This window comes from Enterovibrio sp. FF113 (genome assembly GCF_041439165.1).
GTDB classification, from domain to species: domain Bacteria; phylum Pseudomonadota; class Gammaproteobacteria; order Enterobacterales; family Vibrionaceae; genus Enterovibrio; species Enterovibrio norvegicus_A.
This window is the reverse complement of record NZ_JBGONO010000004.1, coordinates 55,235-170,577: the sequence shown is the minus strand read 5'-3', so window position 1 is coordinate 170,577 and position 115,343 is coordinate 55,235. Positions and strand designations below refer to the sequence as shown.

Below are 115,343 nucleotides of genomic sequence, written 5' to 3'. Positions count from 1 at the left end.
CCCTGACATCCGTGCAGGTCTACGTCGCAGTAAAATATCGGCGGTATTCTCGGATCCACAAATCGCAATGGTTGGTGAAACCTACAAAGACATCACCTCTCGTCTTGGCACCTGTGGTTGCTTTGAAATTGGTACCGTGTCGTTTGAAAACCAAGGCCGCTCACGTGTGATGCTGCGTAACAAAGGCATGTTAAACGTTTACGGCGAGCAAGGCACTGGACGTTTCTTGGGCGCAGAAATGATGGGGCCAAATGCTGAGCACCTTGCACACCTGCTTGCATGGGCACACCAAAGCCAAATGACCATTTCGCAGATGCTTGACATGCCGTTCTACCACCCAGTGATTGAAGAAGGCGTGCGCACCGCCCTTCGTGACCTAAATGCAAAACTGCACCTAGGTCCTGAAATGATTAAACATTGTCTGGACTGCGGTCCGGGCTGCTAATCCACCCCTTATTGGAATACTGACGTATTCGTCTATTTGTAAACTTGCACTTTGCCCTCCTTTACGGAGGGCTTTTTTATTTGTAGTCTGCAAGCAGTTGATTGTTTTAGGGCTAAACGCAAATGAGTTGCCGATTCTGCCAAGATGCATCCCTTTCCATACGCGCCAAACTTGGGCGCTGTAAACGCTGCATGATTCAGCTTGCAGTGATGAACTTGCTGCTTTGGCCAATTTGGTTTGTGTGGTTCAGCAACACACCCAAATCCATTGAATCGATTACGTTATTATTTGCAGGTGGCGCGAGTGCCATCTTGCTCGCACTTCATTTGATTTTGATGCCTTTTCGCCGAGGCGATTCAGACGCTCAGTCATAGCGGACTAAAAACAAAAAACCGGCCGAAGCCGGTTTTTTCATGTTTGTTATTCTCGCCATTTACGCAACGTTTGCTTTGGCAATCAGTCTGTCTTGGTCAAAAGTAAACTCAAGTGCCACTTCATCACACGCATGTAAGCGCGGACAACGTTCACAATCTTTCATCACTTTCTCTGGCAGCAAAGATTTTGAGGTTGGAATAAAGCCTTGTCCCATAAAGAACTCAGGAACACGTGTCAGTACAAACACTTTCTTGATAGCCATGTTTTTGGCTTTCTTCAACAAGTTCTGCACGATAGCACTGCCTTGTCCTTGGTTCTGCCAGCCTGCTTCCACGCCCAATGAGCGCACTTCCGCCAAACCTGAGTCATAAACGTACAATGATGCACAGCCTGTGACTTCGCCCTGATGCTCTGCCACCGCAAACGAGCCAATATCACGTACTAATTCATTGCGTTCACGCGGCAAGTTTTCACCCAGCCCCGCCCAGTAAACCACCATGCCTTCAATGGCATCGAGATCGGTCAGCCTTGCACCACGCACTTTCACCCGTGGAGAGTAACGCTTATCTAGACGCTTCTCTGCCTGACTGATGGCATATTCCACTTGGGTTGGCGCTACGCCGCCCAAAGCACTGCGTTTTTCAAGGCAGGATTCAATAGTCAGGATCGGATAGACATCTTCATCAATCACGGACGAGAACTCTTTCATCTCATCCAGCGATAACTCTTCCAGTGCACAACCTTTTTCAATGGCGGCAACAACTGCAACACCCACAATATGGTGCGCTTCACGGAAAGGAATGCCTTTTGCAACCAAGTAGTCAGCTAGCTCTGTGGCGTTAGAATAGCCTTGCATCGCTGCTTCCAAGGTACGTTCTTTGTTGATTTTGATGCCATCGAAACAAAGTGCTGCCATCTCGATACAATCAAACCAAGTATCCAACGCGTCAAACAAGCCTTCTTTGTCTTCTTGCATGTCTTTGTTGTACGCCAATGGCAGTGCTTTCACTGTCATCATCATGGCGGACATTGCGCCGTAAACACGACCTGTCTTACCACGAATCAACTCAAGAGCATCGGGGTTTTTCTTTTGTGGCATCAGGGATGAACCTGAAGTGACTGTATCGGCCAACTCAACAAAGTTCGATTCGCCCGAGTTATAAAAAATCAGGTCTTCTGCCATACGTGACAAGTGAAGCATAGAGACCGTTGCCACCGACATCAGCTCCATCACATGGTCACGATCAGACACGGAATCTAAGCTATTGCGGGTTGCACGACGAAAACCCAGGCTATGCGCTAGCGCTTCACGGTCGATAGGATACGCAGTTCCTGCCAATGCACCTGAACCCAATGGGCAGGTATCGAGGCGATTTAGCGCATCGCTCAAACGAGAATAATCACGTTCAAACATTTCTACATACGCGAGGCACCAGTGTGCAAACGTCACCGGTTGGGCGCGTTGCAAGTGCGTGTAGCCAGGCAATACAGTGCTTTGATTCACTGCCGCTACCTGAACCATTTGGTTTTGTAGCTTATCAAGAGCAAGGAGAAGCTGCTGACCCTGCTGACGACACCAAAGCTTGAGATCGGTCGCCACCTGATCGTTACGCGAACGACCTGTGTGCAGTTTTTTACCCAAGTCACCGACTTTGGCAATCAACTGTTGCTCAACCCAGCTGTGAATATCTTCGGCATCGGAGCGCAGGATCTGTTCTGGATCTTCCATCACAGCTAACTTAATTTCGTTCAGCGCCAACTCTAAACGTTGTTGTTCCTGCTCTGTCAGAACACCCACTGAGCGCAACGCTTTAGACCAAGCGATGGAGCCCACAATGTCCTGCTCCGCGAGGCGATAGTCAAAACGCAACGAATCATTAAACTGCTTAAAACGTGTGTCGGCTGCCTGACTAAACCTTCCGCCCCATAACGCCATATTTACTTCTCCTTAATCTCTATTGCTTCCAGCTATCTATTTTTGTTTTTTTTCATTTAGCGCACGAATGCGGCTTGATAGCGAGTAAAGACGGATAAAGCCCCCAGCATGGCTGTGATCGTAAACATCATCTTCACCAAAGGTCGCAAACTCTTCTGAGTACAAGCTATTGATCGAGCGCTTCTGCACTACTGTAGCCTGTCCTTTGTACAGTTTCACTACCACTTCACCGGTCACCGCTTCAGCCAACTCATCGGCTGCTGCCAAAATTGACTTGCACAGTGGGGTGAACCAACGACCATCATAAATCAGGTGAGAGGCTTTTAGACCAAGCTCTTCACGGAACTCGAAGCAATCTTTGTCCAATACCAGTTGCTCTACGCCACGCAGTGCTTCCATCATGATGGTGCCGCCTGGTGTTTCGTAACAACCGCGAGACTTCATACCGACCAAACGGTTTTCAACGATATCGATACGACCCACACCGTGGCGTGAACCTTTTTCGTTTAGCGTTGTGAGGACTTGATACGGTGACATTGCCTGACCATCTACTGCGGTCACTTCACCTTTTTCTACCATCAAGGTGACTGTTTCAGCTTGATCTGGCGCTTGCTCAGGATCAACCGTCCAAACCCAGCAAAGCTCGTTAGGTTGATTCCACGTATCTTCCAGAACGCCGCCTTCTGTAGAAATATGCCAAGCGTTAGCATCACGGCTGTAGATTTTCTCAAGGCTTGCAGTACAAGGGATTTTGCGCTCTGCCAGATAATCCAACAGGGCCTCACGGCTGCGAAGATCCCACTCACGCCATGGCGCAATCACTTTCAAATGCGGTGCCAGTGCAGCAAATGCACTTTCAAAACGTACTTGGTCATTACCTTTACCCGTACAACCATGACACAACGCATCAGCACCCACTTCTAGCGCACATTCAACCTGCGCTTTCGCGATGATAGGACGCGCCATTGATGTACCTAGCAAGTATTTGCCTTCGTACATGGCACCGGTTTTCAGGCTCGGGTAGATATACTCAGAGACCATTTCTTCTTTCAGGTCAGCGATGTAACACGCTGATGCACCAGAAGCGATGGCTTTTTCTTCAATACCAACCAGCTCTTCTTCGCCCTGACCCACATCGGCCACGAACGCGATGACTTCGCAGTCATAGTTTTCTTTTAGCCATGGAATGATCGCCGACGTGTCGAGACCGCCAGAATACGCAAGTACAACCTTCTTAATAGTGCTCATAGTAACTCTCCTTGTTACCGCTCTGACGGTCAGTACAGGCGGTGAACGACATAAATATAGGGATATAAATTCAGTTAAACAGTGAAACGGGTACCGATGTTGCCGCCGCTGAATAAATCAGCCAGCCGCTCAGGATAACGCCAACTCGCCACTTCAATCGGACGACCTAGCGCATTTGCCGCTTCAAACGCCGCTTTCACTTTGACGACCATGCCGTCCGTGATCACGCCGCTTTCAATTAATTCATCAGCCAATTTTGCATCAAGTGCTGGCATCAGCTTGCCTTTTCCATTAAGCACGCCACTAACATCTGACAACAAGACCAGCTCTGCATCCAGCGCAGCGGCAACCGCAACCGCCGCCTGATCCGCATTCACATTCATCAGTTCGCCATCAACATCAAGGCCAATCGAGCTGATAATGGGTACGCAACCTGTCGCCAAAATCGCTTGCAGTAACTTAGCGTCACCCGGCGCCGCTTTGCCCACATTGCCCAACTCAGGATCAAGTTGGGTAATATTACAAAGACCGCCATCTGCCAAACTCAGACCGACAGAGTGAATGCCGCTTCTGACTGCTTGCCCTTGTAGCAATTTGTTTGCCGTTCCTGCGAGTGCACCGGCGACCACATTAATCTGATCTTTTGGTGTGACACGCAGACCCTGCTTTTTCTCGACCTTCAGGTTCAGTGCTTTCATCAGGTCATCGACCAAGTAGCCACCACCGTGAACAATCACAATCTCACGATGCGCGGACGCTTTGTATGCAGCAATGGCGTTGAATAGTTTTTCTAGTGTCTCAGTGCAAGAAAGCGCTGCACCACCCAGTTTCACCACTAAAGGACGTAAACTCATCATGACTCTCCTACACAATGGCCGTTAACGGCGCAAACCCAAAACGAATGTTTATGCATTGCATGGCTTGGCTCGCCGCGCCTTTAAGCAGATTATCGATAGCAGAGGTCAAAATCACGTGCTGCCCTTTCACCGACCAGCCTATATCACAAAAACCTGTGTGTTGAACCGATTGCAATTTCGCGCTTTGGCCAGCACCCAGTGGACGCACCAATGGCATATCTTGATAAGCGCTTTCAAGTGCATCAGACACCGCAGATTCTGTCACATCATCCGCTAGCTTTGCTGTAATGGTTGCGAGAATACCGCGTTTGAAATTACCAAGATGAGGCGTAAATATCACATCACAGCCAAGGTGCGTTGCTATCTCTGGCTGGTGGCGGTGGCTGAATATGCCATAGGCATGTAGGCTAACTTCGCAAAAGCTGTTCGTCATCGATGCTTTACGTCCTGCACCGGAAGCGCCGCTCACTGCATTGATCACTGGCCATTGATTTAGATCCAACAAGCCATTATCAATCAGCGGTTTAAGAGCCAATTGTGATGCCGTTGGGTAACAGCCCGGCACAGCGATGAGATCGGCAGTTGCAATCGCTTCATGGTTCCATTCTGCCAAACCGTAAACGGCTTTATCTAGCCAATCTGAATACTGGTGTTCAAAACCGTAAAAAGTGGTGTAGAAACTATCAGACTGAACGCGAAACGCGCCCGACAAATCAAACACCTTGCAGCCCTGCGCCAAAAACACAGGCGCGATATCGTGGCTGACTTCATGGGCTGTCGCCAGCAACACGACATCTGCTGTTTGCGCCACGCTCTCAACACTGCTGAGCGGCAACAATGGCAAATCAATCAAACCTTTTAATGTGCCATGAAGATCGCTGATCGGCTTACCCGCATCTGTACTGTTTTCAGATACATAAAGACCGGTCAATTCAAGTTGGGGATGGAGGTGAACCATTCTGGTCAGCTCGGCACCGGTATAACCGCTGGCACCGACGATCACTGTCTTTAACATAAAAATCCGTTTTGCTGTCTGGTAATGACTAGATGAAACATTCAGCTCACTCAGCTGCAGGAGGGGCACACGCACCCAACGTTATGATTAACGTCGGCGTCGTCGCTGGAGAAGGGGGGTTGAGAACTTATCCATTTCGTATCGTACCTTTCGCTGCATCCAATGAGCTTTATAATTGTTTATTCATTTAAAATGAATTTATATGTGCTTTTTAGCGTGATAAGTGACTAATGTCAACAGTATACTCAAAATAAAACCGCCAAGATTCTCACTCGCTCACAGATAATGTATCGCGTTCACTTTATTGTAATTTTGTTACAACTCCCAGCGCGCCCAAGTAGTATGGGGATAGACGTGAAAAAGTATCACTTTCAGTACGTATAAGATTGACCTTAGGGCCTCTCATTGGCTAGATTGAGCCATTACGATTGCAATTTGGATGTAACAAAGTTACGAAATGGATGACTTATGAATGACAAGTATGACGCTCTAAAAAGCAACGTCAGTATGCTGGGTCACTTGCTGGGTAATACCATCAAGGGCGCCCACGGCGATGAATTGCTTGCAAAAGTAGAAGAGATTCGACAGCTTTCTAAATCGGCATCAGCTGGAAACAAAGACGATCACGCCAAGCTCATTGACGTATTGCAGAGTCTTCCCAATGACCAATTACTCCCTGTCGCACGCGCATTTAGCCAATTTCTTAACCTCACCAATATTGCAGAGCAATACCACTCTGTTTCCCGCAACTGCGAAGAGCTGATCTGCAGCCCTGATGCTCTGGATGACTTGTTCCAGCGCCTGAAAGGCAACGATGTCTCTAGTATCGATGCAGAAAAAGCCGTTGAGGATTTGAAAATTGAGCTGGTGTTAACCGCACACCCTACAGAGATTGCGCGTCGAACCACCATTCATAAACTCGTTCAGATTAACAAATGCCTGTCGAAGCTAGAGCTTGATGATCTTTCCAGCACCGAGCGCGGTAAAGCAGAATTGCGCCTAGAGCAATTGATCGCGCAAGCTTGGCATTCCGATGTTATTCGTCAGCAACGTCCGACGCCCTTAGATGAAGCGAAATGGGGCTATGCCGTTATTGAAAACAGCCTATGGCAAGCCGTTCCTGAATTCCTGCGTCAGTTTGATCAAAAACTAACACGCCACCTTGGCCATAGCCTTCCAGTTGACGCCGCGCCAATTCAGATTTCAAGCTGGATGGGTGGCGACCGCGACGGTAACCCATTTGTGACGGCGGAAGTGACCCAAGAGGTGCTGCTACTGTCTCGCTGGAAAGCTGCCGACTTGTACCTCGGTGACATTCAGGAGCTCGTCAGCGAGCTGTCGATGACTCGCTGTAATGACATTGTCCGTGCAATGGCGGGCGATGAGCACGAACCGTACCGTGCGATTTTGAAATCCCTGCGCAAAACACTCACCAATACGCTGGAGTGTCTTGATGCACAAATCAAAGGCCAGCATATTGATGAAAAAGATATTCTGACCAACGTTGATCAGCTGTGGACACCGCTACATGCCTGTTACCAATCACTGCATGAGTGCGGTATGGGCATTATCGCTGATGGCTTGTTGCTCGATACGTTGCGTCGTATTCGCTGCTTCGGCGTTAACCTCATCAAACTCGATATCCGTCAAGAAAGTACCCGTCATGCTGACGTGTTGTCTGAAGTGACCCGCTGCCTTGGCATGGGCGACTACAGCCAATGGAGCGAGCAAGACAAACAAGCATTCTTGATCCGAGAACTCAGTTCAAAGCGCCCACTGCTGCCTCGTGACTGGGAGCCATCTGATGACGTACAAGAGGTATTAGATACTTGCCGTATCGTTGCCCAGCAGCCGCGTGAAGCCCTAGGTTCATACGTTATTTCGATGGCACGTACTGCATCGGACGTATTGGCGGTTCATCTTCTGCTTAAAGAAGCAGGTTGTCCGTTCCGCTTGGATGTCTGCCCGCTGTTTGAAACCCTCGAAGATTTGAACAATGCCGAATCAGTGATCAGTCAACTGCTGAACATTGATTGGTATCGCGGCTTTATCCAGAATTTCCAGATGGTCATGATTGGCTACTCGGACTCCGCCAAAGATGCCGGTGTCATGGCCGCAGGTTGGGCGCAGTACAAAGCCATGGAGTCACTGGTTTCGCTGTGTGAAAACGCTGGGGTTGATCTGGTATTGTTCCACGGTCGTGGAGGGTCAATTGGTCGCGGTGGTGCACCTGCACACGCGGCATTATTGTCTCAACCACCACGCAGCCTAAAAGGCGGCCTGCGCGTGACAGAGCAAGGTGAGATGATCCGCTTTAAGTTAGGTCTCCCTGATGTCGCTACCAACAGCTTAAATCTGTATGCCAGTGCCATCCTTGAAGCCAACTTGCTGCCACCTCCGGCACCAAAGCAAGAATGGCGCGATCTGATGGAGACACTGAGTGACGTTTCTTGTGATGCGTACCGCGATGTTGTGCGTGGCAGTAAAGATTTCGTTCCTTACTTCCGCTCAACCACACCAGAGTTAGAGCTTGGCAAGCTGCCATTAGGATCGCGTCCTGCAAAACGTAACCCGAATGGCGGCGTAGAAAGCTTGCGCGCTATCCCGTGGATTTTCGCATGGAGCCAAAACCGCTTACTGCTGCCTGCTTGGTTAGGTGCGGGTCAAGCCATCCAATACTCCATCGATAATGGTCACTTGAAGCAACTCGAAGAGATGTGTCGTGAATGGCCATTCTTCTCAACCCGATTGGGTATGCTCGAAATGGTGTTCACTAAAACCAGTCCATCTATTTCGCAATACTATGACGAGAAGCTAGTTGATGAAGCGTTATGGCCTCTTGGTGAGCAGCTTCGTGAACGCTTAGCGCAAGATATCAAAGCCGTACTGATGGTCGAGAACAGCGATCACTTAATGGAACAAAACCCATGGGGCGCAGAAGCGATTCGTCTGCGTAACATTTACGTCGAGCCACTCAATATGCTTCAGGCTGAACTACTTAGCCGCACGCGCGCTTCAGAGCAAGAAAGCCCTGAGCTCGATGAAGCATTGATGGTAACCATCGCCGGTATTGCAGCAGGTATGCGTAACACCGGATAAGTGAGAAATCGAATCAAAAGTAAGAAAGGCTGCTAAGTTGCAGCCTTTTTTATTTTCAAAAAGGCTTTTTCGATTGTTGTTGGATTGATAATGTTATTAATATGTTTTCATGTCTAGTCTGAGAATTTCTACTGCTCAGACCAAGGCAAAACACCGACGTATAATTAACCGTTTTGATGTCGTGGTGTATCGCCATTTTTCGCCCCGCTACTTTGGGTGTAAATAATGTTGGCCTTTGGCGATACTAAGGACCATTAATGACGAATCGATCCACCCAGTGTTGCGGAAATAAATAATTCGCCATAGAGCGACGTCCCAGGGCTAAGGATCGCCTTTTTAGATTTTGGATAGAAGAGATGTCACTACCGCATGTAATTCTCACGGTGTTGAACCATCGTGATGCAACTGGTTACGATATAACCAAAGAGTTTTCTCACGCCATCGGCCACTTCTGGAAAGCCAGCCATCAGCAGGTTTACCGTGAACTCAACAAACTCGCCGATATGGGCGCAGTAAGTTGTCGGCTCGAACCACAAGACGGCAAACCTGATCGCAAGGTCTACACCATTACCGATATCGGCAGGCAAGGTCTGTACGAGTGGTTTTTGCTTCCTGCAAAACACCCGACTGATCGTGACGAAGTGTCAGCCAAACTGCTGACATGCAGCATATTTGAACCCACTCCGATGATCGAGCATATGCATGCATTGATTGATGAGTCACGTATGCAGCTCAGCCAATATCGTGATTTAGAGCGAAACCAATATTCAGATTCTTCTTTACTGACCCGAGAAGGTCGTTTGGAGCGCCTGACATTGCGTCGCAATATTCTGCGCAAAGAAGCATGGCTGACATGGGCAGATGAAGTGCTGCTAGAACTGGCAGCGATGGAAGCGACAATGGCCAATCAAAAGGCCTTTGCCTCCCGCTAAGCGAATCCGCTAAAACAAAAACCGTCGCAATCGCGACGGTTTTTTTATGTCTATGGCATACACGAGCTCAAATGCTCTGTTATCCCTAAGGTCGCAGTCATATTAAGCGCCCGGACGTACACCCAATGTATGACACATCGCGTAAGTCAGTTCTGCTCGGTTCAAGGTATAGAAGTGAAAATCTTTTACACCCTCACGGCTCAATACACGGACCATGTCGATGGCTTGACTTGCACCCACCATTTGACGAGTGACAGGGTCGTCATCCAATCCCGCAAACTGATTGTGCATCCAGTTTGGAATGCGCACATTGGTCATGTTGGCAAATCTTGCTGCCTGCTTGAAATTCGACACAGGTAAAATGCCTGGGATAATTTCTACATCAATACCCGCCGCCACACAGCGATCGCGGAAGCGTAAATAGCTTTCTACATCGAAAAAGAACTGGGTGATCGCGCGATTCGCCCCGGCATCGACTTTGCGCTTTAAGTTGATCAAATCCGCTTGTGCACTCTTCGCTTCTGGATGAACTTCTGGGTAGGCCGCCACCGAAATATCAAAATCTGCTTCACCTTTTAGCAATTCAACCAAATCTGATGCGTACATTTCAGGCTTCTGCCCTTTCTCAGGCAAATCGCCACGCAGTGCGACGATATGGCGAATACCACTGTTCCAGTAGTCGCGAGCAATGATTTTAAGTTCATCACGCGTGGCATCGATACAGGTCAAATGCGGGGCGGCTTCGATGCCCGTTTCCTGCTTGATGCTTTTTACGATGGAGTGGGTACGATCACGCTCACCAGAGTTTGCACCATAGGTCACAGACATAAACTTAGGCTGAAGGTTTTTCAAACGCTGAACCGATGCCCAAAGCGTCTGCTCCATGGCTTCTGAACTTGGTGGGAAGAATTCAAACGAGACGTTGATATCGCCGTTCAAATCGGAAAGATTCTGATTCAGTGAATCCAGATGGCTAGCGTGTGAGTAACCCATTGTGTCTCCCTACTTCAGTGACAGTTCACTGAAAAAATCCTTGATGACGACATCCGTTTAGCCGTCTATATGTCTAGATATTGAATTGCAAGCAACTCAAAGTCAACTTGCTTATCGTGAAATTTATTCATGATCACTATGCGCTTTGTTCACATAGCAAAAAGCGGAAGTTAACCCTCCGCTTTTTTCACTTTCATTTCTTCTTATTTCAGCAAGGATGCGATGCGATTCAAGTCAGACAACAACGCGCCTGCGGTGACATCTCGCCCTGCGCCTGGGCCGCGAATCACTAATGGGTTTTCACGATACCACTGGCTCTCAATAGCAAAAATGTTGTCACATGGCAGCAAGTTGGCCAATGGGTGATCCTCTGGAAGCACCTCAATACCAACACGTGCTTTGCCATTTCGGGTCAAACGCGCAACATAGCGAAGTACGCCGTTGTCCTTTTTCGCTTCTTCCAGCCATTCTTCTAAGGTGTCATCTAGCAAGGCACTGCCATCAAGGAAGCCATCAAGCGACTGTTGTGCCAATGCATCTGGCACCAGAGATTGCACTTGAACCTGCTCAGGTTCTAATTCAAGACCAGACTCTCGTGCCAGTATCACCAGTTTTCGCATAACATCAGCGCCACTGAGATCTTCACGCGGATCAGGCTCTGTCAGACCCTGCTGCCACGCTTGCTCCAGCAGTTCACTGAATTTAACTTCACCGTTAAATTGCTGGAACAGCCAAGACAAAGTGCCAGAGAAAATCCCCGACAATGCCATGATTTGGTCACCGCTTTCTCGCAAGTCCCGTACGGTATGGTTAACAGGTAAACCCGCCCCTACCGTCGCATTGTAAAGCCAAAAGCGCCCGGTTTTTGCAAAGGCATCTTGTACCTGATAATAAAGCTCGCTACTTGCAGAGCCCGCCACTTTGTTGGCAGAAATAAGGTGATAGCCATGCTCGGCCAAATCGGAATACTGCGACGCCAAGGGTGCACTGGCGGTCACATCCAGCACGACGATGTCGTCATACGGATGATTGAGCAGATTGACCAGCCATTCGCCCATCTCATACGTTTTCGCATTTTCATTAAAATGCTCCATCACCGTATCAGCATCGATGCCATCGAAGTCAACCCATTGCAGATGACTGTCCTGCACCGAGATCAATTCGAAGTTCATGCCATGACGCTTTTCAAGCGCACTTTTTTGTTCTTTAAACAACGACAGCCAACGGCTACCAATATTGCCTTTTCCTAGTAATACAAGGCCAATCCGGCGCTGTGCTTGAAACAATGCACAGTGAATATCGGCCACTAACGCTGCAGTGTTCGTCTTACGCAGCAAAGCCGCGATGCTTAAGCCACTGTTAGATTCACTGATAAATTCAATCGGCTGACCACGCAATTGCTGATAGAAGCCATGACAATGTACCGGGTTACCCGTCACACCAGCACCTACCGCCGCCACTAAACTAAAGCCTTCGCGCAAACGAATGTCAGCCGGAATACCGGCGTCTTGAAGCTGCTCTAACACACTGTTGACGACTTCTGCGGTATAGGCCAATTGAATACGATGTTGATCAGCACTGGCGGAAGAAGCCAGCGGCTGAATTTGATTGCGCGTTAACAGTCGCTCAATGTCTCGTCGTGCGACGCTAAAATCATGGGATCGCGGAATGTCGAGCTGAAGCAAACACACGTCATCAAGTGACGTGATGATTTTCGCGCCTCGACCTGAGGCAAGCACACGCTCGACTCGGGTAGAGCCGGACTCAGGGTCGTAGCTGCAACGCAGGTTCAAATCGATACAGCTTTGTGCCACAGGCTGAAGGGTGCGGGTATGCAGCACAGGCGCGGCAAGACGCGCCAGTTCTGCCGCTTCATCAAGGCGAAGTAAAGGGAGCAAACATGCGTCACCGACAAGGCGAGGGTCTGCACTGAAGACACCAGCGACATCACTCCAAATGGTCACGCGGCTTACGTCAGCCAACGCGCCGATAATCGTGGCGGAGTAATCAGACCCATTGCGGCCAAGCAGCACGGTTTCACCGTCTGCGTTTTGTGCCATAAAACCGGTGATCACAATGCGACGATGAGTGTGCTGCACCAACTGCTCTTTAAGCAGCGGCCAAGAGCTAGCGCGATCCACTTCTGGCTGCGCCGCACGCTCTGCACGTAAGAAACTGCGAGAATCGAGTTTCACGGCAGGCATATCAAGCTGAGTCAGCAATGCAGACAACAAACGGGCTGACCATGCTTCACCAAAACCTTGCGCCCAAGCGCGCTGAGCGACACCTAATGGATTTTCTGCCACCTGTGCCATCGCACTAAAATCTGTGTATAACGCATCGACCAACGCTTGTTTCTGTTCACCTTCGATCAGGTTCTCAATCAAGTCTTGCTGGTATTTACGCAAGCTTTGCAGGGTTTCATGAGCAAGACGCCCATCTTTATCCAGCAAAGACAGCCATTCAATCAGACGGTTGGTGGTTTTACCTGCGGCTGAAACGACAATAATGTCTGTCGCATCACTGTATTGCGCCAGAATTCTCGCCACGCGACGAAAACAGTCTGGATCGGCAAGGCTGCTACCGCCAAATTTATGTAGCTGGCGGGACGGCGACTGCTGAGGGGATACGACTTCAACCGCGCTCATTACTGACTCTCTCTCACTTTATTGAATGCTTGTTTTAGGTCGGCGACCAAATCCGTATGATCCTCCAGACCGATAGATAAACGCAATAGTGTTGCTGCGATACCTGCTTCTGCCTGCGCTTCATCAGACATGGCACGATGCGTCATCGAACCTGGGTGGGTGACTAAGCTTTCTACGCCGCCCAGTGACTCAGCCAAAGAGAATAACTTCAATGAACCCAGGAACAGTTTCAGTTCACTTTCGCCACCTTTTAGCTCAAAGCTCAACATACCGCCGAACCCTTTTTGTTGTTTCTTAGCAATCTCATGTCCCGGATGATCGGGCAATGATGGATGATAAATCACATCCACCAGCGACTCTTGTAGCAAAAATGCCAACACCGCGGCACTGTTTTCTTCATGCTGACGCATTCTCGCGCTCAAGGTGCGAAGACCGCGTAATGTCATGTAGCTGTCAAAGGCATTGCCTGTTGCGCCAATGCAGTTGCCCCACCACTTGAGCTCGTCAGCGAGTGCAGATTCTTTCGCAACCACCACACCACCGACGGTGTCTGAGTGACCGTTGATAAACTTGGTCGTGGAATGCACCACGAAATCAGCGCCAAGGTTCAATGGCTGCTGCAATACCGGAGACAAGAAAGTGTTATCCACTCCGACCCAAGCACCTACCGCGTGGGCTTTTTGGGAAATGTCGGCGATATCAACCACACGCAGTAGCGGGTTTGATGGCGTTTCTATCCAGACGAGCTTTGGCTGTTTAGCCAATGCTGCTTCCAACGCTTCAACATTAGATTGGTCAACAAACTCAATCTTAAACGCCCCTTTTTTGGCGCGCGAATCGAACAAACGGTACGTGCCGCCGTAGCAATCATGAGGTGCGACAATCAAATCATCAGGGCCAAGCAGAGACAGCAGCAAATTAATGGCGGACATACCGCAGTTGGTCACCACCGCGCCTGCGCCGTTTTCAAGCTCGGCCAGTGCCGTTTCCAACAGGTTGCGGGTTGGGTTACCACCACGGGCATAATCGTAGGTTGGGACTGTACCAAACTCAGGGAATTCATAGTTGGTGGATAGGTAAATAGGAGGAACCACAGCATTATGCTGAGAATCTGTGGTGATGCCAGTGCGTACGGCAATCGTGGCTGACTTCTTGTCGCTCATGGTGTCTTTCCCTGTCAAAATGCGATCATAATACAAGCAGATAGGGTTAACCTTAACCACTCAATAGTAAGACGTCAATACCTCTAGACGTCTATATGTCTTTACATATAGCGGTTAATATCGCTAAAATTCGAAATTCATTCAACCTGGACATAATGCTTCCGGTGTTGACAGCGATTTATCAATGAAACTGCTTAGAAGGTGCACGATGGCAGAGTGGAATGGCGAATATATTAACCCTTACGCCGAGCACGGTAAAAAGAAAGAGCAAGTAAAGAAGATCACCGTCTCTATCCCGCTGAAAGTGCTTAAAATCCTGACGGATGAACGTACACGTCGCCAGGTCAATAATTTACGCCACGCCACCAACAGCGAACTGTTGTGTGAAGCCTTTTTGCATGCTTACACCGGCCAACCACTGCCAACAGATGACGATATTCGCAAGGATAAAGCGGATAGCGTTCCGGCAGAAGTGAAGCGCATAATGAAAGAGCTTGGTATCGAGTTTAACGAAGAAGAATATTAATTTCGTCATCGTAATGACAAAAAAACCAGCCGCTTGGCTGGTTTTTTAATGGCTTTTTTTGAGGAAAAAGCACAGAGCGTTTTCTCACCTCGCGGCAGGATCGCTTACCATGTCGTTATCCTCACCTCGCCTTATTTTCCTGTCCGATATTTAGCCGACTTCAGTTACTTATCTAACATGTAGTTTTCAGGCATCTCGATGCGCGCGACGCCTGACTCTAGTGCCGCGACCGCAACGGCTTTGGCTACGCGAGGCAGCAAACGCGGGTCCATCGGTTTAGGGATGATGTAGTCCTTGCTAAAGCTCAGCTTGTCTACACCCGCCGCTTTCAATACTGCCGCAGGCACAGGTTCTTTCGCCAGCGTGCGGATTGCATCCACGGCAGCCAGTTTCATCTCGTCATTAATTCGACTTGCACGCACATCGAGCGCACCGCGGAAAATGAACGGGAAACACAGCACGTTATTCACTTGGTTCGGGTAATCCGAACGACCCGTTCCCATGATCAAATCGTCACGCACTGCATGCGCAAGCTCAGGTTTGATTTCTGGATCAGGGTTTGAACACGCAAACACGATTGGCTTGTCTGCCATCAGTTTCAGCGCGTCTGGCGGTAACAGATCAGGGCCTGATACACCAAGGAAAATATCCGCGCCTTCAATCACATCTTCAAGCGTGCGCTTATCTGTGTTGTTGGCGAACAATTGTTTGTATTCGTTAATGTCATCACGGCGAGTGTGGATCACGCCTTTGCGGTCCAGCATGTAGATTTTCTCACGCTGTGCCCCACATTTAATCAGAAGCTCCATGCATGCAACGGCAGCAGCACCTGCCCCCAAGCACACAATAACTGCTTCACCGATCTCTTTACCCTGAAGCTCCAACGCATTCAGCATACCCGCCGATGTCACGATGGCCGTACCGTGTTGATCATCATGGAATACTGGGACGTTACAACGCTCAATCAGTTGCTTTTCTATCTCGAAGCAATCTGGCGCTTTAATGTCTTCTAGGTTGATACCACCAAAGGTATCCGCGATATTCGCAACGGTATCAACGAACTCTTCAATCGTGCGGTGCTTCACTTCGATATCAATCGAATCAAGACCTGCAAAACGTTTGAACAGAAGCGCTTTGCCTTCCATCACAGGTTTAGACGCTAGAGGGCCTAAGTTGCCCAAACCAAGAATAGCGGTACCGTTTGAAATAACCGCAACCATGTTGCCTTTCGCTGTATATTTATAAACATTATCAGCGTCTTGTGCGATTTCACGAACAGGCTCTGCCACACCAGGGCTGTATGCCAACGCAAGATCTTCAACCGTATCTGCTGGTTTGGTAAGTTCTACCGAGATTTTGCCAGGGACTGGATAGGCATGATAATCCAGCGCCTGTTGGCGTTTGTCTTCAGACATTTCTGTTTTCCTGACTTTATTAGTTATTGGCTGATTAATCTTGTTGCCAACCGAGCCCACAAGCATAGGTAAAGGTGAACAACAAGGTGCGGAATACGTTTTATATGTCGAGATGACCTTGTCACCTTAGTGCCAAGTATTTCTCACGCCAAAACGCGATCCGTCTATCCCAAGTAATTGATATAGCAATAAAGCACATTGCACGTTCCCTTATCTTGAGTGTAGTGAATTTTACAATAGATAAGTGTGCGCAGTGTCTATGACGCTACGAGGTCAATGACATCAGATATAATAGGAATTATTTAAATGTTAACGCAGCGAGGGTAGCGAGGCTATCGGTTCGCTTAGATAAACTGTCATAGTCTACCTGTATTGAACCGTGGAAAAGGTCTTACAAGCTGTAACGGCAATAAAAAAAGGGTGCTTTCGCACCCTTTTTTTTGAGTCTGCAATATTACTTGCTACCCAATGCACCGAAACGCTTGTTAAAGCGGTCAACGCGGCCACCGGTGTCAACTACACGTTGCTTACCAGTGTAGAATGGGTGGCATTTGTCACATACGTCCAGGTTAATATCTTTACCTAGAGTAGTGTTGAATTCAAAAGTGTTGCCGCATGAACATTTTGCAGTTACTGCAGCGTATTCTGGATGGATACCAGCTTTCATAGGGATAACCTCTAATATAGGCCGTGTCGCTCTCCCGAGCCTATCGGGCACCACACGTCGTTAACAAACATTTTGTAAGGCGCGAAATTCTAATCAAGGAGACCTTTGATAGCAACTTTTTTGTTCAATTCATTTGAAAGTTATGCTGAGACGCTTTCGTCACGCGGCTCAAAAGAAAGTGATACGCCCCTTTGCGCCCCTCTTTACCCTAGGTACACTGTCGCGATGATTTGTCTATTTACCTAAGACGCTAGCACCTCATGATCCCAACAATCGCTCAAGTGGCATTACCTGTCCCTTTGCACAAGACGTTTGATTACCTCATTGGCAATGATATGCCAGTTGTAGGTGGACGCGTTCGCGTGCCATTTGGCAAGCAATACAAAATCGGAATTGTGACGGCCCTTGCTGATCAATCTGCTTTTCCTTTAACGCAACTTAAACCTATTAATGCCGTATTAGATGACGCCCCCCTTTGGGCTCCGGCTTTATATAAGCTATTAAATTGGGCGAGTCGCTACTATCAATATCCATTAGGTGACGCGCTAGCTACCGTCATGCCCGGCAGCCTAAGAAAAGGTAAACCTGCGCATCGCGAGCGTGAGCGTGTATGGCAGCTAACAGAAGCAGGAAAAGATCAACCCATCACGGCATTGACCCGTGCACCCAAGCAAGCACGGATCCTGACGATGTTGCGCAGTGGCGCTATGGCACACAGCGATTTACTTGATAGTGATCTGACTGCCGCTGTGATCAAAACCGCTGAGGAAAAAGGCTGGATCAACATCGTACAGAATGTGCGTGCCAAACCTTGGATGCCAAACTATCGGGTCGTCGAAGACAAACCCACCCCCAATCACGAGCAGGCCTTAGCGGTTGCGACCATCAATGCCAGTCCTGAATTTGGCTGTTACTTAATTGAAGGGGTGACTGGCTCAGGTAAAACGGAGGTCTACCTCAATGCACTCGAACCCGTTCTGGCTCGTGGTCAGCAAGCGCTGATTTTAGTGCCCGAAATTGGTTTGACGCCGCAGACAATTAATCGCTTCAAACGTCGCTTTAATGTGCCTGTCGAGGTGATGCATTCCGGTTTAAATGACACCGAACGACTCAATGCTTGGCTCGCCGCCCGAGACAACGAAGCGGCTATCATCATTGGCACTCGCTCTGCCTTGTTTGCGCCGTTCAAATCACTCGGCATCATCATTGTGGATGAAGAACACGACGCCTCTTATAAACAGCAGGACTCTTTTCGCTATCACGCACGTGATCTCGCCGTTATGCGCGGTCATGAAGAAAACGTGCCTGTAATACTTGGCTCTGCCACGCCCTGCTTAGAAAGCCTACACAATGCCAAAACGGGCAAATACCATCACCTTACCTTGTCTATTCGAGCAGGTAACGCCATCAAAGCCAAACATGGTGTGCTCGATATTCGCGGTTTGTACTTAGAAGCTGGTTTATCTGCGCCCTTAATTGCTGAGATGCGAAAACACCTTTCTGATGGCAATCAGGTCATGTTGTTTTTAAACCGACGCGGCTACGCTCCGGCTCTCATGTGTCACGAATGTGGTTGGTTGGCAGAGTGTAAGCGCTGCGATGCCTATTACACTTTGCACCAGCAAAGCAATGAACTGCGCTGTCACCATTGTGGCACTCAGCGCCCAATTCCCCATCAATGTGGTCAATGTGGCTCGACGCAGCTTATCGGTGTCGGGGTCGGTACAGAGCAACTAGAAGCGCAACTGGCGACGCTATTCCCAGAGTTCAAAACGATTCGTATTGATCGCGACAATACCCGTCGAAAAGGATCACTAGAGGCCTACTTGGATGCCATACACAACAAAGAGTATCAAATTCTGATTGGCACCCAAATGCTGGCAAAAGGCCACCATTTTCCTGATGTGACCTTGGTGGCACTGGTGGATGTCGACAGCGCCCTGTTCAGCAATGACTTTCGCGCCCCTGAGCGATTAGCTCAATTGTTTGTGCAAGTCGCCGGACGCGCAGGTCGCGCCAGTAAGCCAGGGTTTGTCTTGCTGCAAACTCACCACCCTGAACATGCTTTGTTGCAATCACTCATTCACAAAGGCTACGACTGCTTTGCCTCGGAAGCGCTGATTGAACGTCAGCAAGCCAACCTGCCGCCGTACAGTTTCTTCGCCCTGTTTCGCTCTGAAGCCAACCACAGCGAACAAGTTGAACAATTTCTTCAGCAAGTGCGAACCATCCTGGATGCGTCTCCCGTTCCTGATGACGACTGCGCCGTCATGGGGCCGGCTCCAGCGCCATTGCCACGACGAGCAGGTCGTTACCGTTGGCAATTAATTTTTCAAGCACCTAACCGCCGGATGTTACAACAAAGATTGTCAGCCGCTTTGCCAGCAATACGCCAACTGCCTTTGTCGAAGAAAGTGCGTTGGTCGCTGGATATCGAACCCCAAGACATGAGCTGAACAAATTTCATTCGCTTAAGCCGACCAAGATCACAATATTCTTGTAATAACTGTTAACATGACCATGTTTAATACACCGCCATCAGATTAAGATATGGTCTGTTAACAAATAAAGTCTTATTGCTGAAGTTCCCTAACGGGATGCATTGCCACATATAACGAGCAAGAGGAATAGCACTATGGCGACAATGAAGGATGTTGCCCATCTGGCTGGCGTCTCTACGGCGACAGTTTCGCGTGCGTTGATGAACCCGGAGAAGGTATCAGCGTCGACCCGCAAGAAAGTCGAGCAGGCGGTGATGGAAGCGGGCTATAGCCCTAACTCGCTCGCAAGAAATTTACGTCGCAATGAATCGAAAACCATTGTGGCTATTGTTCCAGATATTTGTGATCCCTATTTCACGGAGATCATTCGCGGCATCGAAGAAGCGGCTATGGAGCACGGTTATTTAGTGCTACTTGGCGACAGCGGACAGCAAGCAAGTCGTGAAAGCTCATTTGTGAATTTGGTGTTTACTAAACAAGCTGACGGCATGCTTCTTTTAGGTACCGATCTTCCTTTTGACGTCAGCAAACCGGAGCAAAAGAACCTACCCCCTCTCGTGATGGCCTGTGAATACGCGCCAGAGCTAGAGTTGCCGACGGTGCACATTGATAACCTAACCGCAGCGTTTGAAGCAGTCAATTACCTGACTCAAGTCGGTCATAAGCAGATCGCACAGATCACAGGTGATCCTAGCGCTGCACTGACACAATTTCGCGTTCAGGGCTATCAACAAGCCCTGCGTCGCGGCGGCGTGACGGTGAATCCGGCTTATACGGTTGCGGGGGATTTCACTTTCGCAGCGGGTGCGCGCGCAATGACCACTTTGTTGTCACTGCCCACACCACCTACAGCGGTATTCTGCCACTCTGATGTCATGGCCATTGGTGCACTTCAACAAGCGAAGCGACTGGGCTTTCGTGTCCCACACGACATCTCTATCGTTGGTTTTGATGACATTCAGTTTGCTGAGTATTGTGACCCAGCTCTGACCACTGTCTCACAACCTCGCTATGACATTGGTCGTCAGGCTATGCTCATGTTGTTGAAGATACTGAAAGGCAATGATGTGCAGGCAGGTTCACGTTTGCTCGATGCACAATTGGTGATCAGGGAGAGTGTGGCACCGCCATCACGTTAAACTGACAAGCTAGGTACTGGCGCGCTTTCGAGCAAGCCAGTACCATATAGCCCCAACTCGCAGAAAAAGATACCCGAATCAGTGGCAACCCGAGATTATGTCAAACGCGGAAAAGCACCGCGTAAACCCACCCGAAATGCCAAGAAGCCACCGCCTAAACAGGGTTTCCCGTTTAAATGGGCGTTGATCGCATTGGCGTTGGTGGCCGGCTTTGGCTATGGTCTCTACTTCCTCACCACCAGCGAACCGCCAGCCCAATCTGAGCCGCCCAAAACGGTGACTAAGCCAGCAACCAAACCATCAAAGCCTCAGAAAAAAGAGGAAAAAGTCATGCCTCCTAAGCCCGAGGAACAATGGAGCTACATTGAAGAGCTGGAAAATAAACAAGTTCAGGTCGAGGCCAATGAGCAGGAAGTGTCGAGTCGTCCTTATCTAATGCAGTGTGGTGCATACCGAAGCGCCAGTCAGGCGGACGAACGCAAAGCCATGATTGCCTTCCAAGGCTTAGAAAGTCATATCAAAGCCAGCCAAGGCGAAAAAGGCATTTGGTATCGCGTCGTCATGGGGCCTTATCCGCTTAAGCGTGAAGCAGAACGTGACCGAAACTTGCTACGCCGTGCAGGTATTGAACCTTGCGCCATCTGGTACTGGAACTGATTTACCTTTCCTCACAAAGAAAATAAGGGCAAAGCCGGACATCTCACGGCTTTACCCTTGAATTTACGTTTTCCCATCCCCACCTTTGCTTTTAACAACCCATACTGGTTTCAGCCATAACGCTCAACCAGAGAGCAAAGAAGAGGTTCTTCCGTGACGACTATCGTTTCTGTTCGCCGCAACGGCAAAGTAGTAATCGCCGGTGATGGCCAAGTGTCACTGGGTAATACCGTAATGAAAGGCAATGCCCGCAAAGTACGCCGCCTATACAACAACCAAGTATTAGCAGGTTTCGCTGGCGGCACCGCAGATGCCTTCACCCTATTCGAACGTTTTGAGCGTAAGCTTGAAATGCACCAAGGTCATTTGACCAAAGCCGCGGTTGAACTCGCTAAAGATTGGCGAACCGATCGTGCACTGCGCAAGCTAGAAGCCCTACTTTGTGTGGCTGATGAAACCGCTTCTCTCATCATTACCGGTAACGGTGATGTGGTTCAGCCAGAGCACGATATGATTGCGATTGGCTCAGGCGGTAACTTTGCGCAAGCTGCTGCTATTGCACTGCTTGAAAACACCGAGTTAGACGCACGCGAAATCGCGGAAAAGTCACTTACTATCGCTGGCGACATCTGTGTCTTCACCAACCAGCACCACACCATCGAAGAACTAGATTACTAAGGCAGGATCCCCAGCATGTCTGAAATGACCCCACGCGAAATCGTCTCTGAACTCGACAATCACATTGTCGGTCAGCACAAAGCCAAACGTGCCGTTGCCATTGCACTCCGTAACCGCTGGCGTCGCATGCAGCTTGATGAAGATCTGCGCGCAGAAGTCACGCCAAAAAATATCTTAATGATTGGCCCAACGGGTGTCGGTAAAACCGAAATTGCACGTCGTCTGGCCAAGCTCGCGAACGCGCCTTTCATTAAGGTTGAAGCCACCAAGTTCACTGAAGTGGGTTACGTCGGCAAAGAAGTGGAAACGATCATACGCGATCTGACTGATGTCGCGATCAAGATGACCCACCAGCAAGCGATGGAAAAAGTAAAATACCGTGCGGAAGAGTTAGCAGAAGAGCGCATTCTCGATGTGCTTTTACCTCCTGCACGTGATGCTTGGGGCCAATCTGAAGAGCCAAAAGCAGATTCAAACACACGCCAAAGCTTCCGCAAGAAAATCCGCGAAGGCAAGTTAGACGACAAAGAAATCGAAATCGATCTGGCTACCCCGCAAATGAGCATGGAAATCATGGCACCTCCTGGCATGGAAGAAATGACCGGCCAGTTGCAAAGCATGTTCCAAAACCTCGGTGGTGGTAACACAGCGAAAAAGCGCAAAATGAAACTGAAAGATGCGCTAAAAGCGGCAGCTGAAGAAGAAGCGGCGAAGCTTGTTAATCAAGAAGAACTGAAAGAGCAAGCGATCAGCGCAGCAGAAAATAACGGGATCGTCTTCATTGATGAAATCGACAAAATCTGTAAACGCGGCGAAAGCTCAGGCCCGGATGTCTCCCGTGAAGGTGTTCAGCGCGACCTCCTTCCTTTGGTAGAAGGCAGCACGGTATCAACCAAACACGGTATGGTGAAAACTGACCATATTCTGTTTATTGCTTCTGGCGCATTCCAAGTGGCTAGCCCGTCAGATTTGATCCCAGAACTGCAAGGTCGCCTGCCAATTCGCGTTGAACTGGAAGCGCTGACAGCGTCTGATTTCAAGCGCATTCTGACTGAGCCAAACGCATCACTGACCGAGCAATATTCGGCACTGATGGGCACAGAGCAAGTGAACTTGTCTTTCACCGAAGACGGCATTGAAGAAATTGCGAACGCAGCATGGCGCGTCAACGAAAGAACCGAAAATATCGGTGCACGTCGCCTTCATACTGTGATGGAGCGTCTGGTGGATGAGATCTCTTATGATGCCAGCGAGCGTGGTGGCGAATCCTATGTGATTAACGCTGAATACGTTCGCAATTGCCTCGAAGAGCTGATTGATGACGAAGATCTAAGCCGCTTCATTCTGTAACTCAGCAGAAGCGTATTACAAAACGGGCAGCCTCAGGCTGCCCGTTTTTTATTGTGTCTTTGCTCGTCGTTCTACATACGCATTTAATACCAAACCAAGTTAATCCCGTACTTGCATTGCCCAATGAGATAAAAAAACCAATAATGAAGCCAGTTTTCCCACACGCTTTCTTTGGTTATGTCTTCATCCACACTTAAAACTTGGCTAGATGCCGCGCGCCCCAAAACGCTACCACTCGCTGTTGCGTGCATATTGTGTGGCAGCGCCGTTGCAGCGCAAACCGCAACTTTTTCGATCTCTTTGACCTTGCTCGCCTTGATCACGGCCCTGCTATTGCAGATTCTGTCTAACCTCGCCAACGACTACGGCGATGCCGTAAAAGGCACCGATAACGAGGCGCGCCTCGGTCCCAAGCGTGCCATACAGCAAGGGCTAGTAACGCCACACACAATGAAAAAAGCCATGGCACTCAATGTGTGTCTGATCATTGGCGTAGGCGCTGCTTTGGTCTTAAGTGCGTTCGATAACGCCACCGACATCGTCAGCTTCATGGGATTGGGCATACTCGCCATCCTTGCTGCCATTTGCTACACCGTGGGCAACAAACCTTATGGCTATCAAGGTCTCGGCGATCTGTCAGTATTAATTTTCTTCGGCTGGCTTGGCGTCGCAGGCACCTACTATCTGCAAGCCGGTACACTCGATTCGGTCATACTCTTGCCGGCCACTGCGTGTGGTTTGCTCGCTGTTGGTGTGCTCAACATTAATAACTTGCGTGATATTGATAACGACAGCGTCTGCGGCAAATACACACTGGTGGTTCGCATGGGACCGAAATGGGGACGCGCCTATCACCAAGTGCTGTTAATCGCAGCTTTCACTTGCTTTGCCCTATTTGCATTACTCGAGAAAAGTGGCATAACAGGATGGTTATTTTTGCTTTCTCTGCCGCTAGCCATCAAACATGGGCGAGCAGTCTGGCTGTCGAAAGATGGTGAGTCATTGCGTCCCATGATGGGTGACATGGTGAAAGTCGCTCTCTTGACCAACGTGCTGTTTGCGGCTGGCATCCTACTTCACTAATACACGGGGATGAAGGCAAGATGATTTGTGTTGTCAGTCATTGCAATGCCCAATCTTGTCGTTATACTTTTTCGCATAGGGTGGCTTCTGACATCCCTCGGAACGCCACAAATTTGCCAATTCGGCACCGTTAAGCCCAAAGAAGAAGTCTGATTATGGAATACAATACCTCAGAGTTATGCGACACATACTTGGAGCAGGTTGATGTACTGGAACCTATGATGAGCTCTTACGGTGGTCGTAGTTCATTCGGTGGTCAAATCACAATCATCAAGTGCTTTGAAAACAACAGCCTGATCCGTGAAATGGCGGAACAAAATGGTACCGGTCAAGTGATGCTAATCGACGGGGGTGGTTCACTACGCCGTGCACTCATTGACGCTGAGATTGCGACAACAGCAGCAGAAAATGGCTGGGAAGGTTTGGTGGTCTATGGTTGTGTTCGCGATGTCGATTCGCTAGATGAAATTGATATCGGCATTCAAGCCTTAGCGTCATTCCCCGTTGGAGCAGAAAGCTCAGAAACTGGAATGGGCGTGGGTGAAGCAGATGTCCCTGTTAACTTTGGTGGTGTAACATTTATTCCTGAAGATCATCTGTACGCCGACAACACGGGCGTTATACTGTCTCAAGAAGCAATCGATATCGAATAGTGAGATCCATTGGCGTCACCATTGCGGCGCCAACAAATCTTCACAACAGCTCTTTGCAACAATCTCTCCAATAGCGTTTACCACAGAGCGTTACAGCAAAGCTGCCTCATAGAAAAACAGAGCCCATCGGCTCTGTTTTATTATTCTACTTCTTCAATCTTACCAAGCAGGTTGCGAATGCGGGTCTGCCATGCGTCCTGATCGGCACGAAGGCGGGCATTTTCCTGCTCCAGTGCGTCACGGTTTTCACGCACAGAATCTGACTCACGACCAAGGGTTTCGTTTTGTTCTTTTAGCTCTTCAAGTTCCATCTGAAGTAGAGAAATGGTATCTACTGCCATTTGAACTTTGGCTTCAAGCTGCTCTAAAATTTCCAATGACATCAAGGCCACCTATGTTTTCCAACGTCTAAGCGCAAATGCGCAATCTTCGTCAAGGCTTGCCCTATAAGGCTTTTCTACCTTGCACGTCCCAGAAAACCTATTCTAACGGGGCATGACGTCAGTCGCACCTGTCTAATCCACTTTTGGATCACAAGCGAACAAAAAAGCATCAATTGTGCCCTTTTCACTGCCTTCTTTGGCCTTCTTCAGCCTTCGCTTTTGACTTCCCCATCAGTAAATGACTAAAAATGCGACATCTTTCAATTTTTATTCACTGACCACATGGTACGTTAATAAAGATCGTATCTCTCTTGGAGCAATCCAAGACTTGCCGATATCGGCTAGGCTGGCACATTCGTTGTCAGCCTTTTCTTTTTCTCCTCATTTATCTCCCCATATATTCGAATACTCACATACTCTGCAAAATGAGACGCTCAATGTTCGATTTCGAGCAGATAATGAACAAATAATGAGCGAACGCACATTTTTCCACGTCAACACTTCACGAAAGTCGTTTCGTCACTAAAGTAGGCAACGTGTCAGTGATGTGAAGGTTTGCCCTTATGCACCGCCATTCAACAATAAAAACGACACAGCATGAAACCTAGTGTCGGCCAAGTCGCACTATGCTTTTACAAGGAACGAAAGAGGACACACCATGAGCACCGAGCAAAAATACGTTGTCGCGTTAGATCAGGGAACCACCAGCTCCCGAGCCGTTATCCTTGACCACGATGCCAATATTGTCACGGTCGCCCAGCGCGAATTCCCCCAGATTTACCCTCAATCAGGCTGGGTTGAGCACGACCCACTCGAGATATATGCCAGCCAAAGTTCGACCTTGATAGAAGCATTGGGAAAAGCAGGCATTCGCTCAGATCAAGTGGCAGCAATTGGCATCACCAATCAACGTGAAACGACCGTGGTTTGGAACCGTCATACGGGAAAACCCATTTACAACGCCATTGTTTGGCAATGCCGTCGCACCGCGCCTATTTGCGAGCAATTGAAATCTGATGGCTACGAAAAATACGTCAAAGAAAATACTGGCTTGGTGATTGACCCGTATTTCTCTGGCACCAAAGTAAAATGGATTCTCGATCATGTTGAAGGTGCACATGAACTTGCTGAAAAAGGCGACCTGCTGTTCGGCACTATCGATACTTGGCTCATCTGGAAGATGACGCAGGGACGTGTTCACGTTACCGATTACACCAATGCTAGCCGTACCATGCTATTTAACATCAATACCCTTGAATGGGATGACTCCATGCTCAAAGCGCTTGGTATCCCTTCGTGCATGATGCCAGAGGTGAAATCCTCGTCTACGGTATACGGCGAAACCAATATTGGGGGTAAAGGCGGTACGCGGATCCCAATTGCAGGCATTGCAGGCGATCAGCAAGCCGCGCTGTTTGGCCAAATGTGCGTCGAAGCCGGCCAAGCCAAAAACACCTATGGCACAGGCTGCTTTTTGTTGATGAACACAGGCAAAGAAAAAGTGTCATCCCAAAACGGCTTGCTGACCACGTTGGCGTGCGGCCCTAAAGGCGAAGTAGCATACGCACTCGAAGGCGCGGTGTTTATGGGCGGTGCATCGATTCAATGGCTGCGCGATGAGATGCATCTGATCAAAGATGCCAAGGACTCTGAGTACTTCGCTACCAAGGTGGATACCAGCAACGGCGTGTATGTCGTGCCCGCTTTCACTGGCCTTGGCGCGCCCCATTGGGACCCTTATGCGCGCGGCACCATCGTCGGCATCACGCGCGGCGTCAATGCCAACCATATTATCCGCGCGACGCTCGAAGGTATCGCCTATCAATCGCTGGATGTGATTACTGCAATGCAAGCAGACTCGGGCATCAAACTCGACTTTCTCAAAGTCGATGGTGGTGCCGTTGCCAATAACTTTTTGATGCAATTCCAGTCTGATGTACTCAACACCGAAGTGCATCGCCCCAAGGTGACCGAGGTGACCGCATTGGGCTCGGCCTATTTGGCGGGACTCGCCGTCGGTTTCTGGAGCAGTATTGATGAGCTCAAGAACAAAGCGGAAATCGACCGATGCTTTAGCCCAAGTGCTGATGATGGCAAACGTAACCGTCGTCACGTGGGTTGGCAACGCGCTATTGAGTGTTCAAAGGGGTGGCATGTCGACTGACCTTAAAACCTGCTTAATGTACTGACCATTATTGAAAAAGGGGTAAGCCCCTTTTTTTTTCGTCTCAAAAACGCAAACGTTTCCTATTTGCTTATGGTAAAATCCGCGCCGAGTTTTTTCGCTATCAGACACTGATTTTGGTAGCTTTTGATGCCACAAAATAATGACACTGGAGATCGGATGAAACGCGATTTAGCAATGGCTTTTTCACGCGTCACAGAGGGCGCGGCACTGGCGGGTTACAAGTGGCTTGGCCGCGGTGACAAGAACGCAGCAGACGGTGCAGCAGTCGAAGTAATGCGTATTCTTCTGAATAAAACCGACATCGAAGGTGAAATTGTTATTGGTGAAGGTGAAATCGACGATGCACCCATGCTATTCATTGGTGAAAAAGTCGGTTTGGGCGGCGATGCAGTAGACATCGCGGTTGACCCGATCGAAGGCACGCGCATGACCGCAATGGGTCAGTCAAACGCACTGGCAGTGCTAGCCGCGGCTGAGAAAGGCAGCTTCTTGAAAGCGCCTGACATGTACATGGAAAAACTGTGTGTTGGCCCAGAAGCCAAAGGGGTTATCAACCTTGAATTGCCGCTGCGCGACAATCTGATTAACGTCGCTAATGCACTGGGTAAATCACTGGATGAGTTGGTTGTCACCACACTCGCGAAACCACGTCATGACGACACCATCCGCGAAATGCAGGAAATGGGTGTGCGCGTTTTCGCCATCCCTGACGGCGACGTTGCCGCTTCGATCCTAACCTGTATGCCTGACAGCGAAGTTGATCTCATGTATGGCATTGGTGGCGCACCTGAAGGGGTAATTTCTGCTGCCGCGATCCGCGCATTGGGCGGTGACATGAATGGTCGCCTGCTGCCGCGTCATGAAGTAAAAGAAGACAATGAGGATAACCGCCGCATGGGCGAAATTGAAATTGCTCGCTGCAAAGAAATGGGCATTGAAACCAACATTTGCCTGAGCATGTCTGACATGGCCAGCAGCGACAATGTTATCTTCTCTGCAACCGGCATCACCAAAGGCGACCTGTTGGAAGGCATTACCCGCAAAGGGAACATTGCCACCACGGAAACCCTGCTTATCCGCGGTAAGTGCCGCACTATCCGTCGCATCAAGTCTATCCACTATATGGATCGCAAAGACGACGCAGTGAAAGACATCATTCTATAACGTCCATGACTGTCGCTATTGCTCACTGTAGCGATAGCTTAATACAGAAAAAGCACGCCTCGGCGTGCTTTTTTAATGGTCATCAATTTATCTTGGTACAGCAAACCTAGACACCGTGAATCAGGGAGACGCTTCCGCCTTAGCGGCTTTCTTATCCGGTGGTTTTTTAAACAAGGCTAGCAGTGGGATCAACACAATATAAGAGACCATGATAAAGCCAAACGAGTAAACAAACGCCAGCAAGGTCGATTGCTGATGCAGCAATTGTGTCACTGACGCAATAAAACTCGGGTCCGTCACCGTCGTGCCTTGCGACGCGGCAAGTTGCTGCACAACAGGGTTGTCCGGCGTCACGCCACCGCCTAATGCATGCCACTCTTTTTGCTGAATTTGGCTGAAATAGGTATTCACGATGGAAATCCCAAACGAGCTTCCTAAGGTTCGGCAAAGGTTGAAAATCACCGCTCCGCCCACGGTATTCTTCGGCGACAACGTGGCATAGGCAAGCTGACTAAGCGGTGCAAACACCAGCCCCATCCCCGCCCCTTGAATAATGCTCGGCAGCAAGACCCAGTACACATCGATGTCGAGCGAATAACTCATCATCATAAAACTGCCGATACCATTGAGTACCAAGCCGACCACAATCAACATTCGCGGATCGAGTCGGTCAATAATGCGGGAAATTGACAGCAATACGATGGCGGACGCTAAGCCTCTGGGCGCCATCACGAACCCCGTTGTATCCACCGGATAATTCAGCAGTTGCTCTAGCATCATCGGCTGCAGTTGAGTAATGCCAAACATCCCCATCGAAAAACCTGTCATGACGATGCAGGACAACAGCAAGTTTCTGTCTTTCAATAGCCACATCGGAGCAATGTCGCCTTTGGTGCGAAAGGATCGCTGAAGGAAAAATGCCCAAGCAATCATACTGATGATGAAAGCGAACAAAATCGTATTAGAACTAAACCAACCATCCTGATTACCGCGTTCAAGCACTAACTGGAGCAAACCAATCCCGATCGCCATACCAAAGACCAGTGGCCAATCCACCGAAGTTTTGTCCCGCCCATCCAAGCGCACAAACACCGCTAGCAAGGTCAAACACAGCATGCCCACGGGAACATTGACATAGAATATCCAGCGCCAATCCATGTGCTCCGTAATAAGACCGCCGACGGTTGGACCCAAGATAGGTCCAAGCAGTATGCCGACCGAAAACAATGCCATTGCTTTACCGCGTTCTTCCTGTGGATAAATCTGCACCATAATAGATTGCGACAGCGGGATCACTGATGCCCCAAACGCCCCTTGCAAGATACGGAAGACAATCATTTCCGTCAGCGAATCTGCCTGTCCACACGCTGCAGACATCACCATGAAACCCGCGACAGACACCAAGAGCAAACGTCGAGAACCAAAACGTAGGCTGAAATAGCTCGCCAGAGGAATGAAAATGGCTTCCGCCATCGAATAAGAGGTTAACACCCACGTGACTTGCTCCGAGGTCACACCCAGTGAACCCATCATGTGCGGCAACGACACATTGGCAATCGTCATGTCGAGCAGCACCATGATGGCAGAGAGCATCACCGCCAAAGTGATCATGGTACGACTGGCTCCGGGAGGCATAGGCCCGTTGCTTGCCATACTCGGGTTACTGGCTGTCATTGCTGCTGATCCGTGGCATCAGTTTTTGAGGTGCCTGTTTTTGAGGCATCCGTTTTCAACGTATCAATGGTCACCGTTGCACTGGCACCAACGCGCAATGGCTTCGAATCTCCCGCCGTCGTGATGGTCAAGCGAACGGGAAAACGCCGGGGTACTTTCACCCAATTACCTGTGGCATTTTCTGGCGGCAACAGAGAAAACGAGGAACCGCTAGCCGGCGAGATAGCCTGAACAACGCCACTGAAGGTGGTATCTGAATACATATCGAGAACCACACTGGCTGTCATCCCAGCAGCTATATTGCCAATGTCATCTTCTTTGTAATTCGCCTCGACCCAAAACGAATTGTCTTCAATCAAGGGCATCAGCGCTTGACCTGGCGCAACCACACTTCCCGGTCTCACGTTCACATCCCCTAAAGTGCCAGATGTCGGCGCAATAATGGACGTATAAGAGAGATTTAACGACGCCTCAGACAAGGCCGCCGCCGCTTGTCGAACCGCAGGCGCTTCTGTGCCTGACGCGCCCTGCTCACTGATGAGCTGCGACATTCTTGCCCGCGCCACATCAAGGTTATTTTTTGCCGCAGCAAGCTCTGCCTTCAAGTCACTGCCTTCTTGTGCGGGTAGCAGCCCCTTGTCCACCAGCGCCATGTTGCGGCGATACTTGGCTTGCACATCAAGCAACTGGGCTGACGCAGCGCGGATTTGCGCACTTGCCCCCACAATCGCATCACTCGTCGCCTTGTTTGCTGCCGTCGCATTTTCATAAGCAGCTTGCGCTTGTTCCACGCGCGCTTGATACGCCGAAGGGTCGATTCTCGCGATTACTGCGCCTTGATCGACATGCTGGAAATCGTAAACATTCACTTCAGTAAGCTGACCGCTTATCTGTGGGGCGATATAAAGAATGTTGCCATGAACATACGCATCATCGGTACTCGGATATTGATCTTGATGGCGAACATAAAAATACGCTGCAACCACCAACAACACCACAACACCGATAAGGATCATGACATTACGAAAAGGAAAACCGCGTTTTTCAGCCATGAGACCTCCCGGGTAGACGCGCTAAATTGGCCCGCGTTGTTTGAGCCAGACTGGGAGAGTCTAGTGACTGGATTCCCGATTTGCGGTCTCATATGAAACATATCATTAGGTTTTTTCGTTCAGTTTTAGTGTTGTGACAAGCCATCTCATTTAAATGACATCTTTTATTCATTCGGCCCGACATCTGGGATTCTCTCGGTGCAAAAAGCCATTCAGCGCAATAACTAAGTAAAGACATTGCTTTATTTAGCAAGCTCACTTCATAATGGAACGTAAAGCATAGGAACGAGAGTACGATGAAAACAGTCGATAAAATCCTGCACAAGATAAAACGCGAAGGCGCCATCAGCGCGCGTGTATTGGCTGATGAAATGAGCATGACCACCATGGGGATCCGCCAACATCTGCAAACCATGGAAGACGATGGCCTGTTGGATTTTAGTGATGTTCGAGTAAAAGTCGGCCGACCGACTCGCCATTGGTCACTCACCGCCGAAGGGCATCGTCGATTTGCCGACAGTCACGGCGATCTGGCCATTTCAGTGATTGAGTCCGTAGAGAGTCTGTTTGGCGAAGCTGGACTCACCCAAGTCATCCAGCAACGTGAAGAAAAAACGTTGCAGCAATACCGCGATGCGCTCAAAGATTGCCATAATTTAAAGGCTAAACTTGAAACCTTGGCGTATCTTAGAGAGAACGAAGGTTACATGGCAGAGCTTCAGGAAACCGAAACGGGCTTCCTGCTGATTGAGAACCATTGCCCTATTTGTCAGGCCGCCAAACGATGTCCGGCCCTGTGTAAGTCAGAAAAGCACATATTTAAGACGGTGCTCGGTGATGACTATGTCGTCACACGAGACGAACACATCATTGAAGGGCAACGCCGCTGCACCTATAACATTCAACCAAAAAGCACGCAGGCGTCATCCAGATAATTATTTGCTGAGGAGTGTGTATGGCGACTTGGATCAAAGCGGAAGTGATTGAAAATCGACGCTGGAACAAAGACCTGTTCAGCCTGACGCTGGACGCCGACGTTGCGCCTTTTGTTGCGGGACAGTTTGCCAAGCTTGGGCTAGAAATTGACGGTAAACTGATTCAACGCGCCTATTCCTACGTCAACCCACCCAGCAGCAAGTATCTCGAAATCTACGCCACACGCGTAGCAGATGGGTTGCTCTCACCACGCCTGCACGAACTCGAAGCGGGCGACAACGTGATGATCACTAAAGACGCCACCGGCTTCTTCACGCTAGAAGAAATCCCTCAAGGCGAGCACTTGTGGATGATTTCCACGGGTACGGCACTTGGGCCCTTCCTGTCTATTTTACAAGAAGAAGAAGTCTGGCAACGGTTCCGAAAAGTCGTCTTGATACATGCCGTACGCTTTTCCGCTGATCTAAGCTATCAGGCGGAAATCAATGAACTGAAGAAAAAACACAGCGACCAAATTTTAGTTCAACCCTTCGTAAGCAGAGAACCCAAGGCGGGCGCACTGTCCGGCCGGATCACCCACGCCTTAGAAGACGGCATGCTAGAACGCGTAGTGGGTATACCGCTCACACCAGAGAAAAGCCAAATCATGCTGTGTGGTAATCCTCAAATGGTCAAAGACGTGCGTGCACTGCTTGAACAAAAGGGATTAGAAAAAAACTTACGCCGCAAACCTGGCCACATCACCACCGAGCAGTATTGGTAAGATGCCAGATGTGGGGCGCAATGCCCCATTTCATCGGTTTCAATCATTTCGCGTAACTTTTACATCACCATCTCAAAAATAAGACTAATAAATACCGTATACCGTGTTTTCTGTCGCCATCAAACAATTACCTGTATCAAACTAAAAACACACCTAACCATCCAAGCATCATCGTCTCATTTTTGAGGCGGCGGTGTGATTGATCGCTCATTTTTTAACCGTATAGTCAAAGGCAAGTCATGCGCAGCCACAAGGAGTAATGCCATGAAAACCATGCCTTCATTTGACGAATTAAAAGCTTTAGCGGAATCCGACCCGCAGGCGCTAGACGCGCTAAGAATAGAAATGAGCGAAGAGATCATCGTCAGCGCAAGTGACAACATGCAGCCTAAATTGCGCGCTCAGATGAGCCACATTAATCGTGTCATTGCATCAGGGAAAAACCCTAACCATGTTAACGCGTTATTGATGAAAGAGTTGATGCGTCAATTTGACCGTTTCTCAACTGCCATCAATGACCCAGCAGCTTTAACTGAGCGAAACGCAACCGTCACTACATTGCACCCGAAGCGCAACAGCGAGACTGTTGCTGTGGAAGGCTAACTCAGTTTTTCAGCGGCGGGGTATTTACCGCCGCCGTTTTTTTTCTTTTGTTGATTACATCTATCGCATTTCTTTGGCATACCAGCGTCTGTCCATATCCCGAACATCCACTGTTAAACTCTTCACGTCGGCACCATGTTGCTTCAATACATCCAAGAAAGCGTGGCTCAAATTTTTCTTTTGATTTTCATCGCGCCCATCAAGTAACCACAACGTCACGTGAATGAAGTTTTCCTGATTGTCAGAATCGCCAATCAACCACTCGTGACTAGCGTACGCCCGTGATTTCACGTCCGCCACACCAAACTCGCCACTACCGATAGCCGTTTGGTGCAAGTCCTCCAATAACTGACCGACATTTACCCGCTCTGAAACCGGATCACTGTACTCCATGACAATATGAGGCATAACTCGCTCCTTGTTACGATTTTGAGCCACTTTACCCCAGCATTTCGAGCGATTGTTACTAGGAAGAGGAATATTGACCTCAGATCACACCTTGCTATCCGTCGTCTGTCCGCGCTAATCCGAAAATTTATAACGAAAATTTATTACTCAAAGGTTCACATTTCGACGTAAAACGCGTACAAACGATGGCATTTATGATTTTGAGCAGGAAATGCTAGCGGGTCTGCTGCTATCGTTCCCAGCAATTGATTTTGATAATTGGATTACGGAGAAATTCCTATGCGCCGTCCACTAGTAATGGGTAACTGGAAACTTAACGGTAACAAAGCAATGGTCGCTGACCTGATCAAAGGCCTTGAAGCTGAACTTAACGGTGTTGAAGGTGTTGATGTTGCTATCGCACCACCTGTTATGTATTTGGATCTGGCAGAGCAACTGCTAGGTAAAGCACAAAGCAAAATCATTCTGGGTGCACAAAATGTTGACGTTAACCAAACCGGTGCGTTCACAGGTGACATTTCTCCAGACATGCTGAAAGACTTCGGTGCGACTCACATCATCATCGGTCACTCAGAGCGTCGTGAATACCACGAAGAATCTGACGAGTTCGTTGCTAAGAAATTTGCATTCTTGAAAGAAAATGGCCTTGTGCCGGTTCTTTGCATCGGTGAATCAGACGCACAGAACGAAGCGGGCGAAACGCTGGCAGTATGTGCACGTCAACTTGACGCTGTGATCAACACCCAAGGTGTTGAAGCGTTGAACGGTGCAGTTATCGCATACGAACCAATTTGGGCTATCGGTACCGGTAAAGCAGCAACAGCTGAAGATGCACAACGCATCCACGCAGCAATTCGTGCTCACATCGCTGCGAAGAGCGAAGAAGTGGCGAAGAACGTTGTTATCCAATACGGCGGTTCTGTTAAGCCAGAAAACGCAGCAGCATACTTCGCTCAACCAGACATCGACGGTGCACTCGTTGGTGGCGCTGCGCTGATCGCAGAAAGCTTCGCGGGTATCGCGAAAGCAGCAGCTGAAGCAAAAAACTAATTTCGTGAGTGACTGCCTTATTTAGGCCAGCCACTCACGCGAGAAAAGGAGAAGCCATGGCTTCTCCTTTTTTTTGTCGCTTTATCCCCGTTAGTCAGCCCGCTATACTGCGTTTTTCCTCTACGCGCGGTCACAGAACATCATGTTCCATATTGTCCTTCACGAACCTCAAATCGCTCCCAATACCGGCAACATTATCCGTTTGGCGGCGAATACCGGCTGCAAACTTCATTTGATTGAGCCGCTTGGTTTTGATTTTGAAGAGAAGAAACTGCGCCGCGCTGGGCTTGATTACCATGATCTAGCCAACATCACCCGCTACCCGAACTATCAAGCGTTTCTCGATGCCATGCATCTCGCAAACGAAGGTGAGCTCCGTATTTTTGCCTGCACCACCAAAGGCAGTCGTCCCCATTCAGACGTGAGTTACCAAGCCGGTGATATTTTCTTGTTTGGCTCTGAGACCTGCGGTCTTCCGGATAGCATTCGTGATGCATTCAAACCAGAACTCCGCATTCGCGTGCCGATGATGCCAGACAGTCGCAGCCTTAACCTAGCGAACTCAGTCTCCATTATTAGCTATGAAGCATGGCGTCAGTTGGGCTTTGTCGGCGGGATTTAGAGGCACAAAAAAAAGCAGGGTCACCTGCTTTTTCTTATTTCTCTCCAAACTGCCAATGTCGTTAGCAACGCATCAGGCTGTTTTCCCGGTGGATGCTTGCAGATCGCTCGAGATTTGATTGAGCCGCGAAGTGGCCTCCACCAGCATCTCAACTTCTGACGCACTCTGCGTTGCCATCTCGCTGATCTTATTCACGTTCACGTTAATCTCTTCCACGACACCACTTTGCTGCTCCGCCGCACTGGCCACCAACAAGTTCATGTCGGTGACTTCTGCTGTCGCATTGCCAGCCTGAGCCAGTAATGAGGAAGACTCTTGCGAGAGCTTGAGCGTCTGATCACCCATCTCACAGCTCTTTTGCATGGTATCCACCGCTTCTTTGGTGACACTGCTGAGCTGCGCAATCATGGTTTCAATTTCTGAAGTCGAATCATGGGTGCGTTGTGCCAAGCTACGAACTTCATCAGCAACTACGGCAAAACCGCGCCCCTGTTCACCAGCACGTGCTGCTTCAATCGCGGCGTTAAGAGCAAGCAAGTTGGTCTGCTCTGCGATGCCCTTAATCACATCTAACACAGAGGTAATGTTGCCACTGTTTTTCTCAAGTTCAGTGAGCGCAACACTGCTCAGATTCAAGCTTTCAATTAGCGAATTAGTTTGCTTCATCGACTCTTGATTGATTCGCATGCTCTCGGACGACTGCTGCGACGCGCTCTCGGTCGCCGTCTGTGTTTGGATCGCGTTGTTTGAAATCTCTTGTGCAGTCGCAGACATTTCATTCACTGCCGTCGCGACTTGAATGATTTCGCCGCTTTGGGCATCGGAGTTTCTTTTTACTGCTTGCGCGGCGGTATTAAGCATCTTCACCGCTTCGCCGACCTCGTCGGCTACTTTAGCAATCATGGCGTTGGTACTTTTTCGTGTCCCCTCCATGTTTTTCTGGAGCTCGCCAATGATGCCAGGTTCATCGATGACCGCAGACCGACTGAAATCCCCAGCAGCTTGAATGGCCAACGCATTAGACACTTTCGTGAGTCCTACATAAATGCGATTGAGGATAATCCTCGACATAATTATGGCGACAAGCAAAGCCACAATCACTGAAGAAACAACGGCAATTTCTAACAACACCGCTTTTTCTTCAATATCAAGGACAGCGACTTCAGTGAACTTCCCCACATCCGCTAGCAGGTTATCAACCTGTTTCGTGGTCGCTTCGGCCTCTTCACCAACGACGGCATCAAACATTTCTGCTTCATGCACGTGCCCACCTTCTAACTCCTTGAATACGTCCTCAACGTGCGCCATCCACTTTGCGTGCAGCGCCACCACATCATTCAATTTGGCATTGGCCGAATTAAACGCGACCTGTTCTTCCGCCGTACCATTCACCGTTCCTTCAGTGAAAAATTGCCCTATGGTATTGAAATTGTTAATGACTTTGTCGCCGAGCGTGTAGAAATAGGCTTTTTCTTTATCGTAGTTGGCTTGAGCCTTGGGTTCTAACCCAATTTCCAAGGCGTATCGGAATGCTTTGTTGTAGTGCACTCTCTGTTCGACTTGATGCTCTGTGGCTTTACTGATTGAAGCAAGAACAGGGATGTCTCGATGCGCTACACCCTGTACATGGCTCTCGATGTAAGCCAATTTATAGAAAACAAAAGCACCAACTATGATTTGTATGCCGCATACCAAAGCGACAAACATAGTCAGTCGCTGTTTGATAGTCACATTAGAGGACATATGCTAACTGCTCCTTTAAAACGCACAGAGTGCGCGTTAATGTCGAGAGTGCTGTGCCGACAAGACACAGCCGCTTCTCTAAGGTTAGCAGTAACTCTCGAAAGTGAGACATCTCCCGAAAGGTTTGGGTAATTTAGCGATAATGGGAAGGCTAGATTGCTGTATTAATAAAATCAAACACCAAGGTAACCGTTAAGCCCCCGTGGCGATTAATGTACGCCTCAGCGCGACCATTGTGCTGTCGCATCGCGCTGTCAGTGATAGCCAATCCAAGGCCCGTTCCTCCGCTCTCACGATCCCGCGCGGTCGATACGCGATAGAAAGGCCGGAATATATCAACGAGCATTTCTTCAGGAACGCCATCACCATCATCACTCACAATCACTTTTAACGACGTGCCTGTCACCGACATCGTCACATCAATTTGCTGGTTAGCATATTTGATGGCATTACGGACAACATTTTCCAAAGCGCTACAAAGCAATGGGCCATTTCCTTCAATACTGGCGTTTGGTATCGCACCGTATGTCAGGTGCTTGCCACACTGCTCAGCTTCAAATTCAGCGTCTTCTAGTAGCGTTTGCCAAAGCTCAGACAAAGAATACAGATCTCGTTCGGAGTGACTGTTGATTTGCATACGTGACAAGGACAGCAAATCTGCAATCATTTTTTCCATGCGCTCTGCTTCGGTATCAATGCGTGTGAGGTTGTCACTTTGCCCTTGCTTGCGAATCGCGAGCGCATTCGCCATACGAAGTCGGGTCAGTGGCGAACGTAGCTCGTGAGATATATCGGATAAGAGCCGCTGTTGTCCGCTGATCATTTGATTAAGCGCCGTCACCATTTGGTTAAAACTGGCGCCCGCTTGATGAAACTCTCGAGGGCCTTTCTCTAAGTCAGGGTCAGTTTCAAATCGCCCTTGTGCGACTCGCTCTGCTGCCGCCTGAAGACGACGCGCCGGCCTTGTTACTGCCCAAGCGAGCCAAAGTAATAAAGGCGTACTCACTACCATGGTCACGAGCAGCAGTTGAAATGGTCTGTCGAGGATTTGAACATAGAATGGCGGCGCTTGACGCCACATTTTTCCGACGTACATTAAAGCGCTCTGGTTTTTGTCCTCAACGATAAAAGGACCGGCCAACATCCAGCGACCATACAAGCGCTGCATGGGCTCGTCAGGATCATCCGCTAAAGTGATAAAGTTTTTTAGCGCTCGACTGCTACCGTGATGACCTTTCCCCAAAAAATCGCCATCCACTGTCGTAAAGTAGAGCTTTACAGACGATCTCTCTGGTTGCTTACGCTGAACGTGCATCAACCTATTTTTCAGTGAGCCACTGCGTTTGGCTATCTGTGCGGATACCGTTTCAGCCATTTGAAGATATTCCACTTTCGCGCTAGACGGCAAGGCATGCTGTTGTCTTGGGTCACTGTGTTGTGCCATTAATACAGCAATCAACACCAACAAGAGCGTGAGCCAGAAAATGGCAAATATTCGGCCATACAGGCTTTTGATGGTCGGCAGTTTCATTATGCCTCCACCAGCAAATAGCCACGTCCGCGCAGCGTTTTAATTCGTGGTTTGCTGTCTTCACGTTCAGGCAGTTTTTTACGAATATTGGAAATGTGCATATCAATGGCACGGTCAAACGGGGCCAATCGCTTTCCTAGCACATTGAGACTAATATCGGCTTTGGCAACAATGCTGCCGGGCTGTCTCACCAAATAGGTCAACAGCGCGGTTTCTGTGCCTGTCAGGTCGATCAATTGGTGCTGACAATACACTTCCATTTTTCCGGGGAAGATGACGATATCTTGATACTCAAGCGACTCTTGCGCTTCTTCGCTTCGTTTATCATCACCCGTTTTAGCCGTTCGACGTAAAATCGCACGCATACGGGCTAACAGCTCACGATCACTAAAAGGCTTGGGCAGATAATCGTCCGCGCCTAGCTCTAACCCCATCACACGGTCAATTTCCTCCCCTTTCGCCGTCAGCATTAATACAGGGGTGTCCCAACTATCTCGAAGACGGCGTAAGGTTTCCATGCCATTGAGCACCGGCATCATCACGTCCAGCAATACCAAATCAATCTCGTCATTAATTTGGTCTAGCCCTTGCTGACCATTATTGGCGATCTCTACCTCATAGCCTTCTAGTTCTAATAAATCACGAAGTAAGCCAGTCAGTTCAATGTCATCGTCAATCAGAAGGATTTTGCTCATGGTACACGCTCGTATAAATGCTGATGAAGATAGTATCTGCGATTCATAACAGCGATGCCATGAGTAAACAGCAGGTTTACGCCCCTTTACATTGCTTTACGTACGATGAACACCGGTTTACGTCCAGAGCGGTAAAGTGGCCACATCGAAACGGAAACACGCAAACAAACGGCGAATTCGAATAACGAAGCCGAACGACATAAACCAAGAACACGACCTTATTTATACCGGAGAGAACATCATGAAATTATCAAAACGCATTGTTGCTACTATTATCGCGCTTCCCCTGATGATGGGTTCTATGTCTGTCATGGCAGCTGGCGGTAAACACAACGACGGCGAAGGCATGCACGGCGGGAAGAGCATGATGGGTGGTAAACACCTGCTGCGCGGCATTGATTTAACCGACGCACAAAAAGAAGAGCTAAAAACACTGCGTGAGCAAAATCGCGATGCCATGAAAGCGAACAAAGGTGCAATGAAAGCTGGCATGATGGCAGAACGCCAAGAAATGCAATCGCTTCTGCTTGCTGACAATTTTGATGAAGCACAAGTCCGCGAACTGGCACAAAAAATGGCCGACCAGCAAGTGGAACGCCGCGTGAGCATGATGAAACGCCAACATGAAATGTTGAACATTTTGACGCCAGAACAAAAAACAGAAGTGAAAGCGAACATGGAAAAAATGGCCGAACGTCATCAAAACCGCATGAAACACCACGGCTAATCCCCGCCACTAAAGGTTGTCCTTTATGCGCAAGTAACAATCTCCCTTCATGCCGACACGTGTCGGCATGTTGCGTAAAACACGCCCAAGCAAGTCCTTAATTCTGCGTTAAAAAACGGTATACTCTGTTCACTGATTCTTAGTTGTATGCACTCATGACAGAAAAATACGCCCGATTAGTTCAGATGGCCGCGTGGGCGGCAACCATTACCGCCTCATTCCTTTTACTGATGAAGCTGGGCACTTGGTGGTATACCGGCTCGGTTAGTCTATTGGCATCATTGGTCGACTCTCTGATTGATTTGCTTGCGTCCGTGACCAACCTTGTCGTGGTGCGTTATGCACTGCAACCCGCCGATGAAGAACATCGCTTCGGTCACGGCAAAGCGGAATCTCTTGCTGCATTGGCACAGGCGGCCTTTATCGTCGGCTCAGCGTGTTTCCTCGTCCTTAGCGGCATTGAGCGATTGTTTAAACCCACAGAGCTGTTCCACCCTGAAGCGGGTGTTGTGATGAGTGGCATCGCGACCGTCATCACCGCTGGCCTTGTACTATTTCAAAAATGGGTGGTACGACAAACAGGCAGCCAAGCTATCGCGGCAGACTCTTTGCACTATCAATCCGACTTGTACATGAACATCGCGATCATCGTGGCACTGGGATTGGCGTGGTACGGTTTCCCAATGGCGGACTCTATCTTTGCGATTGGTATCGGTATCTTTATTCTTGTCAGTGCATTCCAAATGGCAAGTCAAGCGGTACAGTCGTTACTTGATCATCAACTTCCCGTTGAAGATCAGGAAAAAATCATGTTATTGGCATCGACGGTGTCAGGGGTTGAAGGGGTTCATGATCTGCGAACGCGTCAGGCTGGTGCCACACGCTTTATCCAACTCCATCTTGAATTGGATGACGACCTCCGATTGGTTGATGCTCACGTTATCGCCGATGAAGTTGAGGACAGGCTAGAAATCGCTTTCCCAGGTGCAGATATCCTTATTCACCAAGATCCGGTGTCGGTTGTTGGAAAAACACCACGTGAGCAAAATTAATACATAATCTCCGTCGAAAATTTGCGACGCTTACTGATATTAATCAACGAAAAAACTTCGTGAAATTGTAATAGTCTTTCATAAGTAGGAAAGTTACAGTTTCAAACACGTGACCAGCGAGCTAAACTGGCACGTCAACGCATGCTGAGACATACCCGCGTTACCTGATAAGACTTTTCTTCGGGAAGCTGGGTGTAAGACTCGCGGTCTTAACATGCGAAAATGGATTTGAAATTTCAATTCCCAAAGTCAGAGGGTAACCATGGTTAGTAAAATTGGTGTTTTGACCAGTGGCGGCGACGCCCCGGGTATGAATGCAGCCATCCGCGGCGTTGTGCGCGCAGCATTGAGTGAAGGCATTGAAGTCTGCGGTATTTATGACGGCTACCAAGGCCTTCACCAAAACCGTATTGAAAAACTAAACCGTACTAGCGTATCGGATATCATCAACAGAGGTGGCACCTTCCTAGGTTCAGCACGCTTCCCTGAATTTAAAGATGAAAAAATTCGTGAGCAAGCCATCCAGAACATGAAGATGCACGGCATCGAAGCGCTGGTTGTGATCGGCGGTGATGGTTCATACATGGGTGCGAAGAAGCTAACCGAAATGGGCTTCCCATGTATTGGTCTGCCAGGCACTATCGACAACGACATCCCAGGTACTGACTACACTATCGGTTACCTGACGGCACTGAACACGGTTGTTGAAGCTATCGACCGTCTACGTGATACCTCATCTTCTCACCAGCGTATTTCTATCGTTGAAGTAATGGGTCGCCACTGTGGTGATCTGACTCTGATGGCGTCAATTGCTGGCGGTTGTGAATACTTCGTCACGCCAGAAATCGGCCTAGACAAAGAGAACCTGATCGCGAAGATCAAAGAAGGTATCTACAAGGGCAAGAAACACGCAATTATCGCGATCACTGAGTTGATGACGGACACCAATGAATTGGCGAAGTACATTGAAGCTGAAACTGGCCGTGAAACGCGCGCAACCATTTTGGGTCACATTCAACGTGGCGGTCAGCCACGTGCGTTCGACCGTATTCTTGCATCACGTATGGGTGCATTTGCGGTTGACCTTTTGATCCAAGGCGAAGGTGGTCGTTGTGTGGGTATCCAGCATGAAAAAATGGTTCACCACGACATCATTGATGCGATTGAAAACATGCGTCGCCCATTCCGCCAAGATCTGTATGACGTAGCAAACAAGCTATTCTGATCATCAGATTGCGCAGACAAGAACGGAGCCTATGGGCTCCGTTTTTTATTCTGCTTTCCATTGGTATTGCGTCAAAAACGGTGTGACTAAATGCCGTCACCTTCAATGAACTCATTACCACTGATTTTCTGATCCATATCGAATGATGGTGTTTCACTGCTCGGCGTGCCAACAATCTTCGCAGGTACACCTGCCGCAGTGGTGTGCGGAGGAACAGGGATCAACACCACTGAACACGCAGCGATTTTCGCCCCCTCGCCCACTTCAATATTGCCCAGCACTTTTGCGCCTGCGCCAATCATGACACCGGTACGAATTTTCGGGTGACGATCGCCACCTTCTTTGCCCGTCCCGCCTAACGTCACGTCCTGAAGAATGGAAACATCATCTTCAACCACCGCAGTTTCGCCAATGACAATGCCCGTAGCATGATCAAACATGATGCCTCGACCAATACACGCCGCAGGGTGAACATCCACCTGACAGGCCACAGAGATTTGGTTTTGCAAATACACGGCTAACTCACGACGACCTTGATACCAGAGCCAATTCGCTACGCGAAAGCCTTGCAGTGCATGAAAGCCTTTTAGGTAAAGCAAAGGCGTCGAATACAGCTCAATCGCTGGATCGCGTTCCACGGTCGCACAGATATCACACGCGGCAGACGCAACGATGCTGCTGTCTCCTGCATAGGCTTCTTCTACCACTTCGCGCACCGCCATCGCAGGCATACTCGGTGTAGCAAGCTTGTTGGCAAGGATATAGCTTAATGCGGCCGCCAACGTATCGTGCTTAATGATGGTGGCATGGAAAAAGCTCGCCAACATAGGTTCGCGCTCAGTCTGCTCTTTCGCTTCGCGCTTAATGGCCTTCCAGACTTTATCTTGCTGGCATTTTTTATCGCGGCCTTCACCACACATCCTTTGCATCTTCGTACCTTTTCTAACTTGCTCTAACCTTGCTACTCGTGCTGTTGCCGTCTTCTGTCTGTCAGACGCCATTAGGACACGCTTATCATCGTTGGTTAACGGCGATCACATCTTCTCAGTGTGACATAGATACCTAAACAACCCAATATTGAAACTGTTGACCGAAGGTAAGTTTGGCACTGACATTCTCACGTTGCTTGCCATCCGTCGCAAAAATAAAAAACGCGAGAATCACTCTCGCGTTTTTTCAGACTCAATATGGTGCTGCCGACAGTTTAACTATTCGGACGTTCTTTGACGCGCCAGCAAATCTTGCGCGGCTAAACGGGCATCTTTGCCCTCGTAAAGCACTTGATAAATCTGCTCGACGATAGGCATTTCAACGTCCATGCGCTTTGCAAGTACGCGGACTTCTTTGGTATTGCGGTAGCCTTCAACCACCTGACCAATTTCTGTCTGCGCTTCTTCCACGCCTTTACCTTGACCCAGCGCCAAACCAAAACGGCGGTTACGAGATTGGTTATCAGTACAAGTCAGTACTAGATCACCTAAGCCCGCCATGCCCATAAAGGTTTCACGCTCAGCACCAAGCGCCACGCCTAAGCGGGTTAACTCAGCAAGACCGCGAGTGATGAGCGCAGTGCGGGCGTTCGCCCCAAAGCCGATGCCATCAGACATCCCTGCGCCAATCGCAATCACGTTTTTCACCGCACCACCGAGTTGAATGCCGGTAAAGTCACTGTTGGCGTAAACACGAAACGTGCGGCTACAGTGAAACTTCTCTTGCAGGTCAGCAAGAAAATCTGCATCCGGTGAAGCAACAGAAATGGCGGTCGGCAGACCTGCAGCCAATTCTTTGGCAAACGTTGGACCTGACAATACCGCCAGCGATACCTCATCACCCAGCTGTTCTCTGGCGACATCTTGCAGTAAACGACCGGTTTCCGGCTCCAGTCCTTTCGTTGCCCAGCAAATACGCTGATCAACACGAAGGAAAGGCTTCGCTTGCGACAAGACCAAACCAAATACATGGCTAGGCACGACCACCAAGATATCTCGGCTCACTTGCACCGCTTCTTCTAGATCGGCACTTAAAATCAGTGAGTCTGGGAAGGCGACACCCGGCAGAAACGCTTCGTTTGAACGATCAATTTCAAGCTGCGCCATATGCGCCGCTTCATGCCCCCACAACACGACGTTGGCACCATTACGAGCCAAAGAGATTGCGAGAGATGTACCGTATGAACCTGCGCCCAATACGGTCATGGCAACATTCGCCATAGCAACATTGGCTTGGGTATTTTCTGTCATTGGTGTCGACCCTTTTCGCTGCGCTTACGCGTCAGCGTTTTCAGTGTTTTGCGTTTGGTTTTGCAGGTAGTTCATGAACAATGCGTCAAAGTTAACTGGCGCAAGGTTCAGTTGTGGGAACGTACCTTTCACAACCAAGCTTGAAATGGTTTCACGTGCGTATGGGAACAGGATATTCGGGCAGAATGCGCCTAGGCAATGTGCCAATTGTGGTGCTTCCATACCGCCAACGCTGAAGATACCGCCTTGCTGAACTTCACAAAGGAAACCCGTCTCTTCGCCGTTTTTCACGGTAACAGTCAGACGCAGAACCACTTCGTAAACACCTTCGCCTAGCTCACGGCTTTGGGTGTCCAGATCCAAGTTCACATCTGGGTTCCACTCTTGTTGAAAAACGTCTGGAGAGTTAGGCGCTTCAAAAGACACGTCTTTCAGGAAGATACGTTGGATTGCAAAGTTTTGTTGATCTTGTTGGTTGTTCGCTGCTTCAGCCATAATGATAAATCCTTGTTAATTAACCAAATGCTTTCTCGCATTCTAAAATGAGTCAGGCAGCCCCAATAGAGCTGCCTGTCGAATAGCTCACTGTTAGCGTTACTTTTTCTTTTTGTGACGGATAAGTGGCAAATTCGCTTCTCTCCACGAAATCAAGCCATCTTTCAGCACGCTAACATTCTCAAACCCTGCTTTTGTCAGCAAATTTGCGCTTTCAATTGCGGTCTGGCCTGTCTTGCACACCAGAATGATTGGGTCTGATTTATGTTTTTCAATATCACCAAAGGTATTGGCTTTAATGTCTTTCGCCAAAACGTGAAGTGCACCTGCAATATGCCCTCCGCGGTATTCGTCGCGGCTACGGATATCAACAAACACACCATTCTCACGGTTAACCATCACGGTGGCATCATTTGGCGAGACAATTTTGTATGAAGCGGTTTTCTGCTTGATGACTGACAAAATCAGCGCAACAACCAGACCTACCCACACCAGTGACAAAATCACTTCACTTTGAACAAATTCAATAAACTGCTGCATAGTTCGCTTCTACATTCATGTCGGCAAAAAAATCGACCCCGAGTATAACCTCCCGCGCTCGCAAGTACAGCATGGGCTTGGATTTCCATGCTCTCGCTCACTGCCACTAAACAGCAAAAGCTTGAAACAGGTCACACTCATCCCCATTTCAGATGTAAGGCCAAAAACTTTACTTTATCAAACCGCTTAGCAGGCATGCTTTCACTTAATGGCTGTTGACTTACTACAACTATTTACTTGGTATTCGTCAGATATGAGAGCCCATCGTATTGATAAGACGCGGTACAAGCCGCGAGACATCTAAGCTAAGCGCTTGGCATTACAAATTTTGTTGATTATTTAGCGGAAAAGTTTGCCTACTGCTTAACCAATAAAATGTAGTAAAGTTACGCTAATTGTTTTTATCGAAATTGACATTAAAGAGGACACTGTATGTCTGCTAAGAAGCCTTTGGCTCTCGTTATTCTGGACGGATGGGGTTATCGTGAAGATAACAACGACAACGCCATTGCTAACGCTAAAACACCGGTTCTTGATGGCTTGATGGCGGGCACCAGCACCCTGATCTCAGCATCAGGCATGGACGTTGGTTTGCCAGATGGTCAAATGGGCAACTCTGAAGTTGGCCACACTAACATTGGCGCAGGTCGTATTGTTTACCAAGACCTGACCCGCATCACTAAAGCCATTGCTGATGGCGAGTTTTTCGACAACGCGGTTCTGACTGGCGCAGTTGATAAAGCAGTGAAAGCTGGCAAAGCGGTTCACATCATGGGCCTGATGTCACCAGGTGGCGTTCACAGCCACGAAGACCACATTGCAGCAGCAATAGAAATGGCGGTTCAGCGCGGCGCTGAAAACGTGTATCTACACTGCTTCCTTGACGGTCGTGACACACCACCTCGCAGTGCGAAAAACTCACTGGCACGTATCGATGAGCTGTTCGCGAAACTGGGTAAAGGCCGCACGGCCTCTATCATTGGTCGTTACTACGCCATGGACCGCGATAACAACTGGGATCGTGTCGAACAAGCGTATGACCTGCTGACTGAAGCAAAAGGCGATTTCACTTACGCATCAGCCGTTGAAGCACTAGAAGCGGCATACGCGCGTGAAGAAAACGACGAATTTGTTAAAGCCTCTGAAATCCGTGCTGAAGGCCAACCTGTTGCGTCTATCAATGACGGCGACAGCCTGATTTTCATGAACTTCCGTGCTGACCGTGCGCGCCAAATCGCTCGCACTTTCCTGCCATCGTTTGACGGTTTCACCCGTTCAAAAGTGGCGGCATTGTCAGATTTCGTGATGTTGACTGAATACGCATCAGACATCGACGCATCTTGCGCATACCCATCAGACAACCTAGTGAATACACTGGGTGAGTGGTTATCGAAAGAAGGAAAAACTCAGCTGCGTATCTCTGAAACAGAAAAATACGCACACGTGACCTTCTTCTTTAACGGCGGCGCTGAAAACGAGTTTGAAGGCGAAGAGCGTGCATTGGTTGCGTCACCAAAAGTGGCCACCTACGATCTACAGCCTGAAATGAGTTCAGAAGAACTCACTGACAAACTGGTTGCTGCAATTAAGAGCGGCAAGTTTGACCAAATCATCTGTAACTACCCGAATGGCGACATGGTTGGCCACACGGGTGTTTACGATGCAGCGGTTAAAGCGTGTGAAGCAGTAGATAGCTGCATCGCTCGTGTGGTTGAAGCCATCAAAGAAGTTGACGGCCAACTGCTGATCACCGCTGACCACGGTAACGCAGAAATGATGGTCGACCCAACAACGGGTGGCATTCACACGGCACACACCAACCTGCCGGTTCCATTGATCTACGTTGGCAGCAAGAATATCGAGCTGCTTGACGGCGGTAAATTGTCCGATCTAGCGCCGACTATGCTTTCATTGACGGATGTGTCTATCCCATCAGACATGACTGGCAAGCCGCTTTACGTGCAAAAATAATGTTTCAATGCTAAATACCACTTCGGTTATTTAGCGATTAAAACGCGTCGATGAGAAAGGAAAAACTCCCTTTTCGTCGGCGCGTTTTTTATTGTCTACCGTTCTCTTTACACCGCCATTTTTGATCTGAAAATCTTGTTGAATTAGAAGCACTAATATCTTTCTGTTCTTGCGACGCTGAGACACTATCAGTAGTGCAGACCGATGATCAGATTGATATACTGCCAAAATGTTGGGAATAAATTTGCGCTTATCGAAAAAATTGCGCGCCAGTGCTTTATGCACTGGCGCTTTGCTATGCCTGCTTGTCAGCTCATTATCAAACGCCAGCGATGAACAATTATCCGGCGTGAAAAATGAAATTTCCCGACAAGAACAACAACTCAATACGAGCAGCAAACAACTTAACAGCCTGCAATCTGCACTGAAAAAGCAAGAGCAATCTATCAGTGGTTTCGCCAAAAAAATCCGTGACGCCAATGCGATCCTTTCGACGTTGGCAGACGACATTGCAGCCCTCAACCGTGAAAGTCAGCGCTTGGAGCAACGCAAACTCGGACAGATGGAACTACTGAAAGAGTTACTGAACAGCCAATATCGCCAAGGCGAACACAATCAGCTGAACGCACTGCTTAGCGGGCAAGACACCAACGAACTGGATCGCATGACGGTCTATGCCGAACGTCTTTCCAAAGCTCGTACCGACGCCATCAATGAATTGGCAGCAACCGATACCGAGTTGCAGCTCAAACGTCGCATGCTGGTTCAGCAAACAGAAAAACAGAAAACTGTGCTGGCATCACTTCAGGCCGATAAAACCAAGCTAGAAAAAGAACAACAGGCGCAGAAAAAAACCGCCAGCGCCATTCAACGCCAAATCAAAAGCGACAAATCTTATCTTTCTGAGCTGCGTGATAACGAGAAAAGCCTCAAAGTCGAACTAGAGAAATCCGCAGAATTAGCGAGAGTTGCCGCCGAACAAGCCAAAGTCAAAATGGATGGGCTCGGCAAGTACAAAGGCAAACTGCAGTGGCCAGTAAAAGGCAAAGTACTGCATAGTTATGGCAGTCCGCAAAGTGGTCAATTGCGCTGGAACGGCATGGTCATTTCCGCCAAAGAAGGAGCCGAAGTCAAAGCGGCTCATGATGGCACGGTGGTGTTGTCTAACTGGCTACGCGGATACGGATTGATGGTGGTGGTTGATCACGGTAAAGGCGACATGAGTTTTTATGGCTATAACCAAGCACTGTTGCGCAATGTGGGAGACACAGTAAAAGCGGGAGACCCCGTGGCACTTGTTGGTAACAGCGGCGGGCAAGCCTCCTCCGGCCTTTACTTCGAAATACGGCGTAAAGGCAATGCCACTAACCCTAGCCCTTGGCTCGGGCGGTAAGCGGAGTCGGTAGCAGATGCAAAGGATTGTCACTGTCACCACCTACATCACACTCTCTTTAGCACTGCTGCTCGCCATGCCAGCCATGGCGAAGAACCCCTTAACGAAACCCAAGCTCGCGGTGATCATTGACGACCTCGGCTATGACCTGATGCCAAGAGATATCGCCAAACTCCCCGCTGCAATCAGTATCTCTGTGATCCCATTTACGGAGTTTGATACCGCTGTCGCACTGACTGCGCTTAGCCAACACCGTGAAATCTTGCTTCACTTGCCCATGCAAAGCCCACCCGGCGCGCCACAAGAGTCATATGTGCTAACGCTCGATATGTCCAAACTCGAGATGCAAGAGGCCGTGCAAGAGGCGCTGTATCGCGTTCCTCATGCGATTGCGGTGAACAACCATATGGGCAGTTTACTGACTCAGCACAGCGAACCGATGCATTGGATTATGGAGTTGCTCCACGACAGGCAATTGGGATTTATCGACAGCCGTACCACCGTCAATACGGTGGCACAAAAAATCGCGAAGCAACATGGGCTCCCCAACAATCGCCGCCATGTCTTTCTCGACCATTACCTCAATGAAGCATTTATCTCTGATCAACTCGAACTGGCCGTCACACTGGCAGAAAAACGAGGTATCGCGGTCGTGATAGCCCACCCTTTCCCAATCACACTCGATACGCTGCAAAAAGCACTTCCTGAGCTTCAGCAACGGGTTGATTTAGTGCCTATCTCTCAGGCCTTCTTACCCTAAACCGCGATTTTACCTTTGCTCTAGCATTAAAAAACCCGCCGAAGCGGGTTTGATTGTTTTAGTCATCCAAGATTGGGGAAGATTACTTCTGCCAATCCAAAATCACTTTGCCTGACATGCCTGAACGCATCATGTCAAAGCCTTGTTGGAAATCATCCACACTATAGTGATGCGTGATGATTGGGCTGAGATCCAAACCTGATTGAATCAAGCTCGCCATCTTGTACCACGTTTCGAACATCTCGCGACCATAGATACCTTTAATCACCAGGCCTTTAAAGATCACTTGGTTCCAGTCGATACCCATGTCTGAAGGCGGAATACCCAGAAGGGCAATACGACCACCATGGTTCATGGTTTTAAGCATGGCATTGAACGCTGACGGGTTACCTGACATTTCCATGCCCACATCGAAGCCTTCACGCATGCCAAGTTCGGCCATCACGTCTTCCAGCTTTTCTTCAGCGACATTTACTGCACGGGTTACACCCATTTTGCGTGCCAAATCCAAACGGTATTCGTTCACATCCGTGATCACCACATGACGCGCGCCCACATGTTTAGCCACCGCGGCAGCCATGATACCGATTGGGCCTGCGCCCGTGATCAATACATCTTCACCCACCAAATCAAACGACAATGCCGTATGAACCGCGTTGCCAAATGGGTCGAAGATTGATGCGAGATCATCAGAGATATCCGCAGGAATTTTGAAAGCATTGAACGCAGGGATCACCAAGTACTCTGCAAATGCACCTTCACGGTTAACACCAACACCGGTGGTATTGCGGCAAAGATGTGTGCGGCCGGCACGGCAGTTACGGCAGTGACCACACGTGATATGACCTTCACCTGAAACACGATCGCCCACAGTGAAACCGCGAACTTCCTGACCCATGGCAACCACTTCACCCACGTATTCGTGACCGACAACCATCGGCACAGGAATGGTCTTTTGTGACCACTCGTCCCAGTTGTAGATATGTACATCGGTGCCACAAATTGCCGTTTTACGGATTTTGATCAGAAGATCGTTGTGACCCACTTCTGGTAGGTCGACTTCTGTCATCCAAATCCCTGGCTCTGGTTTCAGTTTTGCCAGTGCTTTCATTTTGTTTGTCATTGTCACTTACTCAATCAGCCCCATGTCTTTACCCACTTTGATAAAGGCATCGATAGCTTTGTCTAATTGCTCGCGGCTATGTGCAGCCGACATTTGTGTACGAATACGTGCTTGGCCTTTTGGTACCACAGGGAACGAGAAACCTACCACGTAGATACCTTCTTCCATCATACGTTCTGCAAACTCAGCACCCACTTTTGCGTCGCCAAGCATGACAGGAATGATCGCATGATCGGCGCCAGAAAGCGTAAAACCCGCCTCGCTCATTCGCGCACGAAAATGGCTCGCGTTCTCCCATAGTTGGGTGCGCAAATTGCCGCTTTCTTCCAGCAGGTCAATCACACGAATAGACGCAGACACAATGGCCGGTGCGAGAGAATTCGAGAACAGGTACGGACGTGAGCGCTGGCGCAGCCAATCAATCACTTCTTTCTTACCCGACGTGTAACCGCCTGATGCTCCACCCATGGCTTTGCCCAGCGTGCCGGTAATGATATCGATGCGTTCAATCACGTCGTGGTGCTCGTGCGTACCACGACCATTCGCGCCCATAAAGCCCACTGCGTGAGAGTCATCAACCATCACCAATGCGCCGTATTTGTCTGCCAAATCGCAAATCGCTGGCAGGTTCGCCACGACGCCGTCCATTGAGAACACACCGTCTGTCACGATAAGCGTGTTACGTGCGCCGGCTTCTTTGGCAGCGATCAGTTGCTGCTCAAGCTCTTCCATGTTGTTGTTGGCATAGCGAAAACGCATCGCTTTACAAAGACGCACACCATCAATGATTGAGGCATGGTTGAGTGCGTCAGAAATGATCGCATCTTCCGCACCCAAAATGGTTTCAAACAAACCCGTGTTGGCATCAAAGCAAGAGGTATAAAGAATGGTGTCTTCCATACCGAGGAAGGTAGAAAGCTTTTCCTCAAGCTCTTTGTGCGCGTCTTGCGTTCCGCAGATGAAACGAACTGATGCCATACCAAAGCCATGCTGATCCATGCCCTTTTGCGCCGCGTCAATCAGCGTTGGGTGGTTCGCTAAGCCAAGATAATTGTTCGCACAGAAATTCAACACTTCAGCGCCGGACGTCACCGAGATACTCGCCTGTTGGGCAGAAGTGATCACGCGTTCATCTTTGTACAGACCTTCAGCTTTGGTTTCTTCAAGCTGCTGGCGGATTTGCTGGTAAAAAGCGGCAGTCATCGCTCACTCCATCAAGGAAAACAGGAACAGATTTAAAACGTGCAACCAGTAGATCACTGATAACACAGTGTTTGTTGCACCATATGCAGCTGATATGCCCAAGTGATGCTTTTAATGCAGTATGACATATCAGAATGGGGGTCGATAATAGAATTATGAGGAAGGCTTCGTCTATCGAATTAGCACATCTTATTGCCATGGATCACGCAGACGCAGACGCCATTTGCTGACGATAATGCTCAATAATTTCACCCACGACCGCACGGCCTTTGTCGGTTGTCATTGGCGACACCATATTGAGGATCTGAAGGACGCCTTGATAGATAACGGCAGGGGTGATTTTAGCTTGGGGCGCTTGCGCACTTTGATAGAAGATCCAGCTCGATGCGACCAATTTAAGCGTGCTGCACAAAGACGCCAATGCTTCATCTTCCATATCCAGCCAGCCCGTTTCACGAAACTGCCCCAGCATCGCAAACAAGTTGGTTTTAAGGCTTTGTTGCGCCGTCAGATACTTGTTTTGTAACACCGCATCGCGGCGCAAGATATCGGGCAAATTCGCGTAGAAGAAGCGGTAACGCCACATCAACTGAAACGTCGCATCGAGATAAGCAAGCAGACGCTGTTGATCCGATTCAGCAGGGGCTTCTGGCTGAAAACCTACCGTGAGATCGAGCGCGTATTGATCGAAAATACTGTGTATAATCTCTTCCTTATTACGGAAGTGATAATACAAATTTCCTGGGCTAATCCCGAGATCAGCAGCAATGTGATTGGTAGTGACATTCGGTTCACCCTGCTCGTTAAACAGTGCCAATGCAGAATGAATAATGCGATCACGGGTTTTCATGGTTAAACTGCTATCCTCATGCCCAATAGGGAAATGTAAATATTACCATAGCCTCCGCGAGAGTGATGGCGGGGTCTTCTCATTGTCAGATATTAGGTAAAAGTATGATTATAGTGACTGGCGGCGCTGGCATGATTGGCAGCAACATTGTTAAAGCCCTGAACGAACAAGGTATCAACGACATTCTGGTGGTTGATAACCTGAAAGACGGTAACAAGTTCGTGAACCTGGTCGATCTAGACATCGCCGACTACATGGACAAAGAAGACTTCATCACTCAAATCATGGCGGGCGATGATTTCGGCCCGATTGAAGCCATCTTCCACGAAGGCGCATGCTCTGCCACCACCGAGTGGGACGGTAAATACATGATGCTCAACAATTATGAGTATTCAAAAGAGTTGCTGCACTTCTGTCTTGAGCGTGAAATTCCGTTCCTGTACGCCTCCTCTGCTGCCACCTATGGCGGCCGTGACCATGACTTCATCGAAGAGAAGCCATACGAAGGCGCACTGAACGTTTACGGTTACTCGAAGCAACAATTCGACAACTATGTTCGTCGCATTTGGGCGGATGCAGAAGCGCACGGCGAGAAGCTTTCTCAAATTACTGGTTTCCGCTACTTCAACGTTTATGGTCCACGTGAAGGCCATAAAGGCAGCATGGCGTCAGTGGCATTCCACCTGAACAACCAAATCAAAGACGGACAGAACCCGAAACTGTTCGAAGGCAGCAATACCTTCAAACGTGATTTCGTCTACGTCGGTGATGTTTGCAAAATGAACCTTTGGTTTCTGGAAAACGGCGTTTCTGGCATCTTCAACTGCGGCACTGGCCGAGCTGAACCTTTCCGCGCTGTGGCTAACGCGGTTATTGCTCACCACAACCAAGGCGAAGTGGAAGAAATACCGTTCCCAGATCACTTGAAAGGCCGCTACCAAGCCTATACCCAAGCCGACCTGACCAAGGTTCGCGCGGCGGGTTACAACGATGAGTTTAAAACTGTCGCTGAAGGCGTTGCCGAATACATGGCAATACTGAATAAGTAACTGGCTGAAAAACGGGCCTCGGTCCGTTTTTTTTCTTCCCTCTGATTTATCTGTAGTTTCGACTCTATGAGCCAAGAATCTAGCACCAACTCCTATTTACCCAAATTCGAATGGGCGTTCCTTCATCCTCGCTATTGGGGAACATGGCTAGGCATGTTCTTTGTCGCGATCCTCGCTTTTGTGCCTTTTCGTTTACGTGACAAGTTCGCAGAATTTCTCGCCAAAAAACTGGTGAAAATGAACAACCGCGCTAAAAAACGTGCCGTGGTCAATCTTCTAGAATGTTTTCCAGAGAAAACCGAAGAAGAGCGTTTTGCGATCTTAGAACAAAGCTATATTAACGCAGGATGCGTGATGCTTGGCTTTGCCACCATCATGATGCGCAGCAAGCACTACTTGGAAAAACGCACGTTATTTCGTAATGAGGAAATCCTCACTGACTTAGTTGAAAACGGCGAGAAAGTGATTTTGCTGGTACCACACAGTTGGGCAATTGATTACCCCGCAGTGCAACTCGCCTCACGTGGCTTACCTGTTGCTGCTATGGTGAAAAAGCAAAAAAACCGGGTGGTCGATTGGCTAATGAATGTGCAACGTCTCAAGTACGGCGGTCGCACCCACGAACGTTCAGACGGCGTGAAGCCCTTCATTAAATCCGTGCGTGAAGGCTATTTAGGATATTACTTGCCTGACGAAGATCATGGCCCAGAACACAGCGTGTTCGTGCCCCTCTTCGCCACCCAGAAAGCGACGCTTTCAGGATTAGGTAAATTGGCAAAACTTAGCCGCGCGAAAATTGTGCCGCTTATGCCTGTTTATAACCGAGAAACTGGTAACTTTGAGGTCATCATCCAGCCCCCGCTGGCACCGTTTCCATCAGGCAGCGAAGAAACAGACGCACGCATGATGAACGAGCGCATCGAGCAGTTTTTGGAAGACGATCCAGGGCAATATATGTGGATTATGAATCTGCTGAGATCTAGGCCGGATGGTAGCCAGATATATTAAGGAGCGCGAGCATGGAGAGTCGCAACCGTAAAAGTGGCTTTTTTGATAACGCACTTTTTCAGATCCGTAACAAAGTCAAAATCAAAAAAAATAACACCGTTGTCCTAGGCTCTGGTGTTCGGGTCCGAAAATGCAATATTTCCATTAAGGGTTCGGGAAACACGCTGACGTTTGAAGACGGTGCCAACCTCAAAGGTGTACAGCTAGAAATTGACGGCATCAATTGCGCACTTACGATCGGGAAAAACTGTGTCATTGGCGAAGGCTGTTACCTATCCGCACGCGAGAGCAACACGTCACTCACGATCGGCAATGACTGCATGTTTTCGCGCAACGTTAAAGTCATGACAAGTGATGGACATGACATTCTTTCGTCAGGCGCACGAATCAACCCTGCCAAGAACATCAACATCGGCAATCATGTATGGTTAGCTGATGGGGTCATTGTTCTTAAAGGAAGCAATATTGGTGACGGCTCCATTATCGGCATTAATGCCGTCGTGACCCGAGACGTTCCCGCTCACAGCATCGCTGCTGGCAACCCGGCGAAAACCATTAAATCTGACGTGCACTGGGATGAAAAGCTCACTTACTCATCATGAATATACTCATCATTGGCCCATCTTGGGTTGGCGACATGGTCATGTCCCAAAGCCTCTATAAACGACTCAAAGAGCAAAATCCTGACGCTCAAATTGATGTCCTCGCGCCCGCTTGGTGTAAGCCAATTCTTGAGCGTATGCCTGAGGTTAATCGTGCTATTGAAATGCCTATCGGTCACGGGAAATTTAGCCTTTCTGAACGCTGGAAGTTAGGTAAGTCACTACGCGACAATCGCTATAGCCATGCCTACATTCTGCCCAATTCAGCAAAATCTGCACTCATCCCTCTGTTTGCCAAAGTGCCTAAGCGCACTGGTTGGAAAGGTGAGATGCGTTATGGCTTGCTAAATGACCTGCGTCCAGATCGAAAAGTTTTTCAATTTATGGTTGAACGCTATGCAGCTCTTGCACACAGTAAAAGCAGCATGCTGTCCGAAGTCACCATAGACAACGTTCCTCATCCCGCACTCAACGTAGACAATAAAAACCAGCGAGCATGCTTGCAACGATTCAGTATCTCACCGGATTTACCCATTGTTGGTTTGTGTCCAGGCGCAGAGTTTGGCCCAGCAAAGCGCTGGCCTGAACAACACTATGCCTACATCGCCAAACAATTGATCACTGAAGGGAATCAAGTGTGCCTTTTCGGTGGCCCCAAAGACAAATCAGTGACGGAAGGTATTATTAGTGCACTTTCAGAGCATCAAAAATCAATGTGCTTTGATTTAGCCGGTGAAACGTCCTTAGTCGACGCGGTGGATCTGCTCGCTGCATGCCACACCGTATTTTCAAACGATTCAGGACTCATGCATGTCGCCGCTGCCGTCAACGCCAATATTGTGGCGATATATGGCTCAAGCTCACCTATGTACACGCCGCCGCTTTCAAATAAAGTAAGAATCGTTAACACAGACATCAAATGCCGCCCTTGCTTCAAACGGGAATGCCCACTTGGCCACTTAGATTGCCTCAATAAACTAATGCCGCAGCAAGTACTCAGCGCATACCACGACTTAATCTCGACGCCGCAATGGAAAGACCATGAAATTTAATCAGCCAAAGATTTCTTCAAAATATGCCTGCTTTGAAAAAGGCGCTTACGCATCTAAAGCCGCCAAGCACTACTTGAATAATGAATTTGACCCAAATAAAGTCCAAAAAATTGCGGTCATTCGACATGCTGCTTTAGGCGATCAAGTCATTACGCGCCCCTTTCTGATTGAAGCAAGAAAGTTTTTCCCAAACGCTGAAATTACGTTGGTGGCGCTTTCAACCTACCAATATGGTATGCCTTCCGATCTTGTCGATCGTACGGTTGTTTTGCACGGCAGAGACAAAAAAGACAACGTATCCTTCAGCGATAAAATGGCCAATTTCCGAGAAGTGGGTGACCAAGATCTGATTTTCGACCTGGCATGCACTAATCGTTCATATTGGGTCAATCTACTCAACAAAGCTAAACTAAAAGTAGGCTTCCCTTATAAATCCTGGCTAAAAGGGACGCTATACAATGCCGCAGTTTGCCGCTCAGATCTTCAGCCTGAAGTCGAAACCATGCTCGACATGTTACGTTTGCTTGGTCATAACCCTGTCAATCGACTGGACTTTGGGTATCCCGACCACGCAATAATGTCGGAATCAAATAACCCTTACTTTGCTTATTTCAACGGCGCATCTCAGCCGAGAAAAGTCCTTAAAAACGAGCAAGTCATTGCGTTGATGGAAATGGCAATAAAAGCGTTTCCAGAAGTTAAACACGTCTTTCTTGAAGGGGTTAAAGATAATGAGAAAGGAGATTTCCTTTCTCATTTAACAGCGCATGACAATTTTGAAATCCAGCCCTGCATCCCGCTCGATGAATTACTGATATTCACAGCCAAAGCTCAATTGGTGATTGCGCCAGATACCGGTGTTAGAAACGTCGCCATTTCCACGCACACGCCCACTATTGGCATTTTTTACGCAACCGTTCCATTTCGTTACACGCCTAGGTATGAACCGATCCACCATATCGTCATGAACGCATCTTGTGCGATCCCTAGCAATGAGCAGATAATAAATTCAATGGTTTCCGCTTATGCCACAGAAAACAAAACCAGTGAATGAAATAATTACCAACGATAATAACGCGTTCATTTTTAGTGACACCCGCAAATAGCTAACATACGGATAATGTAAATGATCTTAACTCTTCTTACTTTTGGCGACCGACTAGAAAATCACTATCAAGCATCTTTTGCCATTCTTACTTATTTGCAAAGTGACTTGATTTCTAAGGTTTGCGTTGTGACCGATCGCCCATGTTATTACAAATATTTTGGTGACCGTGTCGATGTAATTGAGATCGACCAAAACAAAATGAATGAATGGCGTGGTAACCACGATTTCTTTTGGCGCATTAAGATGAAAGCAATAGAAACGGCCGCCCATCATAATGCAGGCCAAGATATACTCTATGTTGACTCTGACACATTCTATGTTCGTGACATGGAGAAAATTGTACTTGGCCTAAGCCAAGGCAATTCTTTCATGCATGAAAACGAAGGGAAACTTGTCGAAATGACGAGTAAAACACCCAGAAAAATGTGGCAATCACTGAGTGGAAAAACATTTTCTGGTGTCACCATCAATAAAGAAACCGAAATGTGGAACGCAGGTGTCATTGCATTGAGTCGAAAGGATGCTCAACACGTCATATCACTCGCTATTGATATTTGTGATGAAATTTGTGCGACAGACTGCCCAAGACGATTGGTTGAACAATTTGCATTCTCTGTGGCACTAAAAGACTCAACATTATTAGTCGCGGCAGAAAACCAAATTGGCCACTACTGGGGTAATAAGCCACACTGGAATGAAAAAATTGGCGATTTCTTTATGCTCTCAATCCTATCCGGATCATCTTTAGAAGACGATTTGAAACGAATTCAACACGTAGACTTAGATACATCGCCGACGGTTTACAAAGAAAAGAGCATTAAAGGAAAAGTAAAAAACTTCCTTGATAAAATCTTTCCACCAAAAGAAGTGCAGTATTTTAAAGGGCGAACCCAGTAACACGCCTAAGATAATATGCATTAATGGATTGATTCACCAAAACATAGGAATGGAACTCCATGACTCAAACAGTAATATCCATCGTATGCCCATGCTTTAACGAGCAAGAAGTCATTCATACGTTTACAGATAAAATCACTGGGATTATGTCTGCAACTGACTTTAGCTACGAGTTGCTGTTTGTCAACGATGGTAGCAAAGACAACACTCTCTCTGTTCTTCATGAGCTTGCTGCAAAAAACACACACATACGTGTACTCAATCTGTCACGTAATTTTGGCAAAGAAGCCGCGCTGACGGCTGGCCTTGACCATGCTAAGGGCGAGGTCATCATTCCGATCGATGCCGATCTACAGGACCCGCCAGAGCTTATTCATGATTTTTTGCGAGAATGGCAAAAAGGCTATGATGTCGTTGTCGCTAAACGCATCGACAGAAGTAGCGATACACTTGCAAAAAAAATCACCGCGAGCCTGTTTTATAAATTCCACAACAGTATCGCAGACGTCGAAATCCCCGATAATGTCGGTGATTTTCGGTTGATCACTCGTCGTGTAGTGCAGGCTATCCAGCTGTTACCTGAAAACCAGCGCTTTATGAAAGGCATTTTTTCTTGGGTAGGTTTCAAAACATCCGTTGTTGAATATGCGCGGCAGCCACGTGCCGCTGGAGAGAGTAGCTTTAATGGCTGGCGTCTATGGAATTTTGCCTTAGAAGGCATTACCAGTTTCAGTACCGCACCTTTACGTGTTTGGCTATATCTGGGTGTGTTCATCTCTACCATTGCCTTTGTTTTTGGCAGTGCCATTATTCTGAAAACCCTCATGTTTGGCGTTGACCTTCCTGGCTATGCTTCATTGCTCACCATCGTTCTCTTCTTTGGTGGCATGCAATTAATCGGTCTTGGTGTCATGGGTGAATATATCGGGCGTCTATATATGGAATCGAAAAGACGACCGGTTTATATCCTCGAAAATGATTCTGCCGCGACAGATACTGAAAATAACAATAATGATAAGTAGTGATGCATCCATTCGTTGAAAAGCTACTCACATACCGACTCATTCGCTTTGGTCTGACCGGTGGATTAGCAAGCCTAACCCACATCATCATCGCCTTCACACTTCTGCTCTTTTTTGCCACTAACGTCTTCATAGCAAACCTAATTGGGTTCGTCTGTGCGTTTGGTTTGTCGTATTTGATGCAGTCTTTATTTGTGTTCAAAAAATCACTATCACTTAAAAATGCAACGCGGTTTTTCATTGTGCAGTTTTCTGCACTTTTGATCGCACAATTAATTAGCGAGTTGTTCAGTGAAACCAATAGTTATCTTCGTGTGCTGCTGGTTGTGTTTATGATCCCGATGGTGACCTATGTTATTCATCGATTTTGGACTTATAAAGAAACACCACCCTCAACGGACTAGTTTTACGGATAAACCAATGACCCCTGATTTATTCACCCGCTTTGCCCCCTCGCTTCAACGGGCTGGGTTCTATCTTGGCCTAATGCTCGCTATTTTGTATGCCAGCAACCAGATCTTAACTGGCGATCAAACTCAAATGCTCCACAAAGGCTACCTGGGTGCCTATCAAGGCGTTTGGCTTGCATTTGGCAACGCGGCCAGTGCAGTAGGCAATGTGCCCGGTTCGCTGTCTGCGTGGATAGTCGGTGGCCCACTGCTCTTGTGGGATAACCCTTGGTCACCCATGCTGATGATTATCGCCCTGCGGGTGGTGTCGTTCTTTCTTTTTGATGCAGTCATAACAGCGGTGTTTAGCCCATCTGTTCGCCTTGTGTTTATGGTGACCTATTGGCTGAACCCATGGTTGCTCTATGACAGCCTAATCTACAACCCCGCATACCTTTGCTTTTTCACTGCGCTACACTTTTGGTCGGCATTTAAGCTTCGAGAGAAATCGTCTTTCATTTATAGCTTTTTGCATGTGCTGGCGATTGGCGGCGCGATGCAATTCCATTACTCGTGGCCAGTATTGGCGGTCATCTCTTGCTATCTTCTTTACCGTAAAATGGCACATCCTAATTGGGCGGGTGTCATGGTTGGTGGCATGGTTGTTCTCGCATCTCTTATTCCCTATTTTCAGGAATACATGGTTAACGAGAGTATCAGTCGAGAAAGCGATCGCTATATCGGTTATGGCGCGGTTCACGTTTACCCGGTACTCAAAGCGGTACTTTATTGGATTCGCTACGGCTCTACGATGTTTTCAAATCGGCTGATCACGGATGTCAGTTTTGACTGGATCACCACCATCAGCTGGCTACAGATGACTATTCAGTATTGCTGGCAGGCGTTACTTTATTTGGTAGGCGCGACAACCGTGGTGATCTCCGCCAAAGTGAACTGGCGTGCATGGAAGACCATCAAACCCATAATTAAACGCGACAAGCCCATTGCAGATGACACACATTGGTTGCTCTTGTTTGCAGGCGCGACTGTGTTGGCCATCATCATCAACGCCATGCTCTCGCCCATTACTTTTTCCTACTGGCATTTAATCCTGACCTTCCCGCTGGCTCTGATCCCAGTGCTGATCGCCGCAGAAACATGGCGCATTGCAATGCCAGAACGCTTCAGTCGCGGACTGATTGCCTTGTCGGCATTCTTTCTAGTGGTTAATCTTGTTGCGGCGCACGACAGCGACAAATACTCCTACAACGTCGATTATGCCGAACAAGTACAGCAATATCTGATTGATGAAGGACTGTCTAAATAGCCACTTATTCCTTCTAGAGGGCTCGATATCGAGCCCTTTGTTGTAAACTAGCCCCAGGTTTTCCAAACAAGGTTTTCGTGTGCGCCTTCTTTATACCCTTTTACTTTTCATCGCTGCCCCTTTTCTTCTTCTGGGTCTCTATCGCGCCAAAGATGGGAAACCTCGTGTGGGTAAGCGCTGGGTTGAGCATTTTGGAAGAACGCCAGCACTTGTAGGCCAACGTCCAATTTGGATTCATGCTGTTTCCGTCGGTGAAGTGATTGCCGCAAAACCGATTATTCTGGCGCTTCGCAAGACATACCCAGACGCTTCGATACTCGTTACCACCACAACGACAACAGGTGCTGCGATTGCAAGCAAGCTTGGTGAAGGAATAGAACACAGGTACATGCCGATCGACTTTGGCTTTGCTGTCAGCGGCTTTTTGAAACGCATGAATCCAAAAATCATGTTGATCATGGAAACCGAGCTTTGGCCGAATACCTTAACGGCAGTGAAACAAGCAGGCATCCCAATCATCGTAATGAATGCACGACTGTCGGAAAAGTCGATGCGCGGCTATCAGCGTGTACAGCCGCTATTCAATCTGCTTTCAAACAATATCGACCACATTCTTTGCCAATTTAAAGACGATGCTGATCGTTTCATTCAACTTGGCGTCAATTCACAGCATGTTTCCGTATCAGGCTCAGTGAAATTTGATTTACCTGAATTTGATGAATCTAACCATGCTGTCGTCGCGCTGAAACAAGCACTTAAACAACGTCCAGTATGGGTTGCAGCAAGTACGCATCCAGGAGAAGACGAGATTTTACTCGACGCTCATCAAGCGCTGTTGGCGAAACAACCCGACGCTTTATTGGTGCTGGTTCCACGCCACCCCGAACGCTTCGGCGACGTTGCAGCACTGATTGAACAGAAAGGATTTTCACTGTCACGTCGCAGCCAATCACAGCCTATTAATGACAATACGCAAGTGTATTTGGGCGACACCATGGGTGAAATGATGACCTTGCTTGCCACGTCGACCGTGACCTTTATGGCAGGCAGTTTAATGGGTGAGAAACTGGGTGGGCATAACCTGCTAGAGCCCGCTTCCCTTGGGAAGCCTCAAATCACAGGCCCAAGCTACTTTAATTTTCAGGTGATTGGCGATCAGTTGATTGAAGCCGGTGCTTGTGAAGTGCAAGAAGCGCCCTCAGACATTGCCAATGCGCTATTGGGTTTCATGAACAACCCAGAGAAATGCCAACAAGCAGGAGAAGCCGCGCTGAATGTGGTGGAGAGAAACCGTGGCGCGGTCGCTAAAACACTTGAAGCGATAGCACCGTGGATTGATGCCCAGAAACAATAACTAATAATTTGCAGATTCCAGATTATCTAACTGCTTGCTCTTGATAACCAATCAATAACGCATCCCAATCTGTTTCCTGCCACTGGATTTGTCGCTTGTTCAGCTCTTTTCGAAATGAGCGAAGCAAGCGGCTGAGATTAGATGCCTTCCAGCCTTCCCCTGTTTTTTTGCCGCATTTATCAAAATCAATTAACCAGCACGTGCCTGTGGTATCGAGCAAAATATTGTGGATATTGAGATCAGTGTGACACACCCCAGCATCATGAAGCTTTCTCACCATGACGCCAATCCGGTGGTAATGAGAAGCTTCGAGCGGGGCTTCCATCAAGATATCGACCAAATCTTTTGCGCCATCGATTTTTTCCACCAGCAAGTCCGCTTGGTAGGTCAATCCATCCCGAATCGCTCGAGCAGCTATCGGACGTGGTACTGATATGCCCTTTTCACGCAGATAAGTCAGTAGCTGAAACTCTTGCGCCGAGCGGGTGTTTCCCCATCCGGTAAACGCATAGCTATCACGAACCAATTTGCCGAACAAACCACCACGCCGATAGTGACGCAGTGCCGCAGGCACAGACGCAGTTTGCACAAACCAAGTAGTGCCTCGCCCAGAAGCGGAGCCAATCACGGCATTTTTATTCTGCCAGAACTCAACGTCAAAACAGCGTGCCGGATCTTCACTTAACAGGGATTTGTCATACCAAATGCGCGTGTTGTTATCGACCAATAGATCCACAGAGATTCCTTTGCATATTCGCGAAAAACGCATCGGCTAGCGCCCATGACGTGCAGTTGCATTTTACATTGCGGATCGGCAACTGCATAATTTCAACCATCAAAATCCTATAAGCATCATCATGGCCCTATTTTCGACCCCACCAACGTCACTGTGTATTCTGCGTTTGTCTGCCATTGGCGACGTATGCAACGCCATCGCCGCGGTTCAAGCGATCCAAGCTCAATGGCCAGAAACCCACATCACTTGGATAGCAGGCAAGGCCGAAGCGGCACTGCTCACGCCATTGCTGCCAGATGTCGAGGTGATTGCGTTTGATAAGAAGCTTGGCTTCAAAGGCATGAAAACGGTGTGGAAAGCACTAAAGGGAAAACGCTTCGATGCACTGCTTCATATGCAAAGTGCGATTCGTGCCAGCTTACTTTCGGTGGGTATTAAGGCGCGCTATACGCTCGGCTTTGACAAAGTGCGTGCCAGCGATTTGCAGTCATGGTTTACCAACATCAAAGTCCCTTCTCCGCAATCACTTCATGTACTTGACGGATTTATGGCTTTTACCGAAACGTTAGGGCTCGCACCTCAAACACCTACGTGGTCATTACCCATATCGGATAACGATGCCGCGTGGGCGCAATCGCAGATGAGTGACAAGCCAACTCTCATCGTCGCACCCGCAGCAAGCAAGGCATTTAAAAATTGGACCGCCGAAGGCTACGCTGGCGTCATTGAGCACGCTATCGAGAAAGGCTTTGACGTTATCTTGGCAGGTGGCCCAGGTAAGATAGAAATTGAACTTGGACAAGCTATTGAGCAAAAGCTGACTCACCCAGTAAAAAATCTGATTGGTAAAACCACCTTGCTTCAATTGCTCTCCTTAGAAAAAGAAGCGGCGCTGGTACTGGCACCAGACAGCGGCCCTGCGCATCTTGCCAACGCGGTCAACACGCCTGTGATTGGTCTGTATGCCCACCACAATCCAGCACGCACGGGCCCTTACAACTGGCGTCAATATGTCGTGAGCGCTTATGATGAAGCCATCAAGGCCGAAACCGGGCAGTTAGCCAGTAAAGTCTCATGGCGAACCCGCGTCAAAGATCCTGACGCCATGCAACGCATTACTATTGATCACGTGATCGCTCGCTTTGACGAAGTGGTCGAGAAAGAAGGACTCTGCTCATGAGCCAAGCTCAACAACGCGCATCCATTAGCGCTATTATCATCACCAAAAATGAAGAGCAGATTTTGCCAGAGTGTTTGGCGTCCCTAGATTGGGTCGATGAAATCATCGTCGTCGATTCTGGCAGCACAGATAACACAGTGAACATCGCGCAAACGGCAGGCGCCAAAGTGCATATCAACGCCGAGTGGCCCGGATTTGGAAAGCAAAAACAACTGGCGCAACGCTACGCCACTAAAGATTGGATTTTGGCCATTGATGCCGATGAAGTCATCACTGAGCCACTTAAACAGAGCATTCTTAATGTTCTTGCAAAACCATCCGAGAAGACTCTCTTCATTTTGCGCCGCACAACTTGGGTATTTGGCCGATTTCTCAAACATTCAGGCTGGTACGATAAGATTATCCGTGTCTATCCGCGTGAGTACACAGGCTACAACGATGCCTTAGTACACGAAAAAATTATTGAGCCACAAGGCTGTAAAAAACAAACCTTAGACGGCGATATGCTGCATTACTCTTACCGTGACCTTCACCAATATCTCGTGAAATCTGCGTTCTACGCAAAGTCATGGGCGGATGGACGTCAGGCTAGAGGTAAGAAAAGCAGTATTGGTCAGGGCATTACTCATGCTATCGGCTGCTTTTTGAAAATGTATCTGTTAAAGCGTGGATTCTTAGACGGGAAGCAGGGCTTTTTAATTGCCGTACTGTCTGCGCATTCCACTTTCGTTAAATACGCAGACCTTTGGATTCGCGACAATGACAGCCGTGCGAACTAAATCAGCTTTCCATCAATCGCGCTAAAAATGCATTCACGTCTGGCAGGATGGCGCGGATATGAATCTTCGACATATCTGCCGCGACGTTTTTGTCTTTGTCGGTCGGTGGCGAAAACGCAAGGTGATGACCATCGCTATTGATCGGTCGCCAGCGAAGTGGTGTCGCACTTCGCTTCGCAGGAAAAAAGCCAATTGTCGGCACGTCCAAGGTCGCCGCTATGTGAAGCGGCCCAGTCGAGCCTGCAATAAATGCATCAGCACAAGCAATCGAACACGTGAAATCCTGCAAGCCATCGTTCTTATCATAAACCACAGAATCAATGCCTTTGATCGACAGCAAGGCTTGCAGTTCAGCGGCTTTCTTCGCCTCCCCTGGTCCTGCGGTGAGCACCACTTCAACCTTCGTCTTTTTACAGATACCTGCCACAAGATCCGCATATTGCATTAAAGAAAGGTTATTGGCTGAGCCGCCACTACCAGCGTGAACATAAAGCCAAGGCGTCTTTTCATCAATCGCCAATGCGTGTGCCAATTTAGTTTTCTGTGCCGCCTGTTCACTGGTAGGAAATGCCAAATAAGGCGCTGATGGCTCCTTCGCCTCCACACCGATTTTCGCCAAGAAGGCACGCACCAAATCGAGGTTATACTCATACTCAGGTTTTGCCGATTGAGAACGACGCTGAGTGATGCGATGGTTATACAAAAGCTGAGAGATTTTCGTCGCTGGCGCTAAGCGAAATGGGATGCCAGCTTTCCATACTAGGGTCGCATTATAACTGTTTGAAAAAAGACAGATAGACGCATCAAAATCGTTCGCTTTGATCGTTGTCACCAGCTCTTTTTTTCTCAACTTATCTGCATCTTTTCCACAATCAACCAATACCTTGTCAATCGATGGGCATAACGCTGCCAGCGCTTTAGTATAAGACGGCACCAAAGCGGTAATCTCTGCCTCTGGCAGTGATTCTTTCAACATCGCAAATGCGGGCCATGCCAACATAAAGTCGCCAATTTTATCGTTACGGATGACAAGGATTTTTTTCATTGTGTGTCCCAGTTTACGGTTCTCGTTGCCGATCATACCGGATGATGGCAATTTCGCTAATAACTTCAAGAGAAGATAGTGTGAAAGAAATGCTGGTCACGTAGGCTTTTTCAACATCTACCCGCACCAAGCACGATAAAATACCGCGAGATTTTGGTAGCATGTCGCCAGTTTAAGGAATTGCAGGAAATGACTGTGAGCAAAAAAGCCCTAACCCGGGTAATTTATCCCGGCACCTTTGATCCCGTCACCAACGGTCATATCGATTTGGTGGAGCGCGCCGCATCAATGTTTGATGAAGTGATTGTCGGCATTGCCGCCAGCCCGAGTAAAAAGCCATTGTTTGGATTGGAAGAGCGTGTCTCACTGGCTAAAGAGGTCACAGCACACCTTGATAATGTCTCCGTCGTCGGGTTTTCTGGCCTTCTGGTGGACTTTGCCAAGCAATATAACGCCAACATTTTAGTGCGTGGGTTACGTGCAGTGTCCGATTTCGAATATGAGTTTCAGTTGGCCAACATGAATCGCCGTCTGATGCCTGAGCTGGAAAGTGTTTTCCTCACGCCCTCAGAAGAAAACTCCTTTATTTCATCCACATTGGTCAAAGAAGTCGCGCTTCATGGCGGCGATACCAGTGGGTTTGTGCACCCTAAGGTCCTAGAAGCACTGAAATCTCACCTCAAAAAATAACGCCTTAAAAAAACCGCCATTGGCGGTTTTTTTGTCTTTGCTCAGGAAGTTCTGCGGCTAAACCTGGCACGACGGACAGAAAAATGTATTCCGTTGTCCAATTTTGACGCTCTCTAGCAAAGTCTCGCATACCGGGCACGGTTTGCCAGTTTTGCCATAAACCAGCAATTCTTGTGCAAAATACCCCGGCTTGCCATCCGCCTGCGTGAAATCTTTTAACGTCGTGCCACCTTGCTGAATCGCGGTTTCGAGTATGGTTTTGATGTTTCCGACCAGCAGATTCGCGTCATCAAGGGTCAGTAACCCCGCCTGGCGCTGAGGATGAATGCGAGACGTAAACAACGATTCATTGGCATAGATGTTCCCCACCCCGACGACCACAGGATTATCCATAATAAATTGCTTGATGGCCGTTCGCTTGTTACGACTTCTCTCGAACAAATACTCACCAGTAAACGCATCGGTGAGTGGTTCTGGCCCTAACTTTTCAAGTGCAGGATGGTCACTATGGTTCGGCTGCCATAGCCATGCGCCAAAACGGCGTGGATCGTTATAACGAATAACAGCGCCAGAACTCAGATGCAGATCGACATGGTCGTGCTTAGCGGGCGGTACCATTTCAGGTAAGACACGTAAACTGCCCGACATACCGAGATGAATCAGCGCATAGCCAATGTCAGTTTCAAGGATCAGATATTTGGCGCGGCGCGAGACTGCGTGAATCGTCTGTCCCTCAATATCATAGAGGCTATCGGGGATTAACCAGCGCAACTGCGGCTGCCTGACGTCCAATTTCGTCACCACTTGCCCTTCCGCATGTGGTTTTATCCCCATGCGGCTGACTTCAACTTCCGGTAATTCTGGCATCGTATTAATTCTGGTTGTCGAATGGGAATAGGTAGTTTGGAGCAACAGAGACCGCAAGCCAACGGTTTTCCCAGTTTTGAATGAGCCAAAACTGAGGCAATTGATAATAGGTCAGACGCAAAGGCTCAACGTGTTGGCCTCTATCCACCACCAAGGTCGCTGGCGATCGCAAATTGGGCTTGAGCTTATTGTAGGTGTCACTATCTATTTCAGTGCCAGAAAGATTCAACCAACGGTTTGCCAACTCAGTTGCTGACACATCAAGGGCCTTGTCTGTTTGCCAAGGCGACCCATTGGTTAGGGTGAAATCAGGAAATTTTAGCGCTAATGGCGAAACATCATCAGGCATTAAGGCAATGACACCATCAGGGAGTACCTGTTCGACATGTTGAGGTTTTTCATTTTCCGCCAATTTAGCGCGGATGTAATCGGGCAAGTTCATGGCAGCAACAAACAAAAGGATGCCGATGATCAGAAAGTTATTGAAGGTACGACGAGAAGGTCTTGCCATTTTTCGGTCTCAGCCATTGGACATGACTAAAGTGTATATCCGGAAGTGACTGATTTACAGTTATATGCGAGTGTGCACCTCAAATTGCAGACATAAAAAAACCCAGCCAAGGCTGAGTTTTTTTGTAAAGCAGAAAACCAATTACTTGATTTTAGCTTCTTTGTACATAACGTGTTGACGAACAACTGGATCAAATTTCTTGATCTCAAATTTGCCCGGCATATTACGCTTGTTTTTGTCAGTAGTGTAGAAGTGGCCTGTACCAGCAGATGATACTAGACGGATCTTCTCACGAATGCCTTTAGCCATTCTTTAAATCCTCTTAAACGTTCTCACCACGGGCGCGGATGTCTGTAAGAACAGCATCAATGCCTTTCTTGTCGATGATGCGCATACCTTTAGGGGTAAGACGCAGTTTAACGAAGCGGTTTTCGCTTTCTACCCAGAAACGATGAGTTTGCAGGTTCGGCAGAAAACGACGCTTGGTGGCGTTACGTGCGTGCGAACGGTTGTTACCCGTTACAGGACGCTTGCCAGTTACTTGGCATACTCGTGACATGAATGTCTCTCCAAATCGTTTCAGCTCGATATCAACCTTGTCCGCCATTCCTGCAAAAAACAAGGTCAGGCACTAGGTCAAGGCTATCAAAGGTGGCGCATTATACTAACTGTCTTCCCATTGCTCAAGTCCCGAGCAGATCCTTTTATCATTTTTTGATCGTTTTTTAACGGCTTTGGCTTGAAAAGCCTATATCCAGCCACGTTCAGCAAAAGAGACAACGTCTCCATCACCAATAACCATGTGATCAAGCAACCGGATATCGACCAACGACAGCGCATCAGCGATGCGTGACGTGATATGACGATCTGCAGAACTGGGCTCAGCAATGCCAGATGGGTGATTATGAGCCAAAATCACCGCATTTGCATGCACTTCCAACGCACGACGTACAACTTCGCGTGGATAGACCCCTGCAGCATTGATGGTTCCCTCAAAAAGAACTTCATCCATGATGGGTCGGTTTTGATTATCCAAATACAGGACCAGAAAGGCTTCTCGCGGCCTGTCACGCAATTGTGCCGAGAGATATCTCGCCGTATGCGAAGGACTCGTTAAGGCATCTTCATGGGACATAATTTCTTTTAAATGGCGCTTACTCAGCTCCAATACCGCCTGTAATTGCGCATATTTTGCAGACCCCAGCCCTTTTCGCTGGCTAAATTGCGCTAAGTTGGACTGCATCAAGCCTCGCAATGAACCAAAATCCTCCAGCAAATAACCCGCCAGTTCAATCGCATTCATGCCTGATACACCCGTGCGAAGAAAAATCGCCAGCAACTCCGCATTCGTCAATGACTCTGGCCCTTTCGCCAGCAGCTTCTCTCTCGGGCGACAATCTAGCGGCAGATCTTTCAGTGACATAAACACGCCTCGCAATATAAAAAGGCAGCGTCATTGCAGATGTCTTTTCGCGCAACGACTCTTAGCTCAGTGTGCGATTAATGTGTGGAACACGTTTTTTGAGTAGCTTCTTTATTACATTTCAATTTGTGGTACCGCAGCTTTCACAATCCTCTGAGCGCAACAGGTGATCACCCGGTCTTTTATGTTATCTTTCCCTTAATTACCCCATTGGCTTATTTGGTTATGGTTCAGAAAATTACCCAATCCCTCACAGGCAAACGCATTGTGTTGGGCATTGGCGGTGGTATCGCCGCCTATAAATGCGCAGATCTAACACGTCGATTGATCGAACGTGGCGCAGATGTTCGTGTCGTGATGACCCACGCAGCAAAAGAATTCATTACCCCGCTGACCATGCAGGCCGTATCGGGTCACCCCGTTGCCGATAGCCTACTCGACCCAGCGGCAGAGGCCTCGATGGGCCACATTGAAATTGCCAAGTGGGCAGATTTGGTTGTGCTTGCGCCAGCCACTGCCGATTTGATGGCACGTGTTACCGCAGGCATGGGCAACGATCTACTCACTACCCTTTGCTTGGCAACTGACGCCACCGTCGCCATTGCACCCGCAATGAACCAGCAGATGTACCGTGCAGTCGCTACCCAAGAAAACCTTGTAACGCTCAAACGCCGCGGCTACCCAATCTGGGGCCCAGCGAGTGGTGAACAAGCGTGTGGCGACGTTGGCCCAGGCCGAATGCTAGAGCCGATGCAATTAGTCGCCTTAGTGGAAGAACATTTTTCAGAAGGTGATTTAGCCGGTACGTCCATGTTGATTACCGCAGGGCCAACCCGCGAAGCGATCGACCCTGTTCGTTATCTGACTAATCAAAGCTCGGGGAAAATGGGTTACGCAATTGCCCAAGCCGCCGCCAAGCGCGGCGCAAAAGTAACGCTGATTAGTGGTCCGGTAAACCTGAGTACACCCGCCAATGTGGCACGCATTGACGTAGAAAGCGCAGAAGATATGCATCAGGCAGTTCAAGCTCATGCCGCTCTGCACCAGATTTTTATTGCCTGTGCTGCCGTTGCTGATTTCAGACCGGCCCACATTGCCGATCAGAAAATGAAGAAAAAAGACGGTCACGATGAAATGACCATCAGTCTGGTCAAAAACCCAGATATCGTCGCATCCGTCGCAGCCATGACAGCGAATCGTCCTTTCACTGTAGGCTTTGCGGCAGAAACCCAAGATGTGGAACAATACGCACGCGGTAAATTGGCGAAGAAGAATCTTGATCTCATTTGCGCCAACGATGTGTCCTGCGACGGTCAAGGTTTTAACAGCGACCAAAATGCGCTGCATCTATATTGGCCTGCGGGCGACAAACCTTTACCGCTCGCAAGTAAGGCCGATATCGGCAACCAACTTGTCAGCGAGATCGCTACCCTGTTTAATGCCAGCAAATAAAACCAGTGGAAAACAAGATGAAAAAAATTGACCTAAAAATTCTCGACCCACGTGTAGGGACTGAATTCCCGCTTCCCGCTTACGCCACTGAAGGCTCTGCAGGACTAGATTTGCGCGCGATTCTCGATGCGCCAGTGACATTGGAACCGGGCCAAACGGAACTGCTACCGACAGGCCTAGCGATTCATATCGCTGACCCCTCTCTGGCAGCAACGATTTTGCCGCGTTCAGGGTTAGGTCATAAACATGGCATCGTACTGGGTAATTTGGTGGGTCTGATTGACTCTGATTATCAAGGTCAGCTGATGGTCTCTTGTTGGAACCGTGGTAACACCACGTTCACCATCGAACCAGGCGAGCGTATTGCGCAACTGGTTTTTGTGCCTGTTGTTCAAGCAGAATTCAACATTGTTGAAGACTTTGACGCCACAGAACGCGGTGCCGGTGGATTTGGGCACTCTGGTACAAAATAACAGTAATACCAGAGCATGAATGACAAAAACGTCGCCCATTAGCGGCGTTTTTTATGCCGTATTCACGCTTTCAATAATTCCTATGTGCTTCACCTGTTCCGAAGGTGCATTATTCTTTTAATACAGATAGCGCACAGTTAAAATATCGGCCCTTCAGCCGAGATTTTGGGTCTGAGACCCTGAAAACAACAAAGGAACCATCTATTCATGGCTGGCCAAAAAAAGCAAAACCGCCGCGAAGAAATTCTTCAGGCTCTGGCTCATATGCTGGAGTCCACTCAGGGCAGTCAACGTATTACCACCGCCAAACTTGCGGCTCAAGTTGGCGTGTCTGAAGCGGCGCTTTATCGCCACTTCCCCAGCAAAGCACGTATGTTTGAGGGATTGATTGAATTCATTGAAGAATCGCTCATCACTCGAATCAACCGCATTCAAAGCGAAGAAAAAGACACTTTGACGCGCCTTCGCCTTATCTTGCAACTTCTGCTGGTCTTTGGTGAACGTAATCCGGGTCTGACACGCATCATGACAGGCCATGCTCTGATGTTCGAGCAAGACAGGCTGCAGGGCCGTATCAATCAGCTGTTCGAGAAAATCGAAAGTCAATTGCGTCAGGTATTACGAGAACGCCGCTTGCGGGAAGGAAGAGGATTTCCTGTTGATGAGTCCATTCTTGCCGCGCAATTACTCGGCCAAGTTGAAGGCAGTCTTAATCGATTTGTTCGATCCAACTTCAAGTACCCACCAACCGCAGAATTTGATCAATACTGGCAGCTATTGAGCGCACAATTGAACTAAACGTGTAGACATTGTTAGCGAAAAGATCAAAAAAGGCTGCACTTTGCAGCCTTTTTGCTTTTCTATCGCTTATTCGTCGCATGGACTATGCCATTGAGCGACCAATCACCATTATACCCATCGGAATACGTTTTCAGTCATTCTTGCTGGTTAAATCAGCAATAGCTGCGTCAGAGATTTTATAATTAGAACAACGCGTTACTGCAATCTCTTCCTTGCTCTTGACGATTTTCCCTGCACAAATTTATGACCGCTTACGTAATCCGATTGATATTAGATGCCGTATTCAGCGCGATACGCTTTTACTGAATCAAGTTGCTCAGGATTAGTGCCCTGCTCTTCCAGATAGGTCACCAGATCACCAAGACTGACGATGGATACCACTTTACAGCCAAAGTCACGCTCAACTTCCTGAATCGCTGAAAGCTCGCCGTTGCCGCGCTCTTGGCGGTCAATTGCCACCAACACACCCGCAAGATCCGCACCGTTGGCTTGGATAATTTCCATCGACTCACGAATAGCAGTACCAGCAGTGATCACATCATCCACCAGCATCACACGGCCTTCCAACGCACTGCCGACCAAATTGCCACCTTCACCGTGGTTTTTCGCTTCTTTACGATTAAAGCAATATGGCGTATCCACATCGTGGTGCTCAGCCAATGCTACAGCCGTGGTCGTCGCAATAGGGATACCTTTGTACGCAGGGCCAAACAGCAGATCGTAATCAATGTTCGCATCAACAAGCGCTTCTGCATAAAAGCGACCCAGACGCGCCAAATCACGACCTGTGTTAAACAAACCAGCATTAAAGAAGTACGGGCTCTTACGGCCAGACTTCAGGGTGAATTCACCGAACTTCAAAACTTGTTTTTCCAATGCAAACTCGATGAACTGACGCTGATAGGCTTTCATTTTCTCTCCTGACTCACTCTTCGGCTTCTGGCCGTGACGTGTGTATTTCGATTAACTAGATCGGGGTTAACATTAACCAAATAGGTATTTTGGTTAAAAAAAAGCGGCTCCAATAGAAGCCGCCCTTTCATCAATCAACTAACGACGCTTTCTGAATAACAATGATGTCTTCTATACCCTTAGAGGCCAGAGACAACATAGCGTTCAATTCGTCTGCCGTGAACGGCTCAGCTTCTGCGGTACCTTGCACTTCAATCATGCGGCCATCTTCGAGCATGACCACGTTCATGTCGGTGTCTGCTGCTGAGTCTTCTAGATACTCAAGATCACAGATTGGCGTACCTTCAAAAATACCCACAGAAATTGCAGCGACATGACCCTTCATTGGGTTCGCTTTCAGTTTGCCTTCGGCAACCAATTTATTCAGTGCATCTGCCATTGCCACACTCGCACCTGAAATAGACGCAGTACGTGTGCCGCCATCGGCTTGAATAACATCACAGTCAACGGTAATAGTGAAATCGCCTAGCTGATCAAGATTTACCGCAGCACGAAGGCTACGCGCGATCAGACGTTGGATTTCCATGGTACGACCGCCTTGCTTACCGTTCGCCGCTTCACGACGGTTACGCGTATGCGTTGCACGAGGCAGCATACCGTATTCAGCAGTGATCCAACCTTGGCCCTTTCCTTTTAGGAAGCGAGGCACACCATCTTCAACGGTGGCGGTACAGATGACTTTAGTATCACCAAACTCCACCAATACTGAACCTTCTGCATGCGCAGTAAAATGACGGGTAATGGTAACCGGACGAATCTGACCAACTTCTCTTCCGCTTGGGCGCATAGAATTCCACCTGTAGTTGTATGTGTGCGACTGAATTTCGTTAACCGGCGATTATAGCGATTTACCCTCAGCCGCGCTAACACTAACCCGTCTTTGCCGCTTTTTTCTTCACGCTCACACCCTATTACTGACACGAATGGGTACAACTGCGTATAATCAGAACAACTTTGATAGAAGAGTGAACATCAATGATCCACAGTATGACTGCCTACGCCCGCCGGGAAGTAAAAGGCATATGGGGCACTGCCGTTTGGGAAATCCGTTCGGTTAATCAGCGTTACCTTGAAACCTATATCCGCATGCCAGAGCAGTTTCGTGGCCTTGAACCGATCATTCGAGAACGTTTCCGTCAGCGCCTAGCTCGCGGCAAAGTAGAATGTAATCTGCGTTTTGAAGCCAATGCGTCAGCCAATACTGAGTTGAAAATCAACGAAGCGTTAGCGAAGCAGGTTATTCATGCCGCCAAGTGGGTCCAAGAAGTCTCGGGCGAGGGCAATATTGGTCCTTTCCAAGTGCTGCAATGGCCCGGCGTGATGGAAACACCAGAGCAAGATATGGACGTGATCAACAAAGCCCTCATGAGCGGCTTTGACGAAGCAGTCGATGATTTCATCGCCGCACGTGCAAGCGAAGGTGCAAACATGAAAGCACTGATCGAGCAGCGTCTCGATGGCATTGCCGCAGAAGTGATCACCGTTCGTACCAAAATGCCAGAGATTATCAATTGGCAACGCGAGCGTCTTATCACCAAGCTAGAAGAAGCGAAAATCGAGCTGGACGCTAACCGCGTTGAGCAAGAAATTATTCTGCTTGCACAAAAATCTGACGTCGCAGAAGAGCTAGATCGTCTTGATTCACACGTATCGGAAACCAAGAAAATCCTCAAAAAAGGTGGCGCATGTGGTCGTCGCTTGGATTTCATGATGCAAGAATTCAACCGTGAGTCGAATACACTGGCATCAAAATCCATCAGCACCGAGACCACCGCGTCTGGCGTTGAGCTAAAAGTTCTGATCGAACAAATGCGCGAGCAAATTCAGAACATCGAGTAATCGTTCTTCTTTTAGAGAGCCCAGCCAACTTGCTGGGCTTTTTTTTCTCCTGATAGGTTATCCTAAACAGAGAATTCAATTTTTGTGCAGTCCGTGGTAATCTGCGCGCCCTTTAACCTCACAGTGATCACAACCATGAGCCAAGGTACGCTTTACATCGTTTCAGCGCCCAGCGGTGCCGGTAAATCAAGTCTGATTTCGGCGCTGTTGAAAGACAATCCTCGTTACGACATCAAAGTGTCCGTTTCTCACACGACCCGTGCAACACGTCCGGGCGAAGAAGACGGCGTTCACTACCATTTCGTAGCCGTTGATGAATTTAAAGCACTGATCGAACAAGATGCGTTTTTGGAGCATGCCGAAGTTTTCGGTAACTATTACGGCACTTCACGCATTTGGATTGAAGAAATGCTGGCAAAAGGCATCGACATTTTTCTCGATATTGACTGGCAAGGTGCGCAGCAAATTCGAAAAAAAATGCCGCTCGCCCAAAGCATTTTCATTCTTCCACCAAGTCGAGAAGAGTTGGAACGTCGTCTGAATGCACGTGGTCAGGATTCTGATGAGGTCATCGCGAAACGCATGGAAGAAGCCTGCTCCGAAATATCTCACTATAACGAGTACGATTACGTTATTGTGAATGATGATTTTGATCTGGCTCTAATGGATCTTAAAGCCATACTTCGCGCAGAGCGAATGAAGCAAGACAAGCAAACCAGCAAATATCACGACATGCTTGACAGATTGCTGGCACTATAGTCACGGCTTTTGTATAATTTTCGGTCATTTTGATTTTATTACTTACTGGAGTTCCTCATGGCACGCGTAACCGTTCAAGACGCTGTTGAAAAAATTGGCAACCGTTTCGATCTAGTATTGGTAGCAGCTCGTCGCGCACGCCAAATGCAAACTGGTGGTAAAGATGCTCTGGTTCCAGAAGAGAACGATAAATACACTGTTATCTCTCTTCGCGAAATCGAAGAAGGCCTAATCACGAAAGAAGTGCTAGACACTCGTGAGCGCCAAGAGCAGCAAGAGCAAGAAGCAGCCGAAATGGCCGCTGTAAGCACCATCACAGGCTCACTCCGCTAATCTAACTTCAGGGAAACAGGCAGATTGTATCTCTTCGATAGCCTGAAAGAAGTCGCCGCACAATACTTGCCGGAGCCGCACTTAGAGGCACTCCGGCAAGCGTACTTGGTCGCGCGTGACGCCCACGAAGGGCAAAGCCGTTCGAGCGGCGAACCTTACATCATCCACCCGATTGCCGTTGCCCGTATTCTGGCGGAAATGCGCCTCGATCACGAAACACTCATGGCAGCGCTGCTGCACGATGTGATTGAAGACACCGACGTCACCAAAGAAGACTTACAGCAACGCTTTGGCGATACCGTCGCCGATCTGGTTGATGGCGTTTCAAAGCTCGACAAGCTTAAATTTCGCGATCGCAAAGAAGCGCAGGCGGAAAACTTCCGCAAAATGATCATGGCGATGGCCCATGATATTCGCGTCATTCTGATCAAACTGGCTGACCGTACGCACAACATGCGCACACTGGGCGCACTTCGCCCTGATAAACGTCGCCGTATTGCCCGCGAAACCCTCGAAATATTCTCACCGCTTGCCCACCGTCTCGGTATCCACAACATCAAAGTGGAACTCGAAGAACTCGGTTTTGAAGCCCTTTACCCCAACCGCTATCGCGTGTTGAAGGAAGTGGTGGTTCAGGCCCGTGGCAACCGCAAAGAAATGATTCAAAAAATCCATGCAGAGATTGAAGGCCGCCTTGGCGATGCCGGCATCAATGCAAAAGTGTTGGGACGCGAAAAGAACCTCTACTCCATCTATAACAAGATGAAGAATAAAGAGCAGCGTTTTCACACCATCATGGACTTATACGCCTTCCGCGTGATTGTCGATGATTTGGATACTTGTTATCGCGCACTCGGCCAGATGCATAATTTGTATAAGCCTCGCCCGGGTCGCATGAAAGATTACATCGCGGTGCCAAAAGCCAATGGCTATCAGTCTCTGCATACATCCATGATTGGCCCACACGGTGTACCCATTGAAGTACAAATTCGTACTGAAGACATGGATCAGATGGCTGACAAAGGTGTGGCAGCGCACTGGGCATACAAAGAAGGTGCCGATCGCATTCAGGGCGGGACAACCGCACAAGTGCGCGCACAACGCTGGATGCAAAGCTTGCTTGAGCTTCAACAAAGCGCAGGTAGCTCTTTTGAATTCATCGAAAGCGTAAAATCTGACCTATTCCCAGACGAGTTGTTTGTCTTTACGCCAAAAGGTCGCATTGTCGAACTGCCTGTTGGCGCCACCGCGGTCGATTTTGCCTACGCCGTGCATACGGACGTGGGTAACTCCTGTGTGGGTACGCGGGTTAACCGCCAGTCTTACCCGCTCAGCCAACCGCTGAAAAACGGTCAGACGATTGAGATCATCACGGCGCCAGGTGCTCGCCCTAACGCAGCATGGCTCAATTATGTGGTGACCTCACGTGCACGAACCAAAATTCGTCAGGTTCTCAAAACCAAACGCCGTGAAGAATCCGTGATCCTTGGTCGCCGTTTGCTCAACCATGCGTTGGGTGACGTTAACGTTCAGGACATCGACCCCACAAATCTTGAGAAAGTGCTGAAAGATCTAAAACTTGAAGTACTGGATGATTTGTTAGCCGACATTGGTTCAGGCGAAGTGATGAGTGTCGTGATTGCGAAGCGTCTGCTCGGCGATGCTGATAGCTTAGAGGAGCAAGGCGGTTGCCTACCAATCCGCGGTGCTGATGGCATCTTACTGACTTACGCTAACTGCTGTCGTCCTATTCCCGGCGATCATATTGTGGGGCATGTCAGCCCGGGTAAAGGTCTGGTTATCCACCGTGAAGAATGTGCAAACATTCGCGGTTACAGCCAAGAGCCGGACAAGTATATGTCCGTCGAGTGGGGCGATGACATCGACCAAGATTTCGCGACAGCGCTGCGTGTTGATATGTTTAATCACCAAGGTGCATTGGCGGATCTGACTAACACTATTGCCGCGACAGGCTCAAACATCCAAGGTTTGACGACCGAAGAGCGCGATGGCCGTTTGTATACCATCTACGTCAAGCTAACCACTAAGAACCGTGTTCACTTAGCCAATATCATGCGTCGACTTCGCGTGATGCCAAACGTGATCAAAGTCAGCCGTCAGAAAAATTGATATCTCGCTGTTAGCAGCAAAGCCGATAGCGATCAATCTCTAGCGACTGACTCGCGCAATAAGAATCAGGCAACAAACAACGCCCGCCCACTCGCGGGCGTTTTTATATAGACGAGAACAAGATGACACCAGAACGTTTTGCACGTATTCAGGACGTGTTGGCAACCCGACAGCCCGATCTGACCATGTGCATGGAAGAAGTCCACAAGCCGAACAATATCTCCGCCATCATTCGCACGGCTGATGCTGTCGGCGTGCATCAGGTTCACGCTGTTTGGCCCCAAAATAGCAAGATGCGCACACTTGGCGGCACCTCTGCAGGTGCGCGTAATTGGGTGGATGTGGTTACCCACGACAACACGCCCAATGCCTTTGCCGCCATGAAAGAAAAAGGCATGCAGATCTTGGTGACAAATCTGTCTGACAACGCCGTCGATTTTCGTGAGATTGATTACACCAAACCCACGGCGATTGTGATGGGTCAGGAGAAAACCGGGATCAGCAAGCAAGCCCTTGAATTGGCAGATCAAGACATCATTATTCCCATGATAGGTATGGTACAGTCGCTCAATGTCTCGGTCGCAAGCGCTCTGATCTTGTACGAAGCACAGCGCCAACGCCAAAATGCGGGCATGTACCAGCGTACACATACCTTGATCCCACAAGACGAGGTTGACCGCATTGTTTTCGAGCGTGGATACCCTGTACTGGCAAGAGTCGCTAAGCGCAAACGTCTGCCGTATCCTGCGCTAGATAACCAAGGCCAAATTATTGCCGATGATACTTGGTGGGCACAAATGCAGGCCGCAAAGTAATACATAACCTTATGATCGGCAAACAACCACCAGGAGAGATGAAACTGCCATGCGCGCTTCAATGTTAGATGCTGTTCCCGTAACCTCGCTGACAGGCGTAGGCGGAAAAATGGCGGAAAAGCTCGAAAAAATCGGACTTTTTACCGTGCAGGATCTGCTGTTCCATCTCCCTTACCGCTATGAAGACCGTACGCGTATCTGGCCAATGATGAGTCTCATGCCGGGACAACATGCCGCGGTCGAAGGCGAAGTCGTCAGCAACAACACCACCTTTGGTCGACGCCGGATGCTAACGGTCAAAATCACTGACGGTCACGGTTCGCTCACGCTGCGCTTTTTTAACTTTAACGCCGCGATGAAAAACAGCCTTGAATCTGGCAAGCGTGTGAAAGCCTATGGCGAGATCAAGCGCGGTCAAAATGGCCTTGAAATCATTCACCCTGAATACAAGGTGTTCTCTGAGCCAACAGAACTGGCATTGGAAGAAACCCTAACACCTGTCTATCACACTACAGAAGGCCTGCGCCAACTGACGCTGCGAAACCTGACCGACCAAGCCTTGGGCTTACTCGATGGCGCTGCGGTGCAAGAACTACTGCCTGATGGTCTGTATGACCGTCAGGTCACGCTCAAAGACGCGCTCAAAACCCTTCACCGACCAACGCCTGACATTGCCGTCACGGCATTAGAAAACGGTGAACACCCCGCGCAAAAGCGCCTGATCCTCGAAGAATTGCTCGCGCAGAACCTGTCAATGCTTGCCGTGCGCAGTAAATTGCAGCAAGACCCGACATTCTCGATGCCACCATCCAGCGAGCTAAAACCCAAGTTTCTCACCTCGTTGCCATTTAGTCCGACGGGCGCACAAACCCGCGTTGTGGCCGATATCGAACGCGACATGGGGCTGACCAAACCCATGATGCGATTGGTGCAAGGCGACGTGGGCTCCGGCAAAACCTTGGTGGCCGCGCTAGCCGCGCTGCAAGCGATTGAGCAAGGGTATCAAGTCGCGCTCATGGCACCGACAGAGTTACTGGCAGAGCAGCATGCGGCTAATTTTGCCAGTTGGCTTGAACCGCTCGGCATTTCTGTGGGCTGGCTGGCAGGAAAACTCACCGGCAAAGCCAGAGAAGCAGAACTTGAAAAGATTGCTAACGGCGACGCCAAAATGGTGGTCGGGACACACGCACTGTTTCAAAAGCACGTTGAATTTGCACATCTCGCATTGGTGATCATTGATGAACAACACCGTTTCGGTGTGCATCAGCGCCTTGAACTGCGCGAGAAAGGCATGAAGCAAGGCATTCACCCGCATCAGCTAATCATGACGGCGACGCCTATCCCTCGAACGTTAGCAATGACCGCCTACGCAGATTTAGATACCTCAGTGATTGATGAGTTGCCACCAGGTCGAACCCCGATCCAAACTGTTGCTGTGCCGGACACGCGCCGCATTGATATCGTCAATCGCGTGCATGCCGCCTGTATCGACGAAGGTCGTCAGGCATATTGGGTATGTACCTTAATTGATGAATCCGAAGTGCTGGAAGCGCAAGCCGCATCAGATACCGCAGATGACCTTTCACGCGCACTACCCGATCTGAAAATCGGCTTGGTACACGGGCGAATGAAAGCGGCAGAAAAACAAGCGGTGATGAAAGCGTTCAAAGACGGTGAATTGCACCTTTTGGTCGCCACCACTGTGATTGAAGTCGGGGTCGATGTACCTAATGCCAGCTTGATGATAATCGAAAACCCAGAGCGTTTAGGCTTGGCGCAACTTCATCAGCTTCGCGGACGGGTTGGTCGAGGTTCGGTCGCCAGTCACTGTGTGTTGCTCTATCACGCGCCACTGTCGAAAACCGCCACCCAACGTTTGGGGGTGTTACGTGAAAGCAGTGATGGCTTTGTGATTGCGCAGCGAGATTTAGAAATTCGTGGGCCGGGCGAATTACTCGGCACCAAGCAAACGGGTGTTGCTGAGTTCAAAATTGCCGACTTAGTGCGAGATCAAAAGCTGATCCCTGAAGTACAGAAACTGGCGCTGTATCTGCATCAACACTACCCTGATAACGCCAAAGCGATCATTACTCGCTGGCTAGGGAACAAAGATAAGTACAGTAATGCTTAAGTGAAAGTCGCAAATTTCCGGAGGCGAGTGTCGAGTAGGTCATACTCGATTCTCACTACTCCTTCTCTCGCAATCTGATTACTCTTCATCCCAATACTGCATCACTAATGCCATCACTTCAGATTTGCTGTATCCCACTTCTCGGGCATCAACTAAGAGCGCCCTCAATGCAGGTCGGATAAAACCGAAACGGTCTTCCATACGCGCGTGTAACCCTTCTCGGGCAACAATCATTCCCACGCCTCGCCGACGTTCAAGCCAGCCAAGTTCTTCCATATTCTGATAACAACGAGAAATGGTCATCGGGTTGATGTTAAGCACGGCGGCGAGCTTTCTCACCGACGTCAATTTGTCACCTGGCTTTAGCGTACCCGCAACGATTTGACGCTGGATTTGCGTCATCAATTGGCGAAATTTTGGTGATGGGTCCTGCGGGTCGATAACTATGTGCATTTTTCTTCCCTGCTGTATTGTCGCTTTATTACAGTATTAGCAGATGACTCACATATGAGACAAAAACATGCAGAGAATTTGTTATCTAAACACGAAAATAATGACAAAAAAAAGACGCATAACTCCGTAGAGCCTGCGTATTTTAAGGCGTAGAAAGTAATACGATGGATTAACGCATTTCTTTACGTGAACCCTTATTCTTTTGCGCTACTGGCAACACAATCTGTGCTCGCAAACCACCTTGCGAGCGCTGCATCAATTGCAGTGTGCCGTTGTGTTGCTCCACAATACGTTTCACGATAGCCAGCCCAAGTCCGGTACCTTCGCTACCTCGCGCAGTATCACCGCGAGTGAAAGGTTGCAGCACGGTTTCAACCTGATCAGGCGCGATGCCAGGCCCATTGTCTTCGACCGTGATCCACTGGTGACGCCGATCAGCGCTACTGCCTGTGGCAATTTTCACCCAACCGCCACCGTAGCGCACTGCGTTGACGACTAAGTTAGTGACCGCACGGCGAATGGCCACTTCGTTAGCTTCCAGCTTACCTACCAGTTCGCCTTTACTCAGCTCAAGTTCATGCCCCGTCGCACCATCAGCCACCGAAACATCATCAACCAAGACATTCAAGTCGATGGCTGTCATGTCTTGCACCTGTACTGAACGCAGATAATCCATAAACTGATTGATGATCTCATTACACTCTTCAGTGTCTTTGATCATGCTGTCAGCCAGATAATCGTCTTCCGGTGACATCATTTCTGTTGCCAAACGAATACGGGTTAACGGGGTGCGTAAATCATGGCTCACACCCGCCATCAGTAGTGCGCGATCTTCTTCCAGCTTGCGAATACCTTCGCTCATCTGGTTAAACGCTTTGGTGACAGCACGAATGTCTGAGGCTCCTTGCTCAGGGAGCGGCGCAGGAAATTTTCCGTGCCCAACATCCAGTGCAGCCTTTTCCAATGCTACCAGCGGCCGGTTTTGCACCTTGATAAACATCCACCCCCCGCCTATCACCATGAGTGCAATAAACATGGAATACATAAACAGCGGCAGGAAATCATCTTGATGCAATTCCGACAGCGGAATACGCATGATGTAACCGGGAAACGCGCGACTTTCTAGCCACAAAACGTAGCTCTTGGACGCCATGCTGATGCGCGCTTCAGTAGGTGCGTTGAGCTTCTCCGACATATCTTTACTGATAAGGTCAATTGGCGCAGCCTCATCAAAATCACGCATCACATCTGGCTCAGATTCGTCGTGCATCGTCACGCCAAGCTTGGCCAGCAATTGACGGCGCAACAGCTCATCCATGTGATACACCTCGCCATCCGCCAAGGTCACATTGTCTTCCAGCATCACAGAGATTTCGTGTGCCAGAATCTTATTAAACTGCTTGATGCTGGGGAGTAAAGCGTAATTGAGGATGGTGAGGTAGGAGAAAATCTGGCTGGCGATTAACAGGCCAGCCAGCACCACGAGCGTACGGGCAAAGTTGCTACGTGGAGAAAAGCGCATGAATTACGCTTCCCCGTCAGGCACAAACACATAACCCAGACCCCAAACGGTCTGAATGTAACGTGGTTTGCTTGGATCTTCTTCGACCATACGGCGAAGACGTGAGATTTGCACATCGATCGAGCGCTCCATCGCGGAGTACTCGCGGCCACGCGCCATGTTCATCAGCTTATCGCGTGACATTGGCTCTCGAGCGTTGGTAACCAGCGCTTTCAATACTGCAAACTCACCTGAAGTTAACGTCAATGGCTCATCATTGCGGAACATTTCGCGTGTCCCTAAATTCAATCGGAACTGGCCAAACACAACGATTTTTTCTTCACTAGAGGGCGCACCAGGCGCTTCAATGGTCTGACGGCGAAGCACCGCACGAATACGGGCCAGCAGTTCGCGAGGGTTAAATGGTTTTGGCAGATAGTCATCTGCGCCGACTTCCAAGCCCACGATGCGATCGATTTCATCGCCTTTCGCAGTCAGCATCAGGATTGGCAATTTGTTGTTCGCCTGACGAAGACGGCGGCAGATGGACAGACCATCTTCACCCGGCAACATCAGATCCAACACCATCAGGTGAAAGTTCTCACGAGAAAGTAAGCGGTCCATTTGCTCGGCGTTTGCCACGCTGCGAACCTGAAAACCTTGCTCAGACAAATAACGCTCCAGTAGCGAGCGCAAACGCATATCATCATCTACAACCAGGATCTTATGATTATCTTGCATGACCTACCTTTCTTTCTATTCTTGAAGGTGTTTGTGTCTTCGATTGTATCGTCTGACTCCGCTATGAAACATCAAGGCCGTGTCTAGCGGGGAGAAAAACTGTTACCAGTTGTAACCGACTTTGTACGCACTAAACAAACCATTTCGAGGGATAGCTTAACGTTGCAAGGCTTGTTGGCTTTTATCATGACGTCAAAGCGGTTATAACTCTTCTCGAAAAACGAATCACATGCTCGGATATAGCAATGAAAAAAACCGATTTGGTCACCCGAGAAGGCTACAAGAAACTCAAAGAAGAACTCGATTTCCTGTGGAAAGAACGTCGCCCGGAAATCACCAAGATCGTATCCTGGGCCGCGAGCCTCGGCGATAGATCGGAGAACGCTGACTACACTTACAACAAGCGTATATTGCGTGAAATCGACCGCCGTGTGCGTTACCTGCGCAAGCGCTTAGACATTATTCGCGTGGTGGATTATAACCCACAACAGGACGGTAAAGTGTTCTTTGGCGCATGGGTCGACATTGAAAATGACGATGGCGACACCCTCAAATTCCGCATTGTCGGTCCGGATGAAATCTACGGCCGCAAAGACTACATCTCGATTGATAGCCCGATGGCACGCGCATTGATAAAAAAAGAAGTCGATGACGAAGCCGTTGTGACGACCCCTGAAGGCCCGAAGGTCTGGTACGTCAACACCATCACCTATCAGCAAAACGATCTCTAATACCGCCTTTCGCGGCGGTGATTTTCAAAGGAACACCATGACCACTTCAATTTATCAACAGATTGCCAGTGAGCTAAATGTACGTGACGCTCAAGTTATTGCTGCGGTTACGCTGCTCGATGATGGCAACACCGTCCCGTTTATTTCCCGTTACCGTAAAGAAGTGACCAACGGCCTAGATGACACCCAACTGCGTAATCTCGAATCACGCCTTGGCTATCTGCGCGAGTTGGAAGACCGCCGTCAGGTCATTCTTAAATCGATTGAAGAGCAAGGCAAACTCAGTGATGGACTGAAAAGAGACATCCTCGGTGCTGACACCAAAAACCGCCTTGAAGACCTTTATCTTCCTTACAAACAAAAGCGTCGTACCAAGGGACAAATTGCGATTGAAGCGGGCATTGAGCCTTTGGCGCAACAACTTTGGCAACACCCTCACTCCGACCCAGAAACGGAAGCCGCAAGCTACATTGATGCCGACAAAGGGTTTGCTGATACCAAAGCCGTACTGGATGGTGCGCGCGCTATCTTGATGGAGCAATTTGCTGAAGACGCCGCGTTGCTTGAGAAAATCCGTCGCCAATTGACCCAACATGCTGAGCTTCAATCACGTGTTATCGCAGGAAAAGAAAACGAAGGTGCCAAGTTCAAAGACTATTTCGAGCACGATGAACGTCTAACCAAAGTGCCATCACACCGCGCACTGGCGATGTTCCGAGGCCGAAATGAAGGCATCCTTCAACTGTCACTGAATGCAGACCCTGGACAGGATGATAAGTCCACGGGCTCATATTGCGAGAACATCATCTGTGATCATTTCAAGGTGACCATTGATTCAGCGCCTGCCGACCGCTGGCGTAAGCAAGTAGTCAGCTTTGCATGGCGCATCAAAATTCTGATGCACATGGAAACAGAATTGATGGGCAACCTGCGTGAAATGGCTGAAACCGACGCCATCAAGGTATTTGCCGACAACCTCAAAGATCTGTTAATGGCAGCACCTGCGGGCCCACGTAGCACCTTGGGTATCGACCCTGGCCTGCGCACAGGCTGCAAAGTTGCCGTGGTGGATAACACAGGTAAGCTATTAGATACCGCCACCATTTACCCAACCGCACCGCACAACAAAATTGCCGAGTCGGCACGCGTGGTGATGGCGCTGGTGAAAAAACACAATGTCGATTTGATTGCGATTGGCAACGGCACGGCTTCTCGTGAGACCGATGCGTTTGTGGCTGGCATGCTTAACGATGCGGGCGAGAAAATCCAAACCGTGATGGTCAGTGAAGCAGGCGCATCTGTGTATTCAGCGTCAGAGCTTGCTGCTGCTGAATTCCCAGGGCTGGATGTGTCGCTGCGTGGTGCGGTTTCTATCGCTCGTCGCCTGCAAGACCCATTGGCAGAGTTGGTGAAAATCGACCCGAAATCTATCGGTGTGGGCCAATACCAACACGATGTCAGTCAAAGCCAACTGGCGAAGCGCTTGGACGCCGTGGTTGAAGACTGCGTCAACGCCGTGGGTGTTGACGTTAACAGTGCCTCTGCCGCACTGCTGACCCGCGTGGCTGGGCTTTCGACCACCATGGCCGCCAACATCGTGGCATTTCGTGATGACAACGGCCGCTTTGCCGACCGTAAAACCTTATTGAAAGTCCCACGTCTAGGTCCAAAAGCCTATGAGCAGTGCGCAGGCTTTTTACGCGTCATGAACGGCAAAAACCCGCTCGATAGCTCTTCCGTTCACCCTGAAGCCTATCCTGTGGTGAAACGCATTGCGGATAACACAGGCAAAGCAATCGACGCCATGATTGGTAACCACGATTTCTTGCGCTCACTCAACGCAGCAAATTATGCCGATAACACCTTTGGCCTACCAACGGTCACTGACATTCTGTCGGAGCTGGCAAAGCCGGGCCGAGACCCGCGCCCTGAGTTTAAAACTGCGACCTTTGCTGCTGGCATAAACGAAGTGAAAGATCTCGAGCCAGGCATGATATTGGAAGGCTCCATCACTAACGTGACCGCCTTTGGCGCGTTTGTCGATATTGGTGTTCACCAAGACGGCTTGGTGCATATCTCCGCGCTATCCGACAAGTTCATCTCTGATCCACGTGAAGTCGTAAAAGCGGGTGATGTGGTGAAAGTGAAAGTCATGGACGTCGATTTGCAGCGTAAACGTATTGCGCTTTCTATGCGCTTAAACGATGAGCCGGGGGCAGACAACAAACCTGCGGGTCGTGATAAAGGCAACCGTGACTCACGTCCTGCCGACAATCAAAAACGCAGTTTCAGCGGCAACCAAGACAGCAATCAAGGTAGCAAACGCGATAATCGCGGTGGCAACCAAGGGGCGGTCGGTGGCGCATTTGCTGATGCCTTTGCCAACGCGAAACGCAACTAAGCTTATTGCGGTATTTTTTCGCGATTCTCTTTTTATCTCATCAAACTAAAAACAGCGCCTCGGCGCTGTTTTTGTATATATCAATGCAGAAGAGTACCTCGTCCGTGTGCCTTTTCGTTTAAATCACAATCAGCACTTCCGAAGGAAGGTTAGCGACGGATGATTGCTGATAGCGCATGGCGACCACAGCGCCTGTGCGCTGAGAGTCTTTCAGCGCGTCAATCTTATCCATGACTTCTTTTGGCAACTTGAGTCGCATTGCATAACCGTTTTCACCCTGTGGCACATAACTGCCGCTCGACAACATCGAAGAAAGCTGGCTCAGGGTTTCGTGTGCCGCAAATTGCGCACCATCAAATTGGCGGGTGTTTTGAGCCAAATCTGTATAGGTGGGGTGCTCTGAAGGATCCCATGAAGGCTTGCGAAGTTGCTTCTCTTCTTGGCTTACAGTTCGTTCTTCAGCATTGGCCGTGGGTTGACGAGGAGGGACAATTTTTTCGCGCACGCGATTGTCCCGCGCAACTTGCTCAGTTGGCGGGTTGACTGACGGTACGACAGCGGGGATGCTGACGTTAGCGGGCGAAATGTTCATGTCAATGTTGTCTCCCAACATCGACCGAAGGCAACCGCCTTAGGGCAAACCGCGGGAATTTCCCCGCGAAATGCGCAAGCTATATCTCTACAGCGAAACTATACCAAGATGGCTAATATGCCACCTATTGTGCCGATGGCAGATAGAACCTGTCCGGCGGTATACGCCCCATCATCGTTAACTTTCACTTCGTCAGGGTGGTCCATACCCAATGCCCCGTAAGTGAAAGCTTCAACATCCGACGAAGCGGGTGCTTTGCCTTCGGTTTCCGTTGCCTGGTTGACAGTCTTAACGTCCGTTACACCTTTGGCGACTTGCGCATAAGACTGTTTTGCATCCCCTTTTTCATCGACTTGCGCTGCCTTCGCCTCTTGATTTACCGGTGAGGGTTTAGCGTAAGTGTACTGAGAATGCCCAACGTTACCTATATTCATTATGGTCTCTCCTGATGCCATAGCAAGTGACACGTATAAAGTATCGGCAACTAACGTTTAAAATTTAGTCGTATTTCACTTTATTTGGTCACTTTGTTCTGACAGGACGGCAAACATTGTCCGCAAAACGCCTGAAGCTCTTGCGTAAAATGCGCAGGATCGGAGATAAACGGTGCATGCGACGCATTGGCAAAAATTTGCCGCTGCGACTGCGGAGCCAGTACATCAAGCTCTTGCGCCACTTTAACGGGCACAAGGCCATCCAGCCGACCGTACATCCTTAACCAAGGCATTGAAATATCATGCAAGTGCGGTCTCAAATCAGCATTTGCAAGAATACCAAGTCCGGCTTCAAGTGCCTCAGGCTGTGGCCAAGGGTGCGATAACACCGATTGCTTCAACCACTTAATATCTTGCCTTGCTGTTGGACTGCCCATTGCCTGTAACGCTAAAAAGCGCTCGACGGTTGTCTTAAAATCTCCCGCCAATTGCTTGGTAAACGCTTGCAATACCTCGGGTTTAATCCCTCGCCATCCATGTTCAGCAGAGAATCTCGGTGAGCTGGCAATAGTCACTAAGCCTTTCACTCGTTCTGGGGCAATCAACGCCGCTTGCGTGGCAACCATTCCCCCTAAAGACCAACCTGCCCAAATCGATTCCTGCGGTGAATTATTAAGCAAGCAGTGTGCCATCTCTTCAAGAGAGAAAGCATCCGATGGCTGGCTGAAGCCATAACCGGGAAGGTCGACACAATGCACGCGATAGTGCGGAGTGAGAGCGGGGAGAATGTTTTGCCATACCGCACTGTTCATTCCCCATCCGTGAATGAGAATCAGATCGGAACCCTGGCCTTCCGTGTGCCAGTAAAGAGATGTCGTCATTTATACTGCCTAAATTCGTTTCGAGCCATCAACACATTTATGTTTCGCACTATCTTACGCGCCCTGCCACTTCGCTGTCAGCTTTGCCATCACACACTCGAAAACAGACGCTATCCATGGTGCGAATCCTGTCACGAGAGCTTCCCTCGTGTACCACGTTGCCTGCATTGCGGCCTCCCTGCGCCCTATGTCACCGAAAGCTGCGGACGCTGTCTGAACACGCCTCCCGCATGGGATCGACTAATTTGCGTCGGAGGCTATACCTTTCCCTACGACAAATTGCTGCACCGTTTTAAATATCAAGGCCAGTATTGGCTTGCCCCAGCGTTAGCGACATTGCTGGCACAAGAAATTGATGACCCTGTCCCCGTGATCTTGCCCGTTCCTATGCATTGGCGACGTCGAATTGCGCGCGGGTTTAATCACAGCACCGTGCTCGCCAATGAATTGGCAAAGCAACTTGGCGTTCAATGTGAGTCCAAGGTCTTAAAACGTAACCGTGCCACTCGCCAGCAGCAAGGTTTAAGCAGACAATTTCGTCTCTCCAATCTTCGTGAAGCTTTTACGATGACGGGATCGCTCCCCGAGCGTGTCGCATTGGTCGATGATGTGGTCACAACAGGCACCACCATCGCAGAAATCTGTCGACTGCTGCGCACGCGAGGAGTCAAACACATCGACATCTATTGTCTTTGCCGCACCCCACCAAAGTGATAAAAAAGTAACCATATAGCTTCGGGGGTGATAGCGAACAAAAACAAGAGTAAACTGTTATTAATATATCGGAATAGTCAGGTAAGAAGCCGTGTCGCAAATTAATATTTCAGAAAATGCACAAACCCATTTCGGTAAACTGTTAGAGCAGCAACCAGAAGGCACTAGCATTCGCGTATTCGTGGTCAATCCAGGCACACAAAGCGCGGAATGTGGCGTGTCATACTGCCCACAAGATGCCATTGAAGCCTCAGACACCAAATACGAATTCAATGGCTTTATGGCCTATGTGGATGAGTTGAGCCTTCCGTTTCTTGAAGATGCAGAAATTGACTTCGTCACTGACAAGATGGGCTCTCAGCTAACCCTGAAAGCGCCAAACGCAAAAATGCGTAAAGTGTCTGACGACGCAACGCTTCTAGAGCGCGTGGAATACGTTATCCAAACGCAGGTCAACCCTCAGCTTGCAGGTCACGGTGGTCACATCAACCTGATTGAACTGACAGACGATGGTGTTGCCGTGATTCAATTTGGCGGTGGCTGTAACGGTTGCTCAATGGTCGATGTCACGTTAAAAGATGGCATTGAAAAACAGCTGTTAGAAGAATTTAGTGGCGAGTTGACAGCGGTACGCGATGTGACAGAACACGCCGCAGGTGAGCACTCTTACTACTAAGCGTCACCTGACTGCACCATGCATTTTAAAAGGCTCCTCGGAGCCTTTTTTGTTTTATCCGCAGAAGAAAACACCTGCGCTCCAATCGCTCATGAACTCACTAAAAATTCATGAGTGCGCTGATAAAAGAAACTGCCCGCGTCGCCATTGATACGCAAACAATATCCCCAAGGTGACTCCTCGCAACGCCATGAATCCCAACATCGCGGCCCACAGGGCATGATTACCGTTCGCACTCAGTAACCACCAAATTGCAAAGAAGCCTGCCATGGCAAAGAACATGGTATTACGCATTTCACGCCCACGTGTCGCACCGATAAATACGCCATCCAGCAAAAAGCACCACATAGACACCAACGGCATAGCAATCAGCCACGGCAAATAAAGATACGCTTGTTCACGCACAGCAGGAATGTCCGAAATCACGCCCACAATAGATTGTCCACCAAGCAAAAATGCCAAGGTGATCATCAAAGAAATAATCAAACTCCAGAAGGTGGTTGCGGTGAGGGTCCCCAATAACTCTTGCCGGTTTCTTGCCCCAATCGCTTTGCCCACCATCGCCTCCATGGCATAAGCAAACCCATCCATGGCGAATGACACCAACATCAGAAAATTCATCAACACCGCGTTCGCAGCGACGACATCATCGCCCAGTGTCGCGCCCTGAAATGTCATGAAGGTAAATGCCATTTGCAGGCAAAGACTGCGCAGGAAGATATCGCGATTAAGTTTCGCCAGTCGGCTCATGCCAGCGGAGGCTTTTTTCCATTGCGTTATCGGAGACGGCAGTGACGATTTCGCCCACACTTGAGCAACGAAATACAGCCCCAAAAACATGCCAGAATAGTCGGCGATAACACTCGCCGCCGCTGCGCCTTCGACTTTCCAGCCAAAACCCACCACGAACAGCAAATCGAGCACGATGTTGACCAGATTGACCAAAATAATCAGCATCATGGGTTTTTTCGCGTTTTGTGCGCCAAGTAGCCAACCCATGATCACCAAATTGGTCAGCGCTGCGGGTGCACTCCAAATGCGCACCGAAAAGTACTCATCGGCATAAAGCTTTACCTCGGCGCTGGCATCACTAAAAGAAAATACAGCATTGGAGATGAAAGGATGCAGAGCCAGAATAATCAAAGCCAGCACCCACGCCAATGTGATGCCTTGCAAAAACACGTTAGCCAGCCCGGTTTTGTCGTCAGCGCCCCAAGCCTGCGCTGTTAGCCCCGTGGTCGCCATACGCAAAAAGCCCAACAGCCAGAACGTCACGGCAATCATGGTGCTGCCAATCGCCACACCGCCGAGATACCAAGCGTGATCAAGATGGCCAATCACCGCCGCATCCACCAACCCCAATAAAGGTACCGTGATGTTGGATAACACCATGGGAAATGCCAGCGAAAGTACACGAACGTGCAGCGATTTTTGTTTAAGCGCCGAGAACATAGGCCTGCTAATCAGCTAAAAATGAATGAACGAATACTAGCAGAAAGTCCGCGACAAAAAGACGGTGCGTTGTTCACCCTCGCTGTGCTCTGCATTGCTTTCCTGCACAAAACCATTTTTCTCTAGTACACGAATTGACGCCAAATTATTCGCTTCTGCACCGCCGGATAGCGAAGCGATAAATCCACTACCGCGACACCATGCCACCAGCCCCGCGATCATTTCACTGGCATAGCCTAGGCCTTGCGCGTGCTCACCAACAGCATACCCCAGCCGAATCACGCTTTTTCCATTGGCCTCTTTTTCTTCGTACAGCAGAAAAAAGCCAATCAGCGCCCCCGAGTCAGACGCTAAAATCGTCACAAACGTACTTTCGCCCATGACATTCAACAGCCACTTTCGGGCACTTTTTTCATCATTAACAGATTGAATATCAGGCGGAAGGTGTTGCTTTACTGAAGGGGTTAAAATAAGCGTAAGTTCGCCAACTAGCGTCTCAATCGCAGCAGATTGAGGCGTGAGCGCCGCGACAGTAAGTCGCGGCGTAGAGAAGTAAATCTGAGAGAGGGACATCCGTGCGTGCTCATGTCGAAACCAAGAGCACTATGCTAGCGCATACCAAGCATGGTCAGCTAACAGCGCGACAAATAAACCAAAGATGTGCCAGATTGAGAACTTGAAGGTTTGCCACGCTAACCCTTTCTGATCAGCAAACTTGAGTCGCCATGCGTACCACACAAATCCGAGGTTGAGCGCCAGACTACCGACTAAGTAGATATCTCCACTCATCCCTGACAACCAAGGCAAGAAGCCCACAACCACCAGCAGCAAGGTATAGAGCAAAATCATGGTCTTGGTGTATTCAACACCATGGGTTACGGGCAGCATAGGCACGCCCGCTTTGGCGTAATCTTTCTGACGATGGATTGCCAATGCCCAGAAGTGCGGTGGCGTCCATGTAAACACCAACATCACCAGCAACAGTGCATGTGGATCTAAGGTTCCGGTGACGGCAACCCACCCGAGCAGCGGCGGCATGGCGCCCGCCAAACCACCTATCACAATATTTTGCGGCGTGGCATGTTTAAGCCACACGGTATAAACCAAGGCATAGCCAATTAAACTGGCGAAGGTCAACCAGGCCACCAGAGAATTCAGCACCCACAATGAGGCAAAACCGGCGACCATGAGTGCACCACCAAATGCCAACGCCTGCATCGTACCCACACGCCCTTTAGCGACAGGTCGATGAATGGTGCGCTGCATTTGTCGGTCTATACGCTGGTCAATCACATGATTAAACACCGCTGCAGCAGCGGATTGCATACCGATACCCAACAATCCTAAAATTACCGCCTTCGCAGGTGGCAATCCTGGAACGGCTAAACACATGCCCACCATGGCCGTAAGCAGCAGCATAGCCACCACCTTAGGCTTGGTTAATTCAAGATAATCGCGCCACAGCGCAGATTCCATTGACGCGCTGTTGCCCAGCGATTGCACCGAGACTTTAGCCATGACTCAACCTCCCCGATTTCCCCAACGAAGTCTGTGACACCGATGAGGGCTGTGCAAAAAAGACCAACACGGTCGTTCGCACCATTACCAACAATAAGAGCAAACCACACAGATTGTGCGCCACCGCCACAGACAATGGCAGCAAGGCGACAATATTGGTGATGCCGAGTGAAATTTGTAGCAATAAAACCCCGACCAGCAAGAGTGCCGAGGTATTACCCAATGGACGGCGTATACCCATCGCTAGCAATAACACCAGCAGTGTGACCACTATGGCGCCAATTCGGTGAGTAGCATGAATGGTTACGCGCTGCTCAAACCCGAGCACGCCATATTGATAGGTTTCGCTAGTCGGACTAATGGGATCAAATGCTGCGCTGTCATAGCCGCTCACCCAATCCACCTCACAGATAGGGAGTTGCGTGCACACCACCGCAGCATAATTGGCAGACGTCCAGCCACCGAGTGCAATCTGCATAATAACGGCCACCAAAGCCGTCACGGTCAACATCTTTAATTTGCCAGACAGGCTTGGCTTGCCTGGTTCAAGGTCAACGCTATCCATCGTTGCTATGTTGGCGTTATTCGATGACTCTGGCGAGATCGTCACCGGCTCCCTCGCCAAGTTATTCACGCGCCGCCTTTCCAGCACAGCCAGCAAGAACAGCAATGTCACGGTGGTGAAACCACCCAGCAAATGCGCCATAACAACAATGGGCATCAGGTTCATGGTCACTGTCCACATACCCAGCGCGGCCTGAAATATCACTACCCCGAGCAGCGCAGTCGGCAACACACGACCTCGTCCATTTCTTTTTCCGCGCCATGCGAATAAAGCGATTGCCGCAATCACCAATCCCAACGTTCCCGCCACGTAGCGGTGGATCATTTCATTCCACGCTTTGTGCACCTCAACAGGCGCATTTGGGAATGCTTGTGTGGCCTGTTCTACTTTTTCAGGGGATACGGGGACAGTGAGAAAACCATAACATCCTGGCCAATCAGGACAGCCTAATCCCGCTTCGGTTAAGCGTGTAAACGCGCCCAACCCGACCACCACCACAGCCAAGAGCAGTGCGCCATAAATCAGTCCAAGATAGCGTTTTTCTGTTTCCATCCTCACCCCACCTTCGACAGTCGCATCAGTTTGCGCAGATCGGACAGCAGTCCTTTACTTTGGGTAATTTGAGCCGATTTTCCTTGGGGAATGGGGTAAGCCATGATCAAATTGTTCAGCGGATCGACAAGGTAAATCGCCTCACCCGCAAAAGGCAGTGATGACATGGTTTGATATTGTTGAGTGTCAATGGTCTGCTCGGTGACATTCTCAGTCGCTTGCGCGGCTGTCGCGTCAGAGACCAATAAAATACTTGCCACGCGTTTACGTTCAGGCCCCACCGCCACCGGAATTTGCTTTAACTGAAACAACGCACTTTCACATTGCTCAGAGCACGTTTGCGGCAAGGAATAAACAAGGCGCCATTGCCCGTCGTGCCCAAGCCAATCTGCACGTACTTCCTGTGTTAGCAACTCACCGTTATTGGTGACGCCCTTGTTGAACCACCCCATTTCCAACACCAGCTTGGCGGTCAATACTGGCAATGCGAATATAAACACCACCATGATCAGCGCTTTCTTTCCATTCATAAGCGTCCCTTCCTCCACCAAACCACAAAACCAATCGCCACCACGAATGCCAAACCAAACCATTGCATCGCATAGCCATAGTGCTTCTCAGGCTTCATAACAACAGGCTCCCATACAGGCAGAGTGTTCCAATTCATCGTCTCACCTGCTTCGTCCATGATTGACTCGCTTCTTATCACCCAAGGCAATACCGTGTATCCACTCGCCTCGGCTATCATCGCCATGTCTACGGATTGAACCCGCAATGGCCAACTCACGGCGGCTGTTTCATTGCCTAGCACCATGCGCTTTGACGGTAAATCAACAATGCCTTTGACCTGATGCTGCCCTGTTACCTCTGGTAATTCAGGAAGGTCTTCACGCCTTGGTGGAGCGGGAATCCACCCAAGCTCAACCAACAGCCAATTGTTGTCGGTATAAAACGGCATCATCCAGCGATATCCCACTTGCCCTTGATGGGTTTGGTTATCAAGCAATACACTGCGATTCACATCGAATGTGCCATTGAGTGCGACGGCAAATCCTTTGGCGTCTGAGGGAATGGATGACACTTGAGTAACCCGTTGCTGTTGACGCTCTGACAGTTGACTCAATAACGTCTCTTTTTCTGCCGCACGGGACATTTGCCACATCCCCAGCTTGACCAGCAGCACAACCATGGTCAAAGTAAAAGCAAGGAAACCCCAGCGTCGCATGCGACGTACGTTAGATGTAGACACCCACTCACCTTGTTGGTCACCTTTTTGGCCAGATGGAGGCAATATGTTGCTCAAAGCGATCCTCGTCTGCCTGTTAATCTTTATTATATTCAACTTGTTCCGAGCACTCCCCATCATGATCAAGGGACGTACTGATGTCCGCATGTCACGCTATCTCGGCAAACGTGTGTTCTTCTCTGTGATTGTGTTTGTCCTCTTGCTGATTGCACTCGCAACCGGTCTCATTGAACCTAACCCTCGCCCTTACTAATGCCCTATTTAAGTTAGCAATGACGAGAAAGGGGTTGGCACGCCAACCCCTTAGATATCTATAAGATATAAACAAACACAAACAGACACAGCCAAACCACATCAACAAAGTGCCAGTACCAAGCCCCCGCTTGAAACGCGAAATGATGGTCAGGCGACATATGTCCTTTCAATACACGCAGCCAGACAATAAACAGGATGACTGAACCCAAAAACACGTGCATGCCATGAAAACCGGTCAACAAGAAGAAGGTATTCCCGTATACCCCCGATTCCAGACGCAGATTCAATTCCTCATACGCGTGAATATATTCTTCGCCCTGAAAGAACAAGAAGATCCAACCGAGCAATACGGTCACGCCCAACATTTGTATGATGCGCTTGCGATTACCTTCTTCCATCGCCACATGGGCGAGATGAAGCGTCACTGAAGACGTCAACAGGATAACCGTGTTGATCAGCGGCAAACCCCACGCGCCCATGGCGGTGGTTTCTGTACCACCCGGTGTTTTTTCGAGCGGCCAGCCAGGAATGAAATCCGGCCAAAGCACTTCGGCGGTCATTGCGTTGTTACTTGCGCCACCAAGCCAAGGCACAGCAATAAATCGAACGTAAAATAGCGCACCAAAGAAGGCGGCGAAAAACATGACTTCTGAGAAAATAAACCAGCTCATGCCCTGACGAAACGACCGATCCATCTGAGGGGAATACAATCCCCCCATCGATTCATGGATCACGTCACGAAACCAGCCTGTCAGCATAAAAAACAGCACACCGACGCCCGCAAGCAGCATCCAAGGGCCATTGCCGCCAAACAATCCTGCGACCATTGAACCCGAACCTGTCGCGATCAGAAACAACGCAACCGCGCCAATAATTGGCCATTTGCTCTGTGCAGGTACGTAGTAATTTTGGTAGTCCTGCTGTGCGTCGGACTTTGTGTGCGTTGTTGTCATGATGACCTCACTGAGGTTATTGAGTCACAGGCTCAGTTTTTGCGCTAAACAAGGTGTAAGCCAACGTCAGGGTGTTGATGTCGTCCGGAATTGCTGGGTCTACGTAGAAAACCAATGGCAACTCTGCATCTTTCCCCGCTTCCAATGGCTGACGGTTAAAGCAAAAACATTCAATTTTATTCAAATACTGAGCAGCTAACCCCGGCGATACCGACGGAACAGCTTGCCCAACCGAATCCATTGTCGTGTTGTTTGTTGCACGATAAGCGATCGTGTGTGTCTCACCCGGGTGAACTGTTATCTCTTTCATCTCAGGCGTAAAATCCCAGCCAAGACCGGGATTAATATAAGCAACAAACTCGACGGTCACGGTACGAGACAAGTCCACCTCTTGGCTTTCTTGCGCCGCCACATCAGAGGTTTTGCCATTGATGCCCGTGATGTCACAAAACACGTCGTACAAAGGAACAAGGGCAAACGCAAACCCGAACATCAGCACAGCCATGCCCGCCAGCTTTAACGCTGAACGATCTGACTTACGTTGTGCACCGTCGTGTTCTTGTTCACCCATGACTCGATCCTTTAATCAATTTTCGGTGGCGTGGTGAAGGTGTGATAAGGCGCTGGAGATGGAATTTCCCACTCTAGCCCTTCCGCACCTTCCCAAGGCTTCGCAGGCGCAGGCTCGCCGCCACGAATACATTTCACGACCAACACCAAGAAAATCAGCTGAGAGAAACCAAATAAGAACGCACCCACACTCACAATCGCATTGATATCAGCAAACTGCAGCGCGTAATCAGGAATACGACGAGGCATACCCGCGAGACCCAAGAAGTGCATTGGGAAGAACAGGATGTTGACTGAAATCAGCGAGCACCAGAAATGCCACGACGCCAGTGTGTTGTTGTACATGTGCCCCGTCCATTTTGGCAGCCAGTAATACGCCGCCGCCATGATGGAGAAGATGGCCCCTGTCACCAGTACATAATGGAAGTGCGCCACCACAAAGTAGGTATCGTGGTATTGGAAGTCCGCAGGCGTAATCGCCAGCATTAGTCCTGAGAAGCCCCCAATCGTAAACAGCACAATAAAGGCTAGCGCAAACAGCATCGGCGTTTCAAAGGTCAACGAGCCTCGCCACATGGTGGCAACCCAGTTAAAGACTTTCACCCCAGTCGGCACCGAGATCAGCATGGTGCAGTACATGAAGAACAGCTCCGCAAACACCGGCATACCCGTGGTAAACATGTGGTGCGCCCATACAACAAAGCTGAGACCCGCAATCGAAGCGGTGGCGTACACCATCGAGGCATAACCAAAGAGCTTCTTGCGAGAAAATGCAGGGACAATGGCCGAAATAATACCGAAGCTCGGCAAAATCATGATGTATACCTCTGGGTGACCGAAGAACCAGAAAATATGCTGGAACATCACAGGATCACCGCCACCGGCAGCATCAAAGAAGGAGGTTGCAAAGTATTTGTCAGTGAGCACCATGGTGACCGCCCCCGCCAACACGGGCATGACGGCAATCAACAAGAACGCAGTAATGAACCACGTCCAAACGAACAAGGGCATTTTCATGTATGTCATGCCCGGTGCACGCAGGTTCATAATGGTAACGATAACGTTAATCGCCCCCATGATGGAGCTGATACCCATGATATGAATGGCAAACACGAACAGTGCCGTACTGTCAGGCGCGTAAGTGGTAGAAAGTGGTGCGTAGAAGGTCCAACCAAAGTTAGGGCCGCCACCTTCCATGAACAAAGACATGATCAGCATCAGAAACGCAAAAGGCAGGATCCAGAAACTCCAGTTATTCATGCGCGGTAACGCCATATCTGGCGCGCCAATCATCAGTGGTACCATCCAGTTAGCAAGCCCTGTAAAGGCTGGCATAACAGCGCCAAACACCATGATCAAACCATGCATTGTGGTCATCTGGTTAAAAAAGTTCGGCTCTACCAACTGCAATCCAGGCTGGAATAGCTCAGCTCGGATCACCAACGCCATCGCACCGCCCAGCAGGAACATGGTAAAGCTGAATATCAGATACATGGAGCCGATATCTTTGTGATTGGTCGTCAGCAACCAACGCATCATCCCGCTAGGTTTATGATCATGGTCGTCGTCATGACCGACGTGATCGGGCGTCATATCCGTCATTACCGTTTCTCCTTAAAGATCATCGCCGTTAAGCACTGCATTAATCTGGGAGGCTTGAATCGCATCCCCCGTGTCATTACCCCATGCATTTCGCTCGTAGGTAATCACCGCAGCCAATTCTTTCAACCCCAATTGCGCGCCAAATGCTTGCATTGCTGTCCCCGACTTACCGTGGATAACAACATTCAAGTGATCAACAAGCCTTTCCGACTTGGTGGCAACCTCAGACTGTGCCAATGCAGGGAACACACCAGGAATACCAAGGCCATTGGCCATGTGACAAGCCGCGCAGCGAGAGTTGTATATATCCTCGCCGACCGTCATTAGTTCTTCCATGTCCATGTTCATCGACAACAGTTTTTGTTCTTCCTCGCGAACCTTCGCTTGTGCAGCAGCGGTTTCCTGAACCCAAACGTTGAATTCATCGACGGGCTTCGCAATGACCACGATGGGCATAAAGCCATGGTCCTTGCCACACAACTCGGCACATTGGCCACGATAAATGCCAGGCTTATCAATTTTAGTCCAAGCTTCGTTGATAAAGCCGGGGTTGGCGTCTTTCTTCACCGCAAAAGCCGGCACCCACCAAGAGTGGATAACATCTTCAGAGGTGATAAGAAAACGTACCTTCTTGCCGATAGGTACCACCAAGGGGCGATCAACTTCCAGCAGGTAATTCTCTCGCTTCGCCAGCTCACCATTAATTTGCGCAGGTGATGAAGCAAGAAGAGAAAAGAACGACACGTCATGATCGAAATAGCGATAGTGCCATTTCCACTGCGAGCCTGTGACCTGAATGGTGATGTCTGAATCAGACGGATCTTCCATTGCCAGTAGCACTCGCGTGGCAGGAACCGCCATGCCAATCAAGATAAGAAAAGGCACTAAGGTCCATAGAATTTCAACCTTGGTGCTCTCATGGAAATTTGCCGGCACGGCGCCTTTCGATTTGCGATGGTGCACGATAGACCAAAACATGGCACCGAACACCACAACGCCAATGGCGACACAGATATAGAGAATCGTCATGTGCAAGTCATAGACCTGCCCACTAATATTCGTTACCCCTTTAGTCAGGTTAAACGAGGACGATTCATCTGATGCCAAGGCAGCAAATGACGGGAAAAGCGCGAGCGTGGATAGAAATTGGCGAGTCGTCACCGGATCCCTCCTAGAAATCACTACGCATTACAGTGAGTCAATGAGCGCAGCAAATAGAAACATCGATTAACACTTTATTTACAATTAAACCTAGGCAATGAATAAGAAAAGGACAAAAAAAGTGCAGTTTTATGCGCTGAAACTTGATGCCAGCCACGAAATTACGAGATAAAGACATGTGTTTCATCGGTAATCTTTGTGTGCTTATTATCTGAGAGAGAGGTGGAATAGAGGGTAAGGAATCCCTTATTTAGTAAGGGCTTTATCGGTGAACACAAAGAGCAATACAGTGACCGTATTCTGAATTAGATAGGTTGATGAGGGCTTGTTTCATCGGCTTGTGGCACGCAAAAAAACAAAAAGAAAGGCAGTTAGAGCACTTTCGTCTCTAACTGCCTATTTTTATCATTTATCTGCATGTTTCGCGGGAAATTACATCCAGTCGCTATTGCGGATCACACCAACGGCAATGCCTTCGATGGTTAAGTTCTGCTGTGTTAAATCCACCACGATTGGCGAAAACTCTTCGTTTTCAGCATGAAGCCAAACTTGTGTGCCTTTGCGCTCAAGACGCTTGACCGTGACATCGTCTTCAACGCGAGCCACCACAACTTGACCATTGCGAACATCCTGAGTTTTATGAACGGCCAATAAGTCACCATCCATAATACCGATGTCTTTCATGCTCATGCCATTAACCCGAAGCAGGAAATCTGCGCTTGGTTTAAATAGGCCAGGATCGACTTTGTAATGCATTTCCACATGCTCTTGCGCCAGAATAGGTTCACCGGCAGCCACTCGGCCAATCAAAGGTAGTCCATCATCATTGGCAGATTCCGTTTCAACCAAAATACGGATGCCACGCGACGCGCCAGGTACGATTTCAAGCACGCCTTTTCGCGCCAGCGCTTTCAAATGTTCTTCCGCGGCATTGGCTGAGCGGAAACCCAAATCCTTCGCGATCTCGGCACGGGTTGGTGGCATGCCCGTATCGTCGATTTTTGCTCTGATAAGATCAAAGACTTGCTGCTGTCTTGCGGTTAACGGCTTCATAATCAGACCTGTCTTTTTATACAGTTAACTGTGAGTATATCCAGTGTTTAACCAGTTGAAAAGGCGCATTTCGCACCAACAGAGCCAACCCACCCCTTTGAGATCACACTTTCTTGTTTAATCTTGAATTCCCCACATTGACTCATGGCTGACATAAGCACGCGTAATACTGTCATTTCGCTGCAAGTTCGTAGATGTTTTCTGCTAGACTTGCCACGCACAAAACACTAGAGGCCGCGATCAGATGTCTGCTTGCCAATCGTTTTATCACAAGCTATTGAATTTACCTTTATCGGTACTGGTCAAAACGATCAGTATTCCGTCAGACCCTATTAACCAGTTGGGCTTCGATCTCACGCGCCCAATGATTTATGTTCTGCCGTTTCGATCTCATACCGATCTGCTCACGCTGCGCAGTATCTGCCTGCAACTGGGATTACCAGACCCTCTTGAACCGCTAGAACTTGGCGGAAAGAGTCTGCAACGCTATGTCTTCGTATCAGAAGGTAAGCGTTTGTTCAGTCACGGCGATCCAGTGCCGGAAGAGTCCATCGCCTTGTTTACAGAGCTTCTCGAGCTGCATAAACGCGATTCTGAGCTCGATATTCAGCTCATTCCAGCGTCAGTCGTATGGGACCGCAATCCGGGCAATGAATCCCGCCCTGTGGCCGCTTCGCTAAAAGCGATGAACAGCCTGCAAAAGTTCTACACCATTTTGACCCTAGGTCGAGATAGCATGGTGCGGTTAAGCAGCCCCGTCTCGTTACGCTTTATGGCGGACAAGCACGGCACCGACACCACTATTGCGAACAAGCTTGCGCGCGTAGCAAAAATCCACTTCTCTCGTCAGAAGATGGCCGCATCAGGGCCAAACTTGCCGAACCGCCAAGCGTTGTTTAAGCGCTTGCTCGCCTCAAAGGCAATCGACAAGGTCGTCCAAGACGAAGCCGAAAGCCGAGACGTGCCCGTCGAGAAAGTGCGCAAAGAAGCCATCGACATGATGGAAGAAATTGCTGCTGACTTCTCACCAAGCCTAATCCGTTACGCGGATCGCCTGCTGACGTGGCTTTGGAATAAGCTGTATCAAGGCATTAATATCAATAATGCTGAGCGAGTTCGCCAACTGGCACAAGATGGTCACGAGATTGTTTACGTGCCTTGCCATCGCTCGCACATGGATTATGTGCTGCTGTCTTACACCTTATATAAAGAAGGCTTGGTACCTCCGCACATTGCAGCGGGCGTTAACCTTAACTTCTTCCCAGCAGGGCCTATTTTCCGTCGTGGCGGCGCGTTTTTCTTACGTCGTACCTTCAAAGGTAATCGCCTGTATTCCACGGTTTTCCGTGAATATCTGGCCGAACTTTTTGCCAAAGGCTATTCGGTGGAGTACTTCTCTGAAGGGGGTCGCTCGCGAACCGGTCGTCTGCTTCCAGCCAAAACCGGCATGCTCGCCATGACGATTCAAGCCATGCTGCGAGGCCTTAAACGCCCTGTCACCTTAGTACCTGTGTACATCGGCTATGAGCATGTTATGGAAGTCAGCACCTACGCCAAGGAGTTGCAAGGCAAGCGCAAAGAAAGCGAAAACTTTGGCCAAGTGCTGGGTATTCTGCGCAAGCTACGCAACTACGGAAAGGGCTATGTGAACTTTGGTGAGCCGATCCAGGTCAATCACTTCCTCAATGAGAAAGCGCCGAATTGGCATCAAGATATCGACCCAATTGAGCCGCAGCGTCCAACATGGCTAAATCCCGTGGTGAATGAGCTTGCTGAGCGCATGATGACGCAAATCAACGACGCAGCAGCAGCAAATGCTTTGACGCTTTGTGCTACGGCTTTGCTGGCTTCACGCCAACGCGCCTTGAGCCGTGAAGCGTTGGAAGAGCAGCTAAACATCTATCTTGAGTTGCTACGACAAGTACCGTATTCATCAACCAGTACAGTGCCGGAAGACTCTGCACAGGAGCTGGTTGAACATGCGCTAACGCTGAACAAGTTCGTGGTGGAAAAAGACTCGCTGGGTGACGTAATTTCGCTTGATCGCCAGCAGGCCATTTTCATGACCTACTATCGCAACAACATTATCCATTTGTTTGCGATCCCATCATTGATTGCTCAGATGCTGGTCTTTAAGACCAGCGTTAATCGCGAAACCTTGATTGATACGGTTCGTCAGTTGTACCCGCTGTTGAAAGCAGAGCTGTTCATGAGCTTTGATGAAAAAGCGCTGACAAGTTATGTGGATGCGGTGATTGTTGAGCTAGAGCGTCAATCGCTGATTAGCACCGACGGCGACATGCTGCATCGCAACCCGGGCAAGTTGAATCAGTTACAACTGCTGGGTCGCACCATTGCGGAAACCTTACAGCGCTATGCCATCACCATTACGTTGTTCTGTCATGAGCCAAATGTTTCAAAGCCAGATCTGGAGCAACAAAGCCAGATGATGGCACAGCGCTTGAGTCGTCTTCACGGTATCAACGCACCAGAGTTCTTCGACAAAGGTGTGTTCAGCACATTGGTAGCATCCCTTCGTGAAGAGGGCTACCTCAATGATGATGGCCACGCGAAAGCAGAGCACATTGAAACGCTGCAAGAGTGCGTGTTGGGCTTGATATCACCGGAAGTGCAACTGACTATTCAGGCCATCCTGAATCAGCCAACCGATGGATAGAAATACATAGCACCAACAAAAAGCCCTCGCTTCATTCGGCGAGGGCTTTTCTTTTTCATTCTTTTATCTTCATGTTTCATGGTCTTTACGACTAAAACATCTCACTTTGTGTATCACCAGACCATGACAGCCAAGGTGACACCCATGAACACCAGCATGCCGACATAGTTATTATTCAAAAACGCTTTGAAGCAGGCGTCCCTTTCGCGACTTTTTGCCAGCCACTGCTGATACACAAACAACGCAGAAGCCGCCAATAAGAACCAATAATAAACCGCCGCCAATTGAGACAAATACCCCACAAGCACCAGCAGCAAGAGTGTCACCAATTGCAGCACGCCCACTGCGGCCTTGTCGTATTTACCAAACAAAATCGCAGAAGACTTAATGCCAATTTTGACGTCGTCATCTCGATCAACCATGGCATAAAGTGTGTCATAAGCCACGGTCCAAGCCACATTGGCAAGGAACAGCATCCAAGCCACAGGCGGCAGTTCGCCAGCTTGAGCTGCATACGCCATCGGGATTGCCCAACTAAATGCCATTCCCAGCACCAGTTGCGGCATATGCGTGAAACGCTTCATAAAGGGATAGATAAACGCCAGCGCTAAGGCCACCACTGAAAGCTTGATCGTGAGCGGGTCAAGCGTCAGCACTAACATAAACGCCCCAAGTACCAGCAAACCAAACAAAGCCAATGCTTCTTTCGCTGAGATTTTTCCAGAAGGCAGGGGGCGTTGCTGCGTGCGTTTGACGTGTCCGTCAAAGTTGCGGTCAGCAAAATCATTAATCACACACCCAGCAGCGCGCATCATGATGACGCCCAGCACAAACACCACCAGTACGTGCATGTTTGGCATTCCGTCAGCCGCAAGAAACAGCGCCCACAGGGTTGGCCACAACAGCAAAAGACTGCCGATTGGCCGGTCCATACGGGTCAATTGCCAAAAGGCTCTCGCTTTGGCCACATCCATTTAGCCTTCCTCCTGATAAATGGGTGCATGAGGTAAAAACAGTTCAGAGACCAACATCGGCTTATCGTTCACCCACAATCGAGAGCGTCGCGCCAATAGCACCTGCCCATCAAACATGAGGTGTGCGACTTCAATCGCATCACGTCGCGCGTTGGCTTGATTAAAGACACGCTGCCCAAGTGGCACTGCACCAAGCTCCGCGATATCTTGCTCTTGTTCGGTCAGTGTCGACATAGGCACGAGTGTGCGAGCGCAAAGCCAAGGCACATCATCGCCGGAGAGAACCACTTCACGTACCAAGCACGCCTGATCACCCAACAAATCACGCTCGGAATCCGATAACACGCCTTTTTCCACGTCGTGTAGGCCGAGCACCTCGACGGTCAGTGTACGGCAACATGCTTTCAAGCGTTCGGTCATCGAATGACGCTCAAGCAGCCACTCACCTTCCTTTGTTTTTTCCAGCGGTTGCCAGTCTGGGGCCTCCCAATTCGCCTCCACAAGGGCTTTCACGTGTAATCGTTTGAAATCTGACATCTTATCCTGAGCCGAAGAGCAAAAAAGCAACAAAACTTTCGCCGAATCTGCCATTAATGTTTAGTATTAATAGTGCGCTATTGTACACAGCTGTGCTCACGCATGCGCAGCTAAACTACCATAAGAGATTCATTAAATCTGGGGTTTGGCATAAACCATGAAAAATAATATTACCGCCATTTTTACCTTATTATTGACACTGTTGCTCTCTGCTCCATCCATTGCAAATGCGGAAGAGGAAGCCGCGAAATTTAGCTATTTTACGCTGGAGCCTGAAATCACAACCAACTTCATTACTGACGGTCGTAAGCTCGGTTTTATCAATGTGCGTATCGATCTGATGGTTGATGACCCATCGCTGATCCAAATGTTGGAATACCACCAGCCGCTAATACGTGATGCGATTATTGAAGTACTCAGTCAGGAAAATGAAGTGCGCATCAAGTCCCTTTCTGGTCGGGAATCTATCCGTAAAGCATGCTTGGAAAAGGTCAACGAAATGCTGTTGGCAGAAACCAATCAAAAAGTGCTGTCGGATCTATTGTTCACCAAGTATCTCTATCAGTAAGCCCAATGAACAACAAAGGCGCACCGAGGTGCGCCTTTGTTGTTTGAGATATTGGCGTTTAATCAATACACCGGGTCTTCGCATCGATCTCGCTTGGTTCTAATCTAGGCGTCATTATGCACTGGCTGCATCATTAACTATCACGCCACATTGAGCCACGTAGTCACCTACCTGACTTTGTTCTTGCTCTGTTAGATACAAGCCCAGCTTGGTGCGACGCCAAAGTAGATCGTCCACCGTCTGCACATACTCTGCAGCCATCAAGTAATCGACTTCTTTTTGCGTTAGACCACAGCCGAAGCTTTGCCCCAAATCGGACGCCTGCTCGACACCGTCAAACCAAACCCACACGCGAGAACCGTAGGTCGTCGCCAAACGGTTCGCTGTCATCGCATCCATCCAACTAAAGCGACGTGTTAGCTCTGCTTCTACATCACTGAAAGAAGCAATGTCTTCACCGCCCGGCAGCACGATGTCTGCTGTCCAAGGTTTTCCCATCTCGGTAAAGAAAGGCTCAAGCTTGTTCACCGCAGCTTGCGCCAGTTTGCGATAGGTCGTGAGTTTCCCGCCAAACACAGACAAAATCGGCGCATTGCCGCCGTTTCCATCAAGTTCTAACGTGTAATCTCGAGTCATCGCTTGCGGGGAGTCAGATTCATCATCACAAAGCGGACGCACACCACTGTATGTCCACACTACGTCTTCAGGGGTTAAACTCTTCAAGAAATGCTGATTGAAAACCTTCAACAAATACGCGATTTCATTGTCATCAATTGACGCTTTGCGTGGGTCGTCGTGATGCTCAACGTCAGTCGTACCAATCAAAGAGAAGCGATCAAGGTAGGGCAACACAAACACAATGCGGCCATCTTCATTTTGCAAGATATACGCAGCCGACTCATTGTGTACTTTCGGCACGACGATATGACTGCCTTTAATAAGCCGAATACCACGCGGGGACGTCAGCGTAGTGCTGTCATCATAAAACTGTTTTACCCAAGGGCCTGCCGCATTCACCAGCACTTTACAATGGCGAACAAATCGCACTTGGGTTAGTTGGTCAACAATCTCAACTTCCCAATGATCCGCTAATCGTGTCGCTTTAGTTACTTTGCAGCGATTACGTACTTCCGCGCCATGTTCCGCCGCATCCATGATGTTTAACACCACCAAACGCGCGTCATCGACCCAGCAATCGGAGTATTCAAAACCTTGGGTAATTTCAGGTTTGAGCACCGAATCCACGCCAAACTTTATGCCTGTGCTGGCTGGAAGGCTGGTGCGTTTACCGAGGTGATCATAGAGAAAGAGGCCAGCACGGATCATCCATGCAGGGCGAAGATGGGGACGATGAGGTAAACGAAAACGCATTGGCCAAGCAAGAAACGGGACCTTTCGTAGCAGTACTTCACGCTCGGCGAGTGCTTCACTCACCAAACGAAATTCATAATGCTCAAGATATCGAAGACCACCGTGGATCAATTTCGAACTGGCTGACGATGTTGCTGATGCAAAGTCATCGGCTTCAAACAGCCCGACTTTTAACCCTCGACCTGCAGCATCCGCCGCGATCCCTGCACCATTAATCCCGCCACCGACGACAAGTATATCCAACATTTCTGTGCTCATTTTGTCCTCTGCATTGTCCCTTTTGCCCACTCGCGCTGATCACCCTGGGGCCTAAAGCGCTCATTCGAGCATTTAACTTTCGTTTACGAGCATTTTAGTGCAAATAATCGCCTTGTCCAGTGACAATGAGGCGAAAAATTCAACAAAAGATGGATACAAAAACGCCGCCAGATGGCGGCGCGGACATGACAAAAGAGGATTAAAGAATAATTTCTATCAATGTTTCAGTGCCTTGCAGGCGCGAAGAAACATTTTCAGGCAAAGGTGCGTTAGTGAACAGCATGTCGATTTGGGTAATATCGCCCACGTTAACCATGGCATTACGCCCGAACTTAGTGTGGTCGACTGCCAACATCACAGAGCGACTGTTTTGCATAATGGCTTGTTTGACCCGTACTTCGTGATAATCGAAATCCAGCAGGCCACCATCGAGATCAATTCCACTGATCCCCAATATGCCAAAATCGAGTCGGAACTGAGAAACAAAATCCAATGTCGCTTCACCCATGATGCCGCCATCACGGTTGCGTACTTCCCCACCCGCCATGATGATTTGAAAATCTTCCTTCACCATCAGGATACTGGCGGCATTGAGATTATTGGTCACAATGCGTAAATCTTGATGATTGAGCAACGCTCGCGCGACAGCTTCGGGGGTCGTTCCGATATCAAGAAACAACGTTGCGCCATCTGGAATATGCGCCACGAGCGCTTGTGCCAACTTATTCTTGGTGTCTTGCTGCATCACTTTACGCGCATCATAAGCCGTATTGACAGAGCTAGATGGAATCGTCGCGCCACCGTGTTGGCGTCGGATTTTGTTTTCCGCGGCCAGTTCATTGAGATCACGACGAATTGTCTGAGGGCTGACGTCGAAAAATGCGACCAAATCATCGGTGCTGACGTAGCCTTTGCTTCGAACTAAATCGAGAATTTCCTGATGTCGTAGCGTCTGTTTCACGGTGTCCTCTGCGTAAACACGAAGTCTGGGCTCAGTTTACGTGGCTACACCCTTATTGCCAATGTGGGCAAGCTTAAGGGTGAGCGCGCATCACACTAAGCATCTCACTTAAGAAGGGTTTCTCGCTGCTCGGGAGAATTTGGCATCAAACACGGCAATCGCACAGCCTGACACCAAGCCAAACAGGTGAGCCATATTGGCGATAGCCATACCAAAGGGTTCAAAGAAGCCCACCACCAACCACAACAGCATAAAGCCGACATAGCTTGGCTCTATCGACAGCCCACGAGAAGGCGCCAATGTGCCCATAAGCCACAAATATCCCAGCAAGGCATACACCACGCCCGACATGCCACCAAACGCAGGGCCATCAAACACGTATTGCCCCAAACCAGAAAACAGCGCGGTGAGCAGGAAAAGCTGAACCAATTTGGCACTGCCGCTTATCTTTTCTATCTTCCCACCCAGCACCCACCACCACAGTAAGTTAAACACAATGTGTGTGGCAGAGAAGTGCAATAGCGCGTGGGTAAACAAACGCCAAAGTTGCCATTGCTGATCGTCCGTGGCGGGAAAATGCAGCAAGGAGAAAACTTCATGACCAAAGCCAAGCGTTAACCCTGCATAGGCGATAATGCACACCACCATGATAAAGAGGGTAAACGGCCCAGCATTTTGTTTGATCGCGGTGAGTATCTTCTGACGCGGATAAGTAAAATGTGCAGTGCGGCTTTCGGCCATATCCCATGAGGCGGATTGATACTTACGACCTGTCGGGTCGTGCAGAAACGCCTGTAACTCAGCTTCTGCTTCGGCCTGATGTTGGCTATCGGCTAACCACAAGGCAAATTGCCCTTCCCCTTCCGGCATCATCTGTACATCGATGTGTCTCGACGCCATGTAATCGATAAATGCCTGTCCAGCACGAGGGTTAGAAATTGCAATCAGCCTTATCATTAATACCTCTTAATCGTTCTTCTAATCGTTATTACCTGCCACTGGCAACGACTGTCGATGCCAAGCTTCAAAACCACCATCTACACTGTACACCTGCTCAAAGCCTTGGTTAATCAAATATTGTGCTGCACCTTGACTGCTCACGCCGTGATAGCACATTACCAATACAGGCTGTTCATCATCGACAGTCTGAGTGAATTGCACCATGGTGTCATTGGTTAGGTGAAATGCGCCCTGTGGATGAGATAACGAAAATGACTGAGGATCCCGAATATCGACGATCACCGCTTTCTGATCGTTGTCCTGCAGCAACTGCCAAGCATCTAATACCGAGATATGCGCAAATTGTTCCATGGGTTATTCCACTCCCGTGACTTCATTTAAGGTGTTGTCGTTTCAATGAAATAGTCAGAAACAACAAGTAAAACACCATTGTACCCGAGTTTTAGCCAATCCTTGCCACGGAGAAATAAAGGACTTTGTACGCTTTTTAGCCACCTGTGGAAAAGACTGTGGATTGCGTTGATAAAGTAGGATCTAGAGAAAGGATCCACTACATGTAGTGTTGATCGTAATAAAGCTGTGGACAAGTTATCTGAGACCAAACGGGATATGGGTTTTTGAGGCACAAAAAAACCGGCAATCAGCCGGCTTTTTACGATCTTCGAGGGTTGACGATCACAATGCGTCTTCGCCCACAGCCTCTTTCAACTTACGCATGGCATTCTTTTCAAGCTGTCGAATGCGCTCAGCAGAAACCTGATAGTGATCAGCCAATTCCTGCAATGTCGTTTTGTTGTCATCGTCCAACCAACGCGAACGAATAATGTGCTGGCTTCGCTCATCCAGCCCTGACATCGCTGTTGCGAGTCGACGGTTAGCGTGGTCTTCCCAGTTCTGAGCCTCAATATTGGTAGCAACGTCTGAGCTTTTGTCTTCTAAGAAGAAAACCGGGGCCACAGGGCCTTCGCGCTCATCATCATCTGCACCGCCATCAAAACCTGCATCTTGTGCGGCAAGACGAGATTCCATCTCACGCACTTCTGAAGCATCAACGCCAAGTTGCTCTGCAACCAAGTTAACTTCTTCGGCGTTAAACCATCCCAGACGCTTTTTCGACTTACGCAAGTTGAAGAACAATTTACGTTGCGCCTTGGTGGTCGCCACTTTCACAATACGCCAGTTACGCAGGACGTATTCGTGAATTTCAGCTTTAATCCAATGCACGGCAAAAGAAACCAGTCTCACACCCACTTCAGGGTTAAAGCGTTTCACCGCTTTCATCAGACCAATGTTACCTTCCTGTACCAGATCAGACACGGGAAGTCCGTAACCGGAATAACCACGGGCAATATGAACAACAAATCTTAGATGAGACAGGATCAGGCTTTTCGCCGCGTCCAAGTCTTCGTCGTAGTGCAGACGTTCTGCAAGCTCACGCTCTTCGTCAGCAGACAGCATTGGATGGCTGTTTACCTGACGTAGATAGCTGTCCAAGCTATCTCTTGAGATTGGGGCTAGTGCATACATCGCTGCTGTCATTTTCACCTCTTTTCGAATCTATCGAACAATAATGGCCTAAAAAGACCAATGGCATACTCTACTCAAGTTCAAAAAAACTGCAAGTCTGAGTGAATGATCACCATGAATGAGACTACACCCCATCAAACAGGTTCAATATCTCGTAAATGTTTACCTGCCGCGAGCCGTGCTGCTAGCAAGCCAATCAACCCAGCGACCATAAACAGGATCAAGGTTTCATCGACACCTAAGCCACTGAGACGAAAACCACTGCTATATAATGTAGCCAATTCTGCCACGGCTGCATCGAGTAAAAAGCCATTTATTGTTGCCACGAGCCAAGCAACCACTGCACCCGATAAAGCCAACCAAACGCCCGTGTACAAATAGGGGCGAAGGATATAACTGTCGGTAGCGCCGACCAACTTCATGACCTGAATTTCTTGTTTCTGGTTCAGTACCTGTAATCGCAGGGTATTGCCGACGATGAGAAACACTGCCATTAACATCAGACCGGAGAAACCCCAAGTTAATGTCAGCACCAAAGACTCTATAGCTGCTAGGCGTTGCAGCCAGTCGCTATCAAGACGGACTTCTTGAATGTCCGATTCTGCGCGCAGCTTTGACGCCAATGCGGTAACCGCGGCCGCATCATCACTCGTTGGTGTCACCACGATAACGCCAGGTAGCGGGTTATCATCGAGCAAACTCACTGCTTCTTCAAATCCTTGGATTTGTCTCAGCTGCAACAAGCCTTGCTCAGGAGAGATATACGCAACCGAGCCAATCTCAGACCACTGACCGATCTCATCACTCAGTGATGTGGCGCGACTTTCCGGTATCTCATTGAGATAAACCGTCAACTGATTGGGCGCTTGCCATTGTGCACTGACCGCCACCACATTCTTTGCCAACATATATAACGTAACGGGCAATGCTAACGAGAAGGCCAAAGCCAATACGGTTAAAAAATTCCCCGTCGGTCGCGCCAACAAATCTCGAAGCGCTTGTCCGCACTGCTGTTTGTGTAAAGACAAAAAATTAGCCACGCGCCACCTCCGAAAGATGACCTTGGTTCAGGTCAAATCGACGCATGTCATAGCGGCTCAACAAAGACGTATCGTGAGTCGCCATCAATACGGTGACGCCCACTTGGTTGAACTGACGAAATAATTCCATGATTTGCTGCGATAAGGCCGCATCCAAATTTCCGGTCGGCTCATCGGCAATCAACACTTGCGGGCGATTAACCACCGCACGGGCAATACCCACACGTTGCTGCTCACCGCCTGATAACTGAATGGGTAAACAAGCGGATTTGTCTAACAAACCCACTTTGTCTAACGCTGCAGAAACACGCTTTTTCACGTCTGACTCGTTGGCCTGTTCAATACGGAGCGGCAGGGCGACATTGTCGAACACGGTTCTGTCCATCAAGAGTTTATGATCTTGAAAAATCACCCCGATGTGGCGACGCAAAAAAGGGATTTCTTTGCGGTCAATACGCGAAATATCGTGATTATTGAACAATATTTTACCGTCACTCGGCCGTTCAATCGCGCACAAAAGTTTCAGCAAGGTACTTTTACCTGCACCAGAGTGACCGGTCAGAAATGCCATGTCGCCTTTGGGCAAGTGAAAGCTTACTTTCTGTAATGCTCGCTGCCCACCGCGGTAGGCTTTACTAACCTGCTGAAACTGGATCACGCCTATCAGTCCTCCTGACTAAACAGTGCTTCAATAAAATCTTCTGCGACAAATGGTCTCAAATCATCAATCCCTTCACCGACACCGATGTAGCGGATAGGAATATTAAATTGATCGGCCACCGCAAAGATAACGCCACCTTTGGCGGTACCATCAAGCTTGGTCAGGGTGATACCCGACAGCGGCGCGATCTCATTGAACAAACGCGCTTGGCTGATGGCATTTTGACCTGTACCCGCATCAATGGTGAGCATGATTTCATGCGGTGCATTCTCGTCGAGCTTTTTCATGACACGGACGATTTTTTTCAGCTCTTCCATCAGGTTAGCTTTGTTTTGCAAACGACCAGCGGTATCTGCGATAACCACATCAACATTACGTGCTTTTGCAGCTTCAATCGCGTCATAGATCACTGATGCGCTATCTGCACCGGTGTGCTGTGCAATCACAGGAACGTTGTTACGATCGCCCCAAACCTGTAGCTGTTCGACTGCCGCCGCGCGGAAAGTGTCACCTGCCGCCAGCATGACGGATTTGCCTTCTTGCTGGAATTGCTTGGCGAGCTTACCAATAGTGGTGGTTTTACCCACACCGTTAACGCCGACCATCAAAATCACGAATGGCCCGTTTTGGTTTTCCACATCGAGCGGTTTTTCAACCTTACTCAAGATGCCAGCCATTTCCTGCTTGAGCAGACCATACAAGGCCTCACCGTCTTTCAGCTCTTTACGAGAAGCATTGTCGGTCAGGTTATTGATGATCTTGGTCGTGGTATCCATACCAACATCAGCAATAAGAAGCTGCTCTTCCAGTTCTTCAAACAGCTCATCATCAATTTTCTTGCCACTGAACAGACCCAAAAAGCCTGCACCGATGTTCGCTTTGGTCTTCTGAAGACCACGTTTTAAGCGAGCAAATAAACCTTCACGCTTTGGCTTTTCCTGCTCGGCTTGTGTCTTAGCCAGATCTTCAGCGGCCAGCTGTTCTGCAGCAATTGCATCCGCTTCCGCTTGCAGACGCGCTTGTTCTTCAGCCTGTGCTTTCGCATCCGCTTCTGCTTGCAGGCGCGCTTGCTCTTCAGCCTGCGCTTTCGCATCCGCTTCTGCTTGCAGGCGCGCTTGCTCTTCAGCCTGTGCTTTCGCATCCGCTTGCAGGCGCGCTTGCTCTTCAGCCTGTGCTTTCGCATCCGCTTCCGCTTGCAGGCGCGCTTGCTCTTCAGCCTGTGCTTTCGCATCCGCTTCCGCTT

General features: G+C 49.1%; 112 protein-coding genes and 1 pseudogene (1 of these 113 cut by a window edge). 54 read left to right on the top strand and 59 right to left on the bottom strand.

The genetic code is table 11. The features are described 5' to 3' along the window. Both ACED36_RS04760 and ACED36_RS04755 read left to right on the top strand, forming a co-directional pair. On the top strand, positions 1 to 445 hold the 3' portion of the coding sequence (locus ACED36_RS04760; RefSeq protein WP_016961957.1) for a dihydrolipoyl dehydrogenase. It extends 1,007 nt beyond the left edge of the window; 445 of the gene's 1,452 nt are visible here — the last part of the coding sequence; the start codon falls outside the window, past its left edge; its stop codon occupies positions 443 to 445. A 122-nt stretch (positions 446 to 567) separates the two neighbouring features. After that, positions 568 to 819 carry a DUF3624 domain-containing protein gene (locus ACED36_RS04755; protein ID WP_026023774.1) on the top strand — a complete coding sequence of 84 codons (252 nt, stop codon included), beginning with the start codon at positions 568 to 570 and terminating at the stop codon, positions 817 to 819. A 59-nt stretch (positions 820 to 878) separates the two neighbouring features. On the opposite strand, the gene argH is transcribed toward ACED36_RS04755, so the two are convergent. The 4 genes from argH to argC form a co-directional block, all read right to left on the bottom strand. Beyond that, positions 879 to 2,756: an argininosuccinate lyase gene (gene argH / locus ACED36_RS04750; RefSeq protein WP_016961955.1), complete on the bottom strand. Its 1,878-nt coding sequence runs from the start codon at positions 2,754 to 2,756 to the stop codon at positions 879 to 881. Positions 2,757 to 2,792: 36 nt separating this feature from the next. Next, positions 2,793 to 4,004 carry an argininosuccinate synthase gene (locus ACED36_RS04745; protein ID WP_016961954.1) on the bottom strand — a complete coding sequence of 404 codons (1,212 nt, stop codon included), beginning with the start codon at positions 4,002 to 4,004 and terminating at the stop codon, positions 2,793 to 2,795. A 74-nt stretch (positions 4,005 to 4,078) separates the two neighbouring features. Then, positions 4,079 to 4,858 (bottom strand): acetylglutamate kinase, encoded by a 780-nt coding sequence (gene argB / locus ACED36_RS04740; RefSeq protein ID WP_016961953.1) that lies wholly within the window; start codon positions 4,856 to 4,858, stop codon positions 4,079 to 4,081. Positions 4,859 to 4,868: 10 nt separating this feature from the next. Beyond that, entirely contained in the window at positions 4,869 to 5,876 is a 1,008-nt protein-coding gene (gene argC / locus ACED36_RS04735; RefSeq protein ID WP_016961952.1) for an N-acetyl-gamma-glutamyl-phosphate reductase, read from the bottom strand. Between the two features lie 468 nt (positions 5,877 to 6,344). Here argC and ppc point away from each other — a divergent pair, with 468 nt between their 5' ends. Continuing rightward, a complete protein-coding gene (gene ppc, locus ACED36_RS04730) occupies positions 6,345 to 8,975 on the top strand; it encodes a phosphoenolpyruvate carboxylase (RefSeq protein ID WP_016961951.1) in 2,631 nt (876 codons plus the stop codon). A 356-nt stretch (positions 8,976 to 9,331) separates the two neighbouring features. Then, positions 9,332 to 9,907, top strand: coding sequence for a PadR family transcriptional regulator (locus ACED36_RS04725; RefSeq protein ID WP_016961950.1), 576 nt, complete (start codon positions 9,332 to 9,334; stop codon positions 9,905 to 9,907). Between the two features lie 102 nt (positions 9,908 to 10,009). Here the strand turns inward: ACED36_RS04725 and metF are convergent, their stop codons facing one another. The 3 genes from metF to ACED36_RS04710 form a co-directional block, all read right to left on the bottom strand. Next, the gene (gene metF, locus ACED36_RS04720; protein WP_016961949.1) at positions 10,010 to 10,900 is read right to left on the bottom strand and encodes a methylenetetrahydrofolate reductase; all 891 of its coding nucleotides are present in this window, start codon (positions 10,898 to 10,900) and stop codon (positions 10,010 to 10,012) included. Between the two features lie 203 nt (positions 10,901 to 11,103). Beyond that, positions 11,104 to 13,548: a bifunctional aspartate kinase/homoserine dehydrogenase II gene (locus ACED36_RS04715; RefSeq protein WP_016961948.1), complete on the bottom strand. Its 2,445-nt coding sequence runs from the start codon at positions 13,546 to 13,548 to the stop codon at positions 11,104 to 11,106. Further along, positions 13,548 to 14,711 carry an O-succinylhomoserine (thiol)-lyase gene (locus ACED36_RS04710; protein WP_016961947.1) on the bottom strand — a complete coding sequence of 388 codons (1,164 nt, stop codon included), beginning with the start codon at positions 14,709 to 14,711 and terminating at the stop codon, positions 13,548 to 13,550. The genes ACED36_RS04715 and ACED36_RS04710 overlap by 1 nt, the downstream gene beginning before the upstream one ends. 208 nt (positions 14,712 to 14,919) lie before the next feature. Here ACED36_RS04710 and metJ point away from each other — a divergent pair, with 208 nt between their 5' ends. Continuing rightward, positions 14,920 to 15,237 (top strand): met regulon transcriptional regulator MetJ, encoded by a 318-nt coding sequence (gene metJ / locus ACED36_RS04705; RefSeq protein ID WP_016961946.1) that lies wholly within the window; start codon positions 14,920 to 14,922, stop codon positions 15,235 to 15,237. Between the two features lie 164 nt (positions 15,238 to 15,401). On the opposite strand, the gene ACED36_RS04700 is transcribed toward metJ, so the two are convergent. Both ACED36_RS04700 and rpmE read right to left on the bottom strand, forming a co-directional pair. Next, positions 15,402 to 16,652 carry a malic enzyme-like NAD(P)-binding protein gene (locus ACED36_RS04700; RefSeq protein WP_016961945.1) on the bottom strand — a complete coding sequence of 417 codons (1,251 nt, stop codon included), beginning with the start codon at positions 16,650 to 16,652 and terminating at the stop codon, positions 15,402 to 15,404. Positions 16,653 to 17,106: 454 nt separating this feature from the next. Beyond that, positions 17,107 to 17,319, bottom strand: coding sequence for a 50S ribosomal protein L31 (rpmE, locus tag ACED36_RS04695; protein WP_016961944.1), 213 nt, complete (start codon positions 17,317 to 17,319; stop codon positions 17,107 to 17,109). Between the two features lie 260 nt (positions 17,320 to 17,579). Between rpmE and priA the strand changes: the two genes are divergently transcribed. The 7 genes from priA (at position 17,580) to rraA (ending at position 25,380) form a co-directional block, all read left to right on the top strand. Then, complete coding sequence (gene priA / locus ACED36_RS04690; RefSeq protein ID WP_016961943.1) at positions 17,580 to 19,775, top strand: primosomal protein N'; 2,196 nt, start codon at positions 17,580 to 17,582, stop codon at positions 19,773 to 19,775. A 155-nt stretch (positions 19,776 to 19,930) separates the two neighbouring features. Then, positions 19,931 to 20,959 (top strand): DNA-binding transcriptional regulator CytR, encoded by a 1,029-nt coding sequence (gene cytR / locus ACED36_RS04685; protein ID WP_277814484.1) that lies wholly within the window; start codon positions 19,931 to 19,933, stop codon positions 20,957 to 20,959. Positions 20,960 to 21,040: 81 nt separating this feature from the next. After that, positions 21,041 to 21,616, top strand: a complete 576-nt coding sequence (locus ACED36_RS04680) for an SPOR domain-containing protein (RefSeq protein ID WP_371732861.1) — start codon at positions 21,041 to 21,043, stop codon at positions 21,614 to 21,616. Positions 21,617 to 21,769: 153 nt separating this feature from the next. Next, entirely contained in the window at positions 21,770 to 22,294 is a 525-nt protein-coding gene (hslV, locus tag ACED36_RS04675; protein ID WP_016961940.1) for an ATP-dependent protease subunit HslV, read from the top strand. A gap of 15 nt (positions 22,295 to 22,309) precedes the next feature. After that, entirely contained in the window at positions 22,310 to 23,644 is a 1,335-nt protein-coding gene (hslU, locus tag ACED36_RS04670; RefSeq protein ID WP_016961939.1) for an HslU--HslV peptidase ATPase subunit, read from the top strand. 177 nt (positions 23,645 to 23,821) lie between these two features. After that, positions 23,822 to 24,727: a 1,4-dihydroxy-2-naphthoate polyprenyltransferase gene (locus ACED36_RS04665; RefSeq protein ID WP_016961938.1), complete on the top strand. Its 906-nt coding sequence runs from the start codon at positions 23,822 to 23,824 to the stop codon at positions 24,725 to 24,727. A 155-nt stretch (positions 24,728 to 24,882) separates the two neighbouring features. Further along, positions 24,883 to 25,380 (top strand): ribonuclease E activity regulator RraA, encoded by a 498-nt coding sequence (gene rraA, locus ACED36_RS04660; protein WP_016961937.1) that lies wholly within the window; start codon positions 24,883 to 24,885, stop codon positions 25,378 to 25,380. 140 nt (positions 25,381 to 25,520) lie between these two features. On the opposite strand, the gene zapB is transcribed toward rraA, so the two are convergent. Further along, positions 25,521 to 25,763, bottom strand: a complete 243-nt coding sequence (zapB, locus tag ACED36_RS04655; protein ID WP_016961936.1) for a cell division protein ZapB — start codon at positions 25,761 to 25,763, stop codon at positions 25,521 to 25,523. 658 nt (positions 25,764 to 26,421) lie between these two features. Here zapB and glpK point away from each other — a divergent pair. Further along, entirely contained in the window at positions 26,422 to 27,927 is a 1,506-nt protein-coding gene (glpK, locus tag ACED36_RS04650; RefSeq protein ID WP_016961935.1) for a glycerol kinase GlpK, read from the top strand. A gap of 180 nt (positions 27,928 to 28,107) precedes the next feature. After that, positions 28,108 to 29,115: a class II fructose-bisphosphatase gene (gene glpX, locus ACED36_RS04645; RefSeq protein ID WP_016961934.1), complete on the top strand. Its 1,008-nt coding sequence runs from the start codon at positions 28,108 to 28,110 to the stop codon at positions 29,113 to 29,115. Positions 29,116 to 29,235: 120 nt separating this feature from the next. On the opposite strand, the gene ACED36_RS04640 is transcribed toward glpX, so the two are convergent. Both ACED36_RS04640 and ACED36_RS04635 read right to left on the bottom strand, forming a co-directional pair. Beyond that, positions 29,236 to 30,789: a DHA2 family efflux MFS transporter permease subunit gene (locus ACED36_RS04640; protein WP_016961933.1), complete on the bottom strand. Its 1,554-nt coding sequence runs from the start codon at positions 30,787 to 30,789 to the stop codon at positions 29,236 to 29,238. Then, positions 30,786 to 31,841 (bottom strand): HlyD family secretion protein, encoded by a 1,056-nt coding sequence (locus ACED36_RS04635; RefSeq protein WP_371732860.1) that lies wholly within the window; start codon positions 31,839 to 31,841, stop codon positions 30,786 to 30,788. The genes ACED36_RS04640 and ACED36_RS04635 overlap by 4 nt, the downstream gene beginning before the upstream one ends. A 296-nt stretch (positions 31,842 to 32,137) precedes the next feature. On the opposite strand from ACED36_RS04635, the gene ACED36_RS04630 reads away from it, so the two are divergent. The 3 genes from ACED36_RS04630 (at position 32,138) to ACED36_RS04620 (ending at position 34,143) form a co-directional block, all read left to right on the top strand. Further along, positions 32,138 to 32,776 carry a metalloregulator ArsR/SmtB family transcription factor gene (locus ACED36_RS04630; RefSeq protein ID WP_017002683.1) on the top strand — a complete coding sequence of 213 codons (639 nt, stop codon included), beginning with the start codon at positions 32,138 to 32,140 and terminating at the stop codon, positions 32,774 to 32,776. A 20-nt stretch (positions 32,777 to 32,796) separates the two neighbouring features. Next, positions 32,797 to 33,540 (top strand): ferredoxin--NADP reductase, encoded by a 744-nt coding sequence (locus ACED36_RS04625; protein ID WP_016961930.1) that lies wholly within the window; start codon positions 32,797 to 32,799, stop codon positions 33,538 to 33,540. Positions 33,541 to 33,804: 264 nt separating this feature from the next. Then, positions 33,805 to 34,143 (top strand): DUF3135 domain-containing protein, encoded by a 339-nt coding sequence (locus tag ACED36_RS04620; RefSeq protein ID WP_016961929.1) that lies wholly within the window; start codon positions 33,805 to 33,807, stop codon positions 34,141 to 34,143. 60 nt (positions 34,144 to 34,203) lie between these two features. On the opposite strand, the gene ACED36_RS04615 is transcribed toward ACED36_RS04620, so the two are convergent. Continuing rightward, the gene (locus ACED36_RS04615) at positions 34,204 to 34,551 is read right to left on the bottom strand and encodes a 5-carboxymethyl-2-hydroxymuconate Delta-isomerase (protein ID WP_016961928.1); all 348 of its coding nucleotides are present in this window, start codon (positions 34,549 to 34,551) and stop codon (positions 34,204 to 34,206) included. A gap of 279 nt (positions 34,552 to 34,830) precedes the next feature. Here ACED36_RS04615 and tpiA point away from each other — a divergent pair, with 279 nt between their 5' ends. Both tpiA and ACED36_RS04605 read left to right on the top strand, forming a co-directional pair. Then, a complete protein-coding gene (gene tpiA / locus ACED36_RS04610; RefSeq protein WP_016961927.1) occupies positions 34,831 to 35,601 on the top strand; it encodes a triose-phosphate isomerase in 771 nt (256 codons plus the stop codon). A 142-nt stretch (positions 35,602 to 35,743) separates the two neighbouring features. After that, positions 35,744 to 36,223, top strand: coding sequence for a tRNA (cytidine(34)-2'-O)-methyltransferase (locus ACED36_RS04605; protein ID WP_016961926.1), 480 nt, complete (start codon positions 35,744 to 35,746; stop codon positions 36,221 to 36,223). A 72-nt stretch (positions 36,224 to 36,295) separates the two neighbouring features. Here ACED36_RS04605 and ACED36_RS04600 read toward each other — a convergent pair whose 3' ends face one another. The 3 genes from ACED36_RS04600 to ACED36_RS04590 form a co-directional block, all read right to left on the bottom strand. After that, positions 36,296 to 37,966, bottom strand: a complete 1,671-nt coding sequence (locus tag ACED36_RS04600) for a methyl-accepting chemotaxis protein (RefSeq protein WP_016961925.1) — start codon at positions 37,964 to 37,966, stop codon at positions 36,296 to 36,298. Positions 37,967 to 38,117: 151 nt separating this feature from the next. Next, positions 38,118 to 39,497: an envelope stress sensor histidine kinase CpxA gene (gene cpxA, locus ACED36_RS04595; protein WP_016961924.1), complete on the bottom strand. Its 1,380-nt coding sequence runs from the start codon at positions 39,495 to 39,497 to the stop codon at positions 38,118 to 38,120. Further along, on the bottom strand, positions 39,497 to 40,192 hold the full coding sequence (locus ACED36_RS04590; protein ID WP_016961923.1) for a response regulator: 696 nt from the start codon (positions 40,190 to 40,192) through the stop codon (positions 39,497 to 39,499). The genes cpxA and ACED36_RS04590 overlap by 1 nt, the downstream gene beginning before the upstream one ends. 241 nt (positions 40,193 to 40,433) lie before the next feature. Here ACED36_RS04590 and ACED36_RS04585 point away from each other — a divergent pair, with 241 nt between their 5' ends. The 3 genes from ACED36_RS04585 to pfkA all read left to right on the top strand — a co-directional run bounded on the left by ACED36_RS04585 (position 40,434) and on the right by pfkA (position 43,196). Next, a complete protein-coding gene (locus ACED36_RS04585) occupies positions 40,434 to 40,919 on the top strand; it encodes a CpxP family protein (RefSeq protein WP_371732859.1) in 486 nt (161 codons plus the stop codon). 155 nt (positions 40,920 to 41,074) lie between these two features. Then, the gene (gene fieF, locus ACED36_RS04580) at positions 41,075 to 41,971 is read left to right on the top strand and encodes a CDF family cation-efflux transporter FieF (RefSeq protein WP_017006096.1); all 897 of its coding nucleotides are present in this window, start codon (positions 41,075 to 41,077) and stop codon (positions 41,969 to 41,971) included. A gap of 262 nt (positions 41,972 to 42,233) precedes the next feature. Then, entirely contained in the window at positions 42,234 to 43,196 is a 963-nt protein-coding gene (pfkA, locus tag ACED36_RS04575) for a 6-phosphofructokinase (protein WP_016961920.1), read from the top strand. Positions 43,197 to 43,282: 86 nt separating this feature from the next. On the opposite strand, the gene cysE is transcribed toward pfkA, so the two are convergent. From cysE to ACED36_RS04555, 4 genes are all read right to left on the bottom strand, one after another. Further along, entirely contained in the window at positions 43,283 to 44,125 is an 843-nt protein-coding gene (gene cysE / locus ACED36_RS04570; RefSeq protein ID WP_016961919.1) for a serine O-acetyltransferase, read from the bottom strand. Between the two features lie 279 nt (positions 44,126 to 44,404). Then, complete coding sequence (gene gpsA, locus ACED36_RS04565; protein ID WP_016961918.1) at positions 44,405 to 45,436, bottom strand: NAD(P)H-dependent glycerol-3-phosphate dehydrogenase; 1,032 nt, start codon at positions 45,434 to 45,436, stop codon at positions 44,405 to 44,407. Between the two features lie 24 nt (positions 45,437 to 45,460). Beyond that, on the bottom strand, positions 45,461 to 45,931 hold the full coding sequence (gene secB, locus ACED36_RS04560; protein ID WP_016961917.1) for a protein-export chaperone SecB: 471 nt from the start codon (positions 45,929 to 45,931) through the stop codon (positions 45,461 to 45,463). A gap of 99 nt (positions 45,932 to 46,030) precedes the next feature. Beyond that, positions 46,031 to 46,471 carry a rhodanese-like domain-containing protein gene (locus ACED36_RS04555; RefSeq protein WP_016961916.1) on the bottom strand — a complete coding sequence of 147 codons (441 nt, stop codon included), beginning with the start codon at positions 46,469 to 46,471 and terminating at the stop codon, positions 46,031 to 46,033. A 432-nt stretch (positions 46,472 to 46,903) separates the two neighbouring features. Here ACED36_RS04555 and gpmM point away from each other — a divergent pair, with 432 nt between their 5' ends. From gpmM to ACED36_RS04540, 3 genes are all read left to right on the top strand, one after another. After that, positions 46,904 to 48,442: a 2,3-bisphosphoglycerate-independent phosphoglycerate mutase gene (gpmM, locus tag ACED36_RS04550; protein ID WP_016961915.1), complete on the top strand. Its 1,539-nt coding sequence runs from the start codon at positions 46,904 to 46,906 to the stop codon at positions 48,440 to 48,442. Between the two features lie 229 nt (positions 48,443 to 48,671). Next, a complete protein-coding gene (locus ACED36_RS04545; protein WP_016961914.1) occupies positions 48,672 to 49,835 on the top strand; it encodes a peptidoglycan DD-metalloendopeptidase family protein in 1,164 nt (387 codons plus the stop codon). Between the two features lie 16 nt (positions 49,836 to 49,851). After that, the gene (locus ACED36_RS04540; RefSeq protein ID WP_016961913.1) at positions 49,852 to 50,595 is read left to right on the top strand and encodes a divergent polysaccharide deacetylase family protein; all 744 of its coding nucleotides are present in this window, start codon (positions 49,852 to 49,854) and stop codon (positions 50,593 to 50,595) included. 82 nt (positions 50,596 to 50,677) lie between these two features. On the opposite strand, the gene tdh is transcribed toward ACED36_RS04540, so the two are convergent. The 3 genes from tdh to ACED36_RS04525 form a co-directional block, all read right to left on the bottom strand. Then, positions 50,678 to 51,718 carry an L-threonine 3-dehydrogenase gene (gene tdh / locus ACED36_RS04535; RefSeq protein WP_016961912.1) on the bottom strand — a complete coding sequence of 347 codons (1,041 nt, stop codon included), beginning with the start codon at positions 51,716 to 51,718 and terminating at the stop codon, positions 50,678 to 50,680. A 6-nt stretch (positions 51,719 to 51,724) separates the two neighbouring features. Further along, a complete protein-coding gene (locus ACED36_RS04530) occupies positions 51,725 to 52,921 on the bottom strand; it encodes a glycine C-acetyltransferase (protein WP_016961911.1) in 1,197 nt (398 codons plus the stop codon). A 202-nt stretch (positions 52,922 to 53,123) separates the two neighbouring features. Next, complete coding sequence (locus tag ACED36_RS04525; RefSeq protein ID WP_016961910.1) at positions 53,124 to 53,771, bottom strand: TetR/AcrR family transcriptional regulator; 648 nt, start codon at positions 53,769 to 53,771, stop codon at positions 53,124 to 53,126. A 104-nt stretch (positions 53,772 to 53,875) separates the two neighbouring features. Here ACED36_RS04525 and rfaD point away from each other — a divergent pair, with 104 nt between their 5' ends. The 10 genes from rfaD (at position 53,876) to waaA (ending at position 63,579) form a co-directional block, all read left to right on the top strand. Then, positions 53,876 to 54,820: an ADP-glyceromanno-heptose 6-epimerase gene (gene rfaD, locus ACED36_RS04520; RefSeq protein WP_371732858.1), complete on the top strand. Its 945-nt coding sequence runs from the start codon at positions 53,876 to 53,878 to the stop codon at positions 54,818 to 54,820. 66 nt (positions 54,821 to 54,886) lie between these two features. After that, positions 54,887 to 55,828: a lauroyl-Kdo(2)-lipid IV(A) myristoyltransferase gene (gene lpxM, locus ACED36_RS04515; protein WP_026024211.1), complete on the top strand. Its 942-nt coding sequence runs from the start codon at positions 54,887 to 54,889 to the stop codon at positions 55,826 to 55,828. A gap of 11 nt (positions 55,829 to 55,839) precedes the next feature. After that, entirely contained in the window at positions 55,840 to 56,430 is a 591-nt protein-coding gene (locus tag ACED36_RS04510) for an acyltransferase (protein WP_016961907.1), read from the top strand. Continuing rightward, a complete protein-coding gene (gene waaF, locus ACED36_RS04505; protein ID WP_016961906.1) occupies positions 56,427 to 57,482 on the top strand; it encodes a lipopolysaccharide heptosyltransferase II in 1,056 nt (351 codons plus the stop codon). Before ACED36_RS04510 ends, waaF begins: the two co-directional genes overlap by 4 nt. Next, a complete protein-coding gene (locus ACED36_RS04500) occupies positions 57,472 to 58,536 on the top strand; it encodes a glycosyltransferase family 9 protein (protein WP_016961905.1) in 1,065 nt (354 codons plus the stop codon). The genes waaF and ACED36_RS04500 overlap by 11 nt, the downstream gene beginning before the upstream one ends. Positions 58,537 to 58,608: 72 nt before the next feature. After that, positions 58,609 to 59,487: a hypothetical protein gene (locus ACED36_RS04495; RefSeq protein WP_016961904.1), complete on the top strand. Its 879-nt coding sequence runs from the start codon at positions 58,609 to 58,611 to the stop codon at positions 59,485 to 59,487. 59 nt (positions 59,488 to 59,546) lie between these two features. Then, entirely contained in the window at positions 59,547 to 60,509 is a 963-nt protein-coding gene (locus ACED36_RS04490; RefSeq protein ID WP_016961903.1) for a glycosyltransferase family 2 protein, read from the top strand. A 2-nt stretch (positions 60,510 to 60,511) separates the two neighbouring features. Then, entirely contained in the window at positions 60,512 to 60,913 is a 402-nt protein-coding gene (locus ACED36_RS04485; protein ID WP_016961902.1) for a GtrA family protein, read from the top strand. 16 nt (positions 60,914 to 60,929) lie between these two features. Then, entirely contained in the window at positions 60,930 to 62,225 is a 1,296-nt protein-coding gene (locus ACED36_RS04480; RefSeq protein ID WP_016961901.1) for a hypothetical protein, read from the top strand. Positions 62,226 to 62,304: 79 nt separating this feature from the next. Beyond that, the gene (waaA, locus tag ACED36_RS04475) at positions 62,305 to 63,579 is read left to right on the top strand and encodes a lipid IV(A) 3-deoxy-D-manno-octulosonic acid transferase (RefSeq protein WP_016961900.1); all 1,275 of its coding nucleotides are present in this window, start codon (positions 62,305 to 62,307) and stop codon (positions 63,577 to 63,579) included. A gap of 22 nt (positions 63,580 to 63,601) precedes the next feature. On the opposite strand, the gene ACED36_RS04470 is transcribed toward waaA, so the two are convergent. After that, on the bottom strand, positions 63,602 to 64,315 hold the full coding sequence (locus ACED36_RS04470) for a 3-deoxy-D-manno-octulosonic acid kinase (RefSeq protein WP_016961899.1): 714 nt from the start codon (positions 64,313 to 64,315) through the stop codon (positions 63,602 to 63,604). 121 nt (positions 64,316 to 64,436) lie between these two features. Here ACED36_RS04470 and ACED36_RS04465 point away from each other — a divergent pair, with 121 nt between their 5' ends. After that, positions 64,437 to 65,495 carry a glycosyltransferase family 9 protein gene (locus ACED36_RS04465; RefSeq protein WP_016961898.1) on the top strand — a complete coding sequence of 353 codons (1,059 nt, stop codon included), beginning with the start codon at positions 64,437 to 64,439 and terminating at the stop codon, positions 65,493 to 65,495. Continuing rightward, positions 65,492 to 66,274, top strand: coding sequence for a glycosyltransferase family 2 protein (locus ACED36_RS04460; protein ID WP_016961897.1), 783 nt, complete (start codon positions 65,492 to 65,494; stop codon positions 66,272 to 66,274). Before ACED36_RS04465 ends, ACED36_RS04460 begins: the two co-directional genes overlap by 4 nt. A gap of 1 nt (position 66,275) precedes the next feature. On the opposite strand, the gene ACED36_RS04455 is transcribed toward ACED36_RS04460, so the two are convergent. Then, complete coding sequence (locus tag ACED36_RS04455) at positions 66,276 to 67,319, bottom strand: glycosyltransferase family 9 protein (RefSeq protein WP_029486698.1); 1,044 nt, start codon at positions 67,317 to 67,319, stop codon at positions 66,276 to 66,278. A gap of 189 nt (positions 67,320 to 67,508) precedes the next feature. Between ACED36_RS04455 and coaD the strand changes: the two genes are divergently transcribed. Beyond that, complete coding sequence (gene coaD / locus ACED36_RS04450; RefSeq protein WP_016961895.1) at positions 67,509 to 68,009, top strand: pantetheine-phosphate adenylyltransferase; 501 nt, start codon at positions 67,509 to 67,511, stop codon at positions 68,007 to 68,009. Between the two features lie 57 nt (positions 68,010 to 68,066). On the opposite strand, the gene mutM is transcribed toward coaD, so the two are convergent. The 5 genes from mutM to radC form a co-directional block, all read right to left on the bottom strand. Next, complete coding sequence (gene mutM, locus ACED36_RS04445) at positions 68,067 to 68,876, bottom strand: bifunctional DNA-formamidopyrimidine glycosylase/DNA-(apurinic or apyrimidinic site) lyase (RefSeq protein WP_016961894.1); 810 nt, start codon at positions 68,874 to 68,876, stop codon at positions 68,067 to 68,069. A gap of 4 nt (positions 68,877 to 68,880) precedes the next feature. Further along, entirely contained in the window at positions 68,881 to 69,387 is a 507-nt protein-coding gene (locus ACED36_RS04440; protein WP_016961893.1) for a hypothetical protein, read from the bottom strand. A 141-nt stretch (positions 69,388 to 69,528) separates the two neighbouring features. Further along, positions 69,529 to 69,696 carry a 50S ribosomal protein L33 gene (gene rpmG, locus ACED36_RS04435; RefSeq protein ID WP_002535344.1) on the bottom strand — a complete coding sequence of 56 codons (168 nt, stop codon included), beginning with the start codon at positions 69,694 to 69,696 and terminating at the stop codon, positions 69,529 to 69,531. A 13-nt stretch (positions 69,697 to 69,709) separates the two neighbouring features. Continuing rightward, positions 69,710 to 69,946, bottom strand: a complete 237-nt coding sequence (rpmB, locus tag ACED36_RS04430; RefSeq protein ID WP_016961892.1) for a 50S ribosomal protein L28 — start codon at positions 69,944 to 69,946, stop codon at positions 69,710 to 69,712. 189 nt (positions 69,947 to 70,135) lie between these two features. Beyond that, positions 70,136 to 70,810: a DNA repair protein RadC gene (gene radC / locus ACED36_RS04425; RefSeq protein WP_016961891.1), complete on the bottom strand. Its 675-nt coding sequence runs from the start codon at positions 70,808 to 70,810 to the stop codon at positions 70,136 to 70,138. Between the two features lie 225 nt (positions 70,811 to 71,035). Here radC and coaBC point away from each other — a divergent pair, with 225 nt between their 5' ends. From coaBC to slmA, 3 genes are all read left to right on the top strand, one after another. Then, positions 71,036 to 72,262, top strand: coding sequence for a bifunctional phosphopantothenoylcysteine decarboxylase/phosphopantothenate--cysteine ligase CoaBC (gene coaBC, locus ACED36_RS04420; RefSeq protein WP_016961890.1), 1,227 nt, complete (start codon positions 71,036 to 71,038; stop codon positions 72,260 to 72,262). Positions 72,263 to 72,279: 17 nt separating this feature from the next. Beyond that, positions 72,280 to 72,735 carry a dUTP diphosphatase gene (gene dut, locus ACED36_RS04415; protein WP_016961889.1) on the top strand — a complete coding sequence of 152 codons (456 nt, stop codon included), beginning with the start codon at positions 72,280 to 72,282 and terminating at the stop codon, positions 72,733 to 72,735. A 207-nt stretch (positions 72,736 to 72,942) separates the two neighbouring features. Continuing rightward, positions 72,943 to 73,533, top strand: a complete 591-nt coding sequence (gene slmA / locus ACED36_RS04410) for a nucleoid occlusion factor SlmA (protein WP_016961888.1) — start codon at positions 72,943 to 72,945, stop codon at positions 73,531 to 73,533. 273 nt (positions 73,534 to 73,806) lie between these two features. Here slmA and pyrE read toward each other — a convergent pair whose 3' ends face one another. Continuing rightward, entirely contained in the window at positions 73,807 to 74,448 is a 642-nt protein-coding gene (gene pyrE, locus ACED36_RS04405) for an orotate phosphoribosyltransferase (RefSeq protein ID WP_016961887.1), read from the bottom strand. 130 nt (positions 74,449 to 74,578) lie between these two features. Beyond that, positions 74,579 to 75,295, bottom strand: coding sequence for a ribonuclease PH (rph, locus tag ACED36_RS04400; protein WP_016961886.1), 717 nt, complete (start codon positions 75,293 to 75,295; stop codon positions 74,579 to 74,581). 188 nt (positions 75,296 to 75,483) lie between these two features. On the opposite strand from rph, the gene ACED36_RS04395 reads away from it, so the two are divergent. From ACED36_RS04395 to recG, 6 genes and pseudogenes are all read left to right on the top strand, one after another. After that, on the top strand, positions 75,484 to 76,347 hold the full coding sequence (locus ACED36_RS04395) for a YicC/YloC family endoribonuclease (protein WP_026024367.1): 864 nt from the start codon (positions 75,484 to 75,486) through the stop codon (positions 76,345 to 76,347). A 135-nt stretch (positions 76,348 to 76,482) separates the two neighbouring features. Beyond that, the gene (gmk, locus tag ACED36_RS04390) at positions 76,483 to 77,106 is read left to right on the top strand and encodes a guanylate kinase (protein WP_016961884.1); all 624 of its coding nucleotides are present in this window, start codon (positions 76,483 to 76,485) and stop codon (positions 77,104 to 77,106) included. 57 nt (positions 77,107 to 77,163) lie between these two features. After that, the gene (rpoZ, locus tag ACED36_RS04385; protein WP_016961883.1) at positions 77,164 to 77,439 is read left to right on the top strand and encodes a DNA-directed RNA polymerase subunit omega; all 276 of its coding nucleotides are present in this window, start codon (positions 77,164 to 77,166) and stop codon (positions 77,437 to 77,439) included. Positions 77,440 to 77,463: 24 nt separating this feature from the next. Beyond that, the gene (spoT, locus tag ACED36_RS04380) at positions 77,464 to 79,569 is read left to right on the top strand and encodes a bifunctional GTP diphosphokinase/guanosine-3',5'-bis pyrophosphate 3'-pyrophosphohydrolase (protein WP_016961882.1); all 2,106 of its coding nucleotides are present in this window, start codon (positions 77,464 to 77,466) and stop codon (positions 79,567 to 79,569) included. Between the two features lie 122 nt (positions 79,570 to 79,691). Next, positions 79,692 to 80,384 (top strand): tRNA (guanosine(18)-2'-O)-methyltransferase TrmH, encoded by a 693-nt coding sequence (gene trmH, locus ACED36_RS04375; protein ID WP_016961881.1) that lies wholly within the window; start codon positions 79,692 to 79,694, stop codon positions 80,382 to 80,384. 37 nt (positions 80,385 to 80,421) lie between these two features. Further along, positions 80,422 to 82,515, top strand: a pseudogene (gene recG / locus ACED36_RS04370) (ATP-dependent DNA helicase RecG); the annotation flags it as partial. A gap of 78 nt (positions 82,516 to 82,593) precedes the next feature. Here recG and ACED36_RS04365 read toward each other — a convergent pair. The 3 genes from ACED36_RS04365 to ompR all read right to left on the bottom strand — a co-directional run bounded on the left by ACED36_RS04365 (position 82,594) and on the right by ompR (position 85,210). Next, the gene (locus ACED36_RS04365; protein WP_016961879.1) at positions 82,594 to 82,968 is read right to left on the bottom strand and encodes a GntR family transcriptional regulator; all 375 of its coding nucleotides are present in this window, start codon (positions 82,966 to 82,968) and stop codon (positions 82,594 to 82,596) included. 169 nt (positions 82,969 to 83,137) lie between these two features. Then, positions 83,138 to 84,490, bottom strand: a complete 1,353-nt coding sequence (gene envZ, locus ACED36_RS04360; protein ID WP_016961878.1) for a two-component system sensor histidine kinase EnvZ — start codon at positions 84,488 to 84,490, stop codon at positions 83,138 to 83,140. Positions 84,491 to 84,493: 3 nt separating this feature from the next. Next, positions 84,494 to 85,210 (bottom strand): two-component system response regulator OmpR, encoded by a 717-nt coding sequence (gene ompR / locus ACED36_RS04355; RefSeq protein WP_016961877.1) that lies wholly within the window; start codon positions 85,208 to 85,210, stop codon positions 84,494 to 84,496. A gap of 245 nt (positions 85,211 to 85,455) precedes the next feature. On the opposite strand from ompR, the gene greB reads away from it, so the two are divergent. Then, positions 85,456 to 85,941 (top strand): transcription elongation factor GreB, encoded by a 486-nt coding sequence (gene greB / locus ACED36_RS04350; RefSeq protein WP_016961876.1) that lies wholly within the window; start codon positions 85,456 to 85,458, stop codon positions 85,939 to 85,941. A 37-nt stretch (positions 85,942 to 85,978) separates the two neighbouring features. Beyond that, entirely contained in the window at positions 85,979 to 88,342 is a 2,364-nt protein-coding gene (locus ACED36_RS04345) for a Tex family protein (RefSeq protein ID WP_371732857.1), read from the top strand. A 118-nt stretch (positions 88,343 to 88,460) separates the two neighbouring features. Here the strand turns inward: ACED36_RS04345 and ACED36_RS04340 are convergent, their stop codons facing one another. From ACED36_RS04340 to bioH, 3 genes are all read right to left on the bottom strand, one after another. After that, on the bottom strand, positions 88,461 to 88,955 hold the full coding sequence (locus ACED36_RS04340; protein WP_016961874.1) for a hypothetical protein: 495 nt from the start codon (positions 88,953 to 88,955) through the stop codon (positions 88,461 to 88,463). Positions 88,956 to 89,032: 77 nt separating this feature from the next. Then, complete coding sequence (locus ACED36_RS04335) at positions 89,033 to 89,368, bottom strand: hypothetical protein (RefSeq protein WP_016961873.1); 336 nt, start codon at positions 89,366 to 89,368, stop codon at positions 89,033 to 89,035. 80 nt (positions 89,369 to 89,448) lie between these two features. Further along, positions 89,449 to 90,249 carry a pimeloyl-ACP methyl ester esterase BioH gene (gene bioH / locus ACED36_RS04330; protein WP_050979883.1) on the bottom strand — a complete coding sequence of 267 codons (801 nt, stop codon included), beginning with the start codon at positions 90,247 to 90,249 and terminating at the stop codon, positions 89,449 to 89,451. Between the two features lie 39 nt (positions 90,250 to 90,288). On the opposite strand from bioH, the gene ACED36_RS04325 reads away from it, so the two are divergent. Beyond that, a complete protein-coding gene (locus ACED36_RS04325) occupies positions 90,289 to 90,963 on the top strand; it encodes a ComF family protein (RefSeq protein WP_241823309.1) in 675 nt (224 codons plus the stop codon). A 91-nt stretch (positions 90,964 to 91,054) separates the two neighbouring features. Beyond that, the gene (nfuA, locus tag ACED36_RS04320; protein WP_016961869.1) at positions 91,055 to 91,639 is read left to right on the top strand and encodes a Fe-S biogenesis protein NfuA; all 585 of its coding nucleotides are present in this window, start codon (positions 91,055 to 91,057) and stop codon (positions 91,637 to 91,639) included. A 108-nt stretch (positions 91,640 to 91,747) separates the two neighbouring features. On the opposite strand, the gene dinF is transcribed toward nfuA, so the two are convergent. The 6 genes from dinF to ACED36_RS04290 are packed head-to-tail and all read right to left on the bottom strand — an operon-like array spanning position 91,748 to position 96,975. Continuing rightward, on the bottom strand, positions 91,748 to 93,091 hold the full coding sequence (dinF, locus tag ACED36_RS04315) for an MATE family efflux transporter DinF (RefSeq protein WP_016961868.1): 1,344 nt from the start codon (positions 93,089 to 93,091) through the stop codon (positions 91,748 to 91,750). A gap of 36 nt (positions 93,092 to 93,127) precedes the next feature. Then, positions 93,128 to 93,664, bottom strand: coding sequence for a GNAT family N-acetyltransferase (locus tag ACED36_RS04310; RefSeq protein WP_016961867.1), 537 nt, complete (start codon positions 93,662 to 93,664; stop codon positions 93,128 to 93,130). A gap of 30 nt (positions 93,665 to 93,694) precedes the next feature. Continuing rightward, on the bottom strand, positions 93,695 to 94,609 hold the full coding sequence (cyoE, locus tag ACED36_RS04305) for a heme o synthase (RefSeq protein ID WP_016961866.1): 915 nt from the start codon (positions 94,607 to 94,609) through the stop codon (positions 93,695 to 93,697). Further along, positions 94,602 to 95,726: a heme A synthase gene (locus ACED36_RS04300; RefSeq protein WP_016961865.1), complete on the bottom strand. Its 1,125-nt coding sequence runs from the start codon at positions 95,724 to 95,726 to the stop codon at positions 94,602 to 94,604. Before ACED36_RS04300 ends, cyoE begins: the two co-directional genes overlap by 8 nt. A 2-nt stretch (positions 95,727 to 95,728) precedes the next feature. Continuing rightward, on the bottom strand, positions 95,729 to 96,256 hold the full coding sequence (locus ACED36_RS04295; RefSeq protein WP_016961864.1) for a hypothetical protein: 528 nt from the start codon (positions 96,254 to 96,256) through the stop codon (positions 95,729 to 95,731). Then, positions 96,253 to 96,975: an SURF1 family protein gene (locus tag ACED36_RS04290; protein WP_241819065.1), complete on the bottom strand. Its 723-nt coding sequence runs from the start codon at positions 96,973 to 96,975 to the stop codon at positions 96,253 to 96,255. Before ACED36_RS04290 ends, ACED36_RS04295 begins: the two co-directional genes overlap by 4 nt. A gap of 43 nt (positions 96,976 to 97,018) precedes the next feature. Here ACED36_RS04290 and ACED36_RS04285 point away from each other — a divergent pair, with 43 nt between their 5' ends. Beyond that, the gene (locus tag ACED36_RS04285; RefSeq protein WP_016961862.1) at positions 97,019 to 97,225 is read left to right on the top strand and encodes a DUF2909 domain-containing protein; all 207 of its coding nucleotides are present in this window, start codon (positions 97,019 to 97,021) and stop codon (positions 97,223 to 97,225) included. A gap of 58 nt (positions 97,226 to 97,283) precedes the next feature. Here ACED36_RS04285 and ACED36_RS04280 read toward each other — a convergent pair whose 3' ends face one another. The 5 genes from ACED36_RS04280 to lexA all read right to left on the bottom strand — a co-directional run bounded on the left by ACED36_RS04280 (position 97,284) and on the right by lexA (position 102,566). Continuing rightward, positions 97,284 to 98,180: a cytochrome c oxidase subunit 3 gene (locus tag ACED36_RS04280; RefSeq protein ID WP_016961861.1), complete on the bottom strand. Its 897-nt coding sequence runs from the start codon at positions 98,178 to 98,180 to the stop codon at positions 97,284 to 97,286. Positions 98,181 to 98,196: 16 nt separating this feature from the next. Next, positions 98,197 to 98,751: a cytochrome c oxidase assembly protein gene (locus ACED36_RS04275; protein ID WP_016961860.1), complete on the bottom strand. Its 555-nt coding sequence runs from the start codon at positions 98,749 to 98,751 to the stop codon at positions 98,197 to 98,199. Between the two features lie 11 nt (positions 98,752 to 98,762). After that, positions 98,763 to 100,352, bottom strand: coding sequence for a cytochrome c oxidase subunit I (gene ctaD, locus ACED36_RS04270; protein WP_017007025.1), 1,590 nt, complete (start codon positions 100,350 to 100,352; stop codon positions 98,763 to 98,765). Between the two features lie 12 nt (positions 100,353 to 100,364). Further along, positions 100,365 to 101,513 carry a cytochrome c oxidase subunit II gene (coxB, locus tag ACED36_RS04265; RefSeq protein WP_017002643.1) on the bottom strand — a complete coding sequence of 383 codons (1,149 nt, stop codon included), beginning with the start codon at positions 101,511 to 101,513 and terminating at the stop codon, positions 100,365 to 100,367. Between the two features lie 432 nt (positions 101,514 to 101,945). Beyond that, on the bottom strand, positions 101,946 to 102,566 hold the full coding sequence (gene lexA / locus ACED36_RS04260) for a transcriptional repressor LexA (protein WP_026023767.1): 621 nt from the start codon (positions 102,564 to 102,566) through the stop codon (positions 101,946 to 101,948). A gap of 244 nt (positions 102,567 to 102,810) precedes the next feature. Between lexA and plsB the strand changes: the two genes are divergently transcribed. Then, the gene (gene plsB, locus ACED36_RS04255; protein ID WP_371732856.1) at positions 102,811 to 105,243 is read left to right on the top strand and encodes a glycerol-3-phosphate 1-O-acyltransferase PlsB; all 2,433 of its coding nucleotides are present in this window, start codon (positions 102,811 to 102,813) and stop codon (positions 105,241 to 105,243) included. A gap of 113 nt (positions 105,244 to 105,356) precedes the next feature. Here the strand turns inward: plsB and ubiA are convergent, their stop codons facing one another. Next, positions 105,357 to 106,217 (bottom strand): 4-hydroxybenzoate octaprenyltransferase, encoded by an 861-nt coding sequence (gene ubiA / locus ACED36_RS04250; protein ID WP_016961856.1) that lies wholly within the window; start codon positions 106,215 to 106,217, stop codon positions 105,357 to 105,359. Next, entirely contained in the window at positions 106,218 to 106,754 is a 537-nt protein-coding gene (locus tag ACED36_RS04245) for a chorismate lyase (RefSeq protein ID WP_016961855.1), read from the bottom strand. Positions 106,755 to 106,911: 157 nt separating this feature from the next. Between ACED36_RS04245 and ACED36_RS04240 the strand changes: the two genes are divergently transcribed. Continuing rightward, positions 106,912 to 107,322, top strand: coding sequence for a flagellar basal body-associated protein FliL (locus ACED36_RS04240; protein ID WP_371732855.1), 411 nt, complete (start codon positions 106,912 to 106,914; stop codon positions 107,320 to 107,322). A gap of 114 nt (positions 107,323 to 107,436) precedes the next feature. Here ACED36_RS04240 and glpD read toward each other — a convergent pair whose 3' ends face one another. From glpD to ftsY, 8 genes are all read right to left on the bottom strand, one after another. Continuing rightward, positions 107,437 to 108,939 carry a glycerol-3-phosphate dehydrogenase gene (glpD, locus tag ACED36_RS04235; protein WP_371732854.1) on the bottom strand — a complete coding sequence of 501 codons (1,503 nt, stop codon included), beginning with the start codon at positions 108,937 to 108,939 and terminating at the stop codon, positions 107,437 to 107,439. Positions 108,940 to 109,150: 211 nt separating this feature from the next. Next, on the bottom strand, positions 109,151 to 109,912 hold the full coding sequence (locus ACED36_RS04230; RefSeq protein ID WP_016961852.1) for a DeoR/GlpR family transcriptional regulator: 762 nt from the start codon (positions 109,910 to 109,912) through the stop codon (positions 109,151 to 109,153). 108 nt (positions 109,913 to 110,020) lie between these two features. Beyond that, complete coding sequence (glpG, locus tag ACED36_RS04225) at positions 110,021 to 110,869, bottom strand: rhomboid family intramembrane serine protease GlpG (RefSeq protein WP_017002641.1); 849 nt, start codon at positions 110,867 to 110,869, stop codon at positions 110,021 to 110,023. Between the two features lie 21 nt (positions 110,870 to 110,890). Next, a complete protein-coding gene (glpE, locus tag ACED36_RS04220) occupies positions 110,891 to 111,223 on the bottom strand; it encodes a thiosulfate sulfurtransferase GlpE (RefSeq protein WP_016961850.1) in 333 nt (110 codons plus the stop codon). Positions 111,224 to 111,547: 324 nt separating this feature from the next. Further along, a complete protein-coding gene (gene rpoH / locus ACED36_RS04215) occupies positions 111,548 to 112,411 on the bottom strand; it encodes an RNA polymerase sigma factor RpoH (protein WP_016961849.1) in 864 nt (287 codons plus the stop codon). 122 nt (positions 112,412 to 112,533) lie between these two features. Then, on the bottom strand, positions 112,534 to 113,439 hold the full coding sequence (ftsX, locus tag ACED36_RS04210; RefSeq protein ID WP_371732853.1) for a permease-like cell division protein FtsX: 906 nt from the start codon (positions 113,437 to 113,439) through the stop codon (positions 112,534 to 112,536). After that, positions 113,432 to 114,097 carry a cell division ATP-binding protein FtsE gene (gene ftsE / locus ACED36_RS04205; protein ID WP_016961847.1) on the bottom strand — a complete coding sequence of 222 codons (666 nt, stop codon included), beginning with the start codon at positions 114,095 to 114,097 and terminating at the stop codon, positions 113,432 to 113,434. The genes ftsX and ftsE overlap by 8 nt, the downstream gene beginning before the upstream one ends. 5 nt (positions 114,098 to 114,102) lie before the next feature. After that, a partial coding sequence (ftsY, locus tag ACED36_RS04200; protein ID WP_371732852.1) for a signal recognition particle-docking protein FtsY occupies positions 114,103 to 115,343 on the bottom strand: 1,241 nt, incomplete at its 5' end.

What these genes read in the sequence shown, in the direction of transcription:
- ACED36_RS04755 (WP_026023774.1), top strand. Translation starts at nt 568, where the DNA reads ATGAGTTGCCGATTCTGCCAAGATGCATCCCTTTCCATACGCGCCAAA.
- argH (WP_016961955.1), bottom strand. Translation starts at nt 2,756, where the DNA reads ATGGCGTTATGGGGCGGAAGGTTTAGTCAGGCAGCCGACACACGTTTT.
- ACED36_RS04745 (WP_016961954.1), bottom strand. Translation starts at nt 4,004, where the DNA reads ATGAGCACTATTAAGAAGGTTGTACTTGCGTATTCTGGCGGTCTCGAC.
- argB (WP_016961953.1), bottom strand. Translation starts at nt 4,858, where the DNA reads ATGAGTTTACGTCCTTTAGTGGTGAAACTGGGTGGTGCAGCGCTTTCT.
- argC (WP_016961952.1), bottom strand. Translation starts at nt 5,876, where the DNA reads ATGTTAAAGACAGTGATCGTCGGTGCCAGCGGTTATACCGGTGCCGAG.
- ppc (WP_016961951.1), top strand. Translation starts at nt 6,345, where the DNA reads ATGAATGACAAGTATGACGCTCTAAAAAGCAACGTCAGTATGCTGGGT.
- ACED36_RS04725 (WP_016961950.1), top strand. Translation starts at nt 9,332, where the DNA reads ATGTCACTACCGCATGTAATTCTCACGGTGTTGAACCATCGTGATGCA.
- metF (WP_016961949.1), bottom strand. Translation starts at nt 10,900, where the DNA reads ATGGGTTACTCACACGCTAGCCATCTGGATTCACTGAATCAGAATCTT.
- ACED36_RS04715 (WP_016961948.1), bottom strand. Translation starts at nt 13,548, where the DNA reads ATGAGCGCGGTTGAAGTCGTATCCCCTCAGCAGTCGCCGTCCCGCCAG.
- ACED36_RS04710 (WP_016961947.1), bottom strand. Translation starts at nt 14,711, where the DNA reads ATGAGCGACAAGAAGTCAGCCACGATTGCCGTACGCACTGGCATCACC.
- metJ (WP_016961946.1), top strand. Translation starts at nt 14,920, where the DNA reads ATGGCAGAGTGGAATGGCGAATATATTAACCCTTACGCCGAGCACGGT.
- ACED36_RS04700 (WP_016961945.1), bottom strand. Translation starts at nt 16,652, where the DNA reads ATGTCTGAAGACAAACGCCAACAGGCGCTGGATTATCATGCCTATCCA.
- rpmE (WP_016961944.1), bottom strand. Translation starts at nt 17,319, where the DNA reads ATGAAAGCTGGTATCCATCCAGAATACGCTGCAGTAACTGCAAAATGT.
- priA (WP_016961943.1), top strand. Translation starts at nt 17,580, where the DNA reads ATGATCCCAACAATCGCTCAAGTGGCATTACCTGTCCCTTTGCACAAG.
- hslU (WP_016961939.1), top strand. Translation starts at nt 22,310, where the DNA reads ATGTCTGAAATGACCCCACGCGAAATCGTCTCTGAACTCGACAATCAC.
- ACED36_RS04665 (WP_016961938.1), top strand. Translation starts at nt 23,822, where the DNA reads ATGTCTTCATCCACACTTAAAACTTGGCTAGATGCCGCGCGCCCCAAA.
- rraA (WP_016961937.1), top strand. Translation starts at nt 24,883, where the DNA reads ATGGAATACAATACCTCAGAGTTATGCGACACATACTTGGAGCAGGTT.
- zapB (WP_016961936.1), bottom strand. Translation starts at nt 25,763, where the DNA reads ATGTCATTGGAAATTTTAGAGCAGCTTGAAGCCAAAGTTCAAATGGCA.
- glpK (WP_016961935.1), top strand. Translation starts at nt 26,422, where the DNA reads ATGAGCACCGAGCAAAAATACGTTGTCGCGTTAGATCAGGGAACCACC.
- glpX (WP_016961934.1), top strand. Translation starts at nt 28,108, where the DNA reads ATGAAACGCGATTTAGCAATGGCTTTTTCACGCGTCACAGAGGGCGCG.
- ACED36_RS04640 (WP_016961933.1), bottom strand. Translation starts at nt 30,789, where the DNA reads ATGACAGCCAGTAACCCGAGTATGGCAAGCAACGGGCCTATGCCTCCC.
- ACED36_RS04635 (WP_371732860.1), bottom strand. Translation starts at nt 31,841, where the DNA reads ATGGCTGAAAAACGCGGTTTTCCTTTTCGTAATGTCATGATCCTTATC.
- ACED36_RS04630 (WP_017002683.1), top strand. Translation starts at nt 32,138, where the DNA reads ATGAAAACAGTCGATAAAATCCTGCACAAGATAAAACGCGAAGGCGCC.
- ACED36_RS04625 (WP_016961930.1), top strand. Translation starts at nt 32,797, where the DNA reads ATGGCGACTTGGATCAAAGCGGAAGTGATTGAAAATCGACGCTGGAAC.
- ACED36_RS04620 (WP_016961929.1), top strand. Translation starts at nt 33,805, where the DNA reads ATGAAAACCATGCCTTCATTTGACGAATTAAAAGCTTTAGCGGAATCC.
- ACED36_RS04615 (WP_016961928.1), bottom strand. Translation starts at nt 34,551, where the DNA reads ATGCCTCATATTGTCATGGAGTACAGTGATCCGGTTTCAGAGCGGGTA.
- tpiA (WP_016961927.1), top strand. Translation starts at nt 34,831, where the DNA reads ATGCGCCGTCCACTAGTAATGGGTAACTGGAAACTTAACGGTAACAAA.
- ACED36_RS04605 (WP_016961926.1), top strand. Translation starts at nt 35,744, where the DNA reads ATGTTCCATATTGTCCTTCACGAACCTCAAATCGCTCCCAATACCGGC.
- ACED36_RS04600 (WP_016961925.1), bottom strand. Translation starts at nt 37,966, where the DNA reads ATGTCCTCTAATGTGACTATCAAACAGCGACTGACTATGTTTGTCGCT.
- cpxA (WP_016961924.1), bottom strand. Translation starts at nt 39,497, where the DNA reads ATGAAACTGCCGACCATCAAAAGCCTGTATGGCCGAATATTTGCCATT.
- ACED36_RS04590 (WP_016961923.1), bottom strand. Translation starts at nt 40,192, where the DNA reads ATGAGCAAAATCCTTCTGATTGACGATGACATTGAACTGACTGGCTTA.
- ACED36_RS04585 (WP_371732859.1), top strand. Translation starts at nt 40,434, where the DNA reads ATGAAATTATCAAAACGCATTGTTGCTACTATTATCGCGCTTCCCCTG.
- fieF (WP_017006096.1), top strand. Translation starts at nt 41,075, where the DNA reads ATGACAGAAAAATACGCCCGATTAGTTCAGATGGCCGCGTGGGCGGCA.
- pfkA (WP_016961920.1), top strand. Translation starts at nt 42,234, where the DNA reads ATGGTTAGTAAAATTGGTGTTTTGACCAGTGGCGGCGACGCCCCGGGT.
- cysE (WP_016961919.1), bottom strand. Translation starts at nt 44,125, where the DNA reads ATGCAAAGGATGTGTGGTGAAGGCCGCGATAAAAAATGCCAGCAAGAT.
- gpsA (WP_016961918.1), bottom strand. Translation starts at nt 45,436, where the DNA reads ATGACAGAAAATACCCAAGCCAATGTTGCTATGGCGAATGTTGCCATG.
- secB (WP_016961917.1), bottom strand. Translation starts at nt 45,931, where the DNA reads ATGGCTGAAGCAGCGAACAACCAACAAGATCAACAAAACTTTGCAATC.
- ACED36_RS04555 (WP_016961916.1), bottom strand. Translation starts at nt 46,471, where the DNA reads ATGCAGCAGTTTATTGAATTTGTTCAAAGTGAAGTGATTTTGTCACTG.
- gpmM (WP_016961915.1), top strand. Translation starts at nt 46,904, where the DNA reads ATGTCTGCTAAGAAGCCTTTGGCTCTCGTTATTCTGGACGGATGGGGT.
- ACED36_RS04545 (WP_016961914.1), top strand. Translation starts at nt 48,672, where the DNA reads ATGTTGGGAATAAATTTGCGCTTATCGAAAAAATTGCGCGCCAGTGCT.
- ACED36_RS04540 (WP_016961913.1), top strand. Translation starts at nt 49,852, where the DNA reads ATGCAAAGGATTGTCACTGTCACCACCTACATCACACTCTCTTTAGCA.
- tdh (WP_016961912.1), bottom strand. Translation starts at nt 51,718, where the DNA reads ATGACAAACAAAATGAAAGCACTGGCAAAACTGAAACCAGAGCCAGGG.
- ACED36_RS04530 (WP_016961911.1), bottom strand. Translation starts at nt 52,921, where the DNA reads ATGACTGCCGCTTTTTACCAGCAAATCCGCCAGCAGCTTGAAGAAACC.
- ACED36_RS04525 (WP_016961910.1), bottom strand. Translation starts at nt 53,771, where the DNA reads ATGAAAACCCGTGATCGCATTATTCATTCTGCATTGGCACTGTTTAAC.
- rfaD (WP_371732858.1), top strand. Translation starts at nt 53,876, where the DNA reads ATGATTATAGTGACTGGCGGCGCTGGCATGATTGGCAGCAACATTGTT.
- lpxM (WP_026024211.1), top strand. Translation starts at nt 54,887, where the DNA reads ATGAGCCAAGAATCTAGCACCAACTCCTATTTACCCAAATTCGAATGG.
- ACED36_RS04510 (WP_016961907.1), top strand. Translation starts at nt 55,840, where the DNA reads ATGGAGAGTCGCAACCGTAAAAGTGGCTTTTTTGATAACGCACTTTTT.
- waaF (WP_016961906.1), top strand. Translation starts at nt 56,427, where the DNA reads ATGAATATACTCATCATTGGCCCATCTTGGGTTGGCGACATGGTCATG.
- ACED36_RS04500 (WP_016961905.1), top strand. Translation starts at nt 57,472, where the DNA reads ATGAAATTTAATCAGCCAAAGATTTCTTCAAAATATGCCTGCTTTGAA.
- ACED36_RS04495 (WP_016961904.1), top strand. Translation starts at nt 58,609, where the DNA reads ATGATCTTAACTCTTCTTACTTTTGGCGACCGACTAGAAAATCACTAT.
- ACED36_RS04490 (WP_016961903.1), top strand. Translation starts at nt 59,547, where the DNA reads ATGACTCAAACAGTAATATCCATCGTATGCCCATGCTTTAACGAGCAA.
- ACED36_RS04485 (WP_016961902.1), top strand. Translation starts at nt 60,512, where the DNA reads ATGCATCCATTCGTTGAAAAGCTACTCACATACCGACTCATTCGCTTT.
- ACED36_RS04480 (WP_016961901.1), top strand. Translation starts at nt 60,930, where the DNA reads ATGACCCCTGATTTATTCACCCGCTTTGCCCCCTCGCTTCAACGGGCT.
- ACED36_RS04465 (WP_016961898.1), top strand. Translation starts at nt 64,437, where the DNA reads ATGGCCCTATTTTCGACCCCACCAACGTCACTGTGTATTCTGCGTTTG.
- ACED36_RS04460 (WP_016961897.1), top strand. Translation starts at nt 65,492, where the DNA reads ATGAGCCAAGCTCAACAACGCGCATCCATTAGCGCTATTATCATCACC.
- ACED36_RS04455 (WP_029486698.1), bottom strand. Translation starts at nt 67,319, where the DNA reads ATGAAAAAAATCCTTGTCATCCGTAACGATAAAATTGGCGACTTTATG.
- coaD (WP_016961895.1), top strand. Translation starts at nt 67,509, where the DNA reads ATGACTGTGAGCAAAAAAGCCCTAACCCGGGTAATTTATCCCGGCACC.
- mutM (WP_016961894.1), bottom strand. Translation starts at nt 68,876, where the DNA reads ATGCCAGAATTACCGGAAGTTGAAGTCAGCCGCATGGGGATAAAACCA.
- ACED36_RS04440 (WP_016961893.1), bottom strand. Translation starts at nt 69,387, where the DNA reads ATGGCAAGACCTTCTCGTCGTACCTTCAATAACTTTCTGATCATCGGC.
- rpmG (WP_002535344.1), bottom strand. Translation starts at nt 69,696, where the DNA reads ATGGCTAAAGGCATTCGTGAGAAGATCCGTCTAGTATCATCTGCTGGT.
- rpmB (WP_016961892.1), bottom strand. Translation starts at nt 69,946, where the DNA reads ATGTCACGAGTATGCCAAGTAACTGGCAAGCGTCCTGTAACGGGTAAC.
- radC (WP_016961891.1), bottom strand. Translation starts at nt 70,810, where the DNA reads ATGTCACTGAAAGATCTGCCGCTAGATTGTCGCCCGAGAGAGAAGCTG.
- coaBC (WP_016961890.1), top strand. Translation starts at nt 71,036, where the DNA reads ATGGTTCAGAAAATTACCCAATCCCTCACAGGCAAACGCATTGTGTTG.
- dut (WP_016961889.1), top strand. Translation starts at nt 72,280, where the DNA reads ATGAAAAAAATTGACCTAAAAATTCTCGACCCACGTGTAGGGACTGAA.
- slmA (WP_016961888.1), top strand. Translation starts at nt 72,943, where the DNA reads ATGGCTGGCCAAAAAAAGCAAAACCGCCGCGAAGAAATTCTTCAGGCT.
- pyrE (WP_016961887.1), bottom strand. Translation starts at nt 74,448, where the DNA reads ATGAAAGCCTATCAGCGTCAGTTCATCGAGTTTGCATTGGAAAAACAA.
- rph (WP_016961886.1), bottom strand. Translation starts at nt 75,295, where the DNA reads ATGCGCCCAAGCGGAAGAGAAGTTGGTCAGATTCGTCCGGTTACCATT.
- ACED36_RS04395 (WP_026024367.1), top strand. Translation starts at nt 75,484, where the DNA reads ATGATCCACAGTATGACTGCCTACGCCCGCCGGGAAGTAAAAGGCATA.
- gmk (WP_016961884.1), top strand. Translation starts at nt 76,483, where the DNA reads ATGAGCCAAGGTACGCTTTACATCGTTTCAGCGCCCAGCGGTGCCGGT.
- rpoZ (WP_016961883.1), top strand. Translation starts at nt 77,164, where the DNA reads ATGGCACGCGTAACCGTTCAAGACGCTGTTGAAAAAATTGGCAACCGT.
- trmH (WP_016961881.1), top strand. Translation starts at nt 79,692, where the DNA reads ATGACACCAGAACGTTTTGCACGTATTCAGGACGTGTTGGCAACCCGA.
- ACED36_RS04365 (WP_016961879.1), bottom strand. Translation starts at nt 82,968, where the DNA reads ATGCACATAGTTATCGACCCGCAGGACCCATCACCAAAATTTCGCCAA.
- envZ (WP_016961878.1), bottom strand. Translation starts at nt 84,490, where the DNA reads ATGCGCTTTTCTCCACGTAGCAACTTTGCCCGTACGCTCGTGGTGCTG.
- ompR (WP_016961877.1), bottom strand. Translation starts at nt 85,210, where the DNA reads ATGCAAGATAATCATAAGATCCTGGTTGTAGATGATGATATGCGTTTG.
- greB (WP_016961876.1), top strand. Translation starts at nt 85,456, where the DNA reads ATGAAAAAAACCGATTTGGTCACCCGAGAAGGCTACAAGAAACTCAAA.
- ACED36_RS04345 (WP_371732857.1), top strand. Translation starts at nt 85,979, where the DNA reads ATGACCACTTCAATTTATCAACAGATTGCCAGTGAGCTAAATGTACGT.
- ACED36_RS04340 (WP_016961874.1), bottom strand. Translation starts at nt 88,955, where the DNA reads ATGTTGGGAGACAACATTGACATGAACATTTCGCCCGCTAACGTCAGC.
- ACED36_RS04335 (WP_016961873.1), bottom strand. Translation starts at nt 89,368, where the DNA reads ATGAATATAGGTAACGTTGGGCATTCTCAGTACACTTACGCTAAACCC.
- bioH (WP_050979883.1), bottom strand. Translation starts at nt 90,249, where the DNA reads ATGACGACATCTCTTTACTGGCACACGGAAGGCCAGGGTTCCGATCTG.
- ACED36_RS04325 (WP_241823309.1), top strand. Translation starts at nt 90,289, where the DNA reads ATGTTTCGCACTATCTTACGCGCCCTGCCACTTCGCTGTCAGCTTTGC.
- dinF (WP_016961868.1), bottom strand. Translation starts at nt 93,091, where the DNA reads ATGTTCTCGGCGCTTAAACAAAAATCGCTGCACGTTCGTGTACTTTCG.
- ACED36_RS04310 (WP_016961867.1), bottom strand. Translation starts at nt 93,664, where the DNA reads ATGTCCCTCTCTCAGATTTACTTCTCTACGCCGCGACTTACTGTCGCG.
- cyoE (WP_016961866.1), bottom strand. Translation starts at nt 94,609, where the DNA reads ATGGCTAAAGTCTCGGTGCAATCGCTGGGCAACAGCGCGTCAATGGAA.
- ACED36_RS04300 (WP_016961865.1), bottom strand. Translation starts at nt 95,726, where the DNA reads ATGGAAACAGAAAAACGCTATCTTGGACTGATTTATGGCGCACTGCTC.
- ACED36_RS04295 (WP_016961864.1), bottom strand. Translation starts at nt 96,256, where the DNA reads ATGAATGGAAAGAAAGCGCTGATCATGGTGGTGTTTATATTCGCATTG.
- ACED36_RS04285 (WP_016961862.1), top strand. Translation starts at nt 97,019, where the DNA reads ATGTTGCTCAAAGCGATCCTCGTCTGCCTGTTAATCTTTATTATATTC.
- ACED36_RS04280 (WP_016961861.1), bottom strand. Translation starts at nt 98,180, where the DNA reads ATGACAACAACGCACACAAAGTCCGACGCACAGCAGGACTACCAAAAT.
- ACED36_RS04275 (WP_016961860.1), bottom strand. Translation starts at nt 98,751, where the DNA reads ATGGGTGAACAAGAACACGACGGTGCACAACGTAAGTCAGATCGTTCA.
- ctaD (WP_017007025.1), bottom strand. Translation starts at nt 100,352, where the DNA reads ATGACGGATATGACGCCCGATCACGTCGGTCATGACGACGACCATGAT.
- lexA (WP_026023767.1), bottom strand. Translation starts at nt 102,566, where the DNA reads ATGAAGCCGTTAACCGCAAGACAGCAGCAAGTCTTTGATCTTATCAGA.
- plsB (WP_371732856.1), top strand. Translation starts at nt 102,811, where the DNA reads ATGTCTGCTTGCCAATCGTTTTATCACAAGCTATTGAATTTACCTTTA.
- ubiA (WP_016961856.1), bottom strand. Translation starts at nt 106,217, where the DNA reads ATGGATGTGGCCAAAGCGAGAGCCTTTTGGCAATTGACCCGTATGGAC.
- ACED36_RS04245 (WP_016961855.1), bottom strand. Translation starts at nt 106,754, where the DNA reads ATGTCAGATTTCAAACGATTACACGTGAAAGCCCTTGTGGAGGCGAAT.
- ACED36_RS04240 (WP_371732855.1), top strand. Translation starts at nt 106,912, where the DNA reads ATGAAAAATAATATTACCGCCATTTTTACCTTATTATTGACACTGTTG.
- glpD (WP_371732854.1), bottom strand. Translation starts at nt 108,939, where the DNA reads ATGTTGGATATACTTGTCGTCGGTGGCGGGATTAATGGTGCAGGGATC.
- glpG (WP_017002641.1), bottom strand. Translation starts at nt 110,869, where the DNA reads ATGATAAGGCTGATTGCAATTTCTAACCCTCGTGCTGGACAGGCATTT.
- glpE (WP_016961850.1), bottom strand. Translation starts at nt 111,223, where the DNA reads ATGGAACAATTTGCGCATATCTCGGTATTAGATGCTTGGCAGTTGCTG.
- rpoH (WP_016961849.1), bottom strand. Translation starts at nt 112,411, where the DNA reads ATGACAGCAGCGATGTATGCACTAGCCCCAATCTCAAGAGATAGCTTG.